The organism is Streptomyces sp. DSM 42067 (assembly GCF_055792885.1).
Window position 1 is genome coordinate 2,385,784 of the sequence record NZ_CM147706.1, and the last position, 112,253, is coordinate 2,498,036.

The following is a 112,253-nucleotide window of genomic DNA, read 5'->3' on the forward strand; positions in this document are numbered from 1 at the left end:
TGGGCGGTGTCCCAACCGCCGCGCAGTCCCTCCTCGTTGTCCTGGAACCACTTGTTCGCGAACGCCTCGTTCCGTATGCCCAGGCGCGTCGCCTCCTCGCGGCGCGCGTCCCGCCCGGCGAGGAAGTCGTCGAAGGCCCGGTGGAAGCGGGCGTCCAGATAGGGCCGGTACTCCTCGGTGGGGAGCCCGGCGTGGCAGTCGGAGGAGATGATCAGGTACGGGTCGTCGGACCGGTCCTGTGCGTCCTGTGCCTGTCGGGCCGGGTCTGCGTTCCCGTACGTGCCAGTGCCCGCGTCGGTCATGGCGGCTCCCTAGTCAGTCCAGGATGAAGCTCTCGAGATACGAGGGGTTGGCGCGGTCGAGCATGGACTGCGACCTCGCCCGGATCTGCTGATCGCTGTGCTCGCTCGCCGGCAGCAGCCAGAAGCGGTCGTCCCTGATGCCGTCGGCCACCAGGTCCGCCACGTCCTCGACCGGCGTGAACTGCACCTCCTGCCCCGCTTCCCGCATCGCCGTCTCCCACTGGTCGAGGCTGCGGTAGGGCGTCCTGCGGGGCTTCTGCTTGGCGTACCGGTCGGGCCTGTTGCGGTGCGACTCCCACAGGCCGGTGCGCAGCATGTGCGGGCCGGGGAAGAGGACCGAGGCCCCCACGCGCGCGTGCTCCGCCTTCAGATGCGCGTACAGCGACTCGGTCATCGTCACGACGGCTGCCTTGGTGACGGCGTACACGGAGGCGGTGGGCAGCGGGGCGATGCCGCCGTCACCCGACGACGTGTTGACGACGTGTCCCGGCTCGCCCGCCGCCAGCATGCGCGGCACGAACGCCTGGATGCCGTGGAAGACGCCCCACACGTTGACCGCGAAGGCCCACTTCCAGTCGTTCGGATCGTGCTCCCACATGCGGCCCTCGGCGCCCGAGCCGACGCCCGCGTTGTTGCACAGGACGTGGACGGCGCCGAAGGTCTCGTATGCCGCGTCCGCCAGGGCCATCACCTGCTCGCGCTCACCGACGTCGACCACACGCGCGTGCACCTGCGCCCCGTCCTCGCGCAGCCCCGCGGCCGCCTTCTCCAGGGCTCCCTCCTCCACGTCCGCGAGGAGCACCTTGAGGCCGTCCGCCGCGAACCTCCGCGCCATGGCCAGCCCGATACCGCTCGCCGCCCCCGTGACGACCGCGACCTGCCCTGCCCGCAGCTCCATCAGGCCCTCCTCCCCTGTGCCGACCCCTCCGGCGGGCCGTCGAGGACCTGCTGCGGATCGTCGTAGCGCTGATGGATGTACGGCAGCAGCGCCTGCGCGCTCACTCGCTCGGCGACCCTGCCCTTCTGGTCGCTGGTCTTCTCGCCGATGGTGATCTCGACCAGCCGGCGCACGGGCAGATCGGCGACGGGGTCGTACATCGACTCGCGCAGGACCACATCTCCCGTGATCTGCTCCAGCCTGCGCACCTTCTCGTTGCGCACGCAGTGCACCAGCACCGGATCGCCCTCGAGGCCCGAACCGTCCACCGCGGGAAGGAACTTGAAGTAGAAGTCCGTCTTCTGAGCGGGCTCCGGAACCGGCAGTTCCCCGCACACCGCTCCCCGCACCTCGACGAACGCGATGCCGTGCCGCGCCAGCGACGCCCGCACGACGAGGCCGTCCCGCTCGACCGTCACCTCGCCCAGCTTCTTCGGCTCGCCGAAGACCTCCCGGCCGCCGATGAGTGCCCGCTCGTGGGTCATCGGCATGACCAGCGGATACCAGCCCTCGACGCCGTCGTGCGCGGCGGCGACGGCGACCGAGCCCGCGCCCAGCGGATAGCCGGGAAGCTCGACCTTGCTGATGTTCGCCCGCACCAGAGGACGCCCGGTGGGCTTGAGGGGCGGCGGCAGCACGGCCGCCACCGCGTCGGGGTCGCTCTCCCAGACGGCCACCACGCCGGTGGACCAGATGTCGGGCAGTGCGGAGTTCGCGGTGCGCGCGGCGGCGATCTCCGCCTCGGTCCGCGCGCCGTACCGTACGCGTGCCATGGGGTACCACCCTTCGTCGACTCTGACGTGCCGGGGGCCCGGCGGCTCGGCCGCTGATGTCACCAGCCGGAAGGCAGCCGCCTGTAACACAGTTACAGCGACGCGCGATGAAGGTAAAGAGGCGTGCACGCCGACGACTTGGCCTGACGACTTGGCCGACCGGCGCGCCGGGGACTTGGGGGGGATTCATGCCGAGACCGTCACTCAGCCGCGACGAGATCCTGGACACCGCCGCGAACCTGGTGAAACAGCACGGCCCGGGCGCCCTGACGATGCGTAAGCTCGCGGCCGAACTCGGCACGGCGGTCACCTCGATCTACTGGCACGTGGGCAACCGAGAGTCCCTCCTCGACGCCCTCGTCGAGCGCACCGTCGCCGACCTCGGCGAGCTCCGCCCTACCGGCCGCACTCCGGCCCAACGCATCGTCTCCGTGGCCCTCGCCCTGCGCCGCAGGCTGCGCGACCACCCGCACCTCGTGGCGATGGTGCACGAACGCGGTCTGACCGAGCAGATGTTCCTGCCCGCGCAGGAGGTACTGGCGCGCGAGGCGCACGCGGCGGGCCTTCACGGTGCTCGGGCCGCCGAGGTGGTACGGGCCGTTCAGTTCCACGTCGTCGGCCACGTCCTCGTCGAGCGCAACCGCGAGCGCGCACCCGTGCAGCGGCCCGGCGAGGAGGAGCTGTGGGGTGCACGCACGGCGGACGACGATCCTGCGCTGGCACGCGCGCTGGCCGCGCCCATCGACACGGAGAAGGTGTTCACCACGTCCATACGGGCACTGGTGACCGGGCTGCTCGAAGCGCCGCCCCGCTGAGCCGGGACTGGAGCGACCGTCAATTGAGCCGCCGCCTAGTGCAAATGGGACAGATCCGGAGAACCGGGGGCGTCCGGGTCCGTCCACAGGCGAGCCGGGTCCGTCAACAGGGCGACGGGACACGCCCCGTCGAGGGCCGCTGGTGACGACCCGTACGAGGACTGTCAGTCAGGGCCCGTATCCTCAGTGACCATGCTCGAAGACCGCCACCGCACGACCGCAGCGCCCACGGCGCCATGGCCGGCCGCGTATCCGAAGGGGTACGCGGTCGTCGACGTGGAGACCACCGGCCTCGCCCGGGACGACCGGATAGTGTCGGCCGCCGTCTACCGGCTGGATGCGCGCGGCGAGGTCGAGGACCACTGGTACACGACGGTCAACCCCGAGCGCGACCCGGGACCCGTATGGATCCACGGTCTGACGAGTGACGTGCTGTCGGACTCACCTCTCTTCGGCGACATCGCCGAGCAGTTCGCGGACCGGCTCGCCGACCGCGTCCTCGTCGCGCACAACGCCGCCTTCGACTGGTCGATGATCGCCCGGGAGTACGCGCGCGCGGAGCGCACTGCTCCGGTGCGTCAGCGCCTGTGCACCATCGCGCTCTCCAAGGAGCTGGGCCTGCCTCTGCCCAACTACAAGCTGGAGACGCTGGCCTCGCACTTCGGCGTCGTACAGCAGCGCGCCCACCATGCGCTGGACGACGCGCGCGTGCTCGCCGAGGCGTTCCGGCCGAGCCTGCACGCCGCCGCGCGGGACGGGGTGCGGCTGCCGCTGCTGGAGTGCCGGCCGCTCACCGAGTGGGCGGACCGGCCGGCCACGCCCCGGATCGGCCGTCAGGCCTCGTACCAGCCGGGCGGTTGGCGGCCCTCGCGAAAGCGGCCGCCGTGCCCTTATCCCAACCCCGGGCGTTACGAACCGGGCAAGCCACTCAAACAGGGCATGCGTGTGGCGTTCTCGGGCGACACCTCCGTCGAGCGCGAGCTGCTCGAGGACCGGGCGGTCGAGGCCGGGCTGCACGTCGCGACGAGCCTGTCCCGGCTGACCAGCCTGCTCGTCACGAACGACCCGGACTCCGGCACCTCCAAGACCACGAAGGCGAAGCAGTTCGGCACGCCGGTCGTGGACGAGGCCGCCTTCGGGCAGCTCCTCCACGACGTCGCCCCGGCGTCGGACGGCTGATTGCCGGGCGACCGGGTGATTGCCGGGCGACTCGCCCCCGGATGGCTCGCCCCCTACGCCCCCGCACCCCACGCTGTGGCGCATGGCACGTTGTGAGGTCTGCGGAAACGACTACGGGATGTCGTTCGAGGTGCACGCGCAGGGCGCGGTGCACGTCTTCGACTGCTTCGCGTGCGCCATCCACCGCATGGCGCCCCTCTGTGAACACTGCCGGGTCCAGATCATCGGCCAGGGAGTCGAGGTCGACGGCCACTGGTTCTGCGGGGCGCACTGCTCCCGCGCGGAGGGGAAGGTGGGAATCGTCGACAAGGTGTGAGCCCGCGCTGGGGTACGTGGCCCCCTACGGGAGACCCTCCCGTAGGGGGCCGATCGGTGCCAGGTACCGTCAATGGGGTGTACCGCTTCCTGTTGTCCCGGCAGTGGGTGATCCTCACCCTTGTGACCCTGGCGCTCATCCCCACGATGATCCAACTGGGCTTCTGGCAGCTGCACCGGCACGAACACCGTGTCGCGCAGAACAAGCTGATCTCCGACGCGCTCTCCGCGAAGCCGGTGCCCGTGGAGCAGCTCACCTCGCCGGGTCACACCGTGCCCCACTCCGAGCTGTACCGGACGGTGACCGCGACCGGGACGTACGACACCGCCCACGAGGTCGTCGTGCGGCGCCGCACCAACTCCGACGACGAGGTCGGCTTCCACGTCCTGACGCCGTTCGTCCTCAAGGACGGCCGGGTACTCCTCGTCAACCGCGGCTGGATCCCCGCGAACGGTCCGCAGACGGCCTTCCCGAAGATCCCCGCACCCGAGAAGGGCGAGGTCACCGTCACCGGGCGGCTCATGGCCGACGAGACGACCGCCGAGAGCGGCATCAAGAACGTCCAGGGGCTGCCCGACCGGCAGATCATGCTGATCAACAGTGAGCAGGTGGCGAAGAGCCTCGGCGGCGGGCAGGTGCTCGGTGGCTATGTCGCGCAGGTGTCGCCCGAGCCCAAGGGGGACAGTCCCGAGCTGATCTCGGAGCCCGACCACAGCAGTATCGGGCCGCATATGGCTTATGCGATCCAGTGGTGGCTGTTCGCGGCCGGGGTGCCCGTCGGGTGGGTGGTTCTGGTTCGCCGTGAGCGGCGGGATCGGGCTGAGGCGGCCGCGGAGTCGACGGAGGCGCCGGAGCCGGCCGCCGTGTAGCGCCGCGGCCCCCTGCTGCGTACGGGCGATTTCCCCCACCCCGCCTCTTCCCGCAGCATCCGAGTTGCGGCTCCGCCGCGTGGCATGGGCTCCGCCCCTGGACCCCGCTGGGGGCTCCGCCCCCCAGACCCCCTGATCGCCCTAACGGGCTCGTCCTCAAGGGCCGGACGGGCTGAAGTGGCAACCCTGACGAGCCGGGGCACGTACGGACCGCGCGGCGGTGCGGGGCGGGCGCCGGCATCAGGGCATGGGAGGGGCGCCCGCCCCGCGGTCAGTGCGCCGTGCCGGCGTCAGCAGCAGCGGCCGGGGGCCTCGCATTCGCGCTGCGTGGTGCGCATCCGCTCGTACTCCCGGCGGGTCGGCACCGGTGCGTGCGGGTGGTGGCGACGGTGCCGCTCGCAGTAGCGGTCGTACTCCGTCTCGCCGGTCAGTTCCCGCGCGTACCAGAGCACGGTGTCCAGTACCTTCCGTACGCTCATGAGCCCGCCCCCACCAGCGTGTCGTTGCTGCGCTGCTCCGGAACGTCGATACGGGACGCGACGTACGGTGCCTCCGTCGTCGGGAGCGGCTCGGTGGCGCGGAGGGCGCGGACGCACACCACCGCGCAGTTGACCAGGACGATGAGAACCAGCAGCAGGAAGATCGCCATGATCACGCCGTCCACGGTGTTGTTGAGGACGATGGTGTGCATGTCGTCCATGTCCGTGGCGCCCGGCAGCAGTTTGCCGGCGTCGATCGCGTCCGCGTAGACGTCACGCTGGGCGAAGAAGCCGATCTTCGGGTTGTCGGAGAAGATCTTCTGCCAGCCGGCGGTGAAGGTGACGGCCACGTCCCAGACCAGCGGGATGCCGGTCACCCACGCCCAGCGCAGCTTGCCGGCCTTGATGAGCATGGTCGTGGTGACGGCGAGGGCGACGGCGGCCAGCAGCTGGTTGGCGATGCCGAACAGCGGGAACAGCTGCTTGATCCCGCCCAGCGGGTCGGTGACACCGGCGTAGAGGAAGTAGCCCCAGGCGCCCACGACCAGGGCGCTGGTGATCCAGATGCCCGGCTTCCAGGTGACCCGGCCGATCGGCTTCCAGACGTTGCCGAGCATGTCCTGGAGCATGAAGCGGCCCACCCGGGTGCCGGCGTCCACCGTGGTCAGGATGAACAGCGCCTCGAACATGATCGCGAAGTGGTACCAGAAGGCCTTCATCCCGGCGCCGCCGAACACACCGGCGAAGATCTCCGACATACCCACGGCCAGCGTGGGCGCGCCCCCGGAGCGGCCCACCAGCGTCTCCTCCTCAACGGCCTTGGCCGCCGCGGTGAGCTGGTCCGGGGTGACCGTGAAGCCGAGGTTCTTCACCGCCTCGGCGGCGGTGTCCACGGTCGGGCCGAGCAGCGCGGCCGGGGAGTTCATCGCGTAGAACAGGCCCGGTTCGAGCACGCAGGCGGCGATCAGGGCCATGACGGCGACGAAGGACTCCGTGAGCATGGAGCCGTAGCCGATCAGCCGGACCTGGGACTCCTTCTGGATCAGCTTCGGGGTGGTGCCGGAGGAGACGAGCGCATGGAAGCCGGACAGGGCGCCGCAGGCGATGGTGATGAACAGGAACGGGAACAGCGATCCGGCGAAGACCGGTCCTGCCCCGGTCGAGGCGAACTCGGTCACGGACTCGGCCTTGAGGGTCGGGGCGGCGATCACGACGCCGACGGCCATCAGGGCGATGGTGCCGACCTTCATGAAGGTCGACAGGTAGTCACGCGGGGCCAGCAGCATCCACACGGGGAGTACGGACGCGACGAAGCCGTAGCCGACCAGGCAGAAGACCAGGGTCTCGGGGCTCCAGATGAAGTACTCGGCCAGGGAGGAGTCCTGGATCCAGCCGCCGCCGAGGATGGCGAGCAGCAGCAGCGCCACACCGATGACGCTGGTCTCCACGACCCTGCCCGGCCTCAGGTAGCGCAGGTAGAAGCCCATGAAGAGGGCGATGGGGATGGTCATGGAGACCGAGAAGGTGCCCCAGGCGGACTCCGCCAGCGCGTTGACGACGACCATCGCCAGCACCGCGAGCAGGATGATCATGATGGCGAAGACACCGATCAGCGCGGCGGCACCGCCCACCCTGCCGATCTCGTCCCGGGCCATCTGGCCGAGGCTCTTGCCGTCCCGGCGCATGGAGAGGAACAGGACGACCATGTCCTGGACCGCGCCGCCGAAGATCACGCCCGCGATGATCCAGATGGTGCCCGGCAGATAGCCCATCTGCGCGGCCAGCACCGGGCCCACCAGCGGTCCGGCGCCGGCGATCGCCGCGAAGTGGTGGCCGAACAGCACCCGCTTGTCGGTGGGGTGGTAGTCGACCCCGTCCTCCAGCCGTTCGGCGGGAGTGGCGCGGGTGTCGTCGACCTGGAGGACCCGGCGGGCGATGAAGCGGGAGTAGAAGCGGTAGGCGATGGCGTACGAGCCGAGCGCGGCCATCACCAGCCAGACGGCGGAGATCTCCTCGCCCCGCGCGAGGGCGAGCACGCCCCACCCGATCGCGCCGACGATGGCGACGGCGGTCCACAGCAGGATCGCCTGCGGTGTCATACGGACGCGGGGCGAAGGAGAATGCGGCTCCGGGGACTCCGGGAGACCGGATTCGGGCATGGCGGACACAGGCATGGCGGCTCCTCACCTGGACGGTGATCGGTGATGGGGTGGTACGACGACCGGGGCGGGCCCGGATCAGGGTCGGCGGCGTTCGTTCCTCGTCAGCAGATGCGCGACGAGCAGGCAGAGGCCGCACCCCGGCACCCAGGCGAGCTGGTACCAGTAGAAGAACGGCATCCCCGCCAGCCGCGGGCTCGCACCGGCGTACCAGGGGACCCACAGCAGCCCGGCGGCAGGGGCGAGCAGCAGGACAGCGGCCGCGACGCTCCGTGTCCGGTGGTGACCGGTCCGTGCCATGACCTGCGCTCCTCTCCCGCTCGCTGTCGGTCTGTGCATAGAGTTGCGCACCCGCCCAAAGCGGTTGACAGCGAATTTCCAGAAGATTTCCGCCGGTTTTCTGTCATCGGAACCGGCCCCCCCGCGCAACTCCCCCGCGAGGGCCCAGGCACACCAAGGACGGTGACCCATGGCGGATGGCGCCATGACCGCGACGTTCCTCGCCGTCATCGGCGGGGCGTCGCTGCTGGCCGTCACCTCCCGCCGGCTCAACCCCAGCGACCGGCTGCCGTCCCTGGACGGCTGGGCGCTGGCCGACCGGGGGCTGGGGCCCGTGTGGACCTGGCTGCTGCTCGGCGGCACGATCTTCACCGCGTACACCTTCACGGCCGTGCCCGGCCTTGCGTACGGCAGCGGCGCACCGGCCTTCTTCGCGGTGCCCTACACGGTGATCGTCTGCCCGCTCGCCTTCCTGCTCCTCCCCCGGCTGTGGGCGGTGGCCCGCCGCCACGGCTATGTCACCGCCGCCGACTTCGTCCGCGGTCGCTACGGTTCACCGCCGCTGGCCCTGGTGGTCGCGCTGACCGGGATCCTCGCCACGATGCCGTATCTTGCGCTGCAGCTGCTGGGCATACGTGCGGTGCTCACCGCCGGCGGCCTCTATCCGCGGGGCGCCGCCGGCGATCTGGTGATGGTCGCGCTCTTCGCCGGGCTGGCCGTGGCGACGTACCGGCACGGCCTGCGCGCGCCCGCGGTCATCTCCGCCCTGAAGGCGGTCGCCGTCTTCGTCTCGCTCACCGCCGTCTGCTGGCTGGTCCTGAACCGGCTCGGCGGGCCCGGAGCGGTCTTCGACACCGCGGCACGCCGGCTCACCGAGGCGGGCGCGGGTCAGGACCCGCTGCTCCTGTCCCCCGAACAGCAGCCCGCCTACGCGACGCTCGCCCTGGGCTCCGCACTGGCCCTGCTGATGTACCCGCATGTGCTCACCGCCGGCTTCGCAGCGTCCGGCCCTGACACCCTGCGCAAGGTCTCCGTGGCGCTACCCGCCTGGACGGCCCTCCTCGCCCTCTTCGGCATGCTCGGCATCGCGGCCGTGGCGGCGGGGGTACGCGCCCCGGAGGGCGGCGCCGAGTCGGCCGTGCCGATGCTCGTCGACCGGCTCATGCCGGCTCCGCTCGCCGGTCTGGTGTTCGCCGCGATCACCGTGGGCGCGCTGGTCCCGGCCGCGGTGATGTCGATAGCGGCCGCGACCTCCTTCGTACGGAACGTCTACGTCGAGTACGTCCATCCGACGGCCACGCCCAAGCGGCAGGTGCGCATCGCCAAGGCGGTCTCGCTCACCGCGAAGGTGGGCGCGGTCGCCTTCGTCTTCGGCCTGCGCGACCAGGACGCGATCAACCTCCAACTGCTCGGCGGCGTATGGATCCTGCAGATCTTCCCCGCCGTGGCCGTCGGACTGTTCACCGGCCGCCTGCACCCCCGGGGCCTGCTCGCCGGGTGGGCCGTGGGCATGGCGGCCGGCACCGTCATGGTGGTGCGCGAGGGGTTCTCCTCCGTCGTGCCCTTCGGCCCCGCCGACCAGCCCTTCGAGATCTACGCCGGGCTTGTGGCCCTGCTGCTCAACCTGATCGTCGCCGTGGTCACCTCCGCGGCTCTCGAACGCCTCGGCGTCCCCCGCGGCGCCGACGCGACCGACCTACCGTCCCGTCTGATCCTCAGGCGGCGCCCCGAGACGGGAGCGAGCAACCCGTGAGACCCAGCGAGAACACCCCCGTCACGCTGCAGCAGCCGACACCGGCCACGACCTTGCCGGTCGGCGCCTCGTCCCCGGAGACGGCGCCTGCCGAGCCGCCCGCTCTGGCCCCCACGGTGGTCGATCCGGACGAACTGGAGCGGGAGGCCGCCCTTGCCCAACTGTTCGACGTGCACTACGCGTCGATGCTGCGCCTCGCCGTACTGCTCGGCGCCGACGATCCCGAGAACGTCGTGGCCGAGGCCTACTACCAGATCTACCGGAAGTGGCGCCGGCTGCGGGACGCCGAGGCGGCCGCGGCGTATCTGCGCTCCACGGTGTGCAATCTGACCCGTATGCGCATACGCCACCTCCAGGTCGCCCGCAAACACGTGGAGACGCCGCCGGCCGACGTCGTCGCCTCCGCCGAGAGCACCGCCCTCCTCCACGACGACCAGCGTGTGCTGATCAACGCACTCCAGCAACTGCCCGCCCGGCAGCGGGAAGCGCTCGTGCTGCGCCACTGGCTCGGTCTGAAGGAGAGCGAGATCGCCGCGGCGATGGGGATCTCCTGCGGCTCGGTCAAGACGCACACGGCACGCGGCATCGCCGCCCTGACCCAGGTGATGGAGGCCCGGCGATGAACGAGACCACCCCGGACCGGACGGAACCGGGCAGGACCGAACAAGAGCTGCGGGAAGCGCTGGCGGCGCTGGCAGGGGGTGTGCAGGCCGCCCCCGACGCCTACCGCACGGCCCGCGGGGACTGGCTGCGCCGCGAGCGCCGGCGGCGTCTCGTCCTCGCCGTCCTGATCGCCGTCGTCTTCGCCCTCGCCACGCTGATCGGCCTGTGGGTGCTCAACCAGGCCCCGTCCGACCCGAGCGTGATCTTCTCCGATGCCCGGGGCACGGTCACCCGGTCCGAGGGCGCACCCGGCTGACGCCATGTCAGCCGATCCTCCCCGCAACCAGCCCAGCCCCGATGCCGCCGTGCGGTCGGGGCGCGCTCCAGCCGGGTCCGGTCACCCGGCCAGACGCCCGTTCGGGTTGGCATCGGTCCCCGCCGGGAACCCGCCAGACGTGCACCGACCCATCGAGGACTACGCGCTGATCGGCGACCACCAGACGTCCGCTCTCGTGAGCAGGGACGGCTCCATCGACTGGCTGTGTCTGCCCCGCTTCGACTCGCCCGCCTGTTTCGCCGCGCTGCTCGGCGACGAGGAGAACGGGCACTGGCGTATCGCGCCGAAGGACGCGGGCCCCTGCACCCGCCGTGCGTACCGCCCGCGCACACTGGTCCTGGACTCGGTCTGGGAGACCGACAGCGGCACGGTCCGCGTCACCGATCTGATGCCGCAGCGCGACCGCTGCCCCGATGTCGTACGCGTCGTCGAGTGCCTCTCCGGCGAGGTCACGATGCGCAGCACCCTCCGGCTGCGCTTCGAGTACGGCTCGGTCATCCCGTGGATGCGCAGGTCCGACGGCCATCGCGTGGCTGTGGCGGGCCCCGACTCGATGTGGCTGCGCAGCGATCCCGAAGTGCGCACCTGGGGCAAGGACTTCGGCACGCACTCGGAGTTCACGGTCTCCGAGGGCGAGAAGGTGGCCTTCGTACTCACCTGGCATCCCTCCCACGAGCCGCGCCCACCGCAGTGCGAGCCGCACAAGGCGCTGGCGGACAGCCTCGAGGACTGGCAGGCCTGGGCGGACCGGTGCCGGTACAAGGGCCCGTACGCGGACGCGGTCATCCGCTCCCTTATCACCCTCAAGGCCCTCACGTACGCACCGACCGGCGGCATCGTCGCCGCGGCCACCACCTCGCTCCCCGAGGAGATCGGCGGCGTACGCAACTGGGACTACCGCTACTGCTGGCTGCGCGACTCGACGCTCACCCTGGGGGTGCTGCTGGCGGCCGGCTACCAGGAGGAGGCCAAGGCGTGGCGGGACTGGCTGCTCCGCGCGGTCGCGGGCAGCCCCGGCGACCTGCAGATCATGTACGGCCTGGCCGGCGAGCGCAGGATCCCGGAGTACGAACTGCCGTGGCTGCCGGGCTATGCGGACTCGGTCCCCGTGCGCATCGGCAACGAAGCGGTGCAGCAGCTGCAGCTCGACGTGTACGGCGAGGTCGTCGACTCGTTCATGCTGGCGCGCCAAGCGGGCCTGCCGGCCATGCCCCACGCGTGGCAGGTGCAGCGCCGCCTGCTGGAGTTCCTGGAGTCCGTCTGGCAGCAGCCGGACTCCGGGCTGTGGGAGGTCCGCGGCCCCCGCCGCCACTTCGTGCACTCCAAGATCATGGTGTGGGTCGCCGCCGACCGGACCGTACGCGCGCTGGAGGCGGACCCGAGGCTGCGTGGTGACATCAACCGCTGGCGCGCGATGCGGGACGCCGTGCACCGCGAGGTGTGCGAGCGCGGCTACGACCCGGACCGGAACACGTTCACGCAGTTCTACGGCTCCCGCGAACTGGACGCCGCGCTGCTGCTCATTCCGCGCGTCGGATTCCTGCCGCCTGAGGACCCTCGGGTGACCGGGACCATCGAAGCGGTACGCAAGGAGCTCAGCCACGACGGTTTTCTGCGCCGCTACAGCACGGATGACCAGACGGACATCGACGGACTGCCCGGCAGCGAGGGCGCGTTCCTCGCCTGCTCCTTCTGGCTTGCGGACGCCCTGCACCTGACGGGGCGCCCGCAGGAGGCCCGGGAGCTGTTCGAACGGCTGGTGGGGCTCTGCAACGATGTGGGCCTGCTCGCGGAGGAGTACGACCCCGTGAACCGCAGGCAGCTCGGGAACTTCCCGCAGGCGTTCAGCCATATCGGCCTGGTGGGGGCCGCTTTCACCCTGTTCGGGACGGAGGAGGCAGGATAGGGCCATGGATCTTGGACTGAAGGACCGTGTCTACGTCGTCACCGGAGCCACCCGGGGCCTGGGCAACGCGGCGGCGCGCGAGCTCGTCGCGGACGGCGCGAAGGTCGTCATCACCGGCCGGGACGAGAAGCGCGTCGCCGATGCCGCCGCCGACCTGGGCCCGAACGCCGTCGGTGTGGCCGCCGACAACGCGGACTCCGCCTCCGCCGGACGCCTCGTGGCGGCCGCGCACGAGCACTTCGGGGGCTTCGACGGCGTACTGATCAGCGTCGGCGGACCGGCTCCCGGTTCCGCCGCCGACAACACCGACGAGCAGTGGCAGGCGGCGTTCGAGTCCGTCTTCCTCGGGGCGGTGCGACTGGCCCGGGCGGCCGCGGCGGAGCTCGGCGAGGGCGGCGTCATCGGCTTCGTGCTCTCCGGTTCGGTGCACGAGCCGATCCCGGGGCTGACGATCTCCAACGGCCTGCGCCCCGGGCTCGCGGGCTTCGCCAAGTCGCTCGCCAACGAGCTCGGCCCCCGCGGCATCCGCGTCATAGGCCTGCTGCCGTCCCGTATCGACACAGACCGCGTCCGGGAGCTGGACGCCCTCTCCCCCGACCCGGAGGCCGCCCGCGCGGCCAACGAGGCGAACATCCCCCTGCGCCGCTACGGCACCCCGGAGGAGTTCGGCCGCACGGCGGCGTTCCTGCTGTCGCCGGCGGCGTCGTATCTGACGGGGATCATGCTGCCGGTGGACGGCGGAGCACGGCACGGGTTCTGACACACGCGCTTTCTGGGGCTCGGTTCGCGTCCGGAGCGGCAAAGCCCGGCTCAATCGTCACAGTGGTACGGAGTGCCGAGGGGCTTCTCACGTGACCCGCTCCGCGCGGTGCCTGACCGCGCGGAGCTGGACCTCGGCGGGCAGCCGGTCCAGCCCCGCCGAGCCGCGCGCGTGCGCCAGCGCCTCGCCTGCGAGCCTCCGCAGCGCTTCGCCGGGCGCGGCGAACGGCTCCAGCACCAGCCGCACCCGCGCCTCGGGCGCGCTGCGCCGCCCGGTCAGGGTGGCGTGCGCCCGCTCGACCCCGTCGAGCGCCCCGGCCTCGCTCGCCAGGACGGACTCCAGGGCCTTGCCCCGCAGCAGCGCCCCCTCGCCGTCGCCGGTGTCGACCAGCACCTCGGCCAGCCGGCGCCGGCGCAGCTGGACCGACAGCCACCACAGCGCGAGCAGCACCGACACCGCGAGCACGGCGATAACGGTGGGCCACCACCAGCCTTCGTCCCGCCATCTGGTCTGGTCGGCTTCGCTCAGCAGCACGTCGCGCTTCCCGTCGTGGATCCACCACGACGGCGGGGTGACGCCGAGACCGACGGCGAGGACCGAACCGCCCAGCACGAGCAGCGCGAGACCGGCGATCCCCAGCAGCACGCGGTTGACCGTCCCCAGCACGGCACTCACCCCTTCTTACCGGGCCGGCGGACGTGCACGGAGAGGGCGGGCGCCCTGCCGAGCCCCAGCTCCCTGATGCCGTCCGCGAGTACGGTGTCCAAGTCGCCCCGTACCTCGTCGAGTTCACGGAAGTGCGACACCGCGCGGACGTCGACCTTCCTGCGCCTCATCCGCACCCGAGCCGACTGCACCCCGGAGACCTCCATGGCCCGGTCGCGCAGCACCATGGCGGCGGCGTCGCGGTGCAGTCCGGACCGTACGTCCGGGTGCACACGCCGCATGGGCAGGACCGCCCTCCGGCCCGGTGTGGTGGCGAGCACCAGCAGCCACAGGCCGAGGGCCGCGGCCACCCCGGCGCCGATCAGCACCCAGAGGTTGTCGAGGGGACGCTGGGCGAGCTCGCGGGCGAGGGTTCTGCGCCACTGCATCGCGGGCCGGTCCGCGCGCACGGCCGCGATGTCGTACAGCATCAGCCCCGCACCGGCGAAGACCAGCAGCGCGAGCAGCGCCGCGGGGATGCGGCGGGCCGACCAGAAGCGTCGTGGCCTGCCGTCGTCGCCCTCGGCGGTGGGCAGCGGCTCGTACGCGGCCGCGGATGCGGACTGGTCGAGGTCGCTCGGCGTCGCGCCGGGCTCCCGCTCCACGACCGGAAGACGCTGGGTGCTACCGCTGGCGGAGCCCGACGGGCCCTGGGACTCGCTCACCGTGTCCTCCCCTGTGCGGCGTGTGCCGAGTGCAGCCGCTCCACCTGGACGGCCACCTCGGGCACCTCCATCCCCGCCAACGTTTTTACCCGCTCGGCGACGCGCCGACGCACGGCGCCGCACTGGCGTCCGATGTCGGACGGATAGTCGAGCTCGAGGCTGATCCGGACGCGGGCGCTCCGGACGCGGCCGGTCTCCTGGTGCACGGTGACCGTCGCATGCGGCGGCTCACCGCCCTCGGGAACGGCGTCCAGCGCCTCACGTGCCGCCCACGCGGCGATCTTGGCGACGACCCGGTCGGCGATCCGGGTCGCGCCGCGCTCTGCAGGCTCGACGGACTGACCGGGCAACGACGTCACCGCCGCCGTTCGCCGCGGGTACGGAAGAATTCACCGGGTTCCAGGTCCCCCTCCGCGAATCGCCCGGCGACGAATCCGACAGCGCCGAGCGCCGCCACCAGGAGGAAGGCTCCGAAACCGCCGAAGTATCCGGCGAACCCCAGCGCCATTCCGGCGATCAAGCCGATCATGGCCATGTTCATTGTGCGCTCCTCTGCGAGAGCCTCGAGAGCGTGCGGCAGCGGGGGACGCCCGCGTCGACGGCGGGCGTCGCTCACTGACCAGGAACGCTCGCTACTGCAGCCTCGTCTCGGGCTCTTCTTCCTCTTCCTCCGGGAGCTTCACATCGCTGACGGCGATGTTGACCTCCACAACCTCAAGCCCCGTCATGCGCTCGACAGCCGCGATCACGTTCTCCCGTACGTCGCGGGCGACGTCCTCGATCGACACGCCGTAGACGACGACGATCTCCAGGTCGAGCGCCGTCTGCACCTCGCCGACCTCTGCCTTCACCCCGCGCGTGACGGACTTGTCACCGCCGCCGGGCACCCGCTCACGCATGGCGCCGAAGGTACGGGAGAGACCGCTGCCCATGGCATGCACGCCGAAGACGTCGCGCGCCGCGAGCCCTGCGATCTTCTCGACGACGCCGTCGGCGATGGTCGTACGTCCCCGGGTGCCGGGGTCGCCGCCCCCGCGCCGCACCGGGCCGCCCGTCCTGCCCCGCTCGTCCGGCGATGCCTTCTCGCGAGGCTCCGGGCCTTTCTGGTGTGTCGTCTCAGTCATCGCCGCTCATCCTTTTAGGAACCTTTTGGGAGGGGATGTACTCCTTTGTCTACACTAAGCGCGGTTTCCCTACTGCGCGCCAGAGATGCGGCAGGCTGGAGCAATGACGGCGGACCGATGGACACAGGCGGTGCGGCGGCAGCTGGGCCTGGGCAGACTGCTGCCCCTCGGTGGGCCGCGCGACGGGGCTTGGCTGGCTGAATCGGCGGCGGACTCCGTACTGCGCGCGGCGGCGGACGAACATCCGGGCATCCACCTCGGCGTCCTCCGCATCGCACCGGCCGACCCCGACGCCGGACAGACACCGGCCGTACCGCCGCCCCCGAGCGCCCTGCCGCCCGGCCCGCTCCGTATCACGGCGGAGTTCGCCGCGGCACCGACCGATCCCCTCCCGACCACGGCCGACCGTCTGCGCGCGACGTTGTTCACCACGGCAACAGAGGCGATCGGCCTGACCGTCACGGAAGTGGACCTACGGGTGACGACGCTCCTCGACGCGGAACCATTTTCGGGTGCCGCCGGGGGGCGGGCCAAGGAGTCGGGCCAACCTTCGGGTGCCGCCGAGGGGCAGGCCACGGAGTCGGGCCAGCCTTCAGGTGCCGCCGAGGGGCAGGCCGCCGAGGCGGCGGAGACGTCGGATGCCGGCGGTGACGAGGCCCAGGTGGCTGCGGCGGTGCTGGCCGTGCCCGGTGTGGTCCGGCTGACGGGCACGCTCGGCGGCCGCGGGCGCGCGGTCCATATCGACGAGCACCCGAGGGCGACGTCCGGGGCGGTCCTGCCGCGCCGGCACGTACGCGTGGAGCTGGCGGCGTCACGCGACCACCGCACCCTGGACGTGGCGGTCGCGGTCCGCGCGGCCGTCAGCGAGGCCCTGCCGAACCACCCCACGGTTGCGGTACTGGTGACAGAACTGACGTGACCACAGGCAGGGGTACCGACGCACCAAGCACCGAGGATTCTCGGCCCTCACCAGCGACAGCCTGACCCACCCGAAGCCCGGCACTCGCCGCCCGCCGGTCCCACCGGCGGGCAGGCGCCGCACCGGGGAGGCGCCGAGGACACGGAGCCGCCACCGGCGAGGGGCCACACCCACCAACAGCCAAGTACGCGCCGCCAACCCCGCGGCAGGCAGACGGCACTACGAGCAGACCCGCACAGGGAGGACAGCGCGGGCAGCCCACACACCGAGCAGCCGACGAGCCAGGCAGCGAGGCAGCACCGACCCACCGAGACCAGCAGCGAGGACATACGGCAACCCGCCGACAACGGCCACACCCGCCAACAGCCAGCACGCGCCGCCAACCCCGCGGCACGCCGCCGCCGCTACAAGCAAGCGTCGCCAAACAGGCGTCACCACCGACGAGGCCTCGGGCGGCAGAGGGGCTGGTCGGCGGGCACGTGGGCGGCAGACGGCACGACCCGCAGCGACGCGCCGGCCATCAGCGCGGCGAGCCGCCCGTGCGGCGAGCCGGCGGCAAGCTCAGTCGCCCAGCCCCGCCAGGTCCCGCAGTCGGCGGGCCTGAGCGGCGCGCTCGGCGGCGCGCTGGGTGTCGTAGTCGCGCGCTGTCGCGCCCTGGAGCAGCGCCTTCGTCTCGATCACCGCGTCCCGGGGCGCCGCGAGCAGCGCGGCCGCGAGGTCGCGCGCCGCGTCGTCGAGCTGGTCGCCGGGCACGACAAGGTTGGCGAGGCCGATGCGCTCGGCCTCGTCGGCGTGGACGTAGCGGCCCGTGGCGCAGATCTCCAGCGCCCGGGCGTAGCCCACGAGCCCGACGAGCGGATGCGTCCCGGTGAGGTCGGGGACCAGGCCGAGGCTGGTCTCGCGCATGGCGAACTGCACATCGTCGGCGACGATCCGCAGATCGCAGGCGAGAGCGAGCTGGAAGCCCGCTCCGATGGCATGGCCCTGCACAGCGGCGATGGTCACGATGTCACTGCGCCGCCACCAGGTGAACGCCTCCTGGTACTCGGCGATCGCCGCGTCCAGCTGCTCGTCCGAGCCCCGCGCCAGATCGATGAACGACGGCTCCCCGTCGAACCCTTCGGGCGTGAAGGCCTGACGGTCGAGGCCCGCGGAGAAGGACTTGCCCTCGCCACGCAGCACGACGACACGGACACTGCCCGGCAACGACCGTCCGGCCTCGGCCAACGCCCGCCACAGCGCGAAGTTCTGGGCATTGCGCTTGGCTGGATTGGACAACGTCACCGTGGCGATCGCCTCGTCGACGGTGAGCCGCACGCCGTCCTTGTCGAGAACCGGGTCGAGCGAAGCCATGGGGCGCCTCCGATGGAATGCAGTCGGGCAGGGTGCCGTATCCGGTCACCCGTAAGTGACTGCACAGTAACCACCCGGTCGATCAGCAAACCGACCGGGTGGCCACCACCGAAGCCTGGAACCCCCGGAGCGAGGGGGATCCCGCGAGCCGGGAGGCCTCCGTCGTCAGGACGCGGCGGCCTTCTTGCCTCGCGTTGCCCCGCCGCGTCCCCGCAGCGTGACCCCGGACTCACTCAGCATCCGGTGTACGAAGCCATACGAGCGGCCGGTCTCCTCGGCCAGTGCCCGAATGCTTGCACCGGAGTCGTACTTCTTCTTCAGGTCTGCCGCGAGCTTGTCGCGCGCGGCGCCGGTCACCCGGCTGCCCTTCTTCAGAGTCTCGGCCACCCGTGCCTCCTCATGGGAAGTGCGCTCTGGACTCTCATGATCACCCCTCCGGAGCTTCCTGGCCACCCATTCGGCAAGGTCCGTGCGACAAGGTTTGGGCCCACGGAACAGATCACCACGAGCGGAATTTCAGGTTCCGGGAACCGTTTCGGCCCGCGCTTCCCGAATCCACGAGCTAAGCGGCAGGTCAGAGCCGCGTTACGGCGCGGCTCCACCCCATGCCTGATCCGCCCCCAAAATCGATGTACGACACACCGCTGTATGAGGAGATCTCACACAGATGATGGATCACGGATCGGCCGAATGATCCATAGCCAGTGGATCAGCGAATTCGATCAAGCAGGGCTCGGCGGAACCTGACCGAAAACCGAGCAGGAAACGGCGAGGAAAATGATCATGTAGGGCCCTGGAAACCGCTCAAACACGGGCCCGCAGCCGGTCAGGCCAGCGCGACGAGGTCCGCGTAGTCGGCGCCCCACAGGTCCTCGACGCCGTCCGGCAGCAGAATGATCCGCTCGGGCTGGAGCGCGTCGACGGCTCCCTCGTCGTGCGTGACGAGGACGACCGCGCCCTTGTACGTACGCAGCGCGCCGAGGATCTCCTCGCGGCTGGCCGGGTCGAGGTTGTTGGTCGGCTCGTCGAGCAGCAGGACGTTGGCCGAGGAGACCACGAGCGTGGCGAGCGCAAGGCGGGTCTTCTCGCCGCCGGACAGCACACTGGCCGGCTTGTCGACGTCGTCGCCGGAGAAGAGGAAGGAACCGAGGACCTTCCGGACCTCGACCAGGTCCATGTCGGGGGCGGCCGAGCGCATGTTCTCCAGCACCGTGCGGTCCGCGTCGAGCGTCTCGTGCTCCTGGGCGTAGTACCCGATCTTCAGGCCGTGGCCGGGCACGACCTGGCCGGTGTCCGGCTTCTCGACCCCGCCGAGCAGCCTGAGGAGCGTGGTCTTTCCGGCGCCGTTGAGGCCGAGGATGACGACCCGGGAGCCCTTGTCGACAGCCAGGTCGACGTCGGTGAAGATCTCCAGCGAGCCGTACGACTTGGACAGGCCCTCGGCGGTGAGCGGCGTCTTGCCGCACGGTGCGGGCTCGGGGAAGCGCAGCTTGGCGACCTTGTCCGCCTTCCGCTCGGCCTCGAGACCGGCGAGCAGCTTGTCCGCGCGGCGGGCCATGTTCTGGGCTGCGACGGTCTTGGTGGCCTTGGCTCGCATCTTGTCGGCCTGGGCGTTCAGCACGGCGGCCTTCTTCTCGGCGTTCTGCCGCTCGCGCTTCCGGCGCTTCTCGTCGGCCTCGCGCTGCTGCTGGTAGAGCTTCCAGCCCATGTTGTAGACGTCGATCTGCGAGCGGTTGGCGTCCAGGTAGAACACCTTGTTGACGACCGTCTCGACGAGGTCGACGTCGTGGGAGATGACGATGAAGCCGCCGCGGTAGGTCTTCAGGTAGTCGCGCAGCCAGACGATCGAGTCGGCGTCGAGGTGGTTCGTCGGCTCGTCGAGCAGGAGCGTGTCCGCGTCCGAGAAGAGGATGCGGGCCAGCTCGATACGGCGCCGCTGACCACCGGAGAGCGTATGGAGCGGCTGGCCGAGCACCCGGTCGGGCAGGTTCAGCGCGGCGGCGATGGTGGCGGCCTCGGCCTCGGCGGCGTATCCGCCCTTGGTGAGGAACTCCGTCTCCTGCCGCTCGTACTGCTTCATCGCCTTGTCGCGGGTGGAGCCCTTGCCGTTGGCGATGCGCTGCTCGTTCTCGCGCATCTTGCGGATCAGGGTGTCGAGGCCGCGGGCCGAGAGGATGCGGTCGCGCGCGAGTATGTCGAGGTCACCCGTGCGCGGGTCCTGCGGCAGATAGCCGACCTCGCCGGAGCGGGCCACGGTGCCGGCGGCCGGGATGCCCTCTCCCGCGAGGACCTTGGTGAGCGTCGTCTTGCCGGCGCCGTTGCGGCCGACCAGGCCGATGCGGTCGCCCTTGGCGATACGGAAGGTGGCGGACTCGATGAGGACGCGGGCACCGGCGCGCAGCTCGATACCGGAGGCGGTGATCACGGACAGACTCCTGGGCAGGGTGGACGGCGGGATGGGCGGCTGGGGCGGATCACGCCGTCTAATGCGTGAGGAGAATGGCCATGCGGCGATTCTAACGGGACCGTGCAACCGGTTTTTCTGTGCGCGGCGATTATCCGTCGCCGGCCGCTGTGTTGTTGCGCACTGTGCCGGTGGTCCGTCTTGCGCCTGTGACGTCCTTGCCTGCGGCGGCGTTGCTCCTGTCACCGCTGCCGCCGGGCAGCTCGTTGGCGAGGGGTGCGCGCCGCGGCACGATCCTGCCGAGCTCGTCGACCGCCACGACCTCCGCCGTCCAGGAGGCGCCGGGGCTGCGGCACGGCTGGGCCACGAGAAGCGCGCGGCCGTGCCGCATCGTGCGCGCGGGCTCGAAGGCGCAGCCCCGGCGGGCGGGCAGCACCCACCGCAGATCACCGTCCGCGAGGCGGTACGCGGCGATGCGGTACGGCGTGACGACGGCGAGCATGCGGGAGCTGGGCGCAAGCCGTTGCAGCACACCGGCACCGTCACGCGCGCGTGGGGAGCGCAGCCAGGCGGCGGCCGCGGGGGCGGCGCGGTGCCAGCGGACCGCGCGGCCGTCACGGCGGGCCGTGTCGGTGACCAGCCCGTCGCTCCAGAGCGTGACGGCGTGCCCGCGCACGGGAAGCACGGAGAGCGGCCTGCGCCCTTCGCGCGTATAGGCCCATCTCGTCCGTCCCGTTCCGGGGTCGTACGCCTCGACGGCCCGGCCCGTCATACGCAGCCGGGGCTCCGGGGCATCCGGGCTCTCCACGCGCGCGTGCACCGTGAGGTGGTCTCCGTAGGGCTCGGGGCGCGACAGATGGCCCGCGGCGATGAGGGGCACCGCGAGAAGGCCGAGGACCATGGACACGACGAGGCGGGAAGCACGACGGGAGCGGCCGGCGGGCAACGGGGCTTCGGGAGCGGGGTGCTGCGGCGCAGGGGGCTGGGGATCACGATGCCGGGAACCAGGGCGCCGTGGAGCAGGATGCGGGGGAGCAGGATGCTGGGGAGCGAGGGCCTGGGCGACCGGCGATTCAGGGGCGGGTGACTTCGGGACGGGCCGCGCCCGATGGCGGACGTAGGCGCTCACTTCAGTCGCGTCGAACGGCAGAGCCGCCACGCAACACCCCCTTCCGCACCGCCATCGAAATGCCCTGGAATGCCCGCGAATCAGGCGGAGAGCGTAGCCGCGGCTTCTGCGGCGCGGCCGCAGGAGCGTGCCGACACGGCGCACGGGCGGGCAGCGGTCCCTCGTTCGGCGTCTTGGCCGCCGCGCCAGGCCGGTCGGCTTCTCCGGGGCGTTGTCAGTGCCCGGTGCAAGACTGTGGAGCGGGTCACATTCGAGAGAAGGGGTGATCGGTATGGCAGGCAGTGAGGGCGGGAGTCCGAGCATCTGTCCGACGCTGTTGTACGCGGACGCGAAGGCGGCCATCAGGCTGCTCACCGAGGCCTTCGGCTTCACGGAGGTCAGTGTGTACGAGGGTGAGGACGGCTCGGTGCTCCACGCCGAACTGGCCTATGGCAACGGCGTGGTGATGCTCGGTTCCAAGGGCCGCGGCGGCATCTTCGACCAGACGATGAAGGACGCCGGCCCAGCCGGGGTGTACATCGTCGTGGACGATGCCGACGCGCACCACCGGCGGGCCGCGGAGCACGGTGTGGAGATCCTGATGCCCCCGACGGACCAGGACTACGGCTCACGGGACTACATGGCCCGGGACGCCGAGGGCAACGTATGGAGCTTCGGGACGTACGCCCCGGAGACGAAGGGCTCCGGCTGACCCCTGCTCGCCGTGCGCCGGTTCGCTATGCGCCTCCCGTGTGCACCTGGAAGGCGGCACGGCGCACGGCCTTGGCGAGCGCCGGGTCGGGGTGGGCCGCGGCGAGGGCCACCAGCACCTGGACGGTGCGCGGGTGGCCGACGGCGCGCACCTCGTCGAGGAGCGCCGGCACGGTGGGCTGCATCGCCGACTCCAGGTGTCGTACGAGGAGTTGGGCCTCTCCGTGGTCGGCGACGGCCGCGGCGGTGTCCACCCACAACCAGGTCGACTCCTCGCGGGTGAGCACCGCATGGGCGTCCTCGGGGTCCACACCCTCGTGCTCGGCGAGCCACAGCAGGGCGTAGGGCCGCAGCGACGGTTCCTCCGCCGCCGCCCTGACGTCCGCCTCGGCCGGGGCGCCGACCACGCGCAGGGCCTCGAAGGCCAGTCCGCGCAGCAGGGCGTCCTCGCCTCGGGCGGCGTCGAGGAGTTCGGTGACGGCGCTGCCCACGGTGCGAGCGGCGAGCCAGGCGCGGTACTCGGCACGGGCCGCGTTCGGCCGCAGCCGCGCACAGCCGCGCAGCATGTCGTCGGCGGGCTGCTCGATGTGCCCGGCGGGGCTCTGCGCGGCCACGCAGATCTGCTCGAGCTTGACCCAGACCGCCCAGCTGCCGAGGGGGGTGAGCGTGGCCTGCCCGCCGGAGCAGGTCAGTGCGCCGACGACGGCGAGCGCGTCAAGGGCCCAGACGAGCAGTGCGGCCAGCGGGGCGTCCACATGGCTCACGGCGTCCGGGCCCGCGGACTCGGCTGCGTCGGGCTCGGCGGCATCTGGGCCGGTGGTTGCGGGCTCGGCGGTTGCGGGCTCGGCGCTGATGGACGCAGGTGTTGCGAGCACGGGTTCCGCGGCCACGGGAGTCGTCAGCGCAGGAGTCGTGGGCGCAGGGGTCGTGGGCGCAGGGGTCGTGGGCGCAGGGGTCGTGGGCGCAGGGATCGTGGGCGCGGAGTGCGGGCCGTAGGGGATCTCGCAGCGCTCGGTGCGCAGTTCAGTGACGCGCTGCTCGAGGAGATCGAGCAGCTGCGACACGGGAACGGGCCCGGCCGACAGCTGGAGCAGGGACAGCACCTGCGGCATCGCCTCGACGACCTCGGCGACCGCGGCGGGCGGGAGATCGTCCGGCGCCGGGTGGGCCAGCGACCAGGCGTCGAACAGCGCGACCCAGCCGCGAAGTACGGCGGAGTCGTCCCGGTCCCAGGCGCGCAGCCGCCAGCCGGGGCGGGCGCTGTCGCCGTGTACCTCGACGAGTCCGGCGAGCCGTGCGGTGTCCCAGTCGGCGCGTACCTGTTCGGGCGTCAGGTCCAGGTCGGCCGCGGCCCGTTCGGCAGTGGCGTCGGAGAGGGTGCCCCCGTCGTCGGGGGTCGCGCCGTCGCGGCCGGGGCGCAGCGCGGCGTCGGCCCAGCGCGCGACCCGGACGGCGCCGGCCATTCCGCCGCGCGCCATGCGGGCCAGTTCCGCGGGTGGCGGGGTGCCCTCGGGAGGCCTGGGGGCGGGGCGGCGGGAGCGCCGCTCGGACACCGCTCGCGGGGCGGCGGCAAGGGATCGTGGGCGGACGAGTCTGAGCCTGGAGTCGCGCGGGATACGGGACGTCACGGGAGCAGTCTTCCGGTTGACGGTCCGAAAACCCAAACGGAATGCCACGCGAGTAGAAAGGGAGGCCGCATTGGCCGGTTAAGTACGCATGAGCAGCAGCAAAACGGAAGATACGGCGAAGGGGCGCGGAGGTGCTCCGACGGGTGAGTCCCACCGCGGACCCCCCGGCAGGCCGGGCCGACCGCGGTGCCACAGCCGCAGTGCCGCAGCCGCGGTGCCACGCACGCCATGGCGCCGCGGCGGCTACGACTGAGGCGGCTGCGGCGGCTGGCGGCTGAGGCGGCTGCGGAAGTTGGCGGGCACACACGGCCACGATGACTTCCGAACGCCCACGGGGCGCTCGCACGGTCCACGGAGGCGCTTGCACAGTCCACGGCCGCGATGGCCCGCCGACCGCTCCAGCTGCGATGGCCGGTGAGGGCGGTGGCGACCCGGGACAGCCCCTCCAGAAGGAGGGCCGAGGACGGCTACATCAGCGGCGTGAGGAAGCGGCGCAAGGTCTCTTCGTAGCCCCGGGGGTCGGCGTTCCACATGGCGCTGTGCGGGGCGTTCTGTACGGCGTGCAGGGTGACCGTGTCGCGGCGGCGGTCGGCCAGTCGGCGGCTCAGGCCCCAGGGGGCGACGGCGTCGTCGGGGCCGTGCAGCAGCAGGGTCGGCAGCTTCAGCGCCTCGGGGTCAAGGGCCTCCTCGATGGCGCCGCCGTGCAGGCTCGCACGGCCCTGTGCCGCGCGGACGGCGAGCGGCAGCAGCGGTCCCGGCGTGCGACGGGCGGCGGCGAGGGCGCGCAGCGTGGCCTCCCAGCTGAGCACCGGCGAGTCCAGCACGAGCCCGGCGATCCGGTCGCGCAGCGACGAGCGTGCGGCGGCGTGCAGGGCCATCGCACCGCCGGTGGACCAGCCGTGCAGAACGACGCGTTCCGCGCCGTACCGCAGGGCGTAGCGGATGGCGGCGTCGAGGTCGCGCCACTCCGTGTCGCCGAGGTGGCCGAGCCCGTCCGGGGGCCGGGGCGCGCCCGGATCCCCGCGGTACGCGATGTCGAGCACCGGGTAGCGGAGCCGGTGCATGAACTCCATGAGGACCATGGGGTGCTCACGCGTGGTGCCGAGGCCGTGCACGGTGATCACCCAGCTGTCGCGGGCACCGGGCACGAACCAGGCGGGCAGCGGACCGAGTTCGCCGGGGATGTCGACATCGGTGTATTCGAGGCCGAGAGCCGTCTTCGGGTTGCCGATATGCACCTGCGGAGTGAGCCAGACGCGCGCGCCAGGGCTCAACTCGCCGTGAGTGACGCGTTCGAGGCGGCGTACGACGGTGTCGGCGGGGTGCGGCGCTGCTTCCAGCACTTCGCCGACGATCGCATGGCAGCCTTCGCCGGCCAGGCCGTAGACACCCGGACGCAGTGAGGCGAGGTCCCGGGTCAGGGTGACCTGTCCCGCGGCGGTGCCGTGGACGGTGAGCCGCGGCTCGGTGGGGAGCGGCCGCCCGGGCGGCGCCTTCAGAGCGGCATCGCTGGCGTACCTGCCGGCGGCGACCACGGCCGCACCGGCACCGATCACAGTGGTGACGGCGACTGCCGTCGCTTTGGCGGTGCGCACGGCTCCAGTGTCGGTGCGGGGGCCTCCGGTGGCCAGCCGAAGGCAGGGCTGGGGTGACACTTCCGTTCCTGCCACGCCCCGGCCGGGCCTCGGTCATCACCCGCACACACCGCGACAGGGGCGGGGATTGCGGGCGATACGGGCGCCGGGACCGGTCATCGTTCAGCTTCGCGGCTGGCCGTACCCGCGTAGTTTCTCCTCCACTTCGCGGAGCTGATCGCGGGACAGGAGGGTGGGGGACCGGCCCGGCAGGGCGCTCGCCGTCAGCCAGACTCTGCACATCCACTCGAGCTGTGCCGTTCGGTCGTATGCCTGGTCGAGGGTGGCGCCGTATGTGACGGTGCCGTGGTTCTGGAGTAGGCAACCTGTGCGGTCCTCCAGGGCGCGGAGCATATTCTCGGCCAACTCGTCCGTGCCGTACAGGGCATAGCGGGCGACTCGCACGGGCCCGCCCAGCGCGGCCGCCATGTAGTGGATCAGCGGCAGCTCCGGCACGAGGGCCGAGACGGCGGTGGCGTGCACGGCGTGGGTGTGGACCACGGCCCCGGCGCCGGTGCCGCGGTAGATCGCGAGATGCATGGGCAGCTCGCTGGTGGGGGCCAGGTCGCCGAGGAGCTGCTTGCCGTCCAGGTCGACGGCGACGGCATCCTGCGCGGTCAGCCGGTCGTACGGGACCCCGCTCGGAGTGACCAGTACGGTCCCGCCGACGCGCACCGACACGTTGCCCGAGGTACCGACGACCAGCCCGTCCGTCACGGTGCGCCGGGCCGTGGCCACAAGTTGGCTCCACGCCCGCCCCAGCACGTCCCGCGGCCGCCCCACGCCACCCTCCCGCTCGTGCTCCTGCTCCTTCGCCTGCTCCCGCTTCGGCTCGTGATCGTCCGCCTCGGCACAATCGCCCATGTCACCCCTCGCTCGCCATCCGCCGTTCCGCATCCGCCGCCCCGTCGGCCGCCACGCCACCCACCCTGCCAGCCGCCCCCGCGGCCGTCCCACGGGCCGCCCCGCGGGGCTGCCCCCCAGCACGCACAGTGCCGACAAGGCCGCGCTGTGTAACGCAGCCCCCGGGGCTCCCGTTAGGCCGCATATGCGCCCACACGCCTTCACGGAAGCGGTTTGGCCGGAGATCGACGGTCCCCGAAGGGCCCTCCGATACCCTCTGGTGGATTTGTCATGCACGTCGCCATCCGGGGGGAAATATGGCTCGTGATCACAAACCGTCTCTTCGCCGTGCCCGCGTCGCCGCGGTCTCCGCGGCGACGCTCGCGCTCGGGGCCACCGCACTTGCCGAGATTCCGGTTTCCGCGGCCGGCAAGCCGAAGGGGCACGACGTCTCCTCGCACCAGAAGAACGTCGACTGGCAGAAGGCGAAGAGCAAGGGGGCGAAGTTCGTCTACGTCAAGGCGACCGAGTCCCACACCTACCGCAACCCGTACTACAGCCAGCAGTACAACGGGGCCCGCAACGCGGGCATCATCCGCGGCGCGTACCACTTCGCGCTGCCCAACAAGTCGTCCGGCAAGACTCAGGCGCAGTACTTCGTGCGCAACGGCGGATCGTGGCGGGCGGACGGCTGGACTCTGCCGCCCGCCCTCGACATCGAGTTCAACCCGTACAGCTCGAAGACGTGCTACGGCATGAGCAAGACCAAGATGGTCTCCTGGATAAGGTCCTTCAGCAGCGAGGTGAAACGGCTGACCGGCCGCCGGCCCGTGATCTACACGAACACGAACTGGTGGAAGAAGTGCACCGGCAACAGCGCCGCCTTCGCCAACCACGCCCTGTGGCTGGCCCGCTACAGCTCGTCGGCCGGGGCCCTGCCTGCGGGCTGGCAGTATTGGACCTTCTGGCAGTACGACAACAGCGGCAGTCTGCCGGGTGACCAGAATCTCTTCAACGGCTCGACGACCGCACTGGGGAAGTTCGCGCGGGGGTAGGCCCGCAGCGGCGGAACCCGCGCTTCCGCCGCAATTCCGGGCCTCCGGCCGTCACCATGATCGACTGCGCCGCCACTTCGAACGCAACCGGAGTGGCGGCGCACCAATTCGGGCCACCCTGCGGCCCCACCCAGTTCATCTTCCGTTCACTCAGATTGCCTACGGTCCACGAGCCAATGACGTCCAACAGAAGCCTGGGTAAATGGAACACATCACGCTTCTCCTCGGGATCGTGATCGTCACCGCTCTCGTGTTCGATTTCACGAACGGTTTCCACGACACAGCCAACGCGATGGCGACAACCATCTCGACAGGCGCTCTGCGACCAAAGACGGCGGTGGCGATGTCCGCCGTGCTGAACCTCGTCGGAGCCTTCCTCTCCGTGGAGGTCGCCAAGACGATCTCCGGCGGCATCATCAACGAGGAGGGCATCAGAACCGAGGTGATCTTCGCAGCGCTCGTCGGCGCCATCCTCTGGAATCTGCTGACCTGGCTTCTGGGACTTCCCTCCAGCTCGTCACACGCCCTCTTCGGCGGCCTGATCGGCGCCGCCGTGATGTCCGCGGGCTGGTCCTCGGTCAACGGCAGCACCGTCGTCACCAAGGTGCTGATCCCCGCGGTCGCCGCGCCCCTCGTCGCCGGTCTCGCCGCGGCGCTGGCCACCCGCCTGACGTACCGGATCGGAAGCCGCGCCGACGCCAAGGCGACGGCCCCCGGCTACCGCGCCGGACAGATCGCCTCCGCGGGCCTCGTCTCCCTCGCCCACGGCACCAACGACGCGCAGAAGACCATGGGCATCATCACGCTGGCCCTGGTCACGGGCGGCGTCCTCGCCCCCGGCTCCAACCCGCCGGTCTGGGTCATCGCCTCCGCGGGTATCGCCATCGCGCTCGGCACCTACCTGGGCGGCTGGCGCATCATCCGCACCATGGGCAAGGGCCTGACGGACCTCGCGCCGCCGCAGGGCTTCGCCGCACAGACCAGCGCCGCGACGGTCATCCTGGCCTCCTCCCACCTGGGCTTCTCCCTCTCCACCACCCAGTCCTGCTCGGGTGCCGTGATGGGCGCGGGTCTCGGCCGCAAGGGCGGCGTGGTCCGCTGGTCGACCGCGACGCGGATGTTCGTCGCCTGGGGTCTGACGCTGCCGGCAGCCGGTCTCGTCGGCGCGGGCGCCGAGTTCCTCACCAAGCAGGGCACGTGGGGCGTCGTCCTCACCGGTGCGCTGCTGGTCGTCGGGTCCGCCGTGATCTGGGGGCTGTCGCGCCGCCAGCCCGTCACCCACGACAACGTCAACGACGTCAGTGAGGTCGACGGCGGCTCCGACGCCGGCCTCGACGCCGTGCCCGCGGACGCCGTCACCGCCGCGATCACGGACGACCTGAAGGCCACCATCCCGGCACAGCCCGGCGCCTCGCCGGAGCCCGCCAAGACCGCTTCGGTGTAAGGAAAGACCAGCATGAAGATCGACTGGGCAGCTCTCGGCTCCGTCTTCGGAGTCAGCCTCGTGGTCACGGTGGCCCTCGTGGGCCTGTTCACCCTGGGCATCGTCGGCCTCTCGAAGCGGGAGCGCGCGACGGAGCAGGGCGGCTCCGCGGCCCTTGCGGTCAGCGGCGCGTACGCGTGCTTCGCGCTCTGCGCGGCGGCCGTCGGTTACGGGATCTATCTGATCGTCGCCTGAGGAAGGTCGCCGCCGACGACGGATCATCGCTTGCGACTGATCGTCGTGCGACGGAAGCAGCCTCCGGCTTCGCGTGGGGTGCGGGACGTATGGACGTCCCGCACCCCACGCGCGTACCCGGGGTGTGTGGGCCTTCGCACACTCCCCCGTCGCAGGTCAACAGCGAGTTGACGGGCCTTCGCGGGGCGTGGTGGACTGCCGGAGCCATATACGGCGGCAGGAGAGGAAGCCGGTGCGAATCCGGCGCGGTCCCGCCACTGTCACCGGGGAGCGCTCCCCCACACGGAAGTCACGGCCCGTACGGACGGGTTGGAAGGCCGGGGGAAGCGTAGATCCGGGAGCCAGGAGACTCTCACCGCCGGTCACGTCGAACCAGGGCGCGGACCCTGAGTGAGGACATATCGCCATGCGCGGCTGCCCGTTGCCCGATGAGTTGAGCAGTACGAGGGATCTTCCAGGCGTATCGGCGGGCTGATCCCATGCATCCGGCTGATCCGATGCGTTCCGCTGGTCCCGTCTATCCGGCTGCTCCCATGCATACCGAACGCGCCGGGCGCGGACGTGTCTTCGCGTACGGTGCCGCGGCCGGCCTCCTCGGCGACCTGCTCCTCGGCGATCCCCGCCGGGGGCATCCGGTCGCCGCGTTCGGGCATGCCGCGGCCGCCGTGGAGCGTGCGCTGTGGCGGGACCACCGCGGGTGGGGCGCGCTGCACACCGCGGTGTGCGCCGGGGGTGCGACCGCTCTTGCCGCGCTGGCCGCCCGTTCCGTACGCACCTCCCGTACCGCCTCCGTCACGCTGACCGCCGCCGCGACCTGGGCCGTGGTCGGCGGCACCTCGCTCGGCCGCGAGGCGCGGGCCGTGGGCGGGGCGCTGGCCGCCGGGGACATCGAGGCCGCGCGGGAGCGGCTGCCGCATCTGTGCGGGCGCGATCCGCAGGCGCTGGATGCCGACGGCATCGCGCGGGCCGTGGTCGAGTCCGTCGCCGAGAACACGTCCGACGCTGTCGTGGGCGCCCTCGTGTGGGGCGCGGTGGGCGGCGTGCCTGGGCTTGTGGGGTTCCGGGCCGTCAACACGCTGGACGCCATGGTGGGGCACAAGTCGCCCCGGTACCGGCGGTACGGGTGGGCTTCCGCGCGGCTCGACGATGTCGCGGGGTGGCCGGGGGCGCGGCTCACAGCTGTGCTTGCGGCCGTGGCCGGGGGCAACCCGCGCGGGGCCCTGCGGGCTTGGCGGGCGGATGCCGGGAAGCATCCGAGTCCCAACGCGGGGGTCGTTGAGGCCTCGTTTGCGGGGGCGCTCGGAGTACGGCTTGGGGGGACCCTGTCGTACGGGGGGAGGGTTGAGCACCGGCCTGTGCTCAACGGCTCTGGGCGAGCCGTTGTCGTAGCCGACATTGAGCGTGCGGTACGGCTTTCTCGGCGTGTTGGTTGGCTTGCCCTTGGGGTGGGTGCCCTCTGTGCCGTTTTGCGGAACTTGGCTTCGGGGCGCCGTACGTCGGGGGCTGTGCCCACCCGTTCCGCCCTGCGGAACGCCTGCCCACAGCGGTATCAGCGGCACCAGCAGTACCAACCGGGAGGGAACCTATGAGCGGTGGCGGGCTGTTGGTGGCCGGGACCACCTCCGATGCCGGGAAGAGCGTTGTCACCGCCGGGATCTGTCGGTGGCTCGTGCGGCAGGGGGTCAAGGTCGCGCCCTTCAAGGGGCAGAACATGTCCCTGAACTCGTTCGTGACGCGCGAGGGTGCCGAGATCGGGCGGGCGCAGGCCATGCAGGCGCAGGCGGCGCGCGTCGAGCCGACGGCGCTCATGAACCCCGTACTGCTCAAGCCCGGCAGCGACCGCAGCAGTCAGGTCGTCCTCATGGGAAAGCCCGTGGGCGAGCTGAGTGCCCGGGGCTACCACGGTGGGCGTCAGGAGTCCCTGCTCGGCACCGTCCTGGAGTGCCTCGAGGAGTTGCGGGGCACGTATGACGCGGTGATCTGTGAGGGGGCCGGCAGCCCTGCCGAGATCAATCTGCGGCGGACGGACATCGTCAACATGGGCATCGCGCGGGCAGCGCGGCTGCCGGTCGTCGTCGTGGGCGACATCGACCGGGGCGGGGTCTTCGCGTCGTTCTTCGGTACGGTCGCGCTGCTGAGCCCCGAGGACCAGGCGCTGATCGCCGGGTTCCTGGTCAACAAGTTCCGGGGGGACGTGTCCCTCCTCGAGCCGGGGCTCGACATGCTGGAACAGCTCACCGGCCGCCGTACGTTCGGTGTGCTGCCGTTCCGGCACGGGCTCGGGATCGACGAGGAGGACGGGCTGCGGGTGTCGCTCCGCGGGGCGGTCCGGGAGTCCACGGTCGCTCCGCCCGTCGGCGAGGACGTGCTGCGGGTCGCCGTGTGCGCGGTCCCGCTGATGTCCAACTTCACGGACGTGGACGCGCTCGCCGCCGAACCGGGCGTCGTCGTGCGGTTCGTGGACCGTGCGGAGGAGCTCGTCGACGCGGACCTCGTCGTCGTGCCCGGGACCCGAGGCACCGTACGCGCGCTGGAGTGGCTGCGCGAGCGCGGTCTCGCGGACGCGATCGCGCGCCGGGCCGCCGAGGGGCGTCCGGTCCTCGGCATCTGCGGCGGGTTCCAGGTGCTCGGCGAGCACATCGAGGACGAGGTGGAGTCCCGCGCGGGTCGGGTCGAGGGGCTGGGACTGCTGCCCGTGCGCGTGCGGTTCGCCAAGGAGAAGACCCTCACGCGGCCGTCCGGTACGGCACTCGGCGAACCCGTCGAGGGGTACGAGATCCACCACGGCGTCGCGGATGTGACCGGTGGCGAAGCGTTCCTGGACGGTTGCCGGGTCGGCGAGGTGTGGGGCACGCACTGGCACGGCTCGCTGGAGTCGGACGGCTTCCGCCGCGCGTTCCTGCGTGAGGTCGCGCGGGCCGCCGGCCGCCGCTTCACACCCGCGCCCGACACCAGCTTCTCGGCGCTGCGCGAGGAGCAGCTCGACCTGCTCGGCGATCTGATCGAAGAGCACGCGGACACAAGTGCGCTGCTCCGCCTGATCGAGACCGGTGCACCCTCCGGTCTCCCCTTCCTTGCTCCGGGGGCACCCTCATGACCGTCCTGCTTCTGTCCACCGCCGACACGGATCTGCTGGCGGCCCGTGCCTCCGGCGCGCCGTACCGGATCGGCAACCCGACGCGCGTCGACGCGGCGACCGAGTTGCCCGCGCTCATCGACGGCTGCGACATCGCCGTCGTACGTCTCCTCGGCGGCAAACGCGCCTGGGAGGACGGGCTCGCCGTACTCAAGTCGTCCGGCATCCCGACCGTGCTGCTGGGCGGCGAGGCGGTGCCCGACGCCGAGTTGATGGCCGAGTCCACCGTTCACGCGGGTGCCGTGGCCGAGGCTCTGCGCTATCTCGTCGAGGGTGGCACGGCCAATCTGGCGGAGCTGGCGCGCTTCCTCAGCCAGGACGTGCTGCTCGCCGGGCATGGTCGTGCCGGAGGCGCGCAGAACAGGCACAGTGCCGAGCCGCAGAAGATGCCCGAGTACGGCGTCCACGGCGCCCGCACCCGTCACGATGGGCGCCCCACGGTCGGCGTGCTTTTCTACCGCGCCCACGAGCTGTCCGGGAACACCGCGTTCGTGGACACCCTGTGCGACGCGATCGAGGCACGGGGCGCCAACGCGTTGCCCGTCTACTGCGGTTCGCTGCGGGGCGCGGACGAGGGCCTGTACGAGATCCTCGGGCAGGCCGACGCGCTCGTCGCCACGGTGCTCGCGGCGGGTGGCACGCACGCGTCGGAGGCCTCCGCGGGCGGCGACGAGGAGGCATGGGACATCGGCGCGCTCGCCGACCTGAACATCCCCGTCCTCCAAGGGCTCTGCCTCACCTCCTCGCGCGCCGCCTGGGACGAGTCGGACGCCGCCCTCTCCCCCATGGACGCCGCGATGCAGGTCGCGATCCCCGAGTTCGACGGACGGCTGATCACCGTCCCGTTCTCCTTCAAGGAGCAGGGGCCGGACGAGGTCCCGGTGTACGTCGCCGACCCCGAGCGGGCCGCGCGGGTCGCAGGAATCGCCGTACGCCACGCCCAGCTGAAGCACAAGCCGAACGCCGAGAAGAAGCTCGCGCTGGTCTTCACCGCGTACCCGACCAAGCACTCCCGGGTCGGCAACGCGGTCGGACTCGACACCCCGGCATCGGCGGTCCGCGTCCTCGACGCGCTGCGCGACGCGGGCTATGTGGTCGAGGGCCACCCCGACAACGGCGACGAGCTGATCCACCGCCTCATCGAGGCGGGCGGCCACGACGTGGAGTGGCTGACCGAGAAGCAACTGGCCGTGGCCCCCGCGCGCGTGCCGCTCGCCGACTACCGCGCGTGGTTCGACAAGCTCGACACGGAGCTGCGGGACGGCATGCTTGAGGCGTGGGGCGAGCCGCCGGGCAGCCTGTACGTCGACGGCGACGACATCGTGCTGGCGTCCCTGCAGTTCGGCAACGTGGTCGTCATGATCCAGCCGCCACGCGGCTTCGGCGAGAACCCGATCGCGATCTACCACGACCCGGACATGCCGCCCTCGCACCACTACATGGCCGCCTACCGCTGGCTGGACAACACCTTCCAGGCCGACGCCATCGTGCACATGGGCAAGCACGGCACGATGGAGTGGCTGCCGGGCAAGGGGCTCGGCCTGAGCGGCGGTTGCGCCCCGGACGCGGTCCTCGGCGACCTCCCGCTGATCTACCCCTTCATCGTCAACGACCCCGGCGAGGGCACCCAGGCCAAGCGCCGCGGACACGCCACGGTGGTCGACCACCTCGTACCGCCCATGGCCCGTGCGGACACCTACGGCGACCTGGCCAAGCTGGAGCAGCTCCTCGACGAGTACGCGCTGGTCAGCGATCTTGACCCGGCGAAGGCCCCGGCCGTCCGCGCCCAGATCTGGACCTTGGTCAAGGCTGCCGAGCTCCACCACGACCTGCATGTGGACGAGCAGCCGGACGACGGCGAGTTCGACGAGTTCGTCATGCACATCGACGGCTATCTGTGCGAGATCAAGGACGTGCAGATCCGCGACGGCCTGCACATTCTGGGCGGCGGTCCGGTGGGCGAGCCCCGGGTCAACCTCGTACTGGCCGTGCTGCGTGCCTCGCAGGTGTGGGGCGGGCAGGCGAACGCGCTGCCGGGACTGCGGGCGGCGCTGGCCGAGCACTTCGGGCTTGTGGAGAAGGAGCTTCTGGGCGAGCCGGGCGCGGCGGTGAAGGTGCCGGTGGAGCTGTCGGACTTGGTGGAGGGGCCGTCCCGTACCGCCGCCGACGCCATCGACCTGCTGGAGCAGCTGTGCCGGCGGGTCGCGGAGGGCATGGAGGAGCGTGCCTGGGCGGCCGCGGAGGCTCGCGGTCTCGTACGGGAGGTGCTGGGCGGCGTCGAACTCGCGGACGCCGTCGCGGTGCTGGAGTTCGCGTGCCGCGAGGTCGTGCCCCGGCTGGCCCGGACGACGGACGAGATCGACCACATCCTGCGTGCGCTGGACGGCGGTTACGTCCCGGCGGGCCCGTCGGGCTCGCCGACCCGCGGACTGGTGAACGTCCTGCCGACGGGCCGGAACTTCTACTCCGTCGACCCGAAGGCGATCCCGTCCCGCCTGTCCTGGGAAGTCGGGCAGTCGCTGGCGGACTCGCTGGTCGCGCGGTATCTGAGCGACACGGGCGAGTACCCGAAGTCCGTCGGCCTGACGGTCTGGGGCACGTCGGCGATGCGTACGCAGGGCGACGACATCGCGGAGATCCTGGCGCTGCTCGGCTGCCGCCCGGTGTGGGACGACGCGTCGCGGCGCGTCACCGGCTTCGAGGTGGTGAGCCTCGAGGAGCTGGGCCGTCCGCGCATCGACGTCACGGTCCGCATCTCCGGCTTCTTCCGGGACGCGTTCCCGCACGTCGTCGGGCTGATCGACGACGCGGTACGGGCGGTCGCCGAGCTCGACGAGCCCGCGGACCGGAACTACGTACGGGCGCACGCCGACGAGGACACCGCCGTCCACGGCGACCGGCGGCGCGCGACGGCCCGCATCTTCGGCTCGAAGCCGGGTGCGTACGGGGCGGGTCTGCTGCCGCTGATCGACGCCCGCAACTGGCGCAGCGATGCGGATCTGGCCGAGGTGTACGCGGTGTGGGGCGGCTACGCGTACGGCCGCGGCCTGAACGGGCGGGCGGCGCGCGGGGACATGGAGACGGCGTTCCGGCGGATCGCGGTGGCGGCGAAGAACGTCGACACGAGAGAGCATGACATCGCGGACGCGGACGACTACTTCCAGTACCACGGCGGCATGGTCGCCATGGTTCGGCATCTGACGGGGGCGAACCCCGAGGCGTACGTGGGTGACTCGGCCGTACCGGACCAGGTGAAGACGCGCACGCTCGGCGAGGAGACGCACCGCGTGTTCCGCGCGCGCGTCGTCAACCCGCGCTGGATGGCGGCGATGCGCCGCCACGGCTACAAGGGGGCCTTCGAGATGGCCGCCACCGTCGACTACCTCTTCGGGTACGACGCGACGGCGGGCGTGGTCGACGACTGGATGTACGAGAAGCTCAGCGCGGAGTACGTCTTCGACCCGGAGAACCGGGACTTCATGAAGAAGTCCAACCCCTGGGCGCTGCGCGGCATCACGGAACGGCTGCTGGAGGCGGCCGAGCGCGGGCTGTGGGCGGAGCCGGACCAGGAGACCCTGGACCGGCTCCGGGCGACCTACCTCGAGCTTGAAGGAGATCTGGAGGGGGACGAGTGACCTCCCGGATCACCCCCGCCTGGGCGGGGAGCACAGCGGTCGGACCGCTGTCGCATTCGCAGTGCCGGGATCACCCCCGCATCGGCGGGGAGCAGGCCACCATGGCGGCCTCGCATTCAGCACCCATCCTGATCCCACACGAGCCACTCGAAGGAGTGATCGGCGCATGAGCACGCCCTACTCGTTCTCCGCGATCGTCGGACAGGGCGATTTGCGACTGGCCCTGCTCCTCAACGCGGTGAGCCCCGCAGTGGGCGGCGTCCTTGTCCGCGGTGAGAAAGGAACCGCGAAGAGCACGGCCGTCAGGGCGCTTTCAGCCCTGATGCCGGATGTCGACGTCGTCGCCGGGTGCCGGTTCTCCTGCGACCCCGCCGCGCCCGACCCTCACTGCCCGGACGGGCCGCACGAGCCGGGCGCCGGGACCGCTCGGCCGGCTCGGATGGTCGAACTGCCGGTCGGGGCATCCGAGGACCGGCTCGTGGGGGCGCTCGACATCGAGCGGGCGCTCGCGGAGGGCGTGAAGGCGTTCGAGCCGGGTCTGCTCGCCGACGCCCATCGCGGGATCCTGTACGTCGACGAGGTCAACCTGCTCCACGATCACCTGGTCGACCTGCTGCTCGACGCCGCCGCCATGGGGGCCTCGTACGTCGAGCGCGAGGGTGTGTCCGTACGGCACGCGGCGCGTTTCTTGCTGGTCGGGACCATGAACCCCGAAGAGGGCGAGCTGCGACCTCAGCTTCTGGACCGGTTTGGGCTCACCGTGGAAGTGGCCGCGTCGCGGGACCCGGAACAGCGGGTCGAGGTGGTGCGGCGGCGCCTCGCGTACGACGACGATCCCGCGGGCTTCGCCGCGCGCTGGGCCGACGAGGAGGCCGCGGTGCGGGCACGCATCGTGGCGGCGCGGAAGCTGCTTCCGTCCGTGCGGCTCGGCGACGGGGCGCTGCGGCAGATCGCGGCGACCTGTGCGGCGTTCGAGGTCGACGGCATGCGCGCCGACATCGTGATGGCCAGGACCGCGACCGCGCTGGCTGCCTGGGCGGGGCGTACCGAGGTGCTCGCGGAGGATGTGCGCCAGGCCGCACTGCTGGCGCTGCCGCACAGGCGTCGGCGCAACCCGTTCGACGCTCCCGGCCTCGACGAGGACAAACTCGACGAGACGCTGCAGGAGTTCGGCGAGGACGACGACCCCGATCCGGATGGGCCGGGTGGTGGCGGCGGGCAATCGCCGCAGGACAGCGGGCCGGACGCACCGCCTCCGGCGGGCGCGGACGACGCCCCGGAGTCGGAGGGCGGCAGCACCGGGCAGCCAGACGCGGGGCATGCTCCCGCCACCGGATCCGCCGAGGACCGCCCCGGCGACGCCTCCGACGACGCCGAGGGCCGCGGCGGCCCCGGCCGCGAGCAGACCCCTGTACGCGCCGCCGAGCCGTTCCGTACGAAGACGCTGACCGTGCCAGGCCTCGGTGAGGGCGCCGCCGGGCGACGGTCGCGGGCGCGCACCGAGCACGGCCGTACGACAGGGGCGCGGCGGCCCCAAGGGGCACTCACCAAGCTGCACTTGGCGGCCACCGTGCAGGCCGCGGCGCCGCATCAGCGGGCGCGCGGGCGCAGCGGTCCGGGGCTGGTCGTCCGGCGGGACGATCTGCGGCAGGCGACGCGGGAGGGCCGCGAGGGGAACCTCGTGCTCTTCGTCGTGGACGCATCGGGATCGATGGCGGCCCGGCAGCGGATGAGCGCCGTGAAGGGCGCCGTGCTGTCGCTCCTGCTGGATGCGTACCAGCGGCGGGACAAGGTGGGGCTGATCACCTTCCGCGGGTCGGCGGCCGATGTCGCGCTGCCGCCCACGTCGTCGGTGGACGCGGCCGCGGCGCGGCTCGAGTCGCTGCCGACGGGCGGCCGTACGCCGCTCGCGGCGGGGCTGCTCAAGGCGCACGACGTGCTGCGGGTGGAACGGTTGCGGGATCCGGCGCGGCGGCCGCTGCTGGTCGTGGTGACCGATGGGAGGGCCACGGGCGGCCCCCAGCCTGTGGAGCTGGCCCGGCGCGCGGCGCGGCTGCACGCGGCCGAGGGCACCGCATCCGTGGTCGTCGACTGCGAGTCGGGTCCCGTACGGCTCGGGCTCGCCGCGCAGGTCGCGGGCGATCTCGGGGGGACGGCCGTCACGCTCGACGAGCTGAGGGCCGACGCCATCGCCGGACTTGTACGGGACGTCCAGCACGCTCGGGACGTTCAGGAAACCAAGAGGAGGGCCGCGTAATGCCGCAGGGACAGCCTGCCGTCGTACCGGACGACGGACTCACCACCCGCCAGCGCCGCAACCGGCCGCTCGTCGTGGTGCACACCGGCATCGGCAAGGGAAAGTCGACGGCCGCCTTCGGTCTCGCGCTGCGCGCCTGGAACCAGGGGTGGCCGATCGGGGTGTTCCAGTTCGTCAAGTCGGCGAAGTGGAAGGTCGGCGAGGAGAACGCGCTCAAGGTACTGGGTGCCTCCGGCGAGGGCGGGCCGGTCGCCTGGCACAAGATGGGCGAGGGCTGGTCGTGGATCCAGCGCGCCCCGGCCGACGGCGAACTCAGCAACGAGGACAAGGCCCGCGAGGGCTGGGAGCAGGTCAAGCGGGACCTGGCCGCCGAGACGTACCGCCTGTATGTGCTGGACGAGTTCGCGTACCCCCTGCACTGGGGGTGGATCGACACCGACGAGGTGATCTCCGTGCTGCGCGACCGGCCGGGCACTCAGCACGTGGTCATCACCGGGCGCAACGCCCCCGAGAAGCTGGTGGACTTCGCGGACCTCGTGACCGACATGTCCAAGGTCAAGCATCCGATGGACACCGGCCAGAAGGGCCAGAGGGGCATCGAGTGGTGAGCGGCGTGGGGAGCGGCTCGGGCTGCCGGGTGCCCCGGCTGGTCGTCGCCGCTCCCTCGTCCGGCAGCGGCAAGACCACCGTGGCCACGGGGCTGATGGCGGCGTTCGCGGGGCGCGGTCTCGCCGTGTCGCCGCACAAGGTCGGGCCCGACTACATCGATCCCGGGTATCACGCGCTGGCGACGGGGCGGCCCGGGCGGAATCTTGATGCGTATCTGTGCGGGCCCGAGTTGATCGCGCCCCTGTTCGCGCATGGGGCGCGTGGGTGCGATCTCGCTGTTGTCGAGGGTGTGATGGGGCTGTACGACGGGGCGTCGGGGTGGGGTGAGCTGGCCTCGACGGCCCAGGTGGCCAAGCTGTTGCGGGCGCCTGTCGTGCTCGTCGTCGACGCGTCGTCGCAGTCGCGGTCGGTGGCTGCCTTGGTGCACGGGTTCGCCTCTTGGGATCCCGAGGTGCGGATCGGGGGTGTGATCCTCAACAAGGTGGGGTCTGAGCGGCACGAGGAGCTTTTGCGGGAGGCGTTGGACGGGGCGGGGGTGCCGGTGCTGGGGGCGCTGCGGCGTGCCCGCCAGGTGCGGACGCCTTCTCGGCACCTGGGGCTCGTGCCGGTTGCCGAGCGGCACGGCGAAGCCGTGGACTCTGTGCGGGCCCTTGCCGAACAGGTTCGGCAAGGGTGTGATCTGGAGGGGTTGTTCGCGTTGGCGTGCAGTGCGCCTGCGTTGTCCGGTGCGGCTTGGGATCCGGCTGAGGTTGTTGCCTGCGGCGCTTCCTTCCCCGCTGTGCCCTTTGAGCGCGCTCCGCGCGCGGGCACCCCTTCCCGAAACCGGGGCTCCGCCCCGGGCCCCCCTTCTGTCGCCGTCGCCGCCGGGGCCGCCTTCACCTTCTCCTACGCGGAGCACTCCGAGCTGCTCGCCGCAGCTGGGGCCGAAGTCGTCAGCTTTGATCCTCTTCGGGACGAGCATCTGCCCGAGGGCACTCAGGGCCTGGTCATCGGGGGTGGGTTTCCCGAGGTGTACGCGCCCGAGCTGTCCGCCAACGAGACGTTGCGGAAGGCCGTTGCCGAGTTGGCGCGGTCGGGGGCGCCCATCTCCGCCGAGTGTGCCGGGCTGCTGTATCTCGCCCGGTCCCTGGACGGGAAGCCGATGTGCGGTGTCCTGGACGCCGATGCCCGGATGTCCGAGCGGCTGACGCTCGGCTACCGGGAGGCCGTGGCGGTGTCCGACAGTGTGCTCGCGGCCGCCGGTACGCGGATGCGCGGGCACGAGTTCCACCGCACGGTGCTGGAGCCGGGGGCCGGAGCGGCTCCCGCCTGGGGGTTCACCGCCCCCGCGGCGGCCGAACGCCGCGTCGAAGGCTTCGTCCAGCAGGGCGTGCACGCCAGTTATCTGCATACGCACTGGGCCGCCGAGCCCGGTGTCGCCCGTCGGTTCGTCGAGAGGTGCGTTGGCTCATGAGCAGCAGGCTGATCGGAGTGGGGGTCGGACCCGGCGACCCCGAGCTGGTGACCGTCAAGGGGGTCAACGCCCTGCGCGTCGCCGACGCCGTCGTCGTACCCGTGATGGCCGCGCCCGACGGGCGGGACGGCGGCGAACCTGGGCGCGCCGAGGCGACCGTGCTCCACTACGTCCCCGAGGAGAAGGTCGTACGCGTCGTCTTCGCCCTCAACGAGCGCACCGACCGGGCCCGCCGCGAGGCCGCCTGGGACGCGGCGGGCGACCAGGTGGCCGCGCTGCTGCGGCGGCACGGCACGGTCGCATTCGCCACGATCGGCGATCCGAACGTGTACTCCACCTTCACGTATCTCGCGCAGACCATCACCGAGTCGGTGCCGGGGACTGTGATCGAGACGGTGCCCGGCATCACCGCGATGCAGGACCTCGCGGCACGGTCGGGCGCGGTGCTTACGGAGGGCACGGAGCCGCTGACGCTCGTGCCCGTCACGGCCGGTTCGGCTGTTCTCAAGGACGCGTTGTCCGGGCCCGGCACCGTCGTGGCGTACAAGTTCGGGCGGCTCGCCGGCGAGGTGGCGGCCGCGCTGCGCGAGACCGGGCGGATCGACGACGCGGTGTGGGGCTCCGCGCTCGGCCTGCCCGAGGAGTCGATCAGGCAGGCCGCCGAGCTCGACGCCGACGCGGTGCTGCCGTACCTGTCGACGCTCATCGCGCCCGCGCCGCGCGACGGCGGCCGCGGCGGAAAGCTGTGACCTCGCCACGCTCCCTGCTTCACCTGAACAACCCGAGAGGACGACATCCCATGGCCGATGTGGCCGATGCCAACGCCGGCAAGGTGACCTTCGTCGGTGCCGGACCCGGCGCCGCCGATCTGCTCACGATCCGTGCCGCGCGCGCCATCGCGGACGCCGATGTCGTCATCTGGGCCGCGAGCCTCGTACAGGCCGAGGTCCTCGAGCACGCGCGCGTGGACGCCGAGATCCTCGACTCGGCGACGATGTCCCTCGAGGACGTCGTGGCCGTCTACGAGCGTGCCGCCGCCGAGGGCCTGAAGGTGGCGCGGATCCACTCCGGCGACCCGGCGCTGTGGGGCGGCACGCAGGAGCAGGTGGACCGGTGTGCGGAGATCGGCATCGAGACGGAGATCGTGCCGGGTGTCTCGTCGTTCTCGGCAGTCGCCGCGATCGCGCAGCGCGAGCTGACGATCCCGGAGGTGGCCCAGTCCGTGATCCTCACACGCCTCGGCGGCGGCAAGACGCCGATGCCCCCGGGCGAGGAAGTACGGGAGTTCGCGCGGCACGGCACGACCATGGCGCTGTTCCTGTCAGCCGCGCGCAGCGGCCAGCTGGTGCGGGAGCTGCTGGAGGGCGGCTATCCGACGACCACGCCGGTCGTCGTCGCGTACCAGGCGACCTGGCCGGAGGAGCTCGTCCTCAAGTGCACCATCGGCACGCTGGAGGAGACGGTCAAGGTGCACAAGCTGTGGAAGCACACGCTGTTCCTGGTCGGCCCGGCGCTGGACGCGCACGGCACCCGCTCGCACCTCTACCACCCCGGCCACTTCCACGGCTTCCGCAAGGCTGATCCGGAGGCCCGCAAGGCCCTTCGGGCACAGGACCGTCGTACGCAGGGCGCGACACCATGAGTGTGATCACGGTCGTCGGTACGGGCACGGGGGCGCCGCTGCCGCCGGACGCCGAGGCGGCCCTGTCCGGCGCCGCTCTGGTGGTCGGCGCGCGCCGTCATCTCGACGCGGCCTCGGACTCGCTGCCGGACGGGGCGCAGCGCATCGTGCTGGGTCCGCTGGCGCCGGCCCTGGATGCGGTCGAGCAGTGCCTGAAGGAGTACCGGGAGCGGCCCGGAGCCGCCGGCCGCGTCGTCGTGCTGGCCTCGGGCGATCCGGGGTTCTTCGGGATCGTACGGGCGCTGGCGGAGCGGTTCGGGTCCGCGGCGCTCGACGTACGGCCGGGGGTTTCGTCGGTGGCGGCCGCGTTCGCGCGGAACGGGCTGCCGTGGGACGACGCGGTGGTCGTGAGCGCGCACGGTCGCGATCTGCGTACGGCGGTGAACGTCTGCCGGGCGCATCCGAAGGTGGCGGTGCTGACCGGTCCCGGTGCGGGACCTGCCGAGCTGGGCGCCGCGCTCGCCCGCTCCTCGTCTCGCTCCTCGGGGGGGCGGACCCTCGTCGTCGCGACCGCGCTCGGCGACCCCGGGCACGAACGGATCGAGCGGGTCACGGCCGCCGAGGCCGCCGCGCGCGACTGGGGTCCGGCGGTGAACGTGGTCCTGTGCCTGGACGAGTCCCGCGGCGCCGTCGCGCCGATGCGCAGTGTCGCGGGGCCCCGGCCCGGACCCGTCCGATGGGCGCTGGACGAGGACGAGTTCGAGCACCGCGACTCGATGATCAGCAAGTTCGAGGTACGGGCGCTGGCGCTGGCCAGGCTGGGGCCGCGCGTCGGCGACCTGGTCTGGGACGTGGGGGCCGGCTCGGGCTCGGTCGCCGTGGAGTGCGCGCGGTTCGGCGCGGCCGTCGTCGCCGTGGAGAAGACGGTCGACGGCATCGCGCGTATCGAGGCCAACGCCGCGGCGCACGGCGTCGATGTGCAGGCGGTGCACGGCGCGGCGCCCACCGTACTGTCCGATCTCCCGGATCCCGACGCCGTGTTCGTCGGCGGCGGGGGCCGGGAGCTGCCCGCGATCGTCACCGCGTGCGCGCGGCGGGCGCGGCGCGCGGTGGTCGTGGCGATGGCCGCGCTGGACCGGGTGCCGGCGGCGCGGGCCGCCCTGACCGGGGCCGGGTTCTCCTGCGACGGGGTGCTGCTGTCCTCGTCCCGGCTTGTGCCGCTGCCGGGTGATGTGACCCGGCTTGCGGCGACCAATCCAGTTTTTCTGCTGTGGGGCACGCGTCCTGCGGCACGTGCTGAAGGAGTGTCCCAGTGATCGGCCTGATCTCCGCGACGGCGGCTGGTGCCGTGGGCTCTGAGCGGCTGGCGGCCGCGTGGCCCGGGCGGACCCGGGTGTACGAGGGGGCCGTGGGGGACGCCGTGCGGCGGGCCTTCGGTGAGTGTGAGCAGCTTGTGTGCTTCCTTGCCACGGGGGCCGTGGTTCGGCTTGTCGCCCCTTTGCTGGGCGACAAGGCGTCCGACCCCGGGGTCGTGTGTGTCGACGAGGCGGGGCGGTTTGCCGTGTCCCTCGTGGGGGGACACGGCGGTGGCGCCAACCGACTCGCCCAGGAAGTGGGCGAGGTTCTTGGTGCGCAGCCCGTCGTGACCACCGCGACCGACTCCGTCGGGGTGCCTGGGCTCGATACGCTCGGTTTTCCCGTTGAGGGGGACGTTGCGGGGGTTTCCCGGGCCATGCTCGACGGGGAACCCGTTGCCCTTCAGGCGGAGGTGGCTTGGCCGCTGCCTGCCCTGCCATCCAACGTGACACTGCCCACAGCGGTGGGCGACGAGCGCCCACCGCGGTCAGCGATTCGCGTCACCGATCGGCTCCGCGATCCGGGCGACCACGAAGTCGTCCTCCGGCCGCCCTCCCTCGTCGTCGGAGTCGGCGCGTCCAAAGGCGCACCCGCCGACGAGATCCTCGACCTGATCCACACCACCCTCCGTGACGCCGGACTCTCCCCCCTCTCCATCGCCGAGCTGGCCACCGTCGATGCCAAGGCCGGCGAGCCCGGGATCGTCGAGGCGGCCCGGCGGCTCGGGGTGCCCGTCCTGACGTACGGCGCCGACGAGTTGGCGGGCGTCGACGTGCCGAATCCGTCGGGGGCGCCCCTCGCCGCCATCGGCACCCCGTCCGTGGCGGAGGCCGCAGCCCTCGTACGCGGGGGTGAACTCCTCGTGCCCAAGCGGAAGTCCTCGCGCCCCGACGGTCGGCCCGCCATGGCCACCTGTGCCGTCGTGCGCAGGCCCGCGCGCGGGCGGCTCGCCGTCGTCGGGCTGGGCCCCGGTGCGCGGGATCTGCTCACACCCCGCGCGAAGGAGGAACTGCGCAGGGCATCCGTGCTCGTGGGTCTTGACCAGTACGTCGACCAGATCCGCGATCTGCTGCGGCCCGGCACCCGGATCCTGGAATCGGGTCTCGGCGCGGAGGAGGAGCGGGCGCGTACCGCCGTGGCGGAGGCGCGGCGCGGGCAGGCCGTCGCGCTGATCGGCAGCGGTGACGCGGGCGTGTACGCGATGGCGTCGCCCGCACTCGCCGAGGCGTCCGACGACATCGACGTGGTGGGCGTACCGGGCGTGACAGCGGCACTCGCTGCCGCGGCGATCCTTGGTGCCCCCCTCGGGCACGACCACGCCTCCATCAGCCTCTCCGACCTGCACACTCCCTGGGAGGTCATCGAGCGGCGGGTACGGGCGGCGGCCGAGGCCGACATCGTCGTCACCTTCTACAACCCGCGCAGCCGCGGCCGCGACTGGCAACTGCCGAAGGCGCTCGCGATCCTCGCCGAGCACCGGGAGCCCACGACGCCCGTCGGTGTCGTACGCAACGCCTCGCGCGCCGACGAGTCGAGCCGGCTGACCACCCTGGCCGAACTGGACCCGGCGACGGTCGACATGATGACCGTGGTGACCGTCGGCAACACGGCGACCCGTGAGATCGCGGGCCGCATGGTCACGCCGCGTGGATACCGCTGGCAGGAGGGGACCGAGTGAACCGCGTCGTCCATCCCATCGAGCAGGAGTCGTTCCGGCGGCTGCGCGCCCGGCTCGACACCTCGCACTTCCCGCCGCTGACGCGGGCGGTCGTGGAGCGGGTCATCCACTCCGCCGCCGACCTCGACTACGCGACCGACCTCGTCACCGACGAGAGCGCACTGGAGAAGGCGCACGCCGCGCTGCACGCCGGGGCGCCGGTCGTGGTGGACGTGGAGATGGTCGCGGCGGGCATCACGCGCCGCGAGACGGTGTGCCGACTGAAGGACGCCAAGGCGACACCGTCGCTGACGCGTTCGGCGCACGCGGTCCGGCTCGCGTACGAGCAGGTCGGGCCGGGTGCGCTGTGGGTGATCGGCTGTGCGCCGACCGCTCTGGAGGAGCTGCTCACGCTCGATGCCGCGCCCGCGCTGGTCATCGGCCTGCCGGTCGGGTTCGTCGGCGCGGCGGAGTCCAAGGCGGCGCTGCGCGAGAGCGGTCTGCCCGCCGTCAGCAACATCTCCGAGAAGGGTGGTTCGGCGGTCGCCGCTGCGGCGCTCAACGCCCTGCTGTACCACCCTGTTTCACCAGTTTCACTCGCTTCATCAGAGGCTTCGAAGGAGAACTCGTGACCACCCCGCCCGCTCTGCTCATCGCCGGCCACGGCACCCGGGACGAGGCAGGCGCCGAAGCCTTCCGCGACTTCGTACGGGAACTGGGCCGCCGCCACCCCGAACTGCCCGTCGCGGGCGGATTCATCGAGCTGTCGCCGCCCCCGCTCACGGAGGCGGTGGGCGAGCTCGTGGAGCAGGGGGTACGCCGTTTCGCCGCCGTACCACTGATGCTGGTGTCCGCCGGGCACGCCAAGGGCGACATCCCGGCGGCCCTGGCCCGCGAGAAGGAGCGGCACCCCGGCATCTCGTACACCTACGGGCGCCCGCTGGGCCCGCACCCCTCCCTCCTCGCCGTCCTCGAGCGGCGGCTCGACGAGGCTCTGGGCGGTACGGCCCGTACGCCCGCGGACCGCGCCGACGTGACCGTGCTGCTGGTCGGCCGCGGTTCGACCGACCCGGACGCCAACGCCGAGGTGCACAAGGCGGCGCGGCTTCTGTGGGAGGGCCGCGGGTACGCAGGCGTGGAGACGGCGTTCGTGTCGCTGGCGGCGCCCGACGTTCCGTCGGGCCTCGAGCGCTGCGTGAAACTCGGCGCGCGCCGCATCGTCGTACTCCCCTACTTCCTCTTCACCGGCATCCTGCCGGAGCGGGTGCTGCAGCAGACGGAGGGCTGGGCGGCGGCGCATCCGGAGATCGAGGTGCGCTCGGCCGACGTCATCGGCCCGGAGGAGGAGCTGCTCGACCTGGTGATGGAGCGGTACGAGGAGGCGGTCAAGGGCGATCTGCGGATGAACTGCGACTCGTGCGTGTACCGCATCGCGCTGCCCGGCTTCGAGGACAAGGTGGGCCTGCCCCAGCAGCCCCACTTCCACCCCGACGACGACGGCCACCACCATCACCACCACCAGGGACACGGACATCACCACCATGGCGGCCATGCACACGCCCACTGACGCCGACGGGCCGGATCTGCGGCATCACGGGGACGCGGAGGTACGCGGCGCCTCCGAGCTCACAGACCTCGCGGTGAACGTACGCGCGGGCACCCCGCCGGAGTGGCTCAAGGCGCGCATCGCGGCATCCCTGGACTCATTGGCCGCCTACCCGGACGGCCGGGCCGCGTGCGCCGCGGTGGCGGAGCGGCACGGGCTGCCGGTGGAGCGGGTGCTGCTGACGGCGGGCGCCGCGGAGGCCTTCGTACTGCTCGCCCGGGCTCTGAAGCCCCGCAACCCCGTTGTCGTGCACCCGCAGTTCACCGAGCCGGAGGCGGCCCTGCGCGACGCCGGACACGAGGTGGGCCGGGTGCTGCTGCGCGAGGAGGACGGCTTCCGCCTGGACCCGGCGGCCGTTCCCGAGGACGCCGACCTGGTCGTGATCGGCAACCCCACGAACCCGACATCCGTGCTGCACCCGGCCACACTCATCGCTGAACTCGCCCGCCCAGGACGGACGTTGGTGGTCGACGAGGCGTTCATGGACGCGGTACCGGGCGAGCGGGAGGCACTGGCGGGTCGCACGGACGTCCCCGGCCTGGTCGTGCTGCGCAGCCTCACGAAGACGTGGGGCCTCGCGGGCCTGCGCATCGGTTACGTCATCGCGGACCCGGAGACGATCAGCACGCTGGAGCGCGCCCAGCCGCTGTGGCCCGTCTCGTCCCCCGCGCTCGCGGCCGCCGAGGCGTGCTGCGAGCCGGCCGCACTGGCCGAGGCGGAGCGGGCCGCGCGCCGCATCGCCGCGGACCGCGCCCACCTGGTCGCGGGCCTGTGCGAGTTCGAGGAGGTACGGCAGGTCGTGGGCCCCGCCGAAGGTCCCTTCGTACTCGTCCGCATCCCCGGCGCAGACCGGATCAGGGACCGCCTGCGCGACCTCGGCTTCGCCGCCCGCCGGGGCGACACCTTCCCAGGCCTGGGCCCGGACTGGCTCCGCCTGGCGGTCCGGGACCGCGCGACGACGGACGCGTTCTTGCTGGCCCTGGGCAAGGCGCTTCAGGGCTGAGCCCGGTGGGCCTACAGGCCCACCCGTCGGGGTGCGCGGGCCGACGCTGCGGCCGTAGTCCGGCTGCCTGTGGGCAGTCGTTCCTCCCCCATTGCTTCAAGGGCATGCGAGGCACACCCCCAGCGCATGGGGCCACCCCCAGCGGTAGCTGGGGGAGGAACGACTGCCCACACAACCGGCGGCGGGCCCCCCTCCAGCCCGCCGCCCGCCTGATAACGGCCCGATCCGGCCCGCTCCCGGCGACCCAGCTCTCCGGCCGCCGACCGCCGGACGTCAGCGCCGGCACGGCCTGGCACCCGCCGCCCCTGCGACGGGTCCTGGCTGCCCGGCGCCGACTGTCCCGCCCGCTCCGCGGGCCGGCCCGCGGCCCGCGGTTCACCCCCGCCGACGCCGCCGCGTCAGCACGATCGCACCGCCACCCGCAGCCACCAACAGGGCCGCGACCCCCGCGATGTACGGCGTCGCGGAGCTGCCCCCGGTCGCCGCGAGGTCCTGCTCCACAGGTTCGCCGGCAGCCCCCTGCGCCCGTACGTCCTGCTCGTCGCCCGACGTGCCGGACGCGTCCTCGCCCGCTCCGGACGACTGGTCGTCGGACCCCTGGGCCGCAGGCGCGGACGGCGCCTCGCACGTGGCGCCCGCCAGCGTCACGGTGCCCTCGACCTCGGCGACGTTGAGCTTCAACGGATTCACGGACACCTTGAGTTCGAGCGCGGTGGCAGCGGCCGTATGCGTCGTCGTGTGCTTCTTCGAGAGGTCGAGCCGCACCTCGCCGACGCCCGGCACCTTCACCTCCGACGTGCCGCCCGCAGTCACCGTCACCTTCTTGCCGAACACCGTGACCGCGCCCAGCACATTGGACTCGGCGACAGGCTGCTTCCCGGCCTCGCACACCGCCTTCGAGGTCACCTTCTCGACCTCGATCAACGACAGCAGCGGCAGACCCGGCACATGCACCTTGGCGTGTGCGAGGTTGGTGTACCCCTCGGCCTTGTGCTCGTCGACCGTCGCCTTGGCGGTGGCCACGTCCGCGCGCAGGACGCTGAACGGCTGGCCGCCGTCGACGCCGTCCAACTGGGCGGTGAGCGCGGTCTTCTCGGCGCTGTGCGGGGCGTGCACCTCGTTGAGCGAGACCGTGAGCGGGACGTTCACGGACTTGTTGAGCAGGGAGACGTCGAGGCCGGTGCGGAGCACGACGGCACTCGACTTGCCTCCGTGACCGCCGGTCGCATGGGCGGGGACCGCCGAGGCGAGGACGGCGGGGCCCGCGGCGAGTACGCCGACGGCGGTGGCGGCGGTGAGACGGCGCGCGGGCATGCGGAACGAGTAGCTGTTCAAGGTGGTGGGACCCCTACAAGAGACAGGAAGAGATGAAGAGTTGACGCACATGCCGGAGACGGCATGGAGTTGTACGGCGCCGTCAGGCGACCCGCCATGGGGACTTCGGCAAGCGCACCGACGACGCCGATGCGGGAATCTTCACCCCCACGGCACGTGAACGGTCAGCTACCTTGAGCCAGTTCACTCCAAAGTGGGTTTTCCGCGCATCTCTTCGATTCCTGCGGCACGTACGTGCCCTTGCGTCACCCGGACCACGTAACGGACAGCCCGCCCGGAAACCCCCGAAAGTCCTCGAAGGGCACGGGCTAGTCCACCACCCGCCCGTTCAGCACCACCCGACGCGGCGCGGCCAGCACCCGTACGTCGGCCCGCGGATCGCCGTCGTACACCACGAGGTCCGCCGGGGCGCCCTCCGTGAGGCCCGGGCGGCCCAGCCACTCCCGGGCGCCCCATGCCGTGGCCGAGAGGGCCTCGACGGGCGGAATGCCCGCGGTGACGAGCTCGGCGACCTCGGCGGCGACCAGGCCATGGGCCAGCGAGCCGCCCGCGTCGGTGCCGACGTAGACGGGCACCCCGGCGTCGTAGGCCGCGCGCACGGTGTCGTAGCGGCGCTCGTGCAGCCGGCGCATATGGGCCGCCCAGCGCGGGAACTTCGACTCGCCGCCGTCCGCGAGGCGCGGGAACGTGGCGATGTTGACCAGGGTCGGCACGATGGCGACGCCCCGCTCGACGAACAGCGGGATGAGGTCCTCCGTCAGGCCCGTCGCGTGCTCGATGCAGTCGATGCCCGACTCGACGAGATCGCGGAGCGAGGCGGCGGCGAAGCAGTGCGCGGTCACACGGGCGCCGAGCCGGTGGGCCTCGGCGATGGCCGGTTCGACGGCCTCGCGCGGCCAGCAGGCGGTGAGGTCGCCGGCGTCGCGATCGATCCAGTCGCCGACGAGCTTGACCCAGCCGTCACCGCGGCGGGCCTCCTGGGCGACGTAGGCGACGAGCTCGTCGGGTTCGATCTCGTGCGCGAAGTTGCGGATGTAGCGGCGGGTGCGGGCGATGTGCCGGCCGGCGCGGATGATCTTCGGGAGGTCGTCGCGGTCGTCGATCCAGCGGGTGTCGGAGGGTGAGCCGGCGTCGCGGATCAGGAGCGTGCCTGCGTCGCGGTCGGTGAGCGCCTGCTTCTCCGAGACGTCCTCGGGTACGGGGCCGTGGGTGTCGAGGCCGACGTGGCAGTGGGCGTCCACTAGGCCGGGGAGGGCCCAGCCCTCCACCGTCCGGACGTCGCGGGCGCCGTTGGGGCGCTCGTACGCGATGCGGCCGCCGACGACCCAGAGTTCGTCGCGGACGTCCTCTGGGCCGACGAGTACGCGGCCCTTGACGTGGAGCACGGCGTGATCGCTCATGTCTCGCACCCTAGCGCTGCGCTGTGCGCTGGCCGTAGGTGGTTGCCCTCATGCTTGCGGCACCTGCCGTCGTGGGCCGTACCCACCCCCTGCGATCCACCGGTCGACGGGGCCGTGGAGGTGGCCGGTTACCCTCGGACAGCCCCGCACGCTCGCCCGGAGACAACCCCCGTACGAACCGTACGTACCCGTACGAACGTCGCCGGGCGCCCCGTTCACCCACCCCGGAAGACCGGAAGAGAGCACCGCCGTGACCCACCCCCTCCTCGACCTGGCCCCGCTGAGCGCCGCGCACTTCGCCGCGATCGAGCAGCGCGTGGCGCGGCTGCTGTCCACGGAGCAGGATGTGGTGATCACGCAGGGCGAGGCCCTGCTGCCGCTGGAGGGCTGCATCCGTGGCGCCGCCCGGCCCGGGACCACGGCGCTCAACGTGATCACCGGCCCGTACGGGCAGACCTTCGGGAACTGGCTGCGGGACTGCGGTGCCACCGTGATCGATCTTGCCGTGCCCTTCCACACGGCGGTGACGGCAGTGCAGATCGAGCAGGCGCTGACCGAGCACCCCGAGATCGACTTCGTCTCGCTGGTGCACGCGGAGGCGGCCACCGGCAACACCAATCCGGTCGCGGAGATCGGCGAGGTCGTACGGGCGCACGGCGCGCTGTTCATGCTGGACGCGGTCGCCTCAGTGGGCGCCGAGCCGCTGCTGCCGGACGCATGGGGCGTGGATCTGTGCGTGATCGGCGCGCAGAAGGCGATGGGCGGCCCCGCGGGCGTGTCGGCGGTGTCGGTGAGCGAGCGGGCCTGGCAGCGCATGGCCGCCAACCCTCAGGCGCCCCGCCGCTCGTATCTCTCGCTCCTCGACTGGAAGGAGCGCTGGATCGACGCCGGCCGCACGGCGCTGCTGCATGCCCCGGCGCAGCTGGAGATGCTGGCGCTGGAGGCGTGCCTGGAGCGCATCGAGGCGGAGGGTCTGGACGCACTCATGACGCGCCATGCGACGGCCGCGGCGGCCACGCGCGCGGGTGCGCTCGCGCTGGGCGGCGGGCTTGAGCCGTACGTGTACGAGGCCCGGGACGCGGCTCCGGTGGCGACGACGCTGCGTACGCCTGCGGGCGTGGACGCCTCGGAGGTGGTGGCGCGCGCCCTGGCCGCGGACCCGGTGCTGCCGCTGGTCGCGGGCGGTGGGGCGCTGTCCAAGGAGATGATCCGCGTCAACCACTACGGCCCGGACGCGACGCGCGGCGTGGTCCACTCCGCGCTGGCCGCCCTGGGTGGCGCACTGGCCGAGTCCGGCCTGACGGTGAACCTGGAGGCGGCGCGGCGGGCGGTCACGGAGACCTGGGGCTAGGGGCATCCGGGCGGCGTTCGGAAGCGGTGGTGGCGCCGCACGCGGCGGGCCGTGCGGCGTGCGGTGCCACTCCCGACCGACCGCGCCCCCGCCCCGACGGCGGGTCCGCCACGATATCTCCGGACCGATTTCACGGGCCGTTTTTCGGGAATTACGACCGGTGAAGCGCGCATGGATCCACCACACATAATTCCCCAATTAATCTGTGCAGCTTCCCGTATTCTTCTGCCCGCTTCCTTCGATCTTAAACACAAAGATTTCGCGAACACCAACCTGCTTAATTCGGTCACATCTCGCCAGAGTTACACCCGTGTGACGCACTCCACATCACGTCCGCTTCCTCCCCTATTTCCCGGGCAAAACAGGACTTCTCGCAGCGGTCTCGCGCGATCACCCGCGCCCGCGCGATAACACAGAAGCGCTTCTGACGTAACCCCGTCCGGCGATGCAATTTACAGAATTGCTCGGTAAATTCACTCCGCATGACCGCTGCACAAGCAGACCTTGCACGTGCCCGACAGGACTTTGCGGAATTGCCGCCGGTACCCCGCCTCGAGTGTCCGGAGGTGGCGGACGGCGCCGCGATCTGGCGTATCGCCAGAGACTCGAAGACCCTCGATCTCAACTCCTCGTACAGCTATCTGCTGTGGTGCCGTGACTTCGCCGGCACCTCACTCGTGGCGCGCGGGGCCGACGGCGAACCGGTCGGCTTCATCACCGGCTACGTCCGGCCCGAGCGCCCGGGGACCCTTGTGGTCTGGCAGGTGGCGGTGGACGAGACGCACCGCGGCCGGGGCCTCGCCGCCGCGCTCCTGGAGGGGCTCACCTCCCGGGTGGCCGCCGAGCGCGGGGTCAGCTCCCTCGAGACCACCATCACGCCCGGCAACACGGCCTCCGAGCGGCTGTTCACCTCGTATGCCGAGCGGCACGGGGCCGCCGTGACGCGGGAGGTGCTGTTCGACGCGGCCCTCTTCCCCGACGGCGGGCACGACCCGGAGGTGCTCTACCGGATCGGCCCACTCGGCGACTGAACGCACGCAACTCCCCCGCACACACCGATCACACTCCCCCCACTCCATCTCCCAGGAGATTCGCTGTGACCATCACCCAGCCCGACCTGAGCGTCTTCGAGACCCTGGAGTCGGAGGTGCGCAGCTACTGCCGCGGCTGGCCCACCGTCTTCGACCGTGCGCAGGGCAGCCGTATGTACGACGAGGACGGCCACGAGTACCTCGACTTCTTCGCCGGCGCCGGCTCGCTCAACTACGGCCACAACAACCCCGTACTGAAACGCGCCTTGATCGACTACCTGGAGCGGGACGGCGTCACGCACGGGCTCGACATGTCGACGACGGCGAAACGCGCCTTCCTCGAGTCGTTCCAGAACCTGGTGCTGCGCCCGCGCGACCTGCCGTACAAGGTCATGTTCCCGGGCCCGACGGGCACCAACGCCGTCGAGTCCGCGCTGAAGCTGGCCCGGAAGGTCAAGGGCCGGGAGGCGATCGTGTCGTTCACGAACGCCTTCCACGGCATGTCGCTCGGCTCGCTCGCCGTCACCGGCAACGCCTTCAAGCGCGCCGGCGCCGGAATCCCGCTCGTGCACGGCACGCCGATGCCCTTCGACAACTACTTCGACGGCACGGTCCCGGACTTCCTGTGGTTCGAGCGGCTGCTCGAGGACCAGGGCTCGGGCCTCAATCAGCCCGCCGCCGTGATCGTCGAGACGGTGCAGGGCGAGGGCGGCATCAACGTCGCGCGCCCCGAGTGGCTGCGCGCCCTCGCCGATCTGTGCGAGCGCCAGGACATGCTGCTGATCGTCGACGACATCCAGATGGGCTGCGGCCGCACCGGCGCGTTCTTCTCCTTCGAGGAGGCGGGCATCACGCCCGACATCGTGACCGTGTCCAAGTCCATCAGCGGCTACGGACTGCCCATGTCGCTCTGCCTGTTCAGGCCCGAGCTGGACGTCTGGGAGCCCGGCGAGCACAACGGCACCTTCCGCGGCAACAACCCGGCGTTCGTCACGGCGGCCGCGGCCCTGGAGACGTACTGGTCCGACGGACCCGCCATGGAGAAGCAGACCCTCGCCCGCGGCCAGCAGATCGAGCAGGCCCTGGTCGCGCTCACCGACGAGCACCGCGACGAGGTCAAGGAGTACCGGGGCCGCGGTCTGGTGTGGGGCGTCGAGTTCCACGACAAGGCACGAGCCGGCGCCGTGGCGAAGCGGGCCTTCGAACTCGGCCTGCTCATCGAGACGTCGGGCCCGGAGAGCGAGGTCGTCAAGCTCCTTCCGGCACTCACCATCACGCCCGACGAGCTGGAGGAGGGGCTGCGGACCCTCACCCGAGCGGTACGGGAAACCGCGGCCTGACCGGGGGTATCCCCACGCCCTCATGGCAGTGGGGAAGTAGGAACAACAAGAAAGGCACCAACTCACCGTGATCGTCCGTTCGTTCAAGGACATCGAAGGCACAGACCGCCATGTGAAGGCCAAGTCCGGCACATGGGAGAGCAAGCGCATCGTGCTCGCCAAGGAGAAGGTGGGCTTCTCCCTCCACGAGACGATCCTGTACGCGGGTACGGAGACGTCCATGTGGTATGCGAACCACATCGAGGCGGTCCTCTGCGTGGAGGGCGAGGCCGAGCTGACCAATGACGAGACCGGCGAGAAGCACTGGATCACGCCCGGGACGATGTACCTGCTGGACGGCCACGAGCGGCACACCATGCGCCCGAAGACGGACTTCCGGTGCGTCTGCGTCTTCAACCCGCCCGTGACCGGACGGGAGGACCACGACGAGAACGGCGTCTACCCGCTGCTGACAGAGGAGGTCTGACAACCCATGACCACCATCACCGACCTGTACCCGACCCGTGGCGCCTCGGAGGTGGCGGTCCCCCGGCAGGACCCGGTCGTCTGGTCGGCGCCGGGCGATCCGGGACCGATCGCCCCGGCCGGCCTCGAGTCGTACGAGCGCGACGGCTTCCTGGCCGTCGAGCAGCTGATCGGGCCCGACGAGGTCGCGATCTACCGCGCCGAGTTGGAGCGGCTGATCACCGACCCGGCGATCCGTGCCGACGACCGGTCGATCGTGGAGCCGAAGTCGCAGGAGATCCGTTCGGTCTTCGAGGTGCACCGGATCAGCGAGATCTTCGCCGGCCTGGTGCGCGACGAGCGGGTGGTGGGCCGCGCCCGGCAGATCCTGGGCTCGGACGTGTACGTCCACCAGTCGCGGATCAACGTCAAGCCGGGCTTCGGCGCGTCGGGGTTCTACTGGCACTCGGACTTCGAGACCTGGCACGCCGAGGACGGGCTGCCGAACATGCGGACCGTGTCCGTCTCGATCGCCCTGACCGAGAACTTCGACACCAACGGCGGCCTGATGATCATGCCCGGATCGCACAGGACGTTCCTGGGCTGCGCGGGCGCCACGCCGAAGGACAACTACAAGAAGTCGCTGCAGATGCAGGACGCGGGCACCCCGTCGGACGAGGCGCTGACGAAGTTCGCGGACCGGCACGGCATCCGGCTGTTCACCGGCCCTGCGGGCTCGGCGACCTGGTTCGACTGCAACTGCATGCACGGCTCGGGCGACAACATCACCCCGTATCCGCGCAGCAACGTCTTCATCGTGTTCAACAGCGTGGAGAACGCGGCGGTGGAGCCGTTCGCGGCACCTGTCCGGCGGCCGGAGTTCATCGGCGCGAGGGATTTCACACCAGTGCGGTGAGCAACTCCCGGCCTACGGCGTAGGTCCGGCGGGCCCGGCACCCCTTCGGGTGCCGGGCCCGTCGTGCATGACACCGGCGAGTGGATCAGCCGGACATGGCGTCCAGCAACCGGTCGACGTCCGCGGCCGAGTTGTAGAGATGGAAGGCCGCCCTCAGATTTCCGGCCCGGTCGGAGACCTCGATGCCGGCGCGGCTCAGCTCCGGCTGCAGCCGGCCGAGTCCGGGGACGGAGACGATGGGCGACCCGGGCGCGGGCACCGGCTCGTGGCCCAGCGAGGCGAGACCGGCGCGGAACCGGTCGGCGAGCGCCAGGTCGTGGGCCCGCACCGCCTCGACGCCGATCTCCTCGACCAGCGAGAGCGAATGCCGTGCACCGGCGTACGAGAAGAGGCTGGGGCTCTCGTCGAACCGGCGCCCGGAGTGGGCGAGTTCCTCGACGGGCCCGTAGCAGCTGTCCCAGGGGTGCTCGCCCGCGACCCAGGACGCGAAGACCGGGGTCAGGCCGCCGAAGTCCTTCGGAACGACGAGGAAGGCGACGCCGCGCGGGCAGACGAGCCACTTGTAGGTGACGGCGGAGGTGAAGTCGTCGGCGTCCGCGTCGAGGGGCAGCCAGCCGGCGGCCTGGGACACGTCTACGTACGTGCGCGCACCGTGCGCTCGCGCGGCCGCCCGGATCGCCGGGAGGTCGGCGATCCGGCCGTCGGCGGACTGCGCGGCGCTCACGGCGACGAGAGCCGTGCCCGGGCGCACCGCCTCGGCGAGACCGTCCAGCGGCACGGAGCGCACCTTCAGGTCCCGTCGTACGTGGAACGGGTTGACGACGGAGCTGAATTCGGCCTCGGCGGTGAGGACTTCGGCGCCCTCTGGCAGCGAGGCGGCGATGAGCCCGCTGTAGACGGCGACGGACGACCCGGCCGCTACCCGGGTCACGGGAACCCCCGCGAGCCGGGCGAAGGAGGCGCGAGCGGCCTCCACGTCCGCGAACATGTCGGACGGCTTGCCCGCCGCCACGGACTCCACGGCCCGCTGCATGGCGGCGACGGTACGGGCGGGGAGGACCCCGATGGCGGCGGTGTTCAGATACGTCGTACGGGGCGCGAACTCGGTGGCGGCAAGACTGCCTGCGAGAGTCTCCATGGGGCCACTGTGCCGCCCCTCCAACCCGTGGTCCATCGGGTTTCTCTTAGGGGAACCACTAAGGGATCCTTATGTTTGCCCGCTGATCTGCGCTGGACCGGCATGGCTGAACGGCTCGCATGACCGACCCGGATGACCCGGATGACCGGCCGGGATGACCGGCCCCGATCACTCGCCTAGATCACCGGCGGGCGGCCCAGGCGGGTCATCCGCCACACCGTGGCCCACCGCATGGGCCGCCGCCCGCCGCACGAACGTGCATACGCCCTCGATGAAGCCGCCCGACCGGGCCCGCAGACCGCCCAGCGACCGGGTGCGGGCCAGCCGGCCCGCTGCGGCGCGTTACCGCTGCGGCACGGCGCACCCGTCGGGCCCGCACGCCTCGCCGTCCCCGTCCGTGGCGGCGGCGATCGTAGTCAGCGGCGCGCGGCTGCTCCAGGCCTGCTCAAGCGCCTGAGTGAAGACCTCGGCGGGCTGGGCGCCGGAGACGCCGTACTTGCGGTCGAGGACGAAGAAGGGGACGCCGTTGGCGCCCAGTTCGGCGGCCTCGCGCTCGTCTGCACGCACCTCGTCGGCGTACCGGGCCGGGTCGGCGAGCACGGTGCGCGCCTCGTCCGCGTCCAGGCCGGCGGCGGTCGCGAGCTCCACGAGGCGCTCGTCGTCGCCGAAGACGGACCGGTCCTCGGCGAAGTTCGCCCGGTACAGCACGTTGATCAGCTCGTCCTGCCTGCCCTGCTCCTTGGCGAGGTGCAGCAGCCGGTGCATGTCGAAGGTGCTGCCGTGGTCGCGGCCCTCGGTGCGGTACTCGAGGCCCTCGGCCGCGGCCTGCGCGCCGAGGTTGTTCTCACCGGCCTGCGCCTGTGCCTCGCTCATCCCGTACTTCTTGGTCAGCATCCCGAGGACGGGCTCGGTGTCGCCCTTGGCGCGGTGCGGGTCGAGCTCGAAGGAGCGGTGCACCACTTCGACCTCGTCGCGGTGCGGGAAGGCCTCGAGCGCCTTCTCGAAGCGGGCCTTTCCGACATAGCACCAGGGACAGGCGATATCGCTCCAGATTTCGACGCGCATGCTCTCGGCTCTCTCCAGGTAGTACGGGTACGGAGACTCCCTCCGGCAGATAGGTGAACGTTCAAGCGGTCAGCGTCATTCCCCGGCGACGCTGTAGCGCAGATTCAGGTGGTGGTCCCCGTCGGCAAGCGGGTTCTCCGGGTCCGGGATCCAGCCCTGGCGGGCGTAGAAGGCCTGGGCCCGGTGGTTGTCGACGTGCACATCGAGCACGGCCGTCCGCCGGCCGTCGGCCTGCCACTGCTCGACGCACGCTGCGTGCAGGGCCGTACCGACGCCGGAGCGCCATTGGCCTGGGTCGACGTGGAACTGGAAGAGCTTGACGGTGTCGGCTGGGGCGCCCTCGGGACTGCGGAAAGAGGCGATGGCCGCCAAAAGACGGGCGTCGCGCACCGCGCACAGCACATGACCATCGGGGCGGTCGATGGCCCCGCGCCAGACGGCGTGCCAGTCGACGCCGTCGTCCGGGAGGCCGTTCGGGTAGTACGTGGAACGGGCGCGTCGGTGCAGTTCGGCGACGGCCGCCGCTTCGGCGGGCAGGGCTGCCCTGATCGTCAGGGGGCCGGTGGTCCCGTGCGCATTGATCATGCAGCGCAGGACGTGCCCGGAGCCGCGGCGGTTCCGATGCGGCTGAACTGGGACCGGTACGCGCTCGGCGTGAGCTGAGCCGCAAGTGATCGCGGTGTGCCCCGCACGGTTCAGGTGCCGTCCCGCAGCCCCTCCGGCCAGTTGGGCCGGAACTCGATGTTGTCGAAGACCACCACGCACCCCTCCCCCACCGGCGACTGCGCCATGAAGCCGACGAGCGCTGCCGCCGATTCCTCGGTGTCGCCGAGTGTGAAGAGGCGGATGAACGTCCACTCCTTGCCGTCTCTCGACGCGTGGAAGGCGAACGCCCTGCCGGTGCGGCTGACCCGGAGCCAGACGCTGCTGCCGTCCACCACGAAGGAGTTGGCGTCGTCGGAGTGGCCCCGGGTCACCACCGTGCACACGGTGGGCAGGTCTGGCGAACGCTCCAGGCAGAGCTTCGCCCACGCCCGCTCGCCGACGTGCACGTACAGCACGCCCGCGTCGAAGGCCGCCGCGAAACCGACCGTGACATGGGCGATCAGCTGGAAGTCGCCTTCCGGCGCACCCAGCAGCCGGGGCGCGTCCGATGCGGGGTCCAGGGCCTCGCCCGTCGGAGGCACGAACCGGTCCTGGCGGGCGCCCGCCCAGCCGGTGAGCGCGCCGTCCTCGTACGACCAGTGGCCGTCGGGGCCATAAGTGCGCAAGGGGAACGGGAGTTCGGGGAGTTCGAAATCCATCGCCACAGTCTTCCAGGTGGGCGGGGTGTTCCGCCCACGGATCGGGCATACGTCGGCGCGGGCCGCGGGCACTCGTCGGGTGTGCCCGCGGCCATGCGTCGGAGTACGCGGCTCAGATCTCCATGCGCCCGTTGAACCGGCGCGGCAGCCCCAGCGGGTTGTCGTCGCGCAGCTCCGGCGGGAGCAGCGCCTCGGGCGTGGTCTGGTACGTGACCGGGCGCAGCCAGCGCTCGATGGCGGTGCCGCCCACCGAGGTGGAGGTGGACGTGGTCGCCGGGTAGGGGCCGCCGTGGTGCTGGGCGGGTGCGACCGCGACACCGGTCGGCCAGCCGTTGACGAGCACGCGCCCGGCGAGCGGGGTGAGTTCGGCGAGGATCTCCGCGCCGTTGCCCTGCCCGGCGACCTCGTCCGACGAGAGGTGGACGGTCGCCGTCAGGTTGCCGGGCAGGCGGGACAGTACGGCGGTGACCTCCGCCTCGTCCTCGTAGCGGGCGACCACAGTGACCGGGCCGAAGCACTCCTCCAGGAGGACGTCGTGCTCGCCCTCGGCGGCCAGCTTCGCGGCGGGCACGGTGAGGAAGCCGGGTGCGACGGTGTGCTCGCCGCCCGCGCCGGGGGTCACCGGGGCGTCCACGTCGGGCAGTTCGGCGCGCTCGCGCACGCCCGCGACGAAGTTGTCGCGCATGCGGTGGTCGAGCAGCACGCCCGCGTCGGTGTTGCTGACGGCCTCCGTCAGCGACTTCACCAGGCGGTCGCCCTCGGTGCCGGTCGGCGCGAGCACGAGACCGGGCTTGACGCAGAACTGGCCGACGCCCAGCGTCATCGATCCGGCGAGGCCGGTGCCGATCTGCTCGGCGCGCTCGGCGGCCGCCGCCTCGGTGATCACGACCGGGTTGAGGGAGCCCAGCTCGCCGTGGAACGGGATCGGCACGGGGCGGGCCGCCGCCGCGTCGAACAGCGCGCGGCCGCCGCGGACGGAACCGGTGAAACCGGCGGCCGAGACCAGCGGGTGCTTGACGAGCTCGACGCCCGCCTCGAAGCCGTGGACCAGGCCGAGGACGCCCTCGGGGATGCCGTGCTGGGCGGCGGCCCGGCGCAGTACCGCGGCGACCAGCTCGGACAGCGCCGGGTGGTCGGGGTGGGCCTTGACGACGACCGGGCAGCCCGCGGCGAGCGCGCTCGCGGTGTCGCCGCCTGGCACGGAGAAGGCGAAGGGGAAGTTCGAGGCCGAGTAGACGGCGACGACGCCCAGCGGCACCTTGTAGCGGCGCAGGTCCGGGACCGGCGGGGTCGCGGTGTCGTCGGGGTGGTCGATGACGACGCCCAGGTAGGCGCCCTCGTCGACGATGCCGGCGAAGGCCCGCAGCTGGTAGCAGGTGCGGGCGAGCTCGCCGGTGAGCCGGACCGGGCCGAGCGCGGTCTCGGCGTCGGCGGCCTCGACGAGCTGATCCTTGGCGCCTTCGAGGAGGTCCGCCGCGGTCCGCAGGAAGGCGGCGCGCACGGTGCGGTCGGCCAGGGCTCCCCGGGCGGCGTGCGCGGCGCGGACGGCCTGGTCCACCTCCTGGGCTGTGGCCTCCACCGCAACCTGCTCGCGCTGCTTCCCGGTTCGGGGGTCGACACTCCAGACTGGTGCTGCTGCCACCGCGGGTCCCTCCTGATGTAATGCCGCAGTTCTTGTGCCACTCACCAGGGCTGTTCGATATGCTGAACACTGTCTCTGATGATGAACGTGTCTTCGGAGACTATTTCCGGCGAACGAAGGGGTCAAGCGGATGTCGGCAGGCGAGACGGGCGGCGGGTCGCAGGTCAAGTCCGCGGTGCGCACGGTGGAATTGCTGGAGTACTTCGCCGGCCGCCCCGGAATGCACTCGCTCGCCGCGGTCCAGGAGGCCGTCGGGTACCCCAAGTCCAGCCTCTACATGCTGCTGCGCACGCTGGTCGAGCTGGGCTGGGTCGAGACGGACGCGACGGGCACGCGGTACGGCATCGGCGTCCGCGCCCTCCTCGTCGGCACGTCGTACATCGACGGCGACGAGGTCGTGACGGCCGCCCGGACGACGCTGGACCGGCTCTCCGACGACACGACGGAGACGATCCACCTGGCGCGCCTCGACGGCACCAACGTCGTCTACCTCGCCACACGCCAGTCGCAGCACTATCTGCGCCCCTTCACACGCGTCGGCCGCCGGCTGCCCGCCCACTCGACGTCCCTCGGCAAGGCGCTGCTGGCCACGCACACCGACGAGCAGGTCCGCAAGCTGCTGCCGGAGACGCTGCCCGCGCTCACCGAGCACACGATCACCGACCGCGAGAAGCTGATCGAGGAGCTGCACCAGGTCCGCGAGCAGGGCTTCGCGGTGGACCGCGAGGAGAACACGCTCGGCCTGCGCTGCTTCGGCGTCGCGATCCCCTACCGCACACCGGCGCGCGACGCGATCAGCTGCTCCGTACCGGTCGCCCGTCTGACCCCGGCCCACGAGCAGATGGTCAAGGACGCCCTGTTCGACGCGCGCGACCGCCTGACCCTGGCGACGCGGAGGCTCTGACCCGCCCGTCTCCCCCGAAACGAACCGGCCCACGCAGAGTATGAGAACTCCGTGAGAAACCGGTCGTAACGGGACTCACGGGGAACGATCGCCTCCACCCCGCTCGTCCTTCTGGACGGCATGAACAAAACGATCAGGCGCGCCTCGGTCTTCAGCCTGCTCCTCGTGCTCGCCCTGCTGGTCAGGGCGACATGGGTGCAGTTCTACGAAGGCCAGGCCCTCGCGGACAACAAGAACAACCGGCGGAACGCGATCGAGCAGTACGCGTACCCGCTGGGCGACATCATCGTGGCCGGCGAGGCGATCACCGGCTCCGAGCGCACGACGGGCAGCGACCTCGCGTACAAGCGCACGTACAAGGACGGCACGCTGTACGCGGCGGTGACGGGCTACAGCTCGCAGGTGTACGGGGCGACGCAGCTCGAGGGGATCTACGAGGATCTGCTCGACGGCACGGACACCCGGCTGAAGAACCCCGTCGACACGGTCACGGGCAAGCGCGCCGATCCCGGCGACGTGGTGACCACCATCGACCCGGACGTGCAGAAGGCGGCGTACGACGCGCTCGGCGGCAAGAAGGGCGCGGCCGTCGCCATCGATCCGTCCACGGGCAAGATCCTCGGCCTGGTCTCGACGCCGTCGTACGACCCGTCGGAGATCAGCGGCACCACGGACTCCGCGGCGTGGAGCGCGCTGACCAAGGACAGCGACAAGCCGATGACGAACCGTGCGCTGCGCCAGCCGCTGCCGCCCGGCTCGACGTTCAAGCTGGTCGTCGCGGCGGCGGCGCTGGAGGACGGCCTGTACGCGTCGGTGGACACCAGGACGGACAGCCCGAACCCGTACACGCTGCCCGGCACGACCACCGTGCTGAGGAACGAGAGCTCGTCGGCGCCCTGCGAGAACGCCACGATCCGCACCGCCCTGCAGTACTCGTGCAACAACGTCTTCGCGAAGATGGCCGTCGATCTGGGCCAGGACAAGGTGAAGGCGATGGCGCAGAAGTTCGGCTTCAACGATGCCGAGCTGGATGTGCCGGTACGGGCGTACGAGAGCGTCTATCCGTCGGACATGGACAAGGCGCAGACGGGCCTGTCCGGAATCGGGCAGTTCGACGTCACCGCGACGCCGCTGCAGATGGCGATGGTGTCGGCGGCCATCGCCAACGGCGGCAAGCTGGTGTCGCCGCACATGGTGTCGCAGATCAGCGACTCGGACGGCAATGTGCTGCGGGACTACGACGACAGCACGGACACGAAGCGGATCGTCAGCTCGTCCACGGCCGAGCAGTTGCAGTCGGCGATGGTCACGGTCGTCGAGGAGGGCACGGGCACCAACGCGCAGATAGCGGGCGCGACGGTGGGCGGCAAGACCGGTACTGCGCAGCACGGCGAGAACAACAGCAAGACGCCGTACGCCTGGTTCACGTCGTATGCGAAGGACGACAGCAGCGGCAAGGAGGTCGCGGTCGCCGTGGTCGTCGAGCAGTCGGACGCGGCCCGCTCGGAGGTCAGCGGCAACGGCCTGGCGGCGCCGATCGCGAAGGCGATGATGCAGGCCGCGCTGCGAAGCTGAGCCGCCGCCCCACAAGCGAGGGCCGCCCCCATCCCCCCGAGGGGGCGGCCCTCTTTGTCACTTCGCGGGCGTCACTTCACGCCGAGCAGCTGCTCCAGCGGGTCGATCGCGAAGTACACGAGGAACAGTGCCGACGCGCCCCACAGCAGCCAGTGCACCTCGCGGGCCTTGCCCAGGACCGTCTTGATGACGACGTACGCGAGGAAGCCGGCGCCGATGCCGTTGGTGATGGAGTACGTGAACGGCATGACCGCGATGGTCAGGAACGCGGGGATCGCGATGTCGTAGCGGTCCCAGTCGATGTGCTTGACCTGCGTCATCATCAGGAAGCCGACCGCGACGAGCGCCGGGGCGGCCGCCTGCAGCGGGACGATGGTGAGCAGCGGCGTCAGGAACAGAGCCAGCGCGAACAGGCCACCGGTGACCAGGTTGGCGAAGCCGGTGCGGGCGCCCTCGCCGACGCCCGCGGCGGACTCGATGTACGAGGTGCTGGAGGACGCGGAGGCCGCACCGCCCGCGACTGCCGCGGCGCCGTCGATGAGCAGGACGCGGCCGAGGTTCGGCACCTTGCCGTTCTCGTCGAGCAGCCCGGCCTCGGCGCTGACGCCGACGACGGTGCCCATGGTGTCGAAGAAGTCCGACAGGATGAGCGTGAACAGCAGCAGGATCACGGTGAGGGCGCCGGTCTCGGCGAACGAGCCGAAGAGGCTGAAGTCGCCGAGCAGCCCGAAGTCCGGTGCGGCGACGACGTCGTCGGGGATCTTGGGCGTGGTCAGGCCCCAGTTCTTCACGTCGGCGATCGTGTTGATGACGATGGCCAGCACGGTCATCACCACGATGCTGATGAGGATCGCACCCTTGACCTTGCGCGCCAGCAGCCCGATGGTCAGCAGCACACCGAGACAGAAGACGAGGATCGGCCACCCGGCGAGCGCGCCGGTGCCGCCCATCTGAACTGGCACGGTGGTGTTCGCGGCGTCCGGGATACGGGTGACGAACCCGGCGTCGACGAAGCCGATGAACGCGATGAACAGACCGATGCCGACGCTGATGGCCTGCTTCAGCGGCTGCGGAATGGCATGCATGACCGCTTCGCGGAGCCCGGTGACGACCAGGACGCAGATGAGCAGGCCTTCGAGGACCACGAGCCCCATCGCGTCGGCCCAGCTCATCAGCGGGGCTATCTGGAACGCGACGACGGCGTTCAGCCCGAGACCCGCGGCCAGCGCGAGCGGAAGGTTTCCGCCGACACCCATGATCACGGTCATCACGGCGGCCACCAGTGCGGTGGCGGTGACCAGTTCGGCCCCGTCCAGCTGATGGCCGAACTTGTCCTTCGCGCTGCCCAGGATGATCGGGTTGAGCACGAGGATGTAGGCCATGGTGAAGAACGTGGCGAAGCCGCCGCGTATCTCACGGGCGAACGACGAGCCCCGGGCGGTGATGTGGAAGAACCGGTCCACAGGGTCGGCGGCCGCGCCGCCTGCCGGTGGCCGGCCGGTCACCTGGCTCGTCTTGCTGGTCTCGGGCATGGGATCGGGCTCCTTGGATCATGCATGCGGATGCTGGCTGGATTGTCCCCGTCGTGAACCCGTTTCGGGTTTTCCCCGTGTTACGGAAAGGGTTCGGCGAATCGTACGAGGCTGTGCACGTCGTTCGAATCCTTGTGTACTCACTGGTACGCTCTCGCTTCTCGCCTCGGCGAGCACGGGGGCAACACAGACCGCACACATCACGGACACCACCGCACACGTATACGCGCAGGTACGCGCGCGGCGCAGGGGGAAGGGGAGGAACCCGTGGGTACTGGTGTCGACGACCCGGACGCGGAGTTCCATGCCTTCTTCGAGGACCACTACGCCGAACTGGCGCGGCTGGCCCGTCTGTTGACCGGGGAGTCCGATGCCGCCGACGATCTGGCGGCCGACGCGTTATTGGCGCTGTGGCATCGCTGGGACCGGGTGCGCGCGGCCGACCACCCGGTGGCGTATGCGCGGGGCGTCGTGGCGAACCTCGCCCGCACGCGCATACGCAGCGCGGTGCGGGAGCGGCGACGAGTCGCCCTCTTCTGGTCGCACCGCGACGAAAGGACCGAGAACCCCGATGTGTCGGCGGTCGTCGACGTACAAGCAGCCCTGCGGCGGCTGCCGTTCCGCAAGAGGGCCTGCGTCGTGCTGCGACACGCCTTCGACCTGTCCGAGAAGGACACCGCTCTCGCCCTCGGCATCTCGGTCGGTACGGTGAAGAGCCAGACGTCGAAGGCCATGGCGGAACTGGAACGATCGCTGGGCGCGGTGGACGCGCCCCGGCGGATGCACGCGGCGGCGACTGCCCCGAGCCTGACTCGGCCTGCGGGAGGGAGGGACTGATGGACGACGAACTGCGCACCAGGCTGCGCGAGGCGGCCGAGGCTCATCAGCCCGACCGGGCACGGATGCTGGCGCGTATCGAGCGCGGTATGGCCGCCCCGGACGTGTCCGGCACCCACCGTCTTGCGCCGCGTCCGGTGCTGGCCTGGGCGCGGATCGTCGGCGCCACGGCGGCCGTTGCGGGCGTGATGGCCGTCGGCGGCTACGCGGTCGCCTCCGTCGTACGCGACGACACCCCCGAACAGAGGGTGGCGGTGTCACCGACCCCGGAGCCGTCCCCGTCGGAGACGACGAGCCATGCATCGCCGCCGGAGGAGACGCCCAAGCCGTCCCCCTCACGCACCGCGAAGCCGAGCCCCAAGCCGTCGCCCACGCAGGGGCAGCAGCACGAGCCGTCGCGCGCCCCACAGACGCCGCCCCCGGCGCGCACCGAGGACGGGCCCCTGTGGTCGGACGGGTCGATCGACCCGGGCAGCGGCGAGTACTGGGCGCAGAGCGATGTGACGGTCAAGACGAGCAAGGTGCTTACCTCGCTGACCGTCGAGCTGCGGGTCGCCAAGACCGCCGGCGTCTCCTCGACCGGCGGCTGGCGGTCCCTGCCCGAACAGGACTTCACCTACACGGTGGAGGAGAAGGACGGCTTCCTCGTCTACCGCTGGACGCTCAAGGACGGGGCAACCGTGCCGGCGGGCGAGTACGTGTTCGCGGGGCAGTACAACCACGAGCGCGGCCAACGGGACGCCGGTGACGACTCGTACGCGGCGACGGCCGAGGCGGACGGCGAACGGTTCGAGGTACGGGGCGACTTCGCGCCGGTTTCCGACGACTGACGCGGAAAAGCACAGCGCGCGAAGAAAAAGTTTCTCCGACGGGGCAACCCCTTCCTCCTGCAGCGGCAACCACAAGACGCAAGCGTCGGTTTCCCGCACCCCCGGAGGAACGCATCATGACCTCGAACCCCGGACGCCGCTTACGCCATCGGCGTCGCGCCAGCCGCAGGCGCGCCGTCGTCGCCGGGGTCGGCGCGTTCGCGCTGACCGGTGCCGCCCTCATGACCAGTTCGATGCTGTCCTCGGCAGGCGCGGCCGCCGCGTGGCCGACGGCCAAGGGCACCCAGGCGGTCTCCTCCACCATCACGGTCTCGGGCACGCTCGACGGCGGCCTGAAGCGGTACTACGGCAGCGGCGCCCTCGGCGGCGACGGGCAGGACGAGGGCCAGGACCCGATCTTCAAGCTCAAGGACGGGGCCGTGCTCAAGAACGTCATCCTCGGCACGCCGGCCGCCGACGGCATCCACTGCCAGGGCAGCTGCACGCTGCAGAACGTGTGGTGGGAGGACGTCGGCGAGGACGCCGCCACCTTCAGAGGCACCTCGTCGTCGGCCGTGTACACGGTGTACGGCGGCGGCGCGAAGAAGGCCTCGGACAAGGTGTTCCAGTTCAACGGCGCCGGAAAGCTCGTCGTCACCAAGTTCCAGGTGGCGGACTTCGGCAAACTGGTGCGCTCGTGCGGCAACTGCTCGACGCAGTACAAGCGGTCCATCATCGTCAACGACGTGGACGTGACCGCGCCGGGCGGTTCGATCGTCGGGATCAACTCGAACTACGGCGACACGGCGGCGCTGCGCAACGTCCGGATCCACGGCGACAGCAGCAAGAAGATCAAGCCGTGCATCCGCTTCAAGGGCAACAACACAGGTGATGAGCCGGTTCAGATCGGCAGCGGCCCGGACGGCACGTACTGCCGCTACACGGCCTCCGATCTGACCTACGACTGACGGGTCCCGCGTCGCCCCCCGACGCCCGAGCCCGTCCCACGAGCCGCCGCCTCCCTCTTCCCCCCGTGGAGGCGGCGGCTCACCACATGCGCGGGCCGGTGCACGGCCGACGTCAGTTCATGGCCGATGTCAGTTCATGGTCGATCCGATGGTGGTCGAACCGGTCGTGAGGAAAGTGGTGCCGGGCAGCGAGCCGTCCGCCTTGCGGAAGCCGTATGCGGTCGTCGCGTCGGTGGACTTGAACGACGGTGTGGAGATGCCGCTGTCCCAGTTGTTGCCCGCGCAGACCGTGGACGGGCCGAACTTGGACAGGCCGCCCTTGTTGCTCACCGCGAGGTTCTTGCCGAGCCGCGCCGAGCCGGTGGCGAAGTAGAAGCCGGAAGCGGTGTTCGCATAGGCGGTGTTGCGGTTGAGGTTGATCGCGCCGGGGTTGCTGTTCTCGGTGAATCCGTGGAGCGTGTTGTTCCAGGCCGCGTTGTTGTTGACGACGTGCGCGGCGCTGGCGCCTCCGCCGCCCAGTTTGAAGCCGTTGCCGTTGCCCTCGAAAGCACTGTCGTTCCAGCGGTTCTTGCCGTTGCCGAACGCCCACGTGTGCTCGATGGTGACCGGGCTGGAGAACTGCCACAGGTCGAGGCCGTCGTCGGAGTTGTTGTAGAGCCTGGCTCCGGTCAGCTTGTTGCCGGTTCCGGAGCCGAACTTGATGGCGATGCCGTCGGCGTTCTGGCCGTGGTTCGCCGCGTCGTAGTTGCCGTAACTGTCCAGGTTCTGCACCAGGTTGTTCGTCGTGCCGTCGCCGCGCAGTGTGAAGCCGGAGTCGCCGTTGTTCGCGGTCACCAGATTCTTGAAGATTCCGCCGACGGAGGAGGTCGCGACGAAGCCCTGGGCGGGCGAGTTCTGGAAGGCGAGGCCGGAGACGGTCCAGTAGTCGCCGTAGATCCCGGCCAGCCAGGAGCCGTCGGGGAGCTTCGAGCCGTCGATCTTCACCTTCTCGCTGCCGTACGCCGTGAGGGTGATGCGAGCCGACGAGGTTCCGTTGGCCGTGGACTTGAGGGTGCTCGTCGGGTAGTACGTGCCCGCGCGCAGCTGAATGGTGGTGCCGGCCGTGGCGTTCGCGACCGCCGACTGCAGCTGGGCGGTGGTGGAGACGACGACGGTCGTCGCGGCGCCGGCGTCGCCGGGCGCGAGGCCGAGGTAGACGCCGCCCGCACATGCGGTGACCACGACGGCGGCGGCGATCGAGAGGGTACGAGTCCGGCGGTGGCGTCCGGAGCGGAAGCTCACTGCGGTTCCTTTCCTTGGGGGGTGGGACGGAAGCGGGCCGGGGGGCTGGAGGGTGGTCGGTCCCCCGGCCCGCTTCCGGTCCCTTGTCGCCGCCGCGGCCGGAAAGGGTTGCCGCGGGAATGCGCCGAAACAGCGGGTTAGTCCATCGTCGCGCCGATGGTGCTGCTTCCCGTGGTCAGGAAGGTGGTCGCCGGCAGCGACCCGTCCGACTGGCGCGCGTTGTACGTGGTCGACGCGTTCGTCGAGATGAAGGACGGGGTGGAGATCCCGGAGTCCCAGTTGTTGCCGGAGGAGACGACCGAGGAGCCCTTGTTGACCAGGCCGGAGCCGTTGCTCACGGCGAGGTTCTTGCCGAGCCTGGCGGCGCTGGTGGCGAAGTAGTAGCCCCACTTGCCGTTGGCGTAGGCCGTGGTGCGGTTGATGACGATGGCGCCCTTGTTGCTGTTCTCGGTGAAGCCGTTGCCCGCGTTGTCCCAGGCCGCCGCGTTGTTGACGACGTGCGCGACCGTCTCGCCGTCGCCGCCGAGCTTGTAGCCGTTGCCGTCGCCCGCGAAGGCCGCGTCCGACCAGCGGTTCTTGCCGTTGCCGAAGGCCCAGGTGTGCTCGATGGTCACCGGCGAGGAGAACGACCACAGGTCGATGCCGTCGTCCGAGTTGTTGTAGAGACGGGCGCCGGTGACGAGGTTGCCGGTGCCGGAGCCGAACTTGACGGCCACACCGTCCGCGTTCTCGCCGTGGTTGGCCGCGTCGTAGTGGCCGTAACTGTCCAGGTTTTTGACGGTGTTGTTGGTGGTGTTGTCGCCGGTGAGCGTGAACCCGGAGTCGCCGCCGTTGATCGTTTTGATGTTGCTCCAGTACGTGGAGGCGCACGACTGGCAGACGACCGCGCTGTCCGGCGAGTTCTGGAACGTGATGTTGGAGACGGTCCAGTAGTCGGCGGTGAGCTTGAAGATCCAGTCGCCGTCGGGAAGGTTCGACCCGTCGATCTTCACGGTCTCGGAGCCGTAGGGCTGCAGGTAGATGCGGCTGGAGGAGGTGCCGTTGGCGGTGGACTGGAGCGTGGCCGTGGGGTAGTAGGTGCCGCCGCGCACCTGGATGGTGGTGCCCGCCGTGGCGCCCGCCAGGGCGCTGGAGAGCTCGGCGCTGGTGTCGACCACGACGGTGGCGGCGTGGGCCTGCGTGGGGAGCGCGGCGAGCCCGGCGCCGAGCGCCAGGGCGGTGGCGAGGGTGGTTGCGGTACGACGCTGCATGGTGCGGGTCCTTTCGTGGGGGGTTTGGAACCTCGGACCTCGGATGGGGCCTCGGATGGGGCCTCGGTTGGGACCTCTATGCGTGCGGCTGTGCGTACGGCGTCCAGTCACCGAGGTACGTCGCCCGGGTGTGCACTCCGGCTTCGTCGGCCGTGAGTTGGGGCCGGTTCTCGGGCACGGTGATCTCCGCGCCCGGGCCCGTGTTGCGGTACTCGCGGAAGCGCATGGTCTGCCAGGGGTAGGCCTCGCGCATGTTGGTGTAGGGGGCGACGGCGTCGATGCCCGGCCCGAGCCAGGTGTCCCGCACGACGAGCGACGGCCAGGCGGTCGTCTCGTACGAGGGCACCCACGGGCGGGCGATCTTGTACGCGCCGTCCTCGGCACCGGAGGTGACGCGGCAGCGGGCGGCGAGGAACCCGTACGGATTCGCACGGGCCGTCGACGGCGCGAACACCATGCCCTCGGGTTTGAAGGCGACGTCCCGGTCCAGGGTGTGGAAGTGGCAGTGCTCGAAGACCGCCCTGGCCCGCCCGAAGACGAAGTCGACGTCGCCCTCGATAGAGCAGTGCCGGTAGTAGTGCCGGTCGAAGGCGTCCAGCGCGGTGGTGTCCGCGAAAAGCGTGTCCTGGTGGGCCAGGAGGCGTACGTGCTCGAAGAGCGAGCGGTCGCCGGTGACGTACACGGCGACGGCCTGTGTCCCGGTGATCTCCGGGTGGTCGGCCCGCAGCCAGTCGTTGGCGATCGTCAGCCCGCGTACGGTCAGGCCGGGAGCCGCCGAGGTGAAGGTGGCCGAGCCCGCCGTTCCGTAGGTTCCGGAACCGTCGGGCTTCTGGGTGCCGTTGGCGTTGTCGTACACGATGACGGCGTCGCGCGGGTCCCCGGAGGCGCCGACGAGGGTGAGCCCGGCCGCGGTGGCGGGGACGGTGACGGTCTCGCGGTACGTCCCGGGGTGGACGGCGATCGTCCAGCCGGGGCCGGACACGGCGTCCACGGCGGCCTGGACGGAGTCGCCGGGGCGGACGTGGAGGGTGCGGCGGCCGGACGCGTGGGCCGGTCCGGTGACCTGGACACCCGCGGCGGCCAAAGCGGCCGCCGCGGTCAGCAGGGTGCGGCGGCGCACGTCAGGCCGCCTTCCAGGGGGTCCAGTCGCCCAGATACACCTCGCGGGTCGCCGACTCGGCCTCCTCATCGGTCAGTTGAGGCCGGTTCTCGGGCACGGTGATCTCGGCGCCGGGGCCCGTGTTGCGGTACTCGCGGAACCGCTGGTCCTGCCACGGGAAGCCGCTCGACATGTTGGTGTAGGGCGCGACCGCGTCGATACCGGCGCCGAGGTGGGTGTCCCGGACGGTCAGCATGGGCCTGGCCGTGGTGTCCGAGCTGGGCACCCAGGGGCGGGCCAGCTTGTAGTACGCGTCCGGGGCCTCGCTGGTGACATGGCTCCTGGTCACCAGGTAGCCGCGCGGGTTGGCGCCGAGGGTGGACGGCGCGAAGACGAAGCCGTACGGGGCGCCGGACAGGTCCGTACGAGTGAGGGTGTGGAACCGGCAGCGTTCGAAGACGGCCGTGGCCCGGCCGAACACGAAGTCGACGTCGCCCTCGACGTAGCAGTTGCGGAAGTACTGGCGGGCGAAGACGTCGCGGGCGATCGAGTCGGCGTACAGCGTGTCCTGGTGCCCCAGGAACCGGCAGTGGTGGAACGCCGACCGGTCGCCCATCACCTTGATGGCGACGGCCTGGGTTCCGGCCATCCCGGGGTGGTCGGCGCGCAGCCAGTCGTTGGAGAAGGTGATCCAGCGGGCGGTGAAGCCGTCGGCCTGCACGGTGGTGGTGGCCGAGCCGGTGGTGCCGTACGTGCCGCCGCCGGGCTTCGGGGTGCCGGCCGCGTTGTCGTACACGACCACGACGTCACGCGCGTCCTCGGAGGCGCCGATCCACGTCATGTCGGTCCGGGCCACGCTCACGGCCACCGTCTCGCGGTACGTACCCGGCGCGATCACGAGCGTGTAGCCGCTGCCGTTCACGCTGGTGACGGCGGCCTGGACGGTGGTGAAGTCACCGGCGCCCGCCGCGTCCACGTACAGGGTCCGCTCGGTGAGGCGGGCGGACGGCGAGCCGTAGCAGCCGAAGGGCGAGCCCTCAGCGGCGTACCCGGCGGCGTGGGCGCCGGACGGGAGGCCGAGCGCGAGTGCGGCTCCCGCGCTCGCGACCAGGAAGGAGCGTCTGCTGGGCAGTGGTTTCCGGATCATCGTCAGCACGCCTTTCCGGCACCCGCGCGGTGTCCGACGATGCCCGGCACGGCCTGCGGCGGGTCGACCTTCGTGCGCAGCGTGGGCGTCCATCCGGCGCCCGACTGGAGGGTCTCCGCCGGGATCTCCGCGTTGTGGACGGCGATGAGGTCGGTCAGCTCGCCGTTGACGTAGTTGTTCTCGGCGGTGAGCGGCGCCTCGCTCCACTTCTTCAGCGTCTTGGCCGCGCTGATGTCCTCGGGCAGCGAGAACGCGTTGTCCGACGCGTACAGCTGGGAGGAGGCGCCGATGCCGAACGCGTAGGAGTACGGCTGGTCCTCGGTGACCACGTAGTGGTTGTTGTACGCGTCGACCTGGCCGAAGCGGACGCGTGGCGCGCGCTCCACGATGCCCTTGAAGCGGTTGTGGTGGAGCGTGACCTTGAGCTTGCCGGCGTCGGTCGAGGCGGCGCCGTCGCTGTTGCCGATCAAGAGGGTCTTGTCGTGGTTCTCGAAGGAGTTCCAGGAGGCCGTCACGTAGTTGGCGCCGCGCACGACGTCGAGCAGGCCGTCGTGCTGCTGGTAGATCTCGCCGTAGTACGACGGCAGCGTGCTGTCGGGGTAGCGGCCGTCGGTGAGCGTGTTGTGGTCGATCCACACGTGGGTGGAGCCGTAGACGACGACCGCGTCGTACTCGGAGTTCCAGGCTCCGGTGGCGCCGTCGGTCGGGTCCCACTGCGGGAAGCAGTCGAGGGGGGCCTCGATGGTGAGGTTGCGGACGATGACGTTGTCGACGCCCTTGATCTGCAGGCTGCCGCCGAGGATCGCGGAGTCCTTGCCGACGCCGACGATGGTCGTGTTGGCAGGGACGTTCGCCTTGATCGCCTGGTCCTGGTGGGCGGCCGAGGCGGCGCGCAGGGTCTCCTGCGGGCCGCTGACCGGGGTGTCGTAGCCCCAGACGGCGGGGTCGTAGTCGGCGAGGTACTGGTCGAAGTCGTACCCCTCGGCCTCGAAGGCCGAGCAGCCCTGGGCGACGGCGTCGATCACGCCCTTGACCTTGATGATCTTGGGTGCCGTTCCGCCGTCCTTCAGTGCGGCCTTGAACTCCTCCCAGGTGGTGACCGTGTAGACGTGCTCGGCGTCGGCCGCCGCGCCACCGGTCGTGCCCGCGCCCTCCGAGGCCCAGCCGTCGTTCGGGGCGAGGGTCTCGCGGCCGAGGTCGCGGCCCTGGGCCTGGGCGCTGGTGCCGGTGACGGCGAGGACGAGGGCGGTGCAGCCAATGATCGAGGAGGCTGCTGTGATGGCATGGGCATGCCAGGACGGTCTGCGCATGGGTGCGGGTTCCTTTCGGGCAGAGTGAGGTGGCGCGCCGCAGGGCGCGCAAGGCTGTGACAGTGTGAGGCTCCGCCGCGCGGGCGCGCCCGCCACGGAGCCGCAGCGTGAAACCGGACCTACGGCGGAACGCCTACGCCTCTGGCCAGGTGATCCACGACTCCGGGATCTCGTCGTCGAGGCGGCGCACGTCGTGCGTCGCCAGCACGCGCCGCGCGACCAGTTGCTCTGCGACGAGCCGGGCCACGGCGATCGCCCCGGGGGGATTGAAGTGGGTGTTGTCCTGCTCGGCCGCGGTCCAGTTGAAGTACCGTTTCGTCTCCTCGACGCCGAGCTTCTGCCAGAGCGCGAGGGACAGGGCCTGGATGTCGAGGAGCGCCACGCCCTCCTCCTCGGCGAGGGCGCGCATCGCTGCCGGATAGTCGCCGTGGGTGGGCACGGCGTTACCGGCGGCGTCGAACTTCCTGCGCTCCACGGAGGTGGCGAGGACGGGCCGCGCCCCGCGCGCCCGCGCGCCCTCCAGGTACTGGCGCAGATAGTCCTGGTACGTCGTCCAGGGATCGGTGCCCCGGGTCGGGTCCGTGATCTTCTCGTCGTTGTGGCCGAACTGGACGACGAGGAGGTCGCCGGGCCGGATCGCCTCGAGGATGGGCGCGAGCCGTCCCTCGTCGATGAAGCTCTTGGAACTGCGGCCGTTCATCGCGTGGTTGGCGACCGCGATGTCCCGGTGCAGGAAGAAGGGGAGCGCCATGCCCCAGCCGGTCTCGGGGGCGGCGGCGGCGTACTTCTGGGCGGCGGTGGAGTCACCGGCGATGTAGATGGTGCGCATGCGGCGGGATCCTCGGCTGGAGGAGGCGGCGGATGCCGGGCCCTCCCCCAGTGCCTCAAGGGCCTGGGAGGTGCCCCCAGCCGCGAAGGCGAGGGGCAGTGCGGCGAGGGCCGCCGTGGTGATCTGTCTACGGGTGAGGGACACGTCGTTGTGCCTCGCTTTCACACGGGGGTGGGGCCGGCGGCGGGGGCTCGGACCCGAGGTCCGCCGCCGGCCCGGTACGTCAGACGGCTTGGAAGGCTGCCGCCTCGAAGTGGTGCGGACTCAGCCCTGCTGCGCCTTCCACTCGGCCTGCGCCGTGTTGAGCTGGTCCGCGAGGGTGTCCAGGAAGTCCTTCGCGGACATCTTGCCGAGCAGCACCTTCTGGAAGTTCGGCTCGTTGTCGGCCTTGCTGATGGTGTTCCAGTCAGGCAGGTAGTACGGCAGCTGCACGATCTTGATGGAGCCGTCGTTCAGTGCCTCCGCCGCGAGCTTGGTGGGCTCGGCCTTCTGCACCCAGGCGTCCTTCGCGGCCTCGGTGTTGGCCGGGATGGCGCCCGCCGACTCGTTCCACTTGCTGTTGGACTCGTGCGAGACGGCGAACTCGATGAACTTCCAGGCCGCCGACTTGTTCTTGCTGGACTTGAACAGGCCGAGACCGTCCACCGGGTTCGACACCTGGACGCGCGTGCCGTCGTCGAGCGTCGGGTTCGGGATGCCGCGGAACTTGCCCTCACCGAGCGCCTTCACATGGTCCTGGTAGGAGCCCAGGTTGTGGCTCAGCATGCCGATCTCGCCGCTGTCCCACTGGGCGACCATCTTCTTGAAGTCGTTGTTGACGTCGGCGGACGGCGTGGCCTTCTTGTAGAGGGCGACGTACTTCTCCAGCGCCTTGACGTTCTTCGGGTCGTTGATGGTCGTCTCGTCGCCGTTCCAGAACGAGGTGATGCCGGACTGCCCGTACGTCGCGTCGATCGCCTGAGCGATGGAGCCCTCGCCGCCGCGGATGGTGTAGCCGAACTTGTTCTTCTTCGCGTCGGTGAGCTTCTCGGCGGCCTCGTAGAACTTCGACCAGGTGGTGGGCGCGTCCAGGCCCGCCGCCTCGAAGAGGTCGGTGCGGTACCACAGCGTGCCGTTGTTGGCGGAGGTCGGCACCGTGAACATCTCGTCGCCACCGCCCGCCGAACGGACGCTCTCCGCCATGCCCGTGTTCAGCTTGCCCTTGAGCGAGCTGCCGTCGATGCGCTCGTCGAGCGGCTCCAGCGCGCCCTGCGCCGCGATCCCGGCGAGCATGGCCGCGCCCACACCGCCGACGTCCGGCAGGCCGCCGCCCTGGATGGCGGTGTCGTACTTCGACTGGACGCTCTCGGCGGGGATGCCGACGTAGTTGACCTTGATGTTCGGGTTGGCCTTCTCGAAGTCGGCGATGATCTCCTTCCAGACGTCGGTGCGCACACCGCCGTTGTTGTCCCAGAAGGTGATCTCGCCCTTGCCGGAGCCCTCGTTGCCCTTGTCGCCCGCGGCACCACTGCCGTCGTCTCCGCAGGCGGTGGCGGTCAGCGCGAGTGCGGTGGTCAGGGCGAGAGCGGCTGCCGCCCGAAGGCGACCCCTGCTGCTGCGGATGCTGATCATGTCGGCTCTCTTCTTCTGGATCTGACGGTGTGTGATGCGGTGGTACGGGTGTACGGTCCCCGCGAGCGACGGGGACGCCGGCGGTACGGGGCTCAGCCGTGCGTACCGGTCAGGTCGGTGTCCGTGCCGATGGTCTTCTGCGGGCCGGAGAACTTCGTCACGAGCGCGGGGACAGCGGCAGCGGGATCCAGCCGGTAGTCGTAGAAGTCGCGCGGGTCGAAGGCCGTGCCCCACTCGTCGTGCCGGCCCGTCGTGTTCTTGAGGATCGATCCGCGCTGCACCAGCTCGGCGGTGGCGTCGGCCTGGTAGGGGTGCTGGACGTCCTCGTAGTAGCTGTTCTCGATCACCATCTTGGTGCGGCCGCGCGACCAGTTGCCGTACGTCCACACCGGGTCACCCGGGTCCGCCTGGGCCGTCAGGTAGTTGTTGTAGAGGTGCGCGTAGGCGCAGTTGTCGGCGGACGGATTGCGCTGCTTGGTGCCGCTGAACCAGTTGTGGTCGATGGTGACCTGGGTCTTGACGTTCGGCGTCCAGCCGATGCCGAAGGTCTTGTTGTTGTTCTCGAAGCGGTTGTACGAGACGGTGACGTACTCGCTGTCCTTGCGGACGTCGAGCTGGCCGTCGCAGATCCTCGAGAACCGGTTGTGGTCGATCCACACGTGGTGGACCGAGTCCATCTGGATGCCGTCGAAGTCGGTGGTCTTGCAGTCCCAGTCGCCCTCGATCGCCGAGTCGCGGATGGTGAGGTTGCGGATGATCACGTTGTGCGTGCCGGGATTCAGATGCAGCTCGCCGTGGACGATCTCGCCCGTGTCGCCGACGCCGACGATGGTCTTGTCGGACCCCACGACGATGTCCGCACCGAACGGCTCGACGGCGATCGAGCCCTTCACCCGGATGATGTAAGCGCCTTCTGCGGACGCGTACTTGGCGAGCGACGCCTGATCGGTGACGGTGACGACCTTGCCACCCGCCCCACCGGTGGTGCCGCCGGCAAGGGAGGCGAAGCCGTGCGGGGTGTCGGACAGCCGGTCGGCGGGCCCCGGCCGGGCAGCGGCCGCCTCTGCGGACTCGGCGGCCACGGCCGCCGGTGCGGGACTCAGAGCCCCCAGCCCCAGGGCGGTCGCGAGGGCCCCGGCGGCTGCCACGGCTCTCGCTCTCAAGCGCTTGCTACGGAGGTGCGTCATTGCGGCTCCCAACAGGCGTAACGGGAGTCCCCAGCAGTGCCGGGGACGGGGTCAGCTCGTCGTGCGGAAGTGGGTGAACAGGACCGTCCCAGCGGGTCCCTGGCCGGGCGGCGCGGTGGCGAACAGGCCGAGCAGTGCGCCCACCCAGCGCCATGGAGTGGCGGCGAACACCTGCCCGGACGCCTCGAGTCCGTCGCCGGTGTCGGCGTGGAAGCGGCAGCGGGCGCCGTCCGAGACCTCGATCCGCAGCCGGGCCGTGGCCCCCGGCGCCGGCCTCGGATGCGCGGCATCCCTCTCACGGTCGGACGTCTGCTCCGCGAACCGGTGCACCAGGTGCACGGCACCGTCGAGGCCGCGCTCAAGACCGATCCAGCTGTACGCGTCGCCGAGCACCGCAAGACCGGCCTTCGCACCCGGTTCGTCGCTGTCGAGCCGCAGCTCCACCTCGGCGGTGAAGACGGTGGCCGGCAGCCGCTGCGTCAGCACATGGGGCAGTCGCCGCAGGTCATGCGCGTCCTCCGTGCGTACGCAGGTCAGCCGCAGTCCGTCGCCCAGGTGCGCCCTTGTCCAGCCGCCTTGGGGGTTGGCGGTCCACTGCCACTGCGGTCCGTACCGCCCGCCCGGGAAGTCGTCGTCGGTGGCAGGTGCGGACACAGGCTGCCCGGGCAGGTCGGGCTTGCGGTGGGCGGTGACAGGCTCGCCCGCGTCGCCGAGCACCGGCCAGCCGTCCGCTCCCCAGCGCATGGGCTGAAGGTGGACGACCCTGCCGTACGCACCCCGCTGCTGGAAGTGCAGGAACCAGTCCTCGCCCCGCGCCGTGCGCACCCAGCCGCCCTGGTGGGGGCCGTTGACCGCGGTGCGTCCCTGGGCGAGGACGACGCGCTCCTCGTACGGGCCGAAGAAGTCCCGTGCGCGCAGCGCCCCCTGCCAGCCGGTCTCCACTCCCCCGGCCGGGGCGAGGATCCAGAACCAGCCGTCGTGCCGGTAGAGCTTGGGACCTTCGAGCGTGAACCAGCCGGGGATGCGGTCGCCGTCGACGATCACCTTGCCCTCGTCGAGCAGCCCGGTGCCGTCGGTGCGCATCCGGTGCCCGGTGAGCCGGTTCTTGATCCCCGAACGGGACTTGGCCCAGCCGTGCACGAGGTACGCCTCACCGGTCTCGTCGTCCCACAGCGGACAGGCGTCGATGAGGCCCTTGCCGGACTTCACGAGGTGCGGGCGTGTCCAGGGTCCGCGTATCACCGGGGCGTTGACCTGGTAGATGCCATGGTCGGGGTCGCCCCAGAAGATCCAGAACCGGCCGTCGTGGTGGCGGATCGACGGCGCCCACACCCCGCAGTCATGGCGGGGAACGGCGAACGCCTCGGCGGGTTCGAGCCGGTCCAGCGCGTGCCCGATCAGCGTCCAGTTGACGAGGTCGCGGGAGTGCAGCAGCGGCAGTCCGGGGGCGCGGCCGAAACTGGACGCGGTGAGATAGAAGTCGTCGCCGACGCGCACCACGTCGGGGTCGGACCAGTCGGCGTTCAGGACCGGGTTGCGGTATGTGCCGTCGCCGAGGTCGGCCGTCCAGGGTGCCCGGCTCGTACTCAGGGAGCTCGTGCCCGGCGAATTCATGCGCCCACCGCCTTGCGGACAAGGGCCGCGGCCTGGTCCCGGTCGAGGCGGCCGTCGGCCACCACGGTGACGACGCGGCGTACGACGGTGCCGCCCGGCTCGACGGGCAGCCGCGCGTCGTGCGCGAGCGACGAGCCGACGCCGGGGTACTCGGCGGTGCGCACGAACCACGGGTCGCGGCGGGTCTCCTCGGTGGCCCCGGCGAACACCAGCGTCCAGTCCCGGCCGGCCAGCGCCAGCCAGGGGGCGCGGCTGCCGTGCACCGCGTACTCGCCGTCGGCGTGCGCGGTGAACACCTGTGGTGCGGCGGCCTCCTTGCGGGCCCGCCAGAAGAATCCTCCGTACGCCGCTCCTGGACGTCCGTTCGTTGCGGGGCTGCCGATCGACAGCGTCTGTTCGGTCGTGTTGGTGAGGGAGAAGGTGAAGTCGAGCGCCCAGGCCGATTCGTTCAGTGCGGTGGCGGCCACAGTGCGCCGCTCGCGCAGCAGTTCGCATCCGCCCGCGACCCAGCGGAGTTCTTCCACGAACCCGTCGGGGTCGCGCAGCTGGAACGCCTGGTGGCGCTGGGCGCCGTGGTTGTCCAGCTCGGTGGGGCCCTGGTTGCGCACGAAGGTGCGGCCGCCCCAGAAGTTGTACCCCTCGACGTCGGGAACGGCGACACCGACGCCGAGGTGGTGCCTGTGGTCCGCCGGGCTGAGCTCCGTGACGGCCGTGCCGCCCAGCGTGGTGACGGGATGCAGATACGGGCGGGGCGAGAGCCGCGGGCCCAGTTCGGGCCGGACGATGTAGCGGCCGACGGGCCGGCCGGCGCACATCAGCACCATCGACGTGGTCGCCACGGATGTGTTCATGATGCGGTCACCTCCTCGGACAGCGCCCAGGAGGCGCCCAGCTCGGAGTAGAGGGCGAGGGTGTCGGCGGCGGCCGCGACCAGTCCGTCGACACCGGGCACGATCCGGCGGGGCGCGCTCTCACCCGGCTCCGTGCGCCACGCCCCGGATGGCAGCGGCATCGGGTCGGGAGCCAGCCGAATCGCCTCGACGACCCGCATGAAGGCACCCGTCGACTCCGGCGTGACCAGCAGGTCGGCGCGTCCGGCGAGGTGATCGACAAGGTTCTCCAGCAGATCCGTCCTGTCGTACAGGACCTCGCTGGGGCCGTGTCCCGCCCGCTGGAGGAGCACGCGGTCCTGCTTGTACCAGAAGGTGATGCGGCCGCTGCTGCCGTGCACAAGGACGTACGGCTCGTCGGGCCGCTCCGCACACAGGGTCGCGGCAACGGCGACGGTGCTGCCGCGTGTGGTGGTGATCCGCACGCACGAGGTGTCGTCGGACTCGATGTCGTTGGCGCGGAAGAGCTCCGTCTCCACGGACGCCACGTCGTCGGCGCGCGTGGCGCCGTCGAGCGCGAGGGCGGTGGCCACGGCGTGCGCGAGCGGGTTGGTGAGCGCTCCGTCGATCACGTCCACGCCGTCGAGGCGGCGGCGTCCGGCCCAGGGGGCGCGCCGGAAGTACGCCTCGTCGCGGGCCCAGGCACCGCCCGCGCCGATGCCCATCGGCTCGCCGATCGCGCCCTCGGCGACGAGTTCGCTGATGGCGGCGATCGCGTGCGAGCCGAGCGACTGGAAGCCGATCTGGCAGGCCACACCGGCCGTCGCCACACCGTCGGCCATCCGCTGGAACTCCGCGTACGAGGGCGCGGGTGGCTTCTCGAGGAGCAGGTGCACTCCTCGCTCAGCGGCGGTCAGCGCCAGGTCAGCGTGGGTGGGGATGGGGGTGCAGATCACGGCTGCGGCGGCGCCCGTGGATGCGAGGAGGGCGGCGAGGTCCGGGGACTGCTCCACGGGGCCGTGGCCGTCCAGGTCCTCCGCGGTGAGGGGCGTCAACTCGCAGACACCCGCGAGCCGGACCAGGCCCTTCGCCTGGAGGCGGCGGATGTTCTCCAGATGCCAGCGGCCATGTCCGCGGGCGCCCGCGAGCACGACGGGGAGCGGCCCCTGGGCTGAGGGGACGGCTGCGGGTACGGATGCGGGTGCCGTGCTCATCGGATCCTCCCGGCTCCGGCGCCGCGGGCGACGTCATGGTCCGCCTCGGCCGCGCTGTCGATGGGGGCGCCCAGCGCCGGGGTCCAGCCGACGTCGGCGGTGAGGTCCCGTTCACTGCCGGAGTTGTAGGCGTTGTTGACGGTGAGCAGATCGACCGGGAAGCCGTTGAAGAGCGTGCCGGTCTGGTGCAGGGCGCTGCCGTTCCAGCTCTTCAGCAGGTCCGCGGCCTCGACATGGCCGGGCGTGGTGAACGCGTTGTTCTCGGCGTAGATAGCCGACTCGGTGCCGACGCCCCAGGAGTAGCGGTAGTCGTGGGCGTCCTCGGGGACGACGTAGCGGTTGTTGTAGACGTGGACCTGGCCGAAGCGGACGCGCGGGGCGCGCTGCACGACCGACTCGAACTCGTTGTGGTGCAGGGTGATGCGCAGCTTGCCGCGGTCGCCGGTGGCCGAGTCGCCGTTGCCGACGAGCATCGCCTTGTCGTGGTCGGCGAACCGGCTCCAGGAGACGGTGACCAGGTCGGAGCCGTTGGTGATGTCCACAAGTCCGTCGTGGCGCAGGAAGTTGCGGCCGAAGTAGGTGGGTTCCTCGGCGTCCGGGTGCTCGCCGTCGGAGGCGGTGATGTGGTCGATCCAGACGTGCGATGCGCCTCGCAGCCAGAGGTTGTCGTACGCCGTCTTCCAGTCGCCGAGGCCGCCGGTGTTGGGCTGCCACACGGGGAAGCAGTCGTAGGCGTCACGCAGCTCCACATTGCGGATGATGACGTTGCCGGCGTCCTTGATCTGGAGGCTGGCGCCTTCGAGGACGGCACTGTCGCCGAGCCCGACGATGGTGGTGTGGGAGCCGACCGCGATCTCGACGCGTTCCGCCTGCCGGGCGGCCGATGCCTGGCGCGCCTCCTCCTGTGGCCCGGCCGGCTTGGCGGACCCCCAGGTGCGCGGGTCGTAGGCGGCCAGATACTTCTTCAGGCTGTAGCCGTCGGTGGCGTAGTCGGCGCAGTCCAGCTGGCGGCCGTCGTCGTCCGTGTTCGCGTCGATGGTTCCCGCGATCCGGATGATCTTCGGTGTCGCACTGCCGCCGTCAAGCGCGCGGACGAGCTCGGCCCGGGTTCGTACGGTGAAGACGTGGGCGTCGTCGGCCGCGGCACCCCCGGTGGTGCCTCCGTCGGCGGCGGCCCAGCCGTCGTCGGCGGCCAGGGTCTCGCGGCTGAGGTCGCGGGCGTCGTCCGCCGATGCGGGAGCGCCGATCGCCGCCAGCAGGGCGATACCGAGGGCGACTTGGAGGGCGCGGCGGCCTCTCGGTGAAACCGGCATGAGTCTCATCCCTTCACCGCCCCGGCGCTGAACCCCGTGACCAACCACTTCTGGATGAACGCGAACACGATCACGACGGGCACCGCGGCGACGACACCGCCCGCGGCCAGTGCGCCCAGGTCGATGCTGTCCGCGCTCATCAGCGTGGCCAGGCCGACCGGGATCGTCTGCTTCTCCTGGTTGCTGAGGAACATCAGGGCGAACAGGAAGTGGTTCCAGCTGTGCACGAAGGCGAAGGAGCCGACGGCGATCAGTCCGGGCCGCAGCATCGGCAGGACGATGGCGCAGAAGCCGCGGAAGCGACTGCAGCCGTCGACCCAGGCGGCCTCCTCCAGGGAGTACGGCACGTTCCTGATGAAGCCGCTGATGAGGATCATCGACAGCGGCAGCTGGAAGACGGTCTCGGCGATGATGACGCTGCCCAGCGAGTTGATCATCCGCAGATTGGCGAAGATCTGGAAGAGCGGGACCAGCATCAGCGCGCCCGGGATGAACTGCGAGCACAGCAGGGCCAGCATGAAGCCGCGCTTGATCCGGAAGTCGAAGCGGGCCAGGGCGTAGCCGCCGGCGAGTGCCACGACAGTGGTCATCAGCATGGAGGCGACGCCCACGAGGAGGCTGTTCTGGAAGAACACCCCGAAGCTGCGCTCGGTCCACACCTTCTCGAAGTGCTCGAAGGTGAGCGGCCACGGCAGCAGCGAGGTGGAGCCCGCGGGCCGGATCGCGAACAGCAGCATCCAGTAGAAGGGGACGAGCGTGAAGAGCAGGTAGATCCCGAGCGGGACGTAGATCTGCCAGCGCGGGGGCTCGTCCCAGGCGCGCTTCCGGCGCCTGGGCGCGGGGCCGCTCATGGCAGGAGGCGCGGCGGGGGCGGCGGGTGCGGTGGTTTCCACCATGTCGGCGTCCTTGGTGATCACTTGTCGTCGCCTCCGAACTTGCTCAGGCGCAGATAGACCATCGAGCAGAAGAGGAGGATCACGAAGGCGATGGAGGTCAGCGCGGAGGCGTAGCCGAAGTCGTGGGAGTCGACGGCGATGGAGGCGATGCGCAGTGGCAGCGTCGTCGTCTCGCCCGCGGGGCCGCCGCCGGTGAGCGTGTAGAGCAGGTCGACGTTGTTGAACTCCCAGACCGCGCGCAGCAGCGTGGAGAGGATGATCGCGTCCTTCAGGTGCGGCAGCGTGATGTGGAAGAACTGCCGGATGCGGCTGGCGCCGTCCACCTCGGCCGCCTCGTACAGGTCCTTCGACACGGACTGGAGGTCGGCGAGGATGAGGATCGCGAAGAACGGCACGCCACGCCAGAGTTCGGCGGTGACGACCGCCGGGAAGACGGTGCTGGTGTCGGACAGCCAGGACGTTCCGTACGAGCCGATCCCCATGTCGGCCAGGTACCGGGTGATGCCCGTCTGGGAGTTGTAGATCAGCAGCCAGATCGTCGAGGTCAGGACGCCGGAGACGGCCCAGGGCGAGAAGACCATCGCGCGGGACAGCGCCCGGCCGACGAACGTCTGGTTGACGATCAGAGCGAGCCCGAGGCCCAGGAGCAACTGCAGGGTGACCTCGACGACCACCCACTGGAGGCTGAAGCCGAGGGTCGACCAGAACTGCGGGTCCTCGGTGAAGGCGGTGACGAAGTTCTCGAAGCCCGCGAAGCCGTTCCGCCACGGCTTGGTGGGGTTGTAGTGCTGCAGGCTGTAGTAGAAGACGCTGAGCACGGGGTAGGCGATGAAGCCCAGCATCAGCAGGGCGGCCGGCGCGATCAGCAGATACGGGAGCCGGCGCGGCGTCGCGCCCGTGCGGCGCCGTCGGGGCACCCGGGCCGGGCTGGGTGCCCCGGGTGGTCGTTTCGCCACGGCTGCGGCTTGGGCCATGACTGCGCTCCGTTCTGGGGGTTCTGGGAATCGGCGGCTTCGGCGGGCAAGCGCTTTCTCGATGGTCGAGGTGCTTGCCGGACGGTTTGGGGAAGCGGGGGGGCGGCTCGGTCAGCCCGCGTAGGGATCCGGCACCTTCCCCGGTCTGGCCAGGAAGGCGAAGTCGCAGCCGGTGTCGGCCTGGGTGATCTGTTCGTTGTACAGCGCGCCGTAGCCGCGCTCGTACCGCTCGGGCGGCGGCGTCCACGCGGCCCGGCGCCGCGCCAACTCCTCGTCGGGTACGTCCAGTTGGAGGGTGCGAGCCTCGACATCGAGGCTGATCCGGTCCCCGGTCCGTACGAGGGCGAGCGGTCCGCCGATGTACGACTCGGGCGCGATGTGCAGCACGCACGTCCCGTACGACGTACCGCTCATCCGCGCGTCGGAGATCCGCACCATGTCCCGCACGCCCTGCTTCAGCAGGTGGTCGGGGATGGGCAGCATCCCGTACTCGGGCATCCCCGGGCCGCCCTTGGGGCCGGCGTTGCGCAGCACCAGCACATGGTCCGGGGTGATGCCGAGGGCCGGGTCGTTGATGGTGCGCTGCATCGTCTTGTAGTCGTCGAAGACGACGGCCGGGCCGGTGTGCTTGAGCAGGTGGGGCTCGGCGGCGATGTGCTTGATGACGGCGCCGTCGGGGCAGAGGTTGCCGCGCAGCACCGCGACTCCGCCCTCCGCCGCCACGGGGTTGTCGCGGGTGCGGATCACGTCGTCGTTGTGGACCAGGGCTCCGGCGAGCTGCTCGCGCAGGGTGTCGTGGGCGACCGTGGGCCGGTCCAGGTGGAGCAGGTCCGTGATGCGGGAGAGGAACCCGGGCAGGCCGCCCGCGAAGTGGAAGTCCTCCATGAGGTACGGGCCTCCGCCGGGGCGGATGTTGGCGAGCACCGGGACCGTACGGGCGATGCGGTCGAAGTCGTCCAGGGTGAGCCGCACCCCCGCGCGCCCGGCCATGGCGATCAGATGGATGACGGCGTTGGTGGAGCCCCCCAGGCCGAGGACGGTCGTCACGGCGTCCTCAAAGGCCTCGGGTGTGAGCAGGTCGGACAACTTCCTGTCGTTGCGGACCAGTTCGACGATCCGCAGTCCGGCGGCGGCCGCCATCCGGTCGTGCCCCGAGTCGACGGCGGGGATCGACGACGCCCCGGGCATCGTCACGCCCAGCGTCTCCGCCGCGGCGGTCAGCGTGGAGGCGGTGCCCATGGTCATGCAGTGGCCGGGCGAGCGGGCGAGGCCGCTCTCCAGTTCGCTCATCTCGCAGTCACCGATGAGCCCGGCGCGCTTGTCGTCCCAGTACTTCCACATGTCGGTGCCGGAACCGAGGACCTCGTTGCGCCAGTGGCCCGGCAGCATGGGCCCGGCGGGTACGAAGACGACCGGCAGGTCGACGCTCGCCGCGCCCATCAGAAGCGCGGGCGTCGACTTGTCGCAGCCGCCCATCAGCACCGCGCCGTCGACGGGGTAGGACCGCAGCAGCTCCTCGGTCTCCATCGCGAGCATGTTGCGGTAGAGCATGGGGGTGGGCTTCTGGAAGGTCTCGGACAGCGTGGAGACCGGGAACTCGAGGGGGAAGCCGCCTGCCTGCCACACGCCCCGCTTCACGGCCTGCGCGCGGTCGCGCAGGTGGACGTGGCAGGGGTTGATGTCGGACCAGGTGTTGAGGATCGCGATGACCGGCTTGCCGAGGTGTTCCTCGGGCAGATAGCCGAGCTGGCGGGTGCGGGCACGATGGCTGAAGCTGCGCAGGCCGTCGGTGCCGTACCACTGGTGGCTGCGGAGCTGCTCGGGGGTGCGCGTCGGGTTCGCGCCGGGGGTGGCGTGCTTGTCGGGTGCCGTGTTCTCGCGGGTCGCGGCGTTCGCACCGGCGGTCGTGTTCGCGCGTGCCGTTTCGTGCTTGCCGCGGGTCGCGGGCTCGCCGGCTGTCGTGTCCCGGCCGGGGGCCGTGTCCCCGCCGGGGGCCGTGTCCCCGCCGGGGGCCGTGTCCCGGCCGAGGGCCGTGCTCTCGCCGAGGGCCGTGCTCTCGCCGCGTGCCGTGCTCTCGCCGCGTGCCGTGTTCTCGCTGGTCACATCGACCACCTCTCGCCGGCTCTCATATCGACCACGCCGCAGCGATCGCGGCGACCTCTGCACGCTCGGCCTCGGGCAGCACCTTGCTCGGGGCGCGCACGTCGCGGCGGCACAGGCCGAGCGAGGCCAGGGCCTCCTTGACGACGGTGACGTTGTTGGCGGAGCCGTGCGCCGCGCGCAGCTCCTCGAAGCGCCGGATCTGCTCCCAGACCTTCATCGCGGCCGGGTAGTCGCCGGATCGAAGCGCTTCGATCATGTTCATGGAGACGGAAGGCGCGACGTTCACGAGCCCGGAGGTGAAGCCGGTGGCGCCCGCGGAGAAGTACGAGGGCGCGTACGGCTCGGCGAGGCCCGCGATCCACACGAAGCGGTCCAGGCCCGCGTCCCGTGCGAAGGCCGCGAACCGGGCGGCGTCCGGCACCGCGTACTTCACGCCGATGACGTTGGGGCAGGCCTCGCCGAGCTCGGCGAGACGCTCGCCGCGCAGCACCGCATTGCGGATGTAGGGCACGACTCCCAGTTCGGGGACCGCCTCGGCGATCGCCCGGTGGTAGTCGACCCAGCCGCCGTCGGAGACGTACGGATGCACGGGCTGATGGACCATCACCATCTGCGCGCCGGCCTCGCGGGCGTGGCGGGCGGCGGCGACCGCGGTCGGCACGTCGTGGCCCACGCCGACCAGGATCGCGGCCCGGTCGCCCGCCTCGTCGATCGTCAACTCGGTGATGGTGTGCCGCTCCTCGGGGGTGAGAGCGTAGAACTCCCCGGTGTTGCCGTTCGGGGTCAGGATCCGCACGCCGCCGTCAAGCAGCCGGCACAGCAAGGCGCGGTGCGCGGCGTGGTCGATCGTGCCGTCCTCGGCGAACGGCGTCACGGGGATCGCCACGACGTCGGCGAGCGCGGCCCGCTGGGGCTCGAACGTCGCTGTCATGCCTGCTCACCCTCTCCCTGCTCGTTCTCGGACTCGGGAAAGGCCCGTTGCACGAACGACGCGATGTGTGCGTGCAGGGCCTCGGCGGCACCGTCCGCGTCGCCCTCGAGGGCGAGCCGCAGGATCTCGCGGTGTTCGCCGGCCTCCCGCTCCCACGACGGGTCGGCGGCCCAGGCGACCGCGGAGACCAGGGCCGCCTGGTCGCGGACCTCGTCGAGCATGCGGCCGAGCAACGGATTGCCGCAGGGCACGTAGAGGGCGCGGTGGAACTCCCGGTTGGCGAGGGAGCGTTCGGCGGTGTCGGTGGCCTGGTCGGCGCGGGTGAGGGCGTCGCGTGCCGCGTCCAGCGCTGCGCCGCGCCGGACGGCCCGCCGCAGCGCCTCGGGTTCGAGCAGCAGTCGCACGTCGTAGACCTCGCGCGCCATGTCCGCGTCCACCATGCGCACCGTGACGCCCTTGTACTGGTTCATCACGACGAGCCCGGTGCCGGCCAGGGTCTTGAGCGCCTCGCGCACGGGCGTCTTGGACACCCCGAACTGCGCGGCGAGCTCGGTCTCGACCAGCGCCTGCCCCGGGGTCAACTGCCCGGTGAGGATGCGGTGTTTGATCCCCTCCAGCACGAACTGCGTGCGGGAGGGGATCGGAGTCGGCACGGAGGTCATGGGCGCCCTCGGATCTCACATATCGCGTCTCATATATGACGTACGAAGTACGACGCGTTGAAGGTAGGAGGGGGCCTGTGTTTCGTCAACGCTTCGGACAGAAGAAGTTTTTGACCAGGTGTGGGGCAACCGCCTGAACAGGCCTTGGCAGCCGAAACTTCTGAACCGGAGTGCTGCTGCTAGGAGTTACATGTCGTCCTGACGCTCCGGACGTCCCCTTCGCGGGCCGTCGCCGTCGGCCCGCCGTAGGCCGCGGCGGCGCGCTCGGTAGCCGACTCGGGCGTGAGCGTGGGCCCGACGTGGGTGACGAGGAGCTCACGGACACCTGCGGAACGGGCGAGCGCGCCGGCATCTTCAGGCGTGAGATGCACCTGCTGCTGTTCACGTTCGTGATGCCGGTCGATGTCGGCCTCGCAGAGCAGAAGGTCGGCGCCACGGGCGATCTCACCGAGCGCCGCGCACGGCCCGCTGTCCCCCGAGTACGCGAGCACGGCCCCGTCGCACTCGGCCCGCAGCCCGTACGCCTCGGTGTCGTGGAGGACGGCGCGACTGGTCAGCCGAAGCCCGCCGAGGCGTGTTTCGTGGCCGTCGTACAGCGCCTCGAAGGCGAAGACGCCGTCCAGGAACGCGGGGTCGGCCTTACCGAAGAACCCGGCGAGGCGACGCGCACAGGCAGCCGGCGCGTACACGGGGATGGGCACGCTGGGCGTGAGCCCGCCGTACGCGAGCCCGTACACAGCTGACAGCAGATCGGCACTGTGGTCCGCGTGCAGATGCGAGATCCATATCCCCGACAGCCGCGCCGGATCGGTGTGCCGCTGCAATTCCGCGAAGGTCCCCGGCCCGGCGTCCACCCACACCTCGGCCCCGCCGCCGCTCAGCAGATATCCGGAGCAGGGGCGCCCGGGCTGAGGGTGGGGGGAGGCGGTACCAAGGACGGTGAGGGTGAGGGGCATGCGGGGAGGCTAGGCGGTCGCACGCCTGCGCGCACGCTGTTTCCGTGGATGTACCTACCTTATGTAGGTACATTGGAGCGCATGAAGACCATCGGGCTGCGCGAACTCAACCAGAACCCGTCCAAGGCCGTGGCACTCGTCAGATCCGGCGTGCCGATACTGGTCACCGACCGGGGGAAGCCCGTGCTGCGCATGGTGCCCGAGACCGAGGCTCCGAGTGTGCTGCAGCGCATGCTCGAGTCCGGCGACGCCCACCCACCCGCGGAGCAGGGGATGCCGGATCTGGACCCGGACCTCGCGCCCGAGCTCCCTAGCCTGTCAGACCTGTTGATCGATGAACGAGACCGGGAGCGGCGGCGTTGATCTACCTCGATGCGTGTGCGCTTCTGAAGTTCATCAAGGCGGAGAAGGAGACGTCGGCACTGCGGGCATGGCGGGCGGCACTGCCCGAAGGCACCGAACTCGTCACGAGCGAACTGGCCCGGCTGGAGATCACCCGCACGCTGCACCGGGCGGGTGTCGATCATCAGCGGGTGCCGTACCACGTGGCACAGGCCGTCCGCGGCGTCTACCTCATCGACCTCACCAGCACGGTGCTGGCGCGCGCCATGGCGTACCAGACGCGACGGCTCGGCTCGCCGGACGCGATCCACCTCGCGAGCGCTGACCCGTTCCGTACAGACCTCACGGATTTCGTCACCTACGACCTGGAGCTGGCCAAGGCCGCCGAGGACCTCGGTTTCCCGGTCACCGCGCCGTCCGAGTAGTCAGGCCGGCGTCCACCCCGGCTCGCGGCCGCTCAGCCCGATGACTCGATCCAGGAGCGGGGCGTCGGCAGGGACGGAGACGACCGGGCCGAACAGACCGCCGCCGCCGGTCGGGTCCTCGGCCGCCTGGGCGAGGAGGCTGTGGGCGGCCTCCAGACTCGGGGTGTCGGGAGCGTAGTCCTGGCCCGTGGCGCGGGCCAGATCCCAGCCGTGCACCACGAGCTCGTCCATGGCGACGGCGCCTGCCACAGCGCCCGGCAGGTCGACGCTGCCCGCGCGGGTCATGCCCTCCCACGCCCGCGGGTCCCGCCAGGCGTCGGCCAGCTCGCCGAGCAGCTTCGGCAGGGCGCTTCGCCAGTCCGGTTCCACGTCGGGCATGAACGACCCGGGATCGGTGTCGGTCGTCGGGCCGAAGTCCTTACGCGCGGCATCCCGGAAGGCCACGGTCAGCCCGACGACATGCCCCAGCAGGTGGTGCACCGCGTAGTCCGGGCAGGGGGTGGCGGCACCCAGCTGCTCGTCGGCCACGTGCTCGGCCAGCCGCGCCACGAGCCTGGTCTGCGGTCCGAAGTCGACGGTCGGCTCAGTCATGGGGCTCTCCTCGCTTGTCTTGCTCGTTTCTGGGCCTCTCACCTCAGTAGACCCACGAGGGGCCCGAAACTCATCGCCGCTCCCACAGGCATTCGGCGGCGTCCAGCACGGCACTCGGCGGACCTGCGTCCGGGCGCCCGCGCGTTCGCGGCAATTGCAGTTGTTGTCCGCCACGACATCCACGTCACCGTCGCGTGACGAACTCCCGGCGGTCACTGCGCGACGCCATGTAACAACCACCGTCGCACGTGAACTTGGAGTAGTACGCGTACTCCATCCGGCCTGTGCGGAACAGTGACGTCCCATTCGTACTTCAACTGCGAAGGCAGCCGTCACCTCCGGGGGAAAGCCGTCACGGTGCAGCTGAGCCTCTCCCTCCGCCACGACCGGCGACCGGCCGTCCTCCAACGCCAGGGATACCTGCGGGTTCCTCGCGATATTGCGCACCTTGACCGAGCCGCTGTCGACACCGATCCACCAGCTGCCCTGGAGAAAGACGAACCACACAGGCGTCACATGGGGTGATCCGTCCGGACGCACGCTGCACAGCCAGACGTTCTCGTCCTTGGCCAAACGGTCCAGAACGGCGGGATCGGTCGGATGCTCGAGAAGGCCCATCCGCCCATCTCAGCCGTGCAGGCCATCGGCCTGCTTCGGTCTGCAGGTGCGGATCCCTCGTACTTTCGGCCTACTCCTGATCTAAGGCACGTTCCCGATCCCGGGCGTAGGGCCTTAGACCCACGATGACCTGCCATGACATGGACAGTGGCACGGGTCCTGAGAGACCGCGACGCAGGGCTGTATCTCGGGGGCGTAGTCGTCTCGGGGTTCGGGTCGTCGGCGATGTGGCTGGCGGCGGGAGTCTGGGTGAAAGACCTGACGGGGTCCGACAGTCTCGCCGCTCTGTGCACCTTCGCGCTGTGGGCGCCGGCCCTCGTCGGACCGCTGCTCGGCACGCTGGCGGACCGCACACGCCGGAGGCCGCTGCTGATCTGGACGAACCTGGCCTTGGCCGCCCTGCTGCTGCCGCTCCTCACCGTCGACTCGGCGGAGCGGCTGTGGCTCCTCTTCGCGGTGCTGGTGGTGTACGGGGCCGCGGGAGTGGTGCACGACGCCGCCGAGGCCGCCCTCGTGGCCGCCGCCGTGGACAGGGACCTCCTCGGCGACTTCAACGGTCTGCGGACGACCGCCAACGAGGGCGTGAAACTGGTCGCGCCGCTCGCCGGGGCGGGCCTCTTCGCGGTGTACGGAGGCCCCGCCGTCGCCGCGCTGGACGCCGTCACGTTCGCGGTGGCCGCGTGCCTTTACGCGCTGCTCCGGGTACGGGAGACCCGGCCTGCCCGGCCCACGGCGGGCTGGTGGCCGCAGACCGCTGAGGGCGCCCACTACCTGTGGCGCCACGACCGGCTGCGGCCCCTCGTCGCCGCGGCCGGCGTGACGATGCTCATGGCGGGCGTCAACGGCGCGGCGATCTTCGCGGTGGTCGACGAGGGGCTGGGCCATTCGCCCGCGTACGTGGGGCTGCTCTACGCCGTGCAGGGCACGGGCTCGGTGGCGCTGGGATTCGCCTCCGGGCCCCTGATGCGCCGCATCGGCGGGCGGCGGTTCGCGGCGGCGGGCGTCACGCTGTTCGCGGCGGCCGTGGCGCTTCGCGCTCTGCCGTACGACGCGGTGGCGCTGGCCGCGAGCGCGGCGATCGGCCTCGGCCTGCCCTGCGTGCTGATCGCGGTGCTGACGGCGGTCCAGCGGGAGACGCCGGCCGCGCTCCTCGGCCGGGCCGCAGCCACCGCCAACACCCTGGTCTTCGCACCGAACGCGGTGGCCCTGGCGGTGGGCGCGGGACTGATCGCGGTCGTGGACCACCGTGTGTTGCTGCCGGTGGCGGGTGCGGTCGGGGGCGGGTGCGCACTGTGGCTTGTGCGCACCCCGGCACGCCTGCCGACCGCGCTGGGGCGGTGAGGCGCGCCGTACGGAGCCGCCGCGAGCGGTGAGGCGCGGCGGCTCCGTACGGCGCGGGTTGTGCCCACCCTGCCCCTGCTGCCGCTGGGAGGTGCCCCAGCCCCGCGGAACGCCTGCCCACAACGGTGCACATCAGTCCAGTGCTGCCCGAACCTCCTCCAGATCCGCGTCCGACGCCAACCCCGCGTGGTACAGCCGCAGTTCCGTCGCACCCGTCTCGGCCGCCCGGGCGGCGTCGGACGCCAGGGTGGCCGGGCTGCCGCCCATGCCCGACACGATCGTGAAGTTGGCCGCGAGGACGCCGCGCTCCCCGCGGTGTTCGGCAAAGGGAGCCAGCAGGCCCGTACCGCCCGTGCAGGGCACCACCACGCCGTCGGCCACGGACAGGATGTGCGCGGGATCGACGCCCGCGTTCGCCCCGCAGTGGTACGGGACCGGGTCCGCGTGCAGCAGCACCTGGAAGTCGTCCGTACCGGACGAGGAGGCGGCCGCGCGTACCGCCGAGACCGCGGCCTCCTGGAGCGTGCGGGCCGTTTCGTCGCGCCACGCGCGCGTGGCCGCCGCCCTGTCGGCGCCGAGGAGCTTCTCGATGGCGGGCCAGCCGGCCTCCAACGGCGCGGCCCCCCGCCATACGGGTTCCAGGGCGCCCCGGACGGCCGCCGCCAACTCGTCCGGGTCCAGCCCCTGTTGCGTATAGCCGTCGCGGCAGGACGGGCAGAAGCAGAGCGACATCAGGTACTGCTCCGCGTCACCGAGCCCTACGCCCCCTGTCTTGTCGTGGGCGTGCAGATGCGCGAGCCCGTACCAGCCCAGCGACTCGAGCTCGGTGCCGCGCGCGCCGGGCCGTACCGCCGCCTCCGCCGCGAGGTCGATGAGGTACGCGCGCGTGGCGGGCTGCGCGATACAGGGCGCCCAGGGGTAGCGGTCGCCGTAGGCGTTGATGACAGACGTCTTCGGATGCTCGGCGCCCAGGCGGGAGTTGTGCGCGAGGACCACCCAGGTGTGCACGTCGAGGCCTGCTGCGGCCAGGGCCCCGGCGGCCTCTCCGAAGGCGTCACCGGGCGCCCAGTCCCCGGCGGCGTACGGCCGCAGAGTTCGCCCTTCCCATCGCTCGGGGGAAGGCGGGTACAGCACGGCGGCGTGCTCGGCGGTCACGATGCGGTGGCGGGGATGGCGCGGGGTCAACGCGCGCGTGGAGTGGTAGGCGGACGCGAGGGTCACCTGCTGGACGCCGAGGTCCGCGATGCGGGCGGCGGCGTCCGGGTCGCCGATGACGTCCCAGGGGTAGACGAACACGGAGGCCTTCAGACGGCCCTTCGAGCGGTCCATCATGCGTCGTTCTCCTGCAGCAGGGCGTAGCCGCGCTCGATCAGCTCGGCGAGGCGCTTGACGTGGTCACCGGTGGGTTCGTGCAGCGGCGGCCGCACCTCGCCCACGTCGAGGCCCCGCAGCCTGACACCCGCCTTGACCAGCGAGACGGCGTATCCGCGGCCCTGGTTGCGCAGTTCGACGAGAGGGCGGTAGAAGCCGTCGATGAGGCGGCCCGCGGTGGCGTCGTCGCCCGAGTTCAGCGCCTTGTGGAAGGCGAGCGCGATCTCGGGCGCGAAGCAGAAGACGGCGGAGGAGTAGAGCGTGACGCCGATGCCGCGGTAGGCGAGGCCGGTGAGTTCCGCGGTCGGCAGGCCGTTGAAGTAGAGGAAATCCTGGCCCGCCAGCTCCTGGCGCACCGCGCTGACGATGCGCTGCATCAGGTCGAGGTCTCCGACGCCGTCCTTGAGGCCGACGATCCGGGGGTGCCGGGCGAGCTTGACGACCGTCTCGGGCGTGAACACGGCGTTGTCGCGCTGGTAGACGATGACGTCCAGCGAGGTCGCGTCGGCGATCTTCGCGTAGTGCCGCACGAGCCCTTCACGCCCGGCGACGACGAGGTACGGGGGCATGGCGAGCAGTCCGTCGGCCCCAGCCTCCTCGGCCAGCTTCGCGTACCGCACGGCGAGCGCGGTGCCGTATCCGGCGCCCGCGACCACCGGGACGCGGCCCGCCGCCTCCTCGACGGCCGCGGCGACGCAGTCCTGGAACTCCTCGGGGGTGAGCGCGTGGAACTCGCCGGTGCCGCAGCAGGCGAAGACGGCGGCCGCACCGGCCTCGATACCGCGGCGTACGTGGGCGCGGCAGATGTCAAGGTCCACGGAGCCGTCGGGGCCGTATGCGGTGACCGGGAAGAACAGCGGCCCGCTGGGGATCTGGAGTCGAGCGGCGAGTGGGGCTGACGTCACGGGCTCTCCCTGGGGCGTCCTGAGGCATGCACACGCTGGCGTGCACGTTTCTGATTAACGTCCATATCTCTGAACCTGCTCACGCTAAGGCGGCCTCCTGGGGCCGGTCAAGTGGTCAAATCCCCCTCCATGGAGGGGGATTTACGCCATCCATGGAACGTCCCCGGACACCTCGGAAGCCTCGCCCGGCACTTGACTCGACTACTCGACGCTCCCTAGCGTGTCCAAGGATGTGAATCGTGTACATGCACAAGGCCGTTTGCGTCGGTCGTGCCCCGAGGAGACCCGCATGCCCGTCCCCCGCACCGTCCTGCTCACCGGCGCCGCTGGCGGCCTCGGCACGCTGATGCGAGGGCTGCTGCCTGCCTACGGCTATGAGCTGCGCCTCTTCGACATGGTGCCGATCGAGGGCGAGCCGGACGCGATCACCGCCGATCTCACGGACAAGGACGCGCTGCGCGAGGCGGTGCGCGGGGTCGACGCCATCATCCACCTCGCGGGCATCTCCCTGGAATCGTCCTTCGACAAGATCCTGAAGGCGAACATCGAGGGCACGTACAACCTCTACGAGGCCGCGCGCGAGGAGGGCGTCCGCAGGATCGTCTTCGCCTCCTCCAACCACGCGGTGGGCTTCACCCCTCGCCCCCAAGGTGACGACCCCCTGATCCCCATCGACACCCCGCGCCGCCCCGACACCTTCTACGGCCTGTCGAAGTCGTTCGGCGAGGACCTCGCCCAGTTCTACTGGGACAAGCACGGCCTCGAGACCGTGTCGGTGCGCATCGGCTCCTGCTTCATGGAGCCGACGAACGTCCGCATGCTGTCGTTGTGGATGTCACCGGGCGACGGTGCCCGCCTCTTCCATGCGGCGCTGACCGCGGAGAACGTCGGCCACACCGTCGTCTACGGCTCCTCCGCCAACACCCGGCTGTGGTGGGACCTGTCGACGGCCCGCGCCCTGGGCTACGAACCGCAGGACGACTCCGAGCAGTACGCCGAGAAGCTCATCGCGGAGCACGGCGAACTCGACCCGGACAACCCGGACCACGCCCACCTGGGCGGCCACTTCTGCACGAACCCGCCGATCTGGCCGCACTGACGCCGACTGACACCGGAGCGAAACCGCCGACGAACACCGGCGAAACCGCGGGCGGGCACCAAACGGGCCCGCCCGGCATCTTGTTCGGGCACGTGAAGCGCCCGAAACCACTCGCACCAACGCTCCCTGCCTGGTCCGCCGCGGGCACGCCCCCTGTCGAACGGGCATAAACGGGCGATATCGACTCTGCAACGAGCCTGGTCACCGCCTTTCCCCCGCTGTAGAACTTCCCCACAGAGCCCGAACGGGTTCCCCGGAGCCCGAACGGGCATGCATGCGGGAAGCGGCAAGGAGGTGTGGTGACCATGACAGCGGAGGAGCGCCAGCGCGCAATAGTCCGTGCGGCACGCCTGGCGGGCTCGGTCGACGTCGCCGCACTCGCCGCCGATCTGGGCGTGGCCAGGGAGACGGTCCGCCGCGATCTGCGCGTGCTGGAGGACCACGGTCTGGTGCGCCGCACCCACGGTGGCGCCTATCCCGTGGAGAGCGCCGGATTCGAGACGACCCTCGCATTCCGCACCACCATGCACGTACCCGAGAAGCGCCGGATCGCCGCCGCCGCGGCCGAGCTGCTCGGGGACGCCGAGACGATCTTCATCGACGAGGGGTTCACGCCGCAGCTGATCGCCGAGGCTCTGCCCCGGGACCGGCCGCTGACCGTGGTCACCGCGTCATTGGCGACCGCGGGCGCGCTCGCGGAGGCCGAGAACACCACCGTGCTGCTGCTCGGCGGCCGGGTGCGCGCCGGGACGCTCGCGACCGTCGACCATTGGACGACCCGGATGCTCGCCGGGTTCGTGATCGACCTGGCGTTCATCGGAGCCAACGGCATCACCCGCGAACATGGTCTGACCACGCCCGATCCCGCGGTCAGTGAGGTGAAGGCACAGGCCATACGCGCCTCGCGGCGCACGGTCTTCACCGGGGTCCACACCAAGTTCGGGGCCGTGAGCTTCTGCCGCTTCGCCTCGGTCGGCGATCTCGAGGCGATCGTCACGTCCACCCGACTGCCCGTATCCGAGGCCCATCGCTACTCCCTGCAAGGGCCGCAGGTCATCCGAGTCTGACTCACCCCCGTCTGCGTACCGGACCCGCGCCGGACGTGGTTCACCACACCCACTCACACCCGTTATATCGCCATAAATCAAGCCGTCCACGTGCACAATTCTGCAGCCGACATGCAAACCCAGGAGCCGACATGCGCAACCAGAACCGACCAAGCCCACGTTCCCTGATCGTCGCAGCCGCAGCGGGCGCGCTGCTGCTCTCCGGCTGTGCGGGTGCCGGAGCCGGCGGAGGCGGCTCCGAGGGCGGCGACTCCATCGACGTGCTGATGGTCAACAACCCGCAGATGGTGGAGCTGCAGAAGCTCACCGCCGCGAACTTCACCAAGAAGACCGGCATCAAGGTCAACTTCACCGTGCTCCCGGAGAACGACGTCCGCGACAAGATCAGCCAGGACTTCGCCAACCAGGCGGGCCAGTACGACGTCGCCACGCTCAGCAACTACGAGATACCGATCTACGCCAAGAACGGCTGGCTGCACGATCTCGACGCGTATGTCGCGAAGGACAAGGCCTTCGACCAGGACGACGTCCTGCCGCCCATGCGCCAGTCCCTGACGGGCGCGGACGGCAAGCTGTACGGCGAACCCTTCTACGGCGAGTCCTCCTTCCTGATGTACCGCAAGGACATCTTCGAGAAGCACGGCCTGACCATGCCCGAGAAGCCGACCTGGCAGCAGGTGGCGGACCTCGCGGCCAAGGTGGACGCCGAGGAGAAGGACATGAAGGGCATCTGCCTGCGTGGACTGCCCGGCTGGGGCGAGGCGCTGGCGCCGCTGACCACCGTGGTCAACACCATGGGCGGCACCTGGTTCGACAAGGACTGGACGGCGCGCCTGGACTCCCCCGAGTTCAAGAAGGCGACGAAGTTCTATGTCGATCTGGTACGCAAGCACGGGGAGGCCGGTGCGGCGCAGTCCGGGTACGCGGAGTGCCTGAACAACGTCACCCAGTCCAAGACCGCCATGTGGTACGACTCCACGGCCGCGACTGGTTCCCTGGAGGCCTCCGGCTCCCCGGTCAAGGGCAAGATGGGCTACGTACCCGCTCCGGTCGACAAGACGGCGAGCTCCGGCTGGCTCTACACCTGGGCGTGGGGCGTGCAGAAGGCGTCCAAGTCCCCGGACGCCGCCTGGAAGTTCGTGTCCTGGGCGTCGAGCAAGGAGTACGAGGCGCTGGTCGGCAAGGAGCTCGGCTGGGCCAATGTGCCCGCGGGCAAGCGCGCCTCGACGTATGAGCGGCCCGAGTACCGCAAGGAGGCTGCGGCCTTCGCGGACGTGACACGCACGGCCATCGAGTCCGCACGGCCGAACGACCCCGGGGTGCAGCCCCGGCCGGCGCCCGGCATCCAGTTCGTCGGTATCCCCGAGTTCACCGACCTGGGCACCAAGGTCTCGCAGGAGATCAGCGCGGCCATCGCGGGCCGCCAGTCCGTCGACGCGGCTCTCGCGAAGTCGCAGAAGCTCGCCGAGAAGGTCGCGGAGCAGTACAAGTGACGACGACCACCGCTCCTCGTGTGACGGCCGCACGCCGTGCCCCGACGGTCAAGCCGCCGGGCCGGCTGCGGGCCTGGGCCACCCGGGCCCCGCTCCTGCCCGCCCTGGTCTTCATGATCGTGGTCACCCAGCTCCCCTTCGTGGCCACCCTGGTGATCTCCCTCTTCGACTGGAACGCGCTGTATCCGGACGCCCGCCGGTTCGCCGGACTCGCCAACTACGGCGAGGTGCTCACGGAGCCGGAGCTGCGGAACTCGGTGCTGACGACCATCCTGCTGACCGTCACGGTCGTCCTCATGAGCCTCGTGCTCGGGCTGGGCCTCGCCCTGCTCCTGGACCGGAGGTTCCGCGGCCGCGGCCTCGTCCGCACGCTGCTGATCGCGCCGTTCCTGCTGGTGCCCGTGGCGGCCGCGCTGCTGTGGAAGCACGTGCTCTACAACCCCGAGTACGGACTCCTCAACGGCCTGCTGCACCTGGTGGGCGGCCCGCAGCCGGACTGGATCTCCAGCACTCCGCTGCTGGCGATCGAGGCGTCGCTCGTCTGGCAGTGGACGCCGTTCATGATGCTGATCCTGCTGGCCGGACTGCAGAGCCGCTCGCACGACGTCCTGGAGGCCGCCCGTATGGACGGCGCCTCGAACTGGCAGATCTTCCGCTATATGACGCTGCCCCATCTGCGCCGCTATCTCGAACTGGGCGCGCTGCTCGGCTCGATCTACATCGTCCAGAACTTCGACGCGGTGTTCACGATCACCCAGGGCGGCCTCGGCACCGCGAACCTCCCCTACACCGTCTACCAGACCTTCTACGCGGCGCACGAGAACGGCCTGGCCTCCGCCGCCGGCGTCCTCGTCGTCATCGGCTCCATCGTCATCGCGACCTTCGCCCTGCGGGTCGTCTCGTCCCTCTTCCGCGAGGAGGTGTCCCGCGTATGAGCACACTCACCGTCGTACGCAAGGGCGGCGTACGCAGCAGCGGCGTCCGCGACAACGGCATACGCAGCCGTGGGGCGGCCCTCGGCCTCCTCGCCTGGCTGAGCGGCATCGTGTTCTTCCTGCCCATCGCGTGGATGGCGCTGACCTCCTTGCACTCCGAGGAGGACGCCGCCACCAACCCGCCGTCCTTCGCCGCCGCGCTCACCCTGGACGGCTACCGCGACTTCTTCGGCGCGGGCGGCGGCGCGAGCCCCTGGCCCGCGCTGATCAACTCAGCGACGGCGTCCGTGGTCTCGACCCTTTTCGTGCTGCTGCTGGCGCTCCCGGCGGCGTACGCGCTGTCGATCCGCCCGGTGAAGAAGTGGACCGACGTCCTGTTCTTCTTCCTGTCGACGAAGATGCTGCCGGCCGTGGCGGGCCTGCTGCCGATCTACCTCTTCGCCAAGAACACCGGCCTGCTCGACAACATCTGGCTGCTGATCATCCTCTACACGTCGATGAACCTGCCGATCGCGGTGTGGATGATGCAGTCGTTCCTCGCCGAGGTACCGGTCGCGATCATCGAGGCCGCGCAGATCGACGGCGCCCGGCTGCCGACCGTCCTCGCGCGCGTGGTGGCGCCCGTCGCCGCGCCCGGCATCGCCGCGACCGCCCTGATCTGCTTCATCTTCAGCTGGAACGAGCTGCTCTTCGCGCGGGTGCTGACCGGCACCGTCGCCCAGACAGCGCCCGTGTTCCTCACCGGCTTCATCACCAGCCAGGGCCTGTTCCTGGCGAAGGTGTGCGCCGCGTCGCTCGTCATCTCCCTGCCGGTGCTCGCCGCGGGGTTCGCCGCCCAGGACAAACTGGTCCAGGGCCTCTCACTGGGAGCCGTCAAATGAAGGCCGCCGTCATCGAGTCCGTCGGCAAGGCAGTCGTCGCCGAGGTGCCGGACCCGACGCCCGGGCCGCGCGAGGTCGTCGTCGAGGTCGCCGCCTGCGGGCTGTGCGGCACCGATCTGCACATCCTGCAGGGCGAGTTCGCACCCACCCTGCCGGTCATACCGGGCCACGAGTTCGCGGGCGAAGTGGTCGGCCTGGGCAGCGCGGTCACCGAACTGGCCGTCGGCGACCGGGTGGCCGTCGATCCGTCGCTGTACTGCTTCGAGTGCCGCCAGTGCCGTAACGGGCACAACAACATGTGCGAACGGTGGGCCGCGATCGGCGTCACCACGGCGGGCGGCGCGGCGCAGTACGCGGTGGCCCCGGCCGCCAACTGCGTCAAGCTCCCCGACCACATACGCACCCAGGACGCGGCCCTCGTCGAACCGCTGTCCTGCGCGGTACGCGGCTACGACGTGCTGCAGTCCCGGCTCGGCGCCCATGTTCTGATCTACGGCTCCGGAACCATGGGCCTGATGATGCTGGAGCTCGCCAAGCGGACGGGTGCGGCGAGCGTCGACGTGGTCGACATCAACGCGGACCGACTGACGACAGCACGGCGCCTCGGCGTCTCCGGTTCCGCCGCGAACGCCGACGAGCTCGACCGCCCCCAGGGCTGGGACGTCGTCGTCGACGCGACCGGGAACGCGGCGGCGATCCAGGACGGTCTGGGGCGGGTGGCGAAGGCGGGCACGTTCCTTCAGTTCGGGGTCGCGGACTACGCGACGCGCGTCACGATCGACCCGTACCGGATCTACAACCAGGAGATCACGATCACCGGTTCGATGGCGGTACTCCACAGCTTCGAACGGGCGGCGGAGCTCTTCGCCGGCGGCGTGCTGGATCCGGAGGTGTTCATCAGCGATCGGGTGCCGCTGGCGGAGTATCCGCGGGCACTGGAGCAGTTCGCTTCGGGGGTGGGGCGCAAGATCGTGGTGGTGCCGTGAGCGTTGATCGGCGGCTGCGCCGCCTCGTCCTCAATCGCCGGACGGGCTGAATTTCAGCCCGTCTGGGGGGAGTGGGGAAAAGAACGCCCCAAGAACACCCCAGGTAAGGGAACGGCAAAACGCACCCGTTCGTTACCCAGGCATGACAGCTATGACCCCCGGCTCGAACATCCCTCTCACCGCCCCCCGCGTGGCGGTCGACGTCGCCGCCCCGGTGCGGCTCGACGTATCGGGCCTGCTGCTCACCGCCGACGGCAAGGTGCGCTCCGACGACGATTTCATCTTCTACAACCAGCCGGCAGGACCGGGTGTCACCTACCGGTCCGGCGGCGGCACCGCACCCGACGCGATCACGGTGGACACGGCCGCCGTGCCCCCCGGCATCGAGAAGATCGTCGTGACGGCGAGCCCGGACGCGGCCGGGCAGACGTTCCAGGGCATCGAGCCCACGGCCACCATCCGCAACGCGGACGACGGCTCGGTCATCGCCACCTTCACCCCGCCGCAGCTCGGCGCCGAGACGGCGCTGGTGGTCGTCGAGATCTATCTGCGGAACGGCGCGTGGAAGGCCCGCGCGGTGGGCCAGGGGTATGCGAACGGCCTGGCCGGTATCGCGACGGACTTCGGGGTGTCGGTCGAGGAGGAGCCCGCCCAGGCCCCGGCCCAGGCGGCCCCGGTCCAGGCGGCCCCGGTCCAGGCGCCGCCCGCGCCGCCGGCACCGGCCGTGCAGCCGCCTGTGACGCCGCCCGCGCCCCCCGTGGACCCGCGCATCGCGGCCCCGCCGGCGCCCGCCGCTTCCCCGGCCGCCGCCGCGCCCGCCGCCCCCGCGCCCGGCACGGGGAAGATCAACCTCGACAAGGGCCGCGTCAGCCTGCAGAAGAACCAGACGGTGTCCCTGGTCAAGGGCGGCCGCCCGCTGCTGTCGCAGGTGAAGATGGGCCTCGGCTGGGAGCCCGCCTACCGCGGCAAGGACATCGACCTGGACGCCTCGGTCATCGCGTACGGCCCGCAGCGCAACCACGTCGACAGCTGCTACTTCGGCAAGCTGTCGATCGTGAACGGCGCGATCAAGCACTCCGGTGACAACCTCACCGGCGAGGGCGGCGGGGACGACGAGGTGATCGTGGTCGACCTGGGCCGGCTGCCCCAGGAGGTGACGGGCCTTGTCTTCACGGTCAACTCGTTCTCCGGCCAGAAGTTCACCGAGGTCGCCAAGGCGTACTGCCGCCTGCTGGACGCGGCGACCGGCGAGGAGCTCGTCCGCTTCGACCTGACGAGCGCCGAGCCGCAGACGGGCGTGATGATGGCCAAGCTGATCCGCCAGTTCTCCGGCGAGTGGGAGATGACGGCGATGGGCGACTTCGTGAAGTCCCGCACGGTCCGCGGCATGGTGAAGCCGGCGGCGCAGGCGCTGTAGTTCTGTGGGTCACCGGCGGCGAGTTCCGTGGATCACCGGCGGCGGGGCGGCGGGGTGCCGACGACACGGGGCACAGGCGAGCGGACAGCGAGGCCGAACGGGTCGCTCGCTTCGGCCCCGCCTGTGCCCCGTGCGCAGTTCGCCGGGGGCCTGGGCCCCTCGTAGCTGCCTGTCAGAGCTTGACGAGCTTGGGAAAGGGACTCAGAAACCTCCCCTGTCGGCCCGCGAAATCGACGAGTACGGCGTGATCGCCCTCGATTCCGCTGACCCTTCCGAGCCCGTACTGATCATGTGAGACCCGGTCACCCACAGCGAACTGCTCGATGGGCTGGGCCGGCGGTGGCGGAACATTGAAGGGGCTTGAGGGAAGGTGGCGTCGAGTACCTGGTGGCTTTGTCATTAAACGCAGTATGCGCCCCGCGGGCTGCAGGACGCCAGGTCTGTCGTGGCCGGGGTAGCGTGTGAGCCGGCCGGGCGGGAAGCCCGGACACCTAGCCCAGCCCTGCCCACCCTGCTCAGCCCCTGCGGACGCACCCGCGCCTCGATAGGCCGAACAGGTGACGCATCGCCCAGCGTGGGCCCCGCGTCGGCGCGGTCGAACTTCGAGCGGTCGGACCCCGCTGGGTGCGGTGCTGGCGTACGCGGCGTCCGGGGCGAGGCCCGTTCGGCGGTGGCGGCGCGGCCGCCCTGCTCTACCGTGTCGTACACGACGAGCCTGCCCTTCCGACTGGACGCTGGACGGCACGATTGCCGGCCTCGCGGCCGATGCGAGCGGCTGGTACGCCGGCATCGGCCATGCGAGACTTCGCGCCCAGAGTTGTTGCCAGCGGGTCGGTCGTCGCGGTCAACGGGGGTCGCCGTCGGATGACCTGTGCCCGGTGACCGGCCCGGCCCGCCCTCAGGGACGCGCCGGGGCGTTCCCCGGGCACAGGCGCCGCATCACGGCGAGTCGTTCAGCCGGTCAGCCGCGCTGCTGCCGCTTCCAGGGACCGGTGATCGCCAGCAGGATCCCCGGCGTCTGGATGTTCGCGTACAGCGTCTTGCCGTCGGGCGAGAACGTGACCCCGGCGAACTCGCTGTACTGCGGCTCCTCCTCGGTGCCGACGTTCAGGTCGTTGCGCGCGATGGGGTAGGTACGGCCGCTGTCGGTCGCGCCGAAGAGGTGCGAGATTCCCTCGCCGTCCTCGGCGAGGATGATGCCGCCGTAGGGGGAGACGGTGATGTTGTCGGGGCCGTCGAACGCGCCGTCCTTGGACGGGTCCGGGTTCACGCCGATCAGGACCTTCAGCGTCAGCGTGCGGCGCTTGGGGTCGTAGAACCAGACCTGCCCGTCGTGCTGAACGGGGCTCTCCTCGCGGGCGTACGAGGAGACGATGTACGCGCCGCCGTCGCCCCACCACATGCCCTCGAGCTTGCGGGCGCGGGTGATCTCACCGTCGGCGAACTGCTCGCGCACGGCCACGGTCTTGGCGTCGCGGTCCGGTACGTCCACCCAGTCCACGCCGTACACCGTGCCGATCTTCGTGGCGCGGGAGAGGTCGTCGACGAAGCGGCCGCCGGAGTCGTAGCACTTGGGGGCCTGCAGCACGCCGGCGTCGTCGGCGAGGGTGCGCAGCTTGCCGCGGCCGTACTCGAAGCCCTGCGGCGGGGCCCAGCGGTAGAAGAGGCCGTTGGGGTCGGCGTCGTCCTCGGTGAGGTAGGCGTGGCCGCGCTTGGGGTCGATGACGACGGCCTCGTGGTCGTAACGGCCGAAGAACTTCAGGGGCTTCGGGTCGCGGTTGGCACGGCCGTCGCGCGGGTCGACCTCGAAGACGTAGCCGTGGTCCTTGGTCATGCCGTTCTCGCCGGCCCGGTCGGAGTTCTCCTCGCAGGTCAGCCAGGTACCCCACGGGGTGCTGCCGCCCGCGCAGTTGGTGGAGGTGCCGGCGATGCCGACCCACTCCGCGACCTCGCCGCCGGGGCGCACCTCCACGACGGTGCAGCCGCCGGACGCGGCCGGGTCGTAGACGAGGCCCTCGGTGAGCGGAACCGGGTACTTCCACTTGGAGCGCGGGCCCTTGAGCTCGTGGTTGTTGACGAGCAGGGTCGTGCCGCGCGGGCCGGCGAAGGTACCGGTGCCGTCGTGGTTGGACGGGGTGAACTCGCCGGACTCCAGCTTCGTCTTGCCGCTGTAGGTGATGATCCGGTACGAGAAGCCGGCAGGGAGGGCGAGGATGCCCTTGGGGTCCTCGACGAGGGGGCCGTAACCGACGCCGCCGAGGGCGTCGGCGGTGTCCTCGAGGTCCGCGCCCTCCGCGGTCTCGGCGTCCTGGGTGGCGAGGGCGCCGGGGGTGGTGGCGAAGACTCCGACGCCGCCGACGAGCGCGACACCGGCACCGGTGATCGCGGACCGTCTGGCGAAGTCCCTGCGGGTGAGCGACATGGTTTCTCCTGAAGCCTGAAGGCGCGGGCAGCTGAGGGGGCGGCGCGGCGGGACCGTCTGCGGGGTCACCGTGCCGCCCGCGCATAAACGCCAGTTGAACGGCGCCCGACTTCTCCGGCCTCTGGAGACGTCGGTCCGTGGGCGGCGCGGGACGCCGGCCTCCGAGCCTCGGCAGCGTTCTCTCCCTCAGCCCGCCCCTTCGCGCAACCAGTAGCGCTGCCCCTGGACCCCGCTGGGGGCTCCGCCCCAGACCCCCGAATCGCCCTTCGGGCTCGTCCTCGAACTCGCCCAGCCAACGCTGGGGGTGCCCCCAGGATGTGCCCCCAGACGGGCTGAAATCAACCCGCCGTCAGCCCCCGTGCGCCGACCGCGCCTTGAACGCCGCCTTGCGGGCCTCCTTCGCCACCTTCTTGTCGGGGTGCAGCCGGCCCATCGCCTCGAGGACGTCGGCCGTGGCGGGGTGCTCGACGCGCCATGCCGTGTCGAAGAAGCCGCTGTGCTGCTGGGCCAGGCCCTCCACCAGGGCCTGGAGCTCCGTCGAGTTGCCCTCGGCGGCGAGCTGCGCGGCAAGCGTGTCGACCGTGAGCCAGAAGATCATGGACTCGGGCGGCGGCGGCACGTCGGCCGCTCCGTGCTCGGTGAGCCAGACCCGCGCCAGTCCGCCGAGCTCCGGGTCGTCGAGTACGGCACGCAGCGCCGGCTCGGCCGCACTGCCGACCAGCGACAGCGCCTGCTGGCAGCGCAGCCGCCGCAGCGGCGCTCCTTCGTCGGTGCCCCGCGCGGCGGCCAGCAGCTCCTCGGCAGCGGCGAACGGTTCACGCCGCGCGAGCCACTGTTCGATCTCGGCCTGCGCCGCGGCCTGAGGAAATCCGGCGGTGCCGTCGAGCAGGCCGTCGGCGCCCTTGTCCGCGAGGTCGCCGACGGCGGGCGCCTCGAGACCCGCCTCCTGCAGGCGCGAGCGCATGCCGTAGAGGCCGAGCGGGGTGAGCCGGACCAGTCCGTACCGCGCGACGTCGATCTCGTCGGCGGAAGCGCCCGGCCCGTCGGCGTCGGCCAGCAGCGTCTCGTCGACCGGCTGGAACTCGACGAGCCCGACGGGTTCCAGCATCCGGAACTGGTCGTCGAGCCGCATCATGGCGTCCGAGACCTGCTCGAGGACGTCGTTGGTGGGCTCGCCCATGTCGTCGGGCACGATCATCGACGCGGCGAGCGCGGGCAGCGGCACGGGCTCTTCGACGGGTCCCTCCTCACTGACGGTCAGCAGGTAGAGGTTGCCGAGCACGCCGTCGAGGAATTCGGCCTCCGCTTCGGGGTCCCAGTCCAGCCCCTCGAAGTCGATCTGTCCGTCGTCCTCGACGGCGTCGACGAGATCGTCGAGGTCGGGCACGGCCGCGTCGGCCAGCACGGTCTCCAGCGCGTCGAGCCAGAGGCCCAGGATGTCCCGGGGGCCGCCGGAGGTGATGAGGCCGAGGTTGTCACCGCGGGTGACGGTGCCGGCCTCCTCGTCCGTGATCTCGACGAGGCCGGTGTCGACGGCGACGCGCCACGCCTCGCTCGCATACGCCGTGCCGTCCTCGTCGTCCGCGAGGCCCAGCTCCACCGCGGCGGCCGGGAGCTGCTCGTCCACGAGTTCCCCGCCCGCCCCGACACGGGTGTCCGGCCCCGCCCAGCGGGCGAGCCGCACGGCGCGGGAGAGCAGCGGTGCGGCGAGGGCGTCCCTCGCCAGCTCCGCCTCGGAGTGCAGCCGCACCGGCGGCAGCGTGGAGGGGCTTACGGACATCGGTGGGTTCTCCTCGAAACGTATGGGGCGGCCGGTCCGCGAAGGTCCGACCGGCCCAGCCTAGACGGATATGACCGCCTGCCGCCTGCCCGACCGCCTCCCTTCACCCGGGCCGGAACCGGATCAAGCCGCCCGCCGCTGCGGTTCATGTTTCTGTCAGGGGTCGTTACCCGGTCTTCCCTTGACAAGTCCCTTGGCGGCACAAGAGATTGACGCGCGTAGAGAACGAACCCGGGTCTCCACGTTCACGGTTCCACCCGTGTCCCGTGCGGGGGTCCACCCGCGTCTCGTTCGCGGTTCCACCTAGGGGGTGTCTTCCGGGTCATGCCGGGCTCATCCCCTGGTCCCGGCGCTCTGACCACGTCCCCGGAGGGATCCCTTGCCGAGCAAGAGCTCGTCGCGCATCGCCGCGCTGACCGTCGCCGCTGTCTGTTCCACCGTGTCCGCCGTCGTCCTCACCTCGCCCGCCGAGGCCGCCGAGGTGCGCGTCCACGACATCCAGGGCAGCACCCGAATATCGCCGCTCGCAGGTCAGCAGGTCACGGGTGTGACCGGGATGGTGACGGGCACCAGGACCTACGGCTCCTCCAGAGGCTTCTGGATCCAGGACCCGGACCCCGACGGCGACGCCGCCACCAGTGAGGGCGTCTTCGTCTTCACCGGCTCCACGCCGACGGTCACGGTCGGTGACGCGGTGACGGTGTCCGGCACGGTCACCGAGTACGTCCCCGGGGGCACCTCGTCCGGCAACCAGTCCCTCACCGAGATCACCAGGCCGACGGTGACGGTCGTGTCGTCCGGCAACCCGCTGCCCGCGGCCGAGGTCATCGACGCCGGCTCCGTGCCGGGCACGTACACGGCGGACGGCGACCCGGCCGCGCAGGGCTCCGTCAACGGCCTCACGCTCCAGCCGGCCCAGTACGCCCTCGACTACTACGAGTCGCTGGAGGGCATGAACGTCCGCATCGGCTCGTCCCGCGTGGTCACCGCGACCGACGCGTTCGCGGAGCTGTGGGTCACGGTCAAGCCGCACGAGCACCCCACCCGCCGCGGCGGCACCGTCTACGGCTCGTACACCTCGCAGAACACGGGCCGCCTGCAGATCCAGTCGCTGGTGCCCACCGCCCAGCAGCCCTTCCCCACCGCGAACGTCGGCGACGTGCTGGAGGGCACCACCGAAGGGCCGCTGGACTACAGCCAGTTCGGCGGGTACACGCTGACGGCCCGGACGCTCGGCACGGTCGTCGACGGGGGTCTGCAGCGGGAGACCACCCGCAAGCAGAGGAGCGGCGAGCTGGCCGTCGCGACGTACAACGTCGAGAACCTCGACCCGGCCGACGGGCAGGCGAAGTTCGACGCGCTCGCGCAGGGCGTCGTGACGCATCTGCAGTCGCCCGACATCGTCGCCCTGGAGGAGATCCAGGACAACAACGGCGCGAAGAACGACGGCACGGTCGCCTCCGACCAGACCGTCCAGAAGTTCGTGGACGCGATCGTCGCCGCGGGCGGTCCGCGCTACGAGTGGCGCTCGATCGACCCGGCGAACAACGCGGACGGCGGTGAGCCCGGCGGCAACATCCGCCAGGTGTTCCTGTTCAACCCGGAGCGGGTCACGTTCACCGACCGGGCGGGCGGCGACTCGACGACCGCGACCGGCGTCACCGCGGTGGACGGCAAGGCCGCGCTCACCGCGTCGCCCGGCCGTATCGACCCGGGCAACGGGGCCTGGACGAACAGCCGCAAGCCGCTCGCGGGCGAGTTCCTCTTCCGCGGCCGCACCGTCTTCGTGATCGCCAACCACTTCGCGTCCAAGGGCGGCGACCAGGCGCTCCACTCCCAGCACCAGCCGCCCACGCGCAGCTCTGAGACCCAGCGCCACCAGCAGGCGACGGCCGTGAACGCCTTCGTGAAGGAGATCCTCACGACGCAGAAGAGCGCGGATGTCGTCACGCTGGGCGACATCAACGACTTCGAGTTCTCCACCACCACCAAGCTCCTGGAGGACGGCGGCGCGCTCTACTCGGCCATCAAGTCCCTCCCGAAGAGCGAGCGTTACACCTACGACTACCAGGGCAACAGCCAGGTCCTGGACCAGATCCTGGTGAGCCCGTCCATCCGCTGGACGGACTTCTCGTACGACAGCGTTCACATCAACGCGGAGTTCGCGGACCAGAACAGCGACCACGACCCGCAGGTGCTGCGGTTCCGCCCGTAGGGCGGGGAACCTGTCCCGCCCATAGGGCGGGCGCAGAGGCGGAGGGCCCGGCGGCGTTCTCGTACGCCGCCGGGCCCTCCGTGTGCCGTGTGCCGCCACGCGCGCGTGCCTGTGTCTGCATCCGGCGGGCTCAGGCGCGCAATTTTTGTCCAGAAGGTTGTCGGTGTAGGCGGCGCTGTACGGCGTGGGGTTCACCGGCCGCCATCGGGTGACTCGTCCGTGCATGAGCGAGATGGACAGCCCGACCGAGCTGCCGAGCCGCTCCTGGCGGGCGGTGCTGAGCCGCACGGTGAAGGAGTTCCAGGACGACGAACTGCCGGACCGCGCGGCCACGCTGACGTACTACGGCGTACTGTCCGTGTTTCCTGCGATGCTCGTACTGGTGTCGGTGCTCGGCGTCGTCGGCGAACGGGCCACGAGCACGCTGCTGGACAATGTCCGGAACCTCGCGCCCGGCCCGGCGCGGGACATCCTGCGGGACGCGGTGACGCAGCTGAAGGACACGGGCGGCACGGGTGGCGTGCTGGCGATCATCGCCCTGCTGGCCGCCATCTGGTCGGCCTCCGGCTACGTCGCCGCCTTCATCCGTACCTCGAACGCCGTGTACGACCTGCCCGAGGGCCGCCCGGTGTGGAAGCTCACTCCACTACGGCTCGGGCTGACCGTGGCGCTGATGCTCATGCTCGCCGCCAGCGCGGTGATCGTGGTGTTCACCGGTCCGCTGGCGGCACGGGCGGGCACCATGATCGGCCTCGGTGACGCGGCGATCACGGCGTGGAACATCGCCAAGTGGCCGGTGCTGCTTCTGCTGGTCGTCCTCATGATCGCCCTGCTGTACTGGGCGGCCCCCAACGTCCGCGGGCGCGGCTTCCGCTGGGTGAGCCCCGGCAGCGTGCTCGCCACGGTCCTCTGGCTGCTCGCGTCGGCGGGTTTCGCGGTGTACGCGGCCAACTTCGGCTCGTACAACAAGACGTACGGGACCCTCGCCGGTGTCATCGTCTTCCTGGTCTGGCTGTGGCTGACCAACCTGGCCATCCTGCTCGGCCTGGAGCTCGACGCCGAGCTCGCCCGAGAGCGGGCGATCACCCACGGCCTGCCGCCGACCGAGGAGCCGTACGTGGCCCCGCGGGACACCCGGAAGTGGCCGCGCAGCCTGCGCGTGAAGGAGAAGGCCCGGGAGGCTGCCGAGCAGCGGGACGAGCACGATGAGCATGACCGGCGCGACCCGCGCGACGAACCCGGCCGACGTGAGCAGCACGGCCCGCGCGGCCAGCACGGCCCGCACGGCCCGCACGACCAGGGGGATGCCGAGGGGGACGCGGGGCGTACGCATACGTGACGAAGGCGCGCCGGGACCGGTTCGCGGGCGCCCGCGGGCCCTCGCGCGCACGGCCTGTCGGCACGGAGAAGCGGTCTGCCGGCGGAGTCCCACCCGCCGACAGACCGCTCGTTCAACGGACCGCTTGTCCAGCGGGCCGTCGTGTTGTTCGGCCGCTACGTGCGGCACGTTCCCCGCGACGCCACCGTCACCACCGGCTCAGCTTCTCGATGACCCGGTGGCCGCGCTCCCGGCGGTGGCCCCGGTGGCGGCCGATCAGACGGCTGCCGGCCAGGCCGCCGCGGACAACGGGACTGCGGCGCAGCCCGCTGCGGGCGAGGCGGGTGCCGATGTTGCCCTTGGCCGCACGGCCGCCCATACCCCGGACCAGGGGACGGCGGCGCATCCCACCACGGACGAGTCGGCTGCCGAGGCCACTGCGGACGAGCCGGCTGCCGAGGTCACTACGGGCGAGGCGGGTGCCGAGATCGCTCCGGACCATGCGCGCGCCGAGGTCGCTGCGGACGAGGCGACTGCCGAGATCGCTACGGGCGAGGCGGGTGCCGAGATCGCTGCGGACGAGGCGGGTGCCGAGATCGCTACGGGCGAGGCGGGTGCCGAGATCGCTACGGGCGAGGCGGGTACCGAGGTCGCTGCGGGCGAGGCGGGTACCGATGTTGCCCCTGGCCGCATGGACCCCCGCGCCATGGACCCCCGCGCCGCGCTGCCACAGGACTCCCGCCGCCACGGCCGCCCCGGCCCCGGCGCCCGCGGCCAGCAGCGGCCGCGGGTGGCGCCGTCCGGCCCGGACCGCGGTGCTCGTGGCGCGGCGTACCGGCTCGGGTGCGGCGTGCCGCACACGGTGCACCGCCTGAGTGGCTGTCTCCTGCGTCGGAGTCGCGGCACCCTCGACCCGCTCCCGCTCGCCTGCTTCTGTGGCGCGCGCCTGCAGCTGTTCCTCGGCGTGCCCTGCGCGCCCTCGCATCCGTCCCTTCACATGCGTGGCCCGTTCACTCATCCGGCCGCGGACCTGCGCGGCCTTCTGCCGGGCGCGGCCCTTCACATCCGTCTTAGCCGCCAACTCCTCGACCGTCGCGCCGAGTTCTGCGCGGGTTTCCTCGATCTGCCGGCGCAGTTCGTCGGGCCCCTTGGCGCCGGCCCTCATGCCGTCTGTCATCGATGCGCCCTTTCCTTGAGCTCCTCGACATCGGCCCTGACGCTGTGCATCGCCCGCTCGGGCAGCGGCGGAGTCGCGCCGCGGAGCTGACGGCGGCCGATGAGGGCGAGCACGCCGGCGATGACGAAGAGCACCCCGGCGATGATGAGCACGCTCGCCCACACCGGCAGCGTCAGGGAGAGGGCGGCGGCGGCCGTGGCGGCGAGGGCCATCACCCCGATATAGGCGATGGCGCCGGCCGCACCGAGCAACCCTCCGCCCCGCCCGGCCCGCTTGCCTTTGTAGGCGAGCTCCGCGGTGGCGAGCCGCATCTCCTGCCGCACAAGCGTGGAGAGCTGTCCGGTCGCCCGGCTCACCAGCTCTCCCACCGAGTGTTCCGTACGCTGATCCGTGGCCGCGGTCATGTGTCACGCCTCCCTCCGTCTGGGACGCCCGAGTACCCGCGAAGGGCCGCATTACCCCTGCTCCGTGCCGTCAGGCCCGCCGCCGAGCCGCGTCGGCCGACTCGCCATGGCGTATCATTTCGTAGTGTTGCTTGCGCATATCGCGTAGCAGAATTAAGTGGAGCTTCACCGACAGAGTGTCGACACTCCAGGCATGACGACCTCACGCGAACGCGCTCCCTTCGGCCGCGCCCTGTGCGCGATGATCACGCCCTTCACCGACTCAGGTGCCCTGGACCTGGACGGAGCTCAGCAGCTGGCCGCGCGGCTGGTGGCCGACGGCTGCGACGGGCTGGTCCTGTCCGGGACGACGGGCGAGTCGCCCACCACGACCGACGCCGAGAAGTCGGCTCTCGTACGCGCCGTGTACGAGGCGGTCGGCGACCGGGCGGCGGTCGTCGCGGGCGTCGGCAGCTCCGACACCCGCCACACGGTCGAGCTCGCACTGGAGGCGGAAAAGGCCGGCGCGGACGGTCTGCTGGTGGTCACGCCGTACTACAGCCGGCCGCCCCAGGACGCCGTCGAGGCCCACTTCCGGGAGATCGCGGACGCCTCGGGGCTGCCGCTGATGCTCTACGACATCCCGGGCCGCACCGGCACCCGGATCGAGCCGGAGACGATGCTGCGGCTCGCGGAGCATCCGCGGATCGCCGCCGTGAAGGACTGCGCGTACGACCTGCTGGGCACGCAGAAGGTCCTCGCGCGCACGGATCTCGCGTACTACACGGGGTGCGAGGAGTTCATCCTGCCGCTGTACGCGGTGGGTGGCGCGGGGTATGTGTCGACGGTCGCCAACGTCGCGCCGCGCCATCTGCGTGGGATCCTCGACGCGTACGACGCCGGCGACACGGCGGGCGCCGCGCGGCTTCAGCAACAGACCATTTCCCTCATCGAGTTGATGATGGCCTCGGGGCTGCCCGGCACGGTCACGGCCAAGGCGCTGCTCGGAGCGCTCGGGCTGCCGGCGGGCCCGGTGCGGACACCGCTGAGGCCCGCCGGCCG

The 112,253-nt window shown here is 71.1% G+C and carries 101 protein-coding genes, 3 pseudogenes and 1 riboswitch (2 of these 105 only partly in view); of the genes and pseudogenes, 50 read left to right on the forward strand and 54 right to left on the reverse strand.

What is annotated here, in order from left to right:
- The 3 genes in view from ACSMXV_RS11210 to ACSMXV_RS11220 are tightly spaced (at most 13 nt apart) and all read right to left on the reverse strand, a layout consistent with a single transcriptional unit that may run on beyond the window.
- A protein-coding gene (locus tag ACSMXV_RS11210; RefSeq protein ID WP_473177503.1) for an amidohydrolase family protein crosses the window boundary here: on the reverse strand, positions 1–302 show its 5' end (the start). It extends 1,048 nt beyond the left edge of the window; the window shows 302 of its 1,350 coding nt (coding positions 1–302); the start codon lies at positions 300–302; its stop codon lies off the left edge, out of view.
- 13 nt (positions 303–315) lie between these two features.
- Positions 316–1,200: an SDR family NAD(P)-dependent oxidoreductase gene (locus tag ACSMXV_RS11215; RefSeq protein WP_473177504.1), complete on the reverse strand. Its 885-nt coding sequence runs from the start codon at positions 1,198–1,200 to the stop codon at positions 316–318.
- Complete coding sequence (locus ACSMXV_RS11220) at positions 1,200–2,012, reverse strand: acetoacetate decarboxylase family protein (RefSeq protein ID WP_473177505.1); 813 nt, start codon at positions 2,010–2,012, stop codon at positions 1,200–1,202. The genes ACSMXV_RS11215 and ACSMXV_RS11220 overlap by 1 nt, the downstream gene beginning before the upstream one ends.
- A 188-nt stretch (positions 2,013–2,200) precedes the next feature.
- Here ACSMXV_RS11220 and ACSMXV_RS11225 point away from each other — a divergent pair, with 188 nt between their 5' ends.
- From ACSMXV_RS11225 to ACSMXV_RS11240, 4 genes are all read left to right on the forward strand, one after another.
- Entirely contained in the window at positions 2,201–2,827 is a 627-nt protein-coding gene (locus tag ACSMXV_RS11225; protein WP_473177506.1) for a TetR/AcrR family transcriptional regulator, read from the forward strand.
- A gap of 192 nt (positions 2,828–3,019) precedes the next feature.
- Positions 3,020–4,006, forward strand: a complete 987-nt coding sequence (locus ACSMXV_RS11230; RefSeq protein ID WP_473177507.1) for a DEDDh family exonuclease — start codon at positions 3,020–3,022, stop codon at positions 4,004–4,006.
- Between the two features lie 82 nt (positions 4,007–4,088).
- Complete coding sequence (locus ACSMXV_RS11235) at positions 4,089–4,322, forward strand: hypothetical protein (RefSeq protein ID WP_181659364.1); 234 nt, start codon at positions 4,089–4,091, stop codon at positions 4,320–4,322.
- A gap of 77 nt (positions 4,323–4,399) precedes the next feature.
- Positions 4,400–5,191 (forward strand): SURF1 family cytochrome oxidase biogenesis protein, encoded by a 792-nt coding sequence (locus ACSMXV_RS11240; protein ID WP_473177508.1) that lies wholly within the window; start codon positions 4,400–4,402, stop codon positions 5,189–5,191.
- A 290-nt stretch (positions 5,192–5,481) separates the two neighbouring features.
- Here the strand turns inward: ACSMXV_RS11240 and ACSMXV_RS11245 are convergent, their stop codons facing one another.
- From ACSMXV_RS11245 to ACSMXV_RS11255, 3 genes are all read right to left on the reverse strand, one after another.
- Positions 5,482–5,670, reverse strand: a complete 189-nt coding sequence (locus ACSMXV_RS11245; RefSeq protein ID WP_473177509.1) for a YbdD/YjiX family protein — start codon at positions 5,668–5,670, stop codon at positions 5,482–5,484.
- Positions 5,667–7,844: a carbon starvation CstA family protein gene (locus ACSMXV_RS11250; protein WP_473177510.1), complete on the reverse strand. Its 2,178-nt coding sequence runs from the start codon at positions 7,842–7,844 to the stop codon at positions 5,667–5,669. The genes ACSMXV_RS11245 and ACSMXV_RS11250 overlap by 4 nt, the downstream gene beginning before the upstream one ends.
- Before the next feature lie 63 nt (positions 7,845–7,907).
- Positions 7,908–8,129 carry a DUF3311 domain-containing protein gene (locus ACSMXV_RS11255; RefSeq protein WP_473177511.1) on the reverse strand — a complete coding sequence of 74 codons (222 nt, stop codon included), beginning with the start codon at positions 8,127–8,129 and terminating at the stop codon, positions 7,908–7,910.
- A gap of 169 nt (positions 8,130–8,298) precedes the next feature.
- Here ACSMXV_RS11255 and ACSMXV_RS11260 point away from each other — a divergent pair, with 169 nt between their 5' ends.
- From ACSMXV_RS11260 to ACSMXV_RS11280, 5 genes are all read left to right on the forward strand, one after another.
- Complete coding sequence (locus ACSMXV_RS11260) at positions 8,299–9,861, forward strand: sodium:solute symporter family protein (protein WP_473177512.1); 1,563 nt, start codon at positions 8,299–8,301, stop codon at positions 9,859–9,861.
- 53 nt (positions 9,862–9,914) lie between these two features.
- Complete coding sequence (locus tag ACSMXV_RS11265; RefSeq protein ID WP_473178892.1) at positions 9,915–10,484, forward strand: SigE family RNA polymerase sigma factor; 570 nt, start codon at positions 9,915–9,917, stop codon at positions 10,482–10,484.
- The gene (locus ACSMXV_RS11270; protein WP_473177513.1) at positions 10,481–10,780 is read left to right on the forward strand and encodes a hypothetical protein; all 300 of its coding nucleotides are present in this window, start codon (positions 10,481–10,483) and stop codon (positions 10,778–10,780) included. The genes ACSMXV_RS11265 and ACSMXV_RS11270 overlap by 4 nt, the downstream gene beginning before the upstream one ends.
- Before the next feature lie 139 nt (positions 10,781–10,919).
- Positions 10,920–12,707, forward strand: coding sequence for a glycoside hydrolase family 15 protein (locus tag ACSMXV_RS11275; protein WP_473177514.1), 1,788 nt, complete (start codon positions 10,920–10,922; stop codon positions 12,705–12,707).
- Between the two features lie 4 nt (positions 12,708–12,711).
- Complete coding sequence (locus tag ACSMXV_RS11280; protein WP_473177515.1) at positions 12,712–13,467, forward strand: SDR family oxidoreductase; 756 nt, start codon at positions 12,712–12,714, stop codon at positions 13,465–13,467.
- An 87-nt stretch (positions 13,468–13,554) separates the two neighbouring features.
- Here ACSMXV_RS11280 and amaP read toward each other — a convergent pair whose 3' ends face one another.
- From amaP to ACSMXV_RS11305, 5 genes are all read right to left on the reverse strand, one after another.
- Entirely contained in the window at positions 13,555–14,142 is a 588-nt protein-coding gene (gene amaP / locus ACSMXV_RS11285; protein WP_473177516.1) for an alkaline shock response membrane anchor protein AmaP, read from the reverse strand.
- Positions 14,139–14,837, reverse strand: coding sequence for a DUF6286 domain-containing protein (locus ACSMXV_RS11290; protein ID WP_473177517.1), 699 nt, complete (start codon positions 14,835–14,837; stop codon positions 14,139–14,141). Before ACSMXV_RS11290 ends, amaP begins: the two co-directional genes overlap by 4 nt.
- On the reverse strand, positions 14,834–15,196 hold the full coding sequence (locus ACSMXV_RS11295; protein WP_473177518.1) for an Asp23/Gls24 family envelope stress response protein: 363 nt from the start codon (positions 15,194–15,196) through the stop codon (positions 14,834–14,836). Before ACSMXV_RS11295 ends, ACSMXV_RS11290 begins: the two co-directional genes overlap by 4 nt.
- A complete protein-coding gene (locus tag ACSMXV_RS11300) occupies positions 15,193–15,378 on the reverse strand; it encodes a hypothetical protein (RefSeq protein WP_181659357.1) in 186 nt (61 codons plus the stop codon). Before ACSMXV_RS11300 ends, ACSMXV_RS11295 begins: the two co-directional genes overlap by 4 nt.
- Positions 15,379–15,469: 91 nt before the next feature.
- Positions 15,470–15,961 carry an Asp23/Gls24 family envelope stress response protein gene (locus ACSMXV_RS11305; RefSeq protein ID WP_473177519.1) on the reverse strand — a complete coding sequence of 164 codons (492 nt, stop codon included), beginning with the start codon at positions 15,959–15,961 and terminating at the stop codon, positions 15,470–15,472.
- Between the two features lie 103 nt (positions 15,962–16,064).
- On the opposite strand from ACSMXV_RS11305, the gene ACSMXV_RS11310 reads away from it, so the two are divergent.
- On the forward strand, positions 16,065–16,880 hold the full coding sequence (locus ACSMXV_RS11310; RefSeq protein WP_473177520.1) for a nucleopolyhedrovirus P10 family protein: 816 nt from the start codon (positions 16,065–16,067) through the stop codon (positions 16,878–16,880).
- A gap of 561 nt (positions 16,881–17,441) precedes the next feature.
- Here the strand turns inward: ACSMXV_RS11310 and ACSMXV_RS11315 are convergent.
- From ACSMXV_RS11315 to ACSMXV_RS11330, 4 genes are all read right to left on the reverse strand, one after another.
- The gene (locus tag ACSMXV_RS11315) at positions 17,442–18,233 is read right to left on the reverse strand and encodes an enoyl-CoA hydratase/isomerase family protein (protein ID WP_473177521.1); all 792 of its coding nucleotides are present in this window, start codon (positions 18,231–18,233) and stop codon (positions 17,442–17,444) included.
- A gap of 165 nt (positions 18,234–18,398) precedes the next feature.
- A complete protein-coding gene (locus ACSMXV_RS11320) occupies positions 18,399–18,620 on the reverse strand; it encodes a helix-turn-helix domain-containing protein (protein WP_018533414.1) in 222 nt (73 codons plus the stop codon).
- 439 nt (positions 18,621–19,059) lie between these two features.
- The gene (locus ACSMXV_RS11325) at positions 19,060–20,658 is read right to left on the reverse strand and encodes an ABC-F family ATP-binding cassette domain-containing protein (RefSeq protein WP_473177522.1); all 1,599 of its coding nucleotides are present in this window, start codon (positions 20,656–20,658) and stop codon (positions 19,060–19,062) included.
- Between the two features lie 130 nt (positions 20,659–20,788).
- Complete coding sequence (locus ACSMXV_RS11330) at positions 20,789–21,538, reverse strand: hypothetical protein (protein WP_473177523.1); 750 nt, start codon at positions 21,536–21,538, stop codon at positions 20,789–20,791.
- 499 nt (positions 21,539–22,037) lie between these two features.
- Here ACSMXV_RS11330 and ACSMXV_RS11335 point away from each other — a divergent pair, with 499 nt between their 5' ends.
- A complete protein-coding gene (locus ACSMXV_RS11335) occupies positions 22,038–22,457 on the forward strand; it encodes a VOC family protein (RefSeq protein WP_473177524.1) in 420 nt (139 codons plus the stop codon).
- Positions 22,458–22,482: 25 nt separating this feature from the next.
- Here the strand turns inward: ACSMXV_RS11335 and ACSMXV_RS11340 are convergent, their stop codons facing one another.
- From ACSMXV_RS11340 to ACSMXV_RS11350, 3 genes are all read right to left on the reverse strand, one after another.
- Positions 22,483–24,084: a hypothetical protein gene (locus ACSMXV_RS11340; RefSeq protein WP_473177525.1), complete on the reverse strand. Its 1,602-nt coding sequence runs from the start codon at positions 24,082–24,084 to the stop codon at positions 22,483–22,485.
- A 467-nt stretch (positions 24,085–24,551) separates the two neighbouring features.
- The gene (locus tag ACSMXV_RS11345) at positions 24,552–25,679 is read right to left on the reverse strand and encodes an alpha/beta hydrolase (protein ID WP_473177526.1); all 1,128 of its coding nucleotides are present in this window, start codon (positions 25,677–25,679) and stop codon (positions 24,552–24,554) included.
- A 162-nt stretch (positions 25,680–25,841) separates the two neighbouring features.
- A complete protein-coding gene (locus tag ACSMXV_RS11350) occupies positions 25,842–26,582 on the reverse strand; it encodes a class II aldolase/adducin family protein (RefSeq protein WP_473177527.1) in 741 nt (246 codons plus the stop codon).
- Between the two features lie 296 nt (positions 26,583–26,878).
- On the opposite strand from ACSMXV_RS11350, the gene ACSMXV_RS11355 reads away from it, so the two are divergent.
- From ACSMXV_RS11355 to cobC, 16 genes are all read left to right on the forward strand, one after another.
- On the forward strand, positions 26,879–27,616 hold the full coding sequence (locus tag ACSMXV_RS11355; RefSeq protein ID WP_473177528.1) for a lysozyme: 738 nt from the start codon (positions 26,879–26,881) through the stop codon (positions 27,614–27,616).
- A 202-nt stretch (positions 27,617–27,818) separates the two neighbouring features.
- Complete coding sequence (locus ACSMXV_RS11360; RefSeq protein ID WP_473177529.1) at positions 27,819–29,060, forward strand: anion permease; 1,242 nt, start codon at positions 27,819–27,821, stop codon at positions 29,058–29,060.
- Between the two features lie 12 nt (positions 29,061–29,072).
- Complete coding sequence (locus ACSMXV_RS11365; RefSeq protein WP_181862065.1) at positions 29,073–29,294, forward strand: hypothetical protein; 222 nt, start codon at positions 29,073–29,075, stop codon at positions 29,292–29,294.
- Positions 29,295–29,516: 222 nt separating this feature from the next.
- Positions 29,517–29,646: riboswitch (cobalamin riboswitch) on the forward strand.
- A gap of 181 nt (positions 29,647–29,827) precedes the next feature.
- Positions 29,828–30,883 (forward strand): cobalamin biosynthesis protein, encoded by a 1,056-nt coding sequence (locus ACSMXV_RS11370; RefSeq protein WP_473177530.1) that lies wholly within the window; start codon positions 29,828–29,830, stop codon positions 30,881–30,883.
- Positions 30,880–32,391, forward strand: a complete 1,512-nt coding sequence (locus ACSMXV_RS11375; RefSeq protein WP_473177531.1) for a cobyric acid synthase — start codon at positions 30,880–30,882, stop codon at positions 32,389–32,391. The genes ACSMXV_RS11370 and ACSMXV_RS11375 overlap by 4 nt, the downstream gene beginning before the upstream one ends.
- On the forward strand, positions 32,388–36,065 hold the full coding sequence (gene cobN, locus ACSMXV_RS11380) for a cobaltochelatase subunit CobN (RefSeq protein WP_473177532.1): 3,678 nt from the start codon (positions 32,388–32,390) through the stop codon (positions 36,063–36,065). The genes ACSMXV_RS11375 and cobN overlap by 4 nt, the downstream gene beginning before the upstream one ends.
- Positions 36,066–36,231: 166 nt before the next feature.
- Positions 36,232–38,322 carry a putative cobaltochelatase gene (locus ACSMXV_RS11385; protein ID WP_473177533.1) on the forward strand — a complete coding sequence of 697 codons (2,091 nt, stop codon included), beginning with the start codon at positions 36,232–36,234 and terminating at the stop codon, positions 38,320–38,322.
- Complete coding sequence (gene cobO, locus ACSMXV_RS11390) at positions 38,322–38,930, forward strand: cob(I)yrinic acid a,c-diamide adenosyltransferase (RefSeq protein WP_473177534.1); 609 nt, start codon at positions 38,322–38,324, stop codon at positions 38,928–38,930. Before ACSMXV_RS11385 ends, cobO begins: the two co-directional genes overlap by 1 nt.
- Positions 38,927–40,384, forward strand: coding sequence for a cobyrinate a,c-diamide synthase (locus ACSMXV_RS11395; protein ID WP_473177535.1), 1,458 nt, complete (start codon positions 38,927–38,929; stop codon positions 40,382–40,384). The genes cobO and ACSMXV_RS11395 overlap by 4 nt, the downstream gene beginning before the upstream one ends.
- Entirely contained in the window at positions 40,381–41,133 is a 753-nt protein-coding gene (cobI, locus tag ACSMXV_RS11400) for a precorrin-2 C(20)-methyltransferase (RefSeq protein ID WP_473177536.1), read from the forward strand. The genes ACSMXV_RS11395 and cobI overlap by 4 nt, the downstream gene beginning before the upstream one ends.
- Positions 41,134–41,192: 59 nt before the next feature.
- The gene (gene cobM, locus ACSMXV_RS11405; protein ID WP_473178893.1) at positions 41,193–42,026 is read left to right on the forward strand and encodes a precorrin-4 C(11)-methyltransferase; all 834 of its coding nucleotides are present in this window, start codon (positions 41,193–41,195) and stop codon (positions 42,024–42,026) included.
- Positions 42,027–42,028: 2 nt separating this feature from the next.
- Positions 42,029–43,321, forward strand: coding sequence for a precorrin-6y C5,15-methyltransferase (decarboxylating) subunit CbiE (gene cbiE / locus ACSMXV_RS11410; RefSeq protein WP_473178894.1), 1,293 nt, complete (start codon positions 42,029–42,031; stop codon positions 43,319–43,321).
- Positions 43,318–45,039 (forward strand): precorrin-3B C(17)-methyltransferase, encoded by a 1,722-nt coding sequence (cobJ, locus tag ACSMXV_RS11415; RefSeq protein WP_473177537.1) that lies wholly within the window; start codon positions 43,318–43,320, stop codon positions 45,037–45,039. Before cbiE ends, cobJ begins: the two co-directional genes overlap by 4 nt.
- The gene (locus ACSMXV_RS11420) at positions 45,036–45,650 is read left to right on the forward strand and encodes a precorrin-8X methylmutase (RefSeq protein ID WP_473177538.1); all 615 of its coding nucleotides are present in this window, start codon (positions 45,036–45,038) and stop codon (positions 45,648–45,650) included. Before cobJ ends, ACSMXV_RS11420 begins: the two co-directional genes overlap by 4 nt.
- Positions 45,647–46,585: a sirohydrochlorin chelatase gene (locus tag ACSMXV_RS11425; protein ID WP_473177539.1), complete on the forward strand. Its 939-nt coding sequence runs from the start codon at positions 45,647–45,649 to the stop codon at positions 46,583–46,585. Before ACSMXV_RS11420 ends, ACSMXV_RS11425 begins: the two co-directional genes overlap by 4 nt.
- Positions 46,569–47,627, forward strand: a complete 1,059-nt coding sequence (gene cobC, locus ACSMXV_RS11430; RefSeq protein ID WP_473177540.1) for an Rv2231c family pyridoxal phosphate-dependent protein CobC — start codon at positions 46,569–46,571, stop codon at positions 47,625–47,627. The genes ACSMXV_RS11425 and cobC overlap by 17 nt, the downstream gene beginning before the upstream one ends.
- Positions 47,628–48,002: 375 nt before the next feature.
- Here cobC and ACSMXV_RS11435 read toward each other — a convergent pair whose 3' ends face one another.
- Both ACSMXV_RS11435 and ACSMXV_RS11440 read right to left on the reverse strand, forming a co-directional pair.
- Complete coding sequence (locus ACSMXV_RS11435; protein WP_473177541.1) at positions 48,003–48,962, reverse strand: SCO1860 family LAETG-anchored protein; 960 nt, start codon at positions 48,960–48,962, stop codon at positions 48,003–48,005.
- Positions 48,963–49,270: 308 nt separating this feature from the next.
- Positions 49,271–50,362: an amidohydrolase family protein gene (locus ACSMXV_RS11440; protein WP_473177542.1), complete on the reverse strand. Its 1,092-nt coding sequence runs from the start codon at positions 50,360–50,362 to the stop codon at positions 49,271–49,273.
- 250 nt (positions 50,363–50,612) lie between these two features.
- Here ACSMXV_RS11440 and ACSMXV_RS11445 point away from each other — a divergent pair, with 250 nt between their 5' ends.
- The 5 genes from ACSMXV_RS11445 to thpD all read left to right on the forward strand — a co-directional run bounded on the left by ACSMXV_RS11445 (position 50,613) and on the right by thpD (position 55,444).
- Positions 50,613–51,713, forward strand: coding sequence for a pyridoxal-phosphate-dependent aminotransferase family protein (locus ACSMXV_RS11445; RefSeq protein ID WP_473177543.1), 1,101 nt, complete (start codon positions 50,613–50,615; stop codon positions 51,711–51,713).
- 482 nt (positions 51,714–52,195) lie between these two features.
- Positions 52,196–52,744: a diaminobutyrate acetyltransferase gene (gene ectA / locus ACSMXV_RS11450; protein ID WP_473177544.1), complete on the forward strand. Its 549-nt coding sequence runs from the start codon at positions 52,196–52,198 to the stop codon at positions 52,742–52,744.
- A 65-nt stretch (positions 52,745–52,809) separates the two neighbouring features.
- On the forward strand, positions 52,810–54,084 hold the full coding sequence (gene ectB / locus ACSMXV_RS11455; protein WP_181659331.1) for a diaminobutyrate--2-oxoglutarate transaminase: 1,275 nt from the start codon (positions 52,810–52,812) through the stop codon (positions 54,082–54,084).
- 67 nt (positions 54,085–54,151) lie between these two features.
- Positions 54,152–54,550, forward strand: a complete 399-nt coding sequence (locus tag ACSMXV_RS11460; protein ID WP_067281566.1) for an ectoine synthase — start codon at positions 54,152–54,154, stop codon at positions 54,548–54,550.
- A 6-nt stretch (positions 54,551–54,556) separates the two neighbouring features.
- The gene (thpD, locus tag ACSMXV_RS11465) at positions 54,557–55,444 is read left to right on the forward strand and encodes an ectoine hydroxylase (RefSeq protein WP_473177545.1); all 888 of its coding nucleotides are present in this window, start codon (positions 54,557–54,559) and stop codon (positions 55,442–55,444) included.
- A gap of 85 nt (positions 55,445–55,529) precedes the next feature.
- Here thpD and ACSMXV_RS11470 read toward each other — a convergent pair whose 3' ends face one another.
- The 6 genes and pseudogenes from ACSMXV_RS11470 to ACSMXV_RS11495 form a co-directional block, all read right to left on the reverse strand.
- Positions 55,530–56,582: an aminotransferase class V-fold PLP-dependent enzyme gene (locus ACSMXV_RS11470; protein ID WP_473177546.1), complete on the reverse strand. Its 1,053-nt coding sequence runs from the start codon at positions 56,580–56,582 to the stop codon at positions 55,530–55,532.
- Positions 56,583–56,758: 176 nt separating this feature from the next.
- Positions 56,759–56,906, reverse strand: a pseudogene (locus ACSMXV_RS11475) (glycosyltransferase family 2 protein); the annotation flags it as partial.
- Between the two features lie 18 nt (positions 56,907–56,924).
- Positions 56,925–57,647 carry a DsbA family oxidoreductase gene (locus ACSMXV_RS11480; protein ID WP_473177547.1) on the reverse strand — a complete coding sequence of 241 codons (723 nt, stop codon included), beginning with the start codon at positions 57,645–57,647 and terminating at the stop codon, positions 56,925–56,927.
- 75 nt (positions 57,648–57,722) lie between these two features.
- Positions 57,723–58,232, reverse strand: a complete 510-nt coding sequence (locus tag ACSMXV_RS11485) for a GNAT family N-acetyltransferase (RefSeq protein ID WP_473177548.1) — start codon at positions 58,230–58,232, stop codon at positions 57,723–57,725.
- A 110-nt stretch (positions 58,233–58,342) separates the two neighbouring features.
- Positions 58,343–58,951 carry a DUF1349 domain-containing protein gene (locus ACSMXV_RS11490; RefSeq protein WP_473177549.1) on the reverse strand — a complete coding sequence of 203 codons (609 nt, stop codon included), beginning with the start codon at positions 58,949–58,951 and terminating at the stop codon, positions 58,343–58,345.
- 112 nt (positions 58,952–59,063) lie between these two features.
- Positions 59,064–60,593: an aldehyde dehydrogenase (NADP(+)) gene (locus ACSMXV_RS11495; protein WP_473177550.1), complete on the reverse strand. Its 1,530-nt coding sequence runs from the start codon at positions 60,591–60,593 to the stop codon at positions 59,064–59,066.
- Between the two features lie 130 nt (positions 60,594–60,723).
- Here ACSMXV_RS11495 and ACSMXV_RS11500 point away from each other — a divergent pair, with 130 nt between their 5' ends.
- Entirely contained in the window at positions 60,724–61,497 is a 774-nt protein-coding gene (locus tag ACSMXV_RS11500) for an IclR family transcriptional regulator (RefSeq protein WP_181862087.1), read from the forward strand.
- 120 nt (positions 61,498–61,617) lie between these two features.
- Positions 61,618–63,072 (forward strand): peptidoglycan D,D-transpeptidase FtsI family protein, encoded by a 1,455-nt coding sequence (locus ACSMXV_RS11505; RefSeq protein WP_473177551.1) that lies wholly within the window; start codon positions 61,618–61,620, stop codon positions 63,070–63,072.
- Positions 63,073–63,143: 71 nt separating this feature from the next.
- On the opposite strand, the gene ACSMXV_RS11510 is transcribed toward ACSMXV_RS11505, so the two are convergent.
- Positions 63,144–64,604, reverse strand: coding sequence for an NCS2 family permease (locus ACSMXV_RS11510; RefSeq protein WP_473177552.1), 1,461 nt, complete (start codon positions 64,602–64,604; stop codon positions 63,144–63,146).
- A gap of 267 nt (positions 64,605–64,871) precedes the next feature.
- Between ACSMXV_RS11510 and ACSMXV_RS11515 the strand changes: the two genes are divergently transcribed.
- The 3 genes from ACSMXV_RS11515 (at position 64,872) to ACSMXV_RS11525 (ending at position 67,218) form a co-directional block, all read left to right on the forward strand.
- Positions 64,872–65,441, forward strand: a complete 570-nt coding sequence (locus ACSMXV_RS11515; RefSeq protein ID WP_473177553.1) for a SigE family RNA polymerase sigma factor — start codon at positions 64,872–64,874, stop codon at positions 65,439–65,441.
- Positions 65,441–66,271 (forward strand): hypothetical protein, encoded by an 831-nt coding sequence (locus ACSMXV_RS11520; protein ID WP_473177554.1) that lies wholly within the window; start codon positions 65,441–65,443, stop codon positions 66,269–66,271. The genes ACSMXV_RS11515 and ACSMXV_RS11520 overlap by 1 nt, the downstream gene beginning before the upstream one ends.
- A 116-nt stretch (positions 66,272–66,387) precedes the next feature.
- Positions 66,388–67,218: a pectate lyase gene (locus ACSMXV_RS11525; protein WP_473177555.1), complete on the forward strand. Its 831-nt coding sequence runs from the start codon at positions 66,388–66,390 to the stop codon at positions 67,216–67,218.
- A 129-nt stretch (positions 67,219–67,347) separates the two neighbouring features.
- Here ACSMXV_RS11525 and ACSMXV_RS11530 read toward each other — a convergent pair whose 3' ends face one another.
- The 18 genes and pseudogenes from ACSMXV_RS11530 to ACSMXV_RS11615 all read right to left on the reverse strand — a co-directional run bounded on the left by ACSMXV_RS11530 (position 67,348) and on the right by ACSMXV_RS11615 (position 88,425).
- Positions 67,348–68,499 (reverse strand): right-handed parallel beta-helix repeat-containing protein, encoded by a 1,152-nt coding sequence (locus ACSMXV_RS11530; RefSeq protein WP_473177556.1) that lies wholly within the window; start codon positions 68,497–68,499, stop codon positions 67,348–67,350.
- A 137-nt stretch (positions 68,500–68,636) separates the two neighbouring features.
- The gene (locus ACSMXV_RS11535; RefSeq protein WP_473177557.1) at positions 68,637–69,749 is read right to left on the reverse strand and encodes a right-handed parallel beta-helix repeat-containing protein; all 1,113 of its coding nucleotides are present in this window, start codon (positions 69,747–69,749) and stop codon (positions 68,637–68,639) included.
- A gap of 76 nt (positions 69,750–69,825) precedes the next feature.
- Complete coding sequence (locus ACSMXV_RS11540; RefSeq protein ID WP_473177558.1) at positions 69,826–70,869, reverse strand: pectinesterase family protein; 1,044 nt, start codon at positions 70,867–70,869, stop codon at positions 69,826–69,828.
- A 1-nt stretch (position 70,870) separates the two neighbouring features.
- Entirely contained in the window at positions 70,871–71,995 is a 1,125-nt protein-coding gene (locus ACSMXV_RS11545; RefSeq protein WP_473177559.1) for a pectinesterase family protein, read from the reverse strand.
- Between the two features lie 2 nt (positions 71,996–71,997).
- Positions 71,998–73,305: a pectate lyase family protein gene (locus ACSMXV_RS11550; RefSeq protein ID WP_473177560.1), complete on the reverse strand. Its 1,308-nt coding sequence runs from the start codon at positions 73,303–73,305 to the stop codon at positions 71,998–72,000.
- 133 nt (positions 73,306–73,438) lie between these two features.
- Positions 73,439–74,278 (reverse strand): rhamnogalacturonan acetylesterase, encoded by an 840-nt coding sequence (locus ACSMXV_RS11555; protein ID WP_473177561.1) that lies wholly within the window; start codon positions 74,276–74,278, stop codon positions 73,439–73,441.
- A 120-nt stretch (positions 74,279–74,398) separates the two neighbouring features.
- Entirely contained in the window at positions 74,399–75,745 is a 1,347-nt protein-coding gene (locus ACSMXV_RS11560) for an ABC transporter substrate-binding protein (protein ID WP_473177562.1), read from the reverse strand.
- A 110-nt stretch (positions 75,746–75,855) separates the two neighbouring features.
- Positions 75,856–76,932: pseudogene (locus ACSMXV_RS11565) on the reverse strand (pectate lyase family protein); the annotation flags it as partial.
- A 51-nt stretch (positions 76,933–76,983) separates the two neighbouring features.
- The gene (locus ACSMXV_RS11570) at positions 76,984–78,546 is read right to left on the reverse strand and encodes a glycoside hydrolase family 43 protein (RefSeq protein ID WP_473177563.1); all 1,563 of its coding nucleotides are present in this window, start codon (positions 78,544–78,546) and stop codon (positions 76,984–76,986) included.
- Positions 78,543–79,397, reverse strand: a complete 855-nt coding sequence (locus ACSMXV_RS11575) for a DUF6807 domain-containing protein (protein WP_473177564.1) — start codon at positions 79,395–79,397, stop codon at positions 78,543–78,545. Before ACSMXV_RS11575 ends, ACSMXV_RS11570 begins: the two co-directional genes overlap by 4 nt.
- Positions 79,394–80,590: a Gfo/Idh/MocA family protein gene (locus ACSMXV_RS11580; RefSeq protein WP_473177565.1), complete on the reverse strand. Its 1,197-nt coding sequence runs from the start codon at positions 80,588–80,590 to the stop codon at positions 79,394–79,396. The genes ACSMXV_RS11575 and ACSMXV_RS11580 overlap by 4 nt, the downstream gene beginning before the upstream one ends.
- Positions 80,587–81,903, reverse strand: a complete 1,317-nt coding sequence (locus ACSMXV_RS11585; protein WP_473177566.1) for a pectate lyase family protein — start codon at positions 81,901–81,903, stop codon at positions 80,587–80,589. Before ACSMXV_RS11585 ends, ACSMXV_RS11580 begins: the two co-directional genes overlap by 4 nt.
- 5 nt (positions 81,904–81,908) lie before the next feature.
- The gene (locus ACSMXV_RS11590; RefSeq protein ID WP_473178895.1) at positions 81,909–82,799 is read right to left on the reverse strand and encodes a carbohydrate ABC transporter permease; all 891 of its coding nucleotides are present in this window, start codon (positions 82,797–82,799) and stop codon (positions 81,909–81,911) included.
- 17 nt (positions 82,800–82,816) lie between these two features.
- The gene (locus ACSMXV_RS11595; protein WP_473177567.1) at positions 82,817–83,773 is read right to left on the reverse strand and encodes a carbohydrate ABC transporter permease; all 957 of its coding nucleotides are present in this window, start codon (positions 83,771–83,773) and stop codon (positions 82,817–82,819) included.
- Positions 83,774–83,884: 111 nt separating this feature from the next.
- Positions 83,885–85,876: an L-arabinonate dehydratase gene (gene araD / locus ACSMXV_RS11600; protein ID WP_473177568.1), complete on the reverse strand. Its 1,992-nt coding sequence runs from the start codon at positions 85,874–85,876 to the stop codon at positions 83,885–83,887.
- A 22-nt stretch (positions 85,877–85,898) separates the two neighbouring features.
- Positions 85,899–86,807 (reverse strand): dihydrodipicolinate synthase family protein, encoded by a 909-nt coding sequence (locus ACSMXV_RS11605; protein WP_473177569.1) that lies wholly within the window; start codon positions 86,805–86,807, stop codon positions 85,899–85,901.
- A complete protein-coding gene (locus ACSMXV_RS11610; RefSeq protein ID WP_473177570.1) occupies positions 86,804–87,469 on the reverse strand; it encodes a GntR family transcriptional regulator in 666 nt (221 codons plus the stop codon). The genes ACSMXV_RS11605 and ACSMXV_RS11610 overlap by 4 nt, the downstream gene beginning before the upstream one ends.
- Before the next feature lie 179 nt (positions 87,470–87,648).
- Complete coding sequence (locus ACSMXV_RS11615; protein WP_473177571.1) at positions 87,649–88,425, reverse strand: MBL fold metallo-hydrolase; 777 nt, start codon at positions 88,423–88,425, stop codon at positions 87,649–87,651.
- A gap of 81 nt (positions 88,426–88,506) precedes the next feature.
- On the opposite strand from ACSMXV_RS11615, the gene ACSMXV_RS11620 reads away from it, so the two are divergent.
- A complete protein-coding gene (locus ACSMXV_RS11620; RefSeq protein WP_181862106.1) occupies positions 88,507–88,788 on the forward strand; it encodes a type II toxin-antitoxin system Phd/YefM family antitoxin in 282 nt (93 codons plus the stop codon).
- Complete coding sequence (locus ACSMXV_RS11625; RefSeq protein WP_473177572.1) at positions 88,785–89,192, forward strand: type II toxin-antitoxin system VapC family toxin; 408 nt, start codon at positions 88,785–88,787, stop codon at positions 89,190–89,192. Before ACSMXV_RS11620 ends, ACSMXV_RS11625 begins: the two co-directional genes overlap by 4 nt.
- On the opposite strand, the gene ACSMXV_RS11630 is transcribed toward ACSMXV_RS11625, so the two are convergent.
- Both ACSMXV_RS11630 and ACSMXV_RS11635 read right to left on the reverse strand, forming a co-directional pair.
- Complete coding sequence (locus ACSMXV_RS11630; RefSeq protein ID WP_473178896.1) at positions 89,193–89,783, reverse strand: TIGR03086 family metal-binding protein; 591 nt, start codon at positions 89,781–89,783, stop codon at positions 89,193–89,195. It lies immediately after the preceding gene.
- Between the two features lie 330 nt (positions 89,784–90,113).
- Positions 90,114–90,401 (reverse strand): annotated as a pseudogene (locus tag ACSMXV_RS11635) (pyridoxamine 5'-phosphate oxidase family protein); the annotation flags it as partial.
- Between the two features lie 135 nt (positions 90,402–90,536).
- Between ACSMXV_RS11635 and ACSMXV_RS11640 the strand changes: the two are divergent.
- The gene (locus ACSMXV_RS11640; RefSeq protein ID WP_473177573.1) at positions 90,537–91,742 is read left to right on the forward strand and encodes an MFS transporter; all 1,206 of its coding nucleotides are present in this window, start codon (positions 90,537–90,539) and stop codon (positions 91,740–91,742) included.
- 132 nt (positions 91,743–91,874) lie between these two features.
- On the opposite strand, the gene ACSMXV_RS11645 is transcribed toward ACSMXV_RS11640, so the two are convergent.
- Positions 91,875–93,050 (reverse strand): hypothetical protein, encoded by a 1,176-nt coding sequence (locus tag ACSMXV_RS11645; protein ID WP_473178897.1) that lies wholly within the window; start codon positions 93,048–93,050, stop codon positions 91,875–91,877.
- Positions 93,051–93,070: 20 nt separating this feature from the next.
- Complete coding sequence (locus ACSMXV_RS11650; RefSeq protein WP_473177574.1) at positions 93,071–94,018, reverse strand: 5-dehydro-4-deoxyglucarate dehydratase; 948 nt, start codon at positions 94,016–94,018, stop codon at positions 93,071–93,073.
- A 289-nt stretch (positions 94,019–94,307) separates the two neighbouring features.
- Here ACSMXV_RS11650 and ACSMXV_RS11655 point away from each other — a divergent pair, with 289 nt between their 5' ends.
- From ACSMXV_RS11655 to ACSMXV_RS11685, 7 genes are all read left to right on the forward strand, one after another.
- The gene (locus tag ACSMXV_RS11655; protein ID WP_473177575.1) at positions 94,308–95,117 is read left to right on the forward strand and encodes an NAD-dependent epimerase/dehydratase family protein; all 810 of its coding nucleotides are present in this window, start codon (positions 94,308–94,310) and stop codon (positions 95,115–95,117) included.
- Positions 95,118–95,422: 305 nt separating this feature from the next.
- The gene (locus tag ACSMXV_RS11660; protein WP_473178898.1) at positions 95,423–96,184 is read left to right on the forward strand and encodes a DeoR/GlpR family DNA-binding transcription regulator; all 762 of its coding nucleotides are present in this window, start codon (positions 95,423–95,425) and stop codon (positions 96,182–96,184) included.
- A 131-nt stretch (positions 96,185–96,315) separates the two neighbouring features.
- Entirely contained in the window at positions 96,316–97,677 is a 1,362-nt protein-coding gene (locus ACSMXV_RS11665) for an ABC transporter substrate-binding protein (RefSeq protein WP_473177576.1), read from the forward strand.
- Positions 97,674–98,612 (forward strand): carbohydrate ABC transporter permease, encoded by a 939-nt coding sequence (locus tag ACSMXV_RS11670; RefSeq protein ID WP_473177577.1) that lies wholly within the window; start codon positions 97,674–97,676, stop codon positions 98,610–98,612. The genes ACSMXV_RS11665 and ACSMXV_RS11670 overlap by 4 nt, the downstream gene beginning before the upstream one ends.
- Positions 98,609–99,493, forward strand: a complete 885-nt coding sequence (locus tag ACSMXV_RS11675) for a carbohydrate ABC transporter permease (RefSeq protein WP_473177578.1) — start codon at positions 98,609–98,611, stop codon at positions 99,491–99,493. Before ACSMXV_RS11670 ends, ACSMXV_RS11675 begins: the two co-directional genes overlap by 4 nt.
- Positions 99,490–100,479 carry a zinc-dependent alcohol dehydrogenase family protein gene (locus tag ACSMXV_RS11680; protein ID WP_473177579.1) on the forward strand — a complete coding sequence of 330 codons (990 nt, stop codon included), beginning with the start codon at positions 99,490–99,492 and terminating at the stop codon, positions 100,477–100,479. The genes ACSMXV_RS11675 and ACSMXV_RS11680 overlap by 4 nt, the downstream gene beginning before the upstream one ends.
- 151 nt (positions 100,480–100,630) lie before the next feature.
- Positions 100,631–101,896 carry a TerD family protein gene (locus ACSMXV_RS11685; RefSeq protein WP_473178899.1) on the forward strand — a complete coding sequence of 422 codons (1,266 nt, stop codon included), beginning with the start codon at positions 100,631–100,633 and terminating at the stop codon, positions 101,894–101,896.
- A gap of 172 nt (positions 101,897–102,068) precedes the next feature.
- Here the strand turns inward: ACSMXV_RS11685 and ACSMXV_RS11690 are convergent, their stop codons facing one another.
- The 3 genes from ACSMXV_RS11690 to ACSMXV_RS11700 form a co-directional block, all read right to left on the reverse strand.
- Positions 102,069–102,296, reverse strand: a complete 228-nt coding sequence (locus tag ACSMXV_RS11690) for a hypothetical protein (RefSeq protein ID WP_309484406.1) — start codon at positions 102,294–102,296, stop codon at positions 102,069–102,071.
- 561 nt (positions 102,297–102,857) lie between these two features.
- A complete protein-coding gene (locus ACSMXV_RS11695; protein WP_473177580.1) occupies positions 102,858–104,318 on the reverse strand; it encodes an alkaline phosphatase PhoX in 1,461 nt (486 codons plus the stop codon).
- Positions 104,319–104,667: 349 nt separating this feature from the next.
- A complete protein-coding gene (locus ACSMXV_RS11700; protein ID WP_473177581.1) occupies positions 104,668–106,098 on the reverse strand; it encodes a hypothetical protein in 1,431 nt (476 codons plus the stop codon).
- A gap of 379 nt (positions 106,099–106,477) precedes the next feature.
- Here ACSMXV_RS11700 and ACSMXV_RS11705 point away from each other — a divergent pair, with 379 nt between their 5' ends.
- Positions 106,478–108,313 carry an endonuclease/exonuclease/phosphatase family protein gene (locus ACSMXV_RS11705; protein WP_473177582.1) on the forward strand — a complete coding sequence of 612 codons (1,836 nt, stop codon included), beginning with the start codon at positions 106,478–106,480 and terminating at the stop codon, positions 108,311–108,313.
- Between the two features lie 223 nt (positions 108,314–108,536).
- On the forward strand, positions 108,537–109,652 hold the full coding sequence (locus tag ACSMXV_RS11710) for a YihY/virulence factor BrkB family protein (protein WP_473177583.1): 1,116 nt from the start codon (positions 108,537–108,539) through the stop codon (positions 109,650–109,652).
- Positions 109,653–109,839: 187 nt separating this feature from the next.
- On the opposite strand, the gene ACSMXV_RS11715 is transcribed toward ACSMXV_RS11710, so the two are convergent.
- Together ACSMXV_RS11715 and ACSMXV_RS11720 are read right to left on the reverse strand one after the other, a co-directional pair.
- Positions 109,840–110,808, reverse strand: coding sequence for a DUF3618 domain-containing protein (locus ACSMXV_RS11715; protein WP_473177584.1), 969 nt, complete (start codon positions 110,806–110,808; stop codon positions 109,840–109,842).
- Positions 110,805–111,212, reverse strand: coding sequence for a phage holin family protein (locus ACSMXV_RS11720; RefSeq protein ID WP_181659289.1), 408 nt, complete (start codon positions 111,210–111,212; stop codon positions 110,805–110,807). The genes ACSMXV_RS11715 and ACSMXV_RS11720 overlap by 4 nt, the downstream gene beginning before the upstream one ends.
- 193 nt (positions 111,213–111,405) lie before the next feature.
- Between ACSMXV_RS11720 and dapA the strand changes: the two genes are divergently transcribed.
- Positions 111,406–112,253, forward strand: partial view of a 4-hydroxy-tetrahydrodipicolinate synthase gene (gene dapA / locus ACSMXV_RS11725; protein WP_473177585.1) — the 5' portion only. 58 nt of this gene lie beyond the right edge of the window; only the first 848 of its 906 coding nucleotides appear in the window; the start codon lies at positions 111,406–111,408; its stop codon lies off the right edge, out of view.

What these genes read in the sequence shown, in the direction of transcription:
- ACSMXV_RS11215 (WP_473177504.1), bottom strand. Translation starts at nt 1,200, where the DNA reads ATGGAGCTGCGGGCAGGGCAGGTCGCGGTCGTCACGGGGGCGGCGAGC.
- ACSMXV_RS11220 (WP_473177505.1), bottom strand. Translation starts at nt 2,012, where the DNA reads ATGGCACGCGTACGGTACGGCGCGCGGACCGAGGCGGAGATCGCCGCC.
- ACSMXV_RS11225 (WP_473177506.1), top strand. Translation starts at nt 2,201, where the DNA reads ATGCCGAGACCGTCACTCAGCCGCGACGAGATCCTGGACACCGCCGCG.
- ACSMXV_RS11230 (WP_473177507.1), top strand. Translation starts at nt 3,020, where the DNA reads ATGCTCGAAGACCGCCACCGCACGACCGCAGCGCCCACGGCGCCATGG.
- ACSMXV_RS11235 (WP_181659364.1), top strand. Translation starts at nt 4,089, where the DNA reads ATGGCACGTTGTGAGGTCTGCGGAAACGACTACGGGATGTCGTTCGAG.
- ACSMXV_RS11245 (WP_473177509.1), bottom strand. Translation starts at nt 5,670, where the DNA reads ATGAGCGTACGGAAGGTACTGGACACCGTGCTCTGGTACGCGCGGGAA.
- ACSMXV_RS11250 (WP_473177510.1), bottom strand. Translation starts at nt 7,844, where the DNA reads ATGCCTGTGTCCGCCATGCCCGAATCCGGTCTCCCGGAGTCCCCGGAG.
- ACSMXV_RS11255 (WP_473177511.1), bottom strand. Translation starts at nt 8,129, where the DNA reads ATGGCACGGACCGGTCACCACCGGACACGGAGCGTCGCGGCCGCTGTC.
- ACSMXV_RS11260 (WP_473177512.1), top strand. Translation starts at nt 8,299, where the DNA reads ATGGCGGATGGCGCCATGACCGCGACGTTCCTCGCCGTCATCGGCGGG.
- ACSMXV_RS11270 (WP_473177513.1), top strand. Translation starts at nt 10,481, where the DNA reads ATGAACGAGACCACCCCGGACCGGACGGAACCGGGCAGGACCGAACAA.
- ACSMXV_RS11280 (WP_473177515.1), top strand. Translation starts at nt 12,712, where the DNA reads ATGGATCTTGGACTGAAGGACCGTGTCTACGTCGTCACCGGAGCCACC.
- ACSMXV_RS11300 (WP_181659357.1), bottom strand. Translation starts at nt 15,378, where the DNA reads ATGAACATGGCCATGATCGGCTTGATCGCCGGAATGGCGCTGGGGTTC.
- ACSMXV_RS11305 (WP_473177519.1), bottom strand. Translation starts at nt 15,961, where the DNA reads ATGACTGAGACGACACACCAGAAAGGCCCGGAGCCTCGCGAGAAGGCA.
- ACSMXV_RS11310 (WP_473177520.1), top strand. Translation starts at nt 16,065, where the DNA reads ATGACGGCGGACCGATGGACACAGGCGGTGCGGCGGCAGCTGGGCCTG.
- ACSMXV_RS11315 (WP_473177521.1), bottom strand. Translation starts at nt 18,233, where the DNA reads ATGGCTTCGCTCGACCCGGTTCTCGACAAGGACGGCGTGCGGCTCACC.
- ACSMXV_RS11330 (WP_473177523.1), bottom strand. Translation starts at nt 21,538, where the DNA reads ATGGTCCTCGGCCTTCTCGCGGTGCCCCTCATCGCCGCGGGCCATCTG.
- ACSMXV_RS11335 (WP_473177524.1), top strand. Translation starts at nt 22,038, where the DNA reads ATGGCAGGCAGTGAGGGCGGGAGTCCGAGCATCTGTCCGACGCTGTTG.
- ACSMXV_RS11350 (WP_473177527.1), bottom strand. Translation starts at nt 26,582, where the DNA reads ATGGGCGATTGTGCCGAGGCGGACGATCACGAGCCGAAGCGGGAGCAG.
- ACSMXV_RS11355 (WP_473177528.1), top strand. Translation starts at nt 26,879, where the DNA reads ATGGCTCGTGATCACAAACCGTCTCTTCGCCGTGCCCGCGTCGCCGCG.
- ACSMXV_RS11360 (WP_473177529.1), top strand. Translation starts at nt 27,819, where the DNA reads ATGGAACACATCACGCTTCTCCTCGGGATCGTGATCGTCACCGCTCTC.
- ACSMXV_RS11365 (WP_181862065.1), top strand. Translation starts at nt 29,073, where the DNA reads ATGAAGATCGACTGGGCAGCTCTCGGCTCCGTCTTCGGAGTCAGCCTC.
- ACSMXV_RS11370 (WP_473177530.1), top strand. Translation starts at nt 29,828, where the DNA reads ATGCATACCGAACGCGCCGGGCGCGGACGTGTCTTCGCGTACGGTGCC.
- ACSMXV_RS11375 (WP_473177531.1), top strand. Translation starts at nt 30,880, where the DNA reads ATGAGCGGTGGCGGGCTGTTGGTGGCCGGGACCACCTCCGATGCCGGG.
- cobN (WP_473177532.1), top strand. Translation starts at nt 32,388, where the DNA reads ATGACCGTCCTGCTTCTGTCCACCGCCGACACGGATCTGCTGGCGGCC.
- ACSMXV_RS11385 (WP_473177533.1), top strand. Translation starts at nt 36,232, where the DNA reads ATGAGCACGCCCTACTCGTTCTCCGCGATCGTCGGACAGGGCGATTTG.
- cobO (WP_473177534.1), top strand. Translation starts at nt 38,322, where the DNA reads ATGCCGCAGGGACAGCCTGCCGTCGTACCGGACGACGGACTCACCACC.
- cobI (WP_473177536.1), top strand. Translation starts at nt 40,381, where the DNA reads ATGAGCAGCAGGCTGATCGGAGTGGGGGTCGGACCCGGCGACCCCGAG.
- cobC (WP_473177540.1), top strand. Translation starts at nt 46,569, where the DNA reads ATGCACACGCCCACTGACGCCGACGGGCCGGATCTGCGGCATCACGGG.
- ACSMXV_RS11440 (WP_473177542.1), bottom strand. Translation starts at nt 50,362, where the DNA reads ATGAGCGATCACGCCGTGCTCCACGTCAAGGGCCGCGTACTCGTCGGC.
- ectA (WP_473177544.1), top strand. Translation starts at nt 52,196, where the DNA reads ATGACCGCTGCACAAGCAGACCTTGCACGTGCCCGACAGGACTTTGCG.
- thpD (WP_473177545.1), top strand. Translation starts at nt 54,557, where the DNA reads ATGACCACCATCACCGACCTGTACCCGACCCGTGGCGCCTCGGAGGTG.
- ACSMXV_RS11470 (WP_473177546.1), bottom strand. Translation starts at nt 56,582, where the DNA reads ATGGAGACTCTCGCAGGCAGTCTTGCCGCCACCGAGTTCGCGCCCCGT.
- ACSMXV_RS11480 (WP_473177547.1), bottom strand. Translation starts at nt 57,647, where the DNA reads ATGCGCGTCGAAATCTGGAGCGATATCGCCTGTCCCTGGTGCTATGTC.
- ACSMXV_RS11485 (WP_473177548.1), bottom strand. Translation starts at nt 58,232, where the DNA reads ATGATCAATGCGCACGGGACCACCGGCCCCCTGACGATCAGGGCAGCC.
- ACSMXV_RS11490 (WP_473177549.1), bottom strand. Translation starts at nt 58,951, where the DNA reads ATGGATTTCGAACTCCCCGAACTCCCGTTCCCCTTGCGCACTTATGGC.
- ACSMXV_RS11500 (WP_181862087.1), top strand. Translation starts at nt 60,724, where the DNA reads ATGTCGGCAGGCGAGACGGGCGGCGGGTCGCAGGTCAAGTCCGCGGTG.
- ACSMXV_RS11505 (WP_473177551.1), top strand. Translation starts at nt 61,618, where the DNA reads ATGAACAAAACGATCAGGCGCGCCTCGGTCTTCAGCCTGCTCCTCGTG.
- ACSMXV_RS11510 (WP_473177552.1), bottom strand. Translation starts at nt 64,604, where the DNA reads ATGCCCGAGACCAGCAAGACGAGCCAGGTGACCGGCCGGCCACCGGCA.
- ACSMXV_RS11520 (WP_473177554.1), top strand. Translation starts at nt 65,441, where the DNA reads ATGGACGACGAACTGCGCACCAGGCTGCGCGAGGCGGCCGAGGCTCAT.
- ACSMXV_RS11525 (WP_473177555.1), top strand. Translation starts at nt 66,388, where the DNA reads ATGACCTCGAACCCCGGACGCCGCTTACGCCATCGGCGTCGCGCCAGC.
- ACSMXV_RS11535 (WP_473177557.1), bottom strand. Translation starts at nt 69,749, where the DNA reads ATGCAGCGTCGTACCGCAACCACCCTCGCCACCGCCCTGGCGCTCGGC.
- ACSMXV_RS11545 (WP_473177559.1), bottom strand. Translation starts at nt 71,995, where the DNA reads ATGATCCGGAAACCACTGCCCAGCAGACGCTCCTTCCTGGTCGCGAGC.
- ACSMXV_RS11550 (WP_473177560.1), bottom strand. Translation starts at nt 73,305, where the DNA reads ATGCGCAGACCGTCCTGGCATGCCCATGCCATCACAGCAGCCTCCTCG.
- ACSMXV_RS11560 (WP_473177562.1), bottom strand. Translation starts at nt 75,745, where the DNA reads ATGATCAGCATCCGCAGCAGCAGGGGTCGCCTTCGGGCGGCAGCCGCT.
- ACSMXV_RS11570 (WP_473177563.1), bottom strand. Translation starts at nt 78,546, where the DNA reads ATGAATTCGCCGGGCACGAGCTCCCTGAGTACGAGCCGGGCACCCTGG.
- ACSMXV_RS11575 (WP_473177564.1), bottom strand. Translation starts at nt 79,397, where the DNA reads ATGAACACATCCGTGGCGACCACGTCGATGGTGCTGATGTGCGCCGGC.
- ACSMXV_RS11580 (WP_473177565.1), bottom strand. Translation starts at nt 80,590, where the DNA reads ATGAGCACGGCACCCGCATCCGTACCCGCAGCCGTCCCCTCAGCCCAG.
- ACSMXV_RS11585 (WP_473177566.1), bottom strand. Translation starts at nt 81,903, where the DNA reads ATGCCGGTTTCACCGAGAGGCCGCCGCGCCCTCCAAGTCGCCCTCGGT.
- ACSMXV_RS11590 (WP_473178895.1), bottom strand. Translation starts at nt 82,799, where the DNA reads ATGGTGGAAACCACCGCACCCGCCGCCCCCGCCGCGCCTCCTGCCATG.
- ACSMXV_RS11595 (WP_473177567.1), bottom strand. Translation starts at nt 83,773, where the DNA reads ATGGCCCAAGCCGCAGCCGTGGCGAAACGACCACCCGGGGCACCCAGC.
- ACSMXV_RS11605 (WP_473177569.1), bottom strand. Translation starts at nt 86,807, where the DNA reads ATGACAGCGACGTTCGAGCCCCAGCGGGCCGCGCTCGCCGACGTCGTG.
- ACSMXV_RS11610 (WP_473177570.1), bottom strand. Translation starts at nt 87,469, where the DNA reads ATGACCTCCGTGCCGACTCCGATCCCCTCCCGCACGCAGTTCGTGCTG.
- ACSMXV_RS11615 (WP_473177571.1), bottom strand. Translation starts at nt 88,425, where the DNA reads ATGCCCCTCACCCTCACCGTCCTTGGTACCGCCTCCCCCCACCCTCAG.
- ACSMXV_RS11620 (WP_181862106.1), top strand. Translation starts at nt 88,507, where the DNA reads ATGAAGACCATCGGGCTGCGCGAACTCAACCAGAACCCGTCCAAGGCC.
- ACSMXV_RS11630 (WP_473178896.1), bottom strand. Translation starts at nt 89,783, where the DNA reads ATGACTGAGCCGACCGTCGACTTCGGACCGCAGACCAGGCTCGTGGCG.
- ACSMXV_RS11640 (WP_473177573.1), top strand. Translation starts at nt 90,537, where the DNA reads ATGACATGGACAGTGGCACGGGTCCTGAGAGACCGCGACGCAGGGCTG.
- ACSMXV_RS11655 (WP_473177575.1), top strand. Translation starts at nt 94,308, where the DNA reads ATGCCCGTCCCCCGCACCGTCCTGCTCACCGGCGCCGCTGGCGGCCTC.
- ACSMXV_RS11660 (WP_473178898.1), top strand. Translation starts at nt 95,423, where the DNA reads ATGACAGCGGAGGAGCGCCAGCGCGCAATAGTCCGTGCGGCACGCCTG.
- ACSMXV_RS11665 (WP_473177576.1), top strand. Translation starts at nt 96,316, where the DNA reads ATGCGCAACCAGAACCGACCAAGCCCACGTTCCCTGATCGTCGCAGCC.
- ACSMXV_RS11675 (WP_473177578.1), top strand. Translation starts at nt 98,609, where the DNA reads ATGAGCACACTCACCGTCGTACGCAAGGGCGGCGTACGCAGCAGCGGC.
- ACSMXV_RS11680 (WP_473177579.1), top strand. Translation starts at nt 99,490, where the DNA reads ATGAAGGCCGCCGTCATCGAGTCCGTCGGCAAGGCAGTCGTCGCCGAG.
- ACSMXV_RS11685 (WP_473178899.1), top strand. Translation starts at nt 100,631, where the DNA reads ATGACCCCCGGCTCGAACATCCCTCTCACCGCCCCCCGCGTGGCGGTC.
- ACSMXV_RS11690 (WP_309484406.1), bottom strand. Translation starts at nt 102,296, where the DNA reads ATGACAAAGCCACCAGGTACTCGACGCCACCTTCCCTCAAGCCCCTTC.
- ACSMXV_RS11695 (WP_473177580.1), bottom strand. Translation starts at nt 104,318, where the DNA reads ATGTCGCTCACCCGCAGGGACTTCGCCAGACGGTCCGCGATCACCGGT.
- ACSMXV_RS11700 (WP_473177581.1), bottom strand. Translation starts at nt 106,098, where the DNA reads ATGTCCGTAAGCCCCTCCACGCTGCCGCCGGTGCGGCTGCACTCCGAG.
- ACSMXV_RS11710 (WP_473177583.1), top strand. Translation starts at nt 108,537, where the DNA reads ATGAGCGAGATGGACAGCCCGACCGAGCTGCCGAGCCGCTCCTGGCGG.
- ACSMXV_RS11715 (WP_473177584.1), bottom strand. Translation starts at nt 110,808, where the DNA reads ATGACAGACGGCATGAGGGCCGGCGCCAAGGGGCCCGACGAACTGCGC.
- ACSMXV_RS11720 (WP_181659289.1), bottom strand. Translation starts at nt 111,212, where the DNA reads ATGACCGCGGCCACGGATCAGCGTACGGAACACTCGGTGGGAGAGCTG.